Here is a 110938-nt window from a genome sequence, read left to right as displayed (position 1 = left end):
CGTCGCCGGCGCTGTTGGCGGTCATTTTGAAGCGCGGCGGCGGCGTTCTTGCGCTGGCGCTGGGCGGCCTGCTCCTCGCTCGCGGGCGCCTCGACCTCGGCATGGCGCTGCTTGGCCTTGGCGCATGGCTGATGGGTCTGGGCGGCGGACGCCTCCGCAGCGGCTTTCGAAACGCCGGCGGGGGCGCTGGCGGCGTGTCGCGCGTGCGATCCGCGATGATCGAAATGGAGCTCGACCATTCGACGGGCGCGATTCGGGGCGTCGTCCTCGCTGGCCAGCATGAAGGCGCGCCGCTCGATTCCCTGGCGCGTCCGGCGCTCCTCGAACTTTACGGCGTTTGCCGCCGCGACGACCCGGACGGCGCGAGGCTCCTAGAAGCTTATCTTGACCGCAGATTTTCCGGCTGGCGTTCGGCAAGCGATGCGCACGCAGACGCGGGGGGATTCCGCGCGGGCGAGGGCGGCGCGCGTCGCGCGGGCGCGATTTCGGAAGACGAGGCGTACGAAATTCTTGGCCTCAAGCGTGGCGCCGCCGCTGCGGACATTGCCCGCGCCCACCGTGATCTGATGAAAAAACTTCACCCAGATCTTGGTGGGACGACGGATCTTGCGGCCCGAGTGAATGAGGCGAAGGATGTCTTGATGCGGCGTCACCAGCACTGACGCCCGCCGCTCGCCGTAGTCGTGGTCCCAGGTCGTGGACATGTCGCAAATCAGTTCCTAGTCGTGAAACAGGCGAAGCCGGAGCGCTTGAGCGCTTTGCATGCCGATTGCGCGGCCTCTTCCTCAAGACCAGCGAAACGGGCGCGGTAGAGCGTCCCCGTTCCCTTCTGGATCTTTTCGGTGAACGCGGTCGCGTTGGGGGGGAAGCCCTGAAGCTGGCTGCGCGCGCGCGCAAGCAATTGATTGGCCTTTTCCTGGTCCTCGGTCGCGCCGATCTGGATCATCCAGCCCGGCTGCGCAGGACGATTGGCGTCGGCTTTGGCCGCCTGTGTTTTGACGCCGGCGCCGCGGATCGCCGAAGGCGTCGTGGACACGGGCGTAATGTCGATCTTGCGCGCGCCGCCCGTCGTCGAACCATCGCGTGACGCGACCGGCGTGAGGCCGACATTCGAGCTGGCTCCCTTGCGCCCGGTCACATAGGCGCCCGCTGCCCGCTTTTGACCGCCAGATACGAAGGCGGGACGAATGGAAGGCCGCGCGGCGCTTTCCTGAGAAGGAATGTCCGCCGCCGGAACCGGCGCGGTCTGTCGGCGGCTAAAGGGTTCCGGTTCCTCGATGAGGGTTTCCTGGGGCTCGGCGTAAGCCAGTCGCTCGGGAACGGCGGCCTGCTGGACGCGTTCCGCGGCGACCCTGGCGGGCTGCGGAAGTTCATCGGCCAGACGCTCCTGCGCTTCATTGGCGCGCGGGTCTTCGGCGACAGCCGCCGCAGTTCTGACCGAAGAGCCGCCGCCGATATGTTCCTCGATTAACCCGGCCATGATGCGGTCGCGCGTATAGGCGGTTTTGCCGCCCATCACCACCGCGACGATGTGATGTCCATGACGGCGCACCGAGGTGAGAAGGTTGAAGCCGGACGCGCGGGTATAGCCGGTCTTGATGCCGTCCATGCCCTCGACTTGGCCGAGCAGATGATTGTGGTTGCGATGTAGCGCGCCATTGTAGGCGAAGCTCGGCGTCGAGAAGTAGCGATAGTAGCGCGGAAAGCGCTCCTGGATCGCGCGTCCGAGCAGGGAGAGATCATGGGCCGTCGTCACCTGGTCCGGATCGGGAAGGCCTGACGCATTCTCATAATGGGTATTGCGCATGCCGAGCGCGTGAGCCTTGCGCGTCATCATCTGCGCGAAACTATGCTCGTCGCCGGCGACGTTTTCAGCGATCGCGCAGGCGATGTCGTTGGCGGATTTGGTGACGACCGCCTTGATCGCATTATCCACGCTGATCGTCTGGCCAGGCCGAAGGCCCAGCTTGGTTGGCGCCTGCGCCGCCGCATGCTGGGAAATCATGAGCGGCGAATCAAGGCGCATCCGGCCTTTCTCCAACTGCTCGAAGAGTAGATAGAGCGTCATCACTTTGGTGACGGACGCTGGATGGCGCAGTTCATGTTCCGAGCGGGAGTAAAGCGTGCGACCGCTGTTGGCGTCGACGACGATTGCCGAAAAACCGCGATGTTCCCCGACGATCGGATCGGCGGCGGCGTTGGCGCGCGTTCTTGCGGCTGAGACGCGCTCCTGAACTTCGGCGCGGTGGTGCTGACGCGAGCCCCGACGCGCCTCTGCAGGGGCGACAGACGCCGCCAAGAGGATCATGATCGTGGCAGTGACTGCCGCAAGGGAGCGGGCCCGCGACAGGTCGTTCAACAAACTCGATCTTACCATCAACACGCCCCTTCACTTCACTGTTGTCCGCGCAACCGCCCAGCCGCGCCAAAAGTGACGTTTTGCTAAATTAGCGGCCGGCAGTTACCCGCGGGTTAAGCGATTTCCACACGCCTCATCGATGCGCCCGATGGATATTGCGCCGCAACATTTTGATTGACTTTATTTTGTGCAATGCATATAAATAAATCGTCAGCGGACGCATGACGCCGCATAGGGTGCCTTTGCGCCAAAATCATGAGGACGAACTATGGTAGCTTCCTTCGACAGCGTTCAGAAGCTCGGCAAAGAGCAATTTGAAGCCGTTTCCGCCGCTACGGCTGCGGTGACGAAGGGCTGGCAGAGCATTGCCGCCGAAACCACCGATTATTCCAAGAAGTCCTTCGAGAAGAGCCGCGTCCTGGCCGAAAAGCTGATTACGGTCAAGAAGTTGGACGAAGCTATGCAGCTTCAGTCGGACTACGCCAAGAGCGTCTATGAAGACTTCCTCGCTGAAGCGACGAAGCTCGGCGAACTCTATACGTCGATGGCCAAGGAAGTCTTCAAGCCGATCGAGACGGCGGCGAAAGCTTACAGCCCCGCCGAGTGATAGGCGGTAAGCACGTTCGTCCACTACGCGGCTAGGACAATTGGCCGGGGGAGGCTCGCGCCTCCGCCGCGCTGTCCGTTGAACGCAGTTTCGCCGCTTTTCGCTGAGATTTTTCGTCCGGCGACGCACGAACGGTCGGCTTTAGCCAGGGAGTACAACGTGAGTCACAAGAAGCCGGCTTTTGCCGGCGCGCTATTGGGCGCCTTCCTTTTGAGCGCTTCCATGTCTCCGGCGTCGGCGCAGGATTTGCGCATCGGCTGTTCACTCGTCAGGCAATATGACAGTTCGGAAGTGCGCCTGGTCATCGAGCAGGTCCGCACGTCGGTCAGCGAGAGTGAAGCGAACACGCTTCAAGCCAAATATGTCGGGCTCAAGAACGACTGCAGCTCAAATCAAAACGCCTTTCGCGTGGTTCGCCTTTCTCCGGCGATGCATAGGCTCCTCAACGAATATGGCGTAGACGTTCGCCGCTTTACGTTCTGAGCGGCAGACCCTTTTTTAACCCGGTCCTGAATCGTCGGGCCGGGTTATTTGCGTCATCTGGGGACGGACACTTGCGCGGAGTTTCGCGCTTGGACGCGAGACTGTAACATTCGTCTCGATTCCGCCACGTCCCAGTCAGGCGCCAGACTATGCCAGCCGCCGACGCCGGCTTCGTTCATCTGCACCTCCATACCGCCTATTCGCTGCGCGAGGGCGCGCTGGCGCTTGGCAAGCTCATCGACCTTGCGGTGCGCGACGAGCAGCCGGCGCTCGCGGTAACCGACACCAATAACCTCTTCTCGGCGCTAGAATTTTCGGAAAAAGCGGCGAAGGCTGGGATTCAGCCGATCGCCGGCGCGCAGCTGCTCGTCGATTTCGGCGACGGGAAGGGCGCGTCAGGCGCGGCGCGAGACGATCGCTTCGCCAATATCGTGCTCCTCGCCAAGACCGAGGCGGGATATCGCAATCTCATGCGCCTCGCTTCGCGCGCCTTTCTCGACGTCGAGCAAGGCGACGAGCCGCATGTGACGCTTGAGGCGCTCGCCGCCGATGCCCAGGAGCTGATCGCGCTGACCGGGGGGCCCGACGGCGCATTGGACCGCGCGCTTGCGAACGGCGGTCCGGAACAGGCGCGGGCGCGCCTCGCCACGCTCGAACGCCTATATGGCGACCGTCTATATGTCGAAATCCAGCGGCACAATCTGCCGGCGGAACGGGAGGTCGAGCCGCAATTGCTCGACCTCGCCTATCGTCGCGGGTTGCCGCTGGTCGCGACCAACGAAGCCTATTTCGCCCAACCCGCCGATTTCGAGGCGCATGACGCGCTGCTCTGCATTGCAGAAGGCGCGGTGGCGAGCGTCGACGCAAGGCGACGCGTTTCGCCCGAACATTACTTCAAGACCCGCGCGCAGATGCGCGCGCTGTTTGCCGACCTTCCAGAGGCGACCGCGAACACGCTGGAGATCGCCCGTCGGGTCAGCTTCCGACCGCAGACCCGCAAGCCGATCATGCCGCGCTTCGTGCAGGAGACGCGCGACGGGCTTTCGCTCGACGAGATCGAAGCGCAGGAGCTGCGCCGACAGGCGACGGAAGGGCTTGAGCAACGCCTCGCCGCGCATGGTCCGGCGGCAGGACGAACCCGCGAGGACTACGCCGCGCGGCTCGATTTCGAACTGTCCGTCATCGAGAAAATGCGCTTTCCCGGCTACTTCCTGATCGTTTCGGATTTCATCAAATTCGCCAAATCCAAGGGCATTCCGGTCGGTCCTGGACGCGGCTCGGGCGCCGGTTCGCTCGTCGCCTATGCGCTGACCATTACCGACCTCGATCCCATCCGCTTTGGCCTGTTCTTCGAGCGTTTCCTCAATCCCGAACGAACCTCGATGCCGGATTTCGACGTCGATTTCTGCCAATCGCGGCGCGGCGAGGTGATCGACTATGTGCGCGAGCGCTATGGCGCGGATCGGGTCGCGCAGATCATCACTTTTGGCTCTTTTCTCGCGCGCGGCGTTCTACGCAGCGTCGGCCGCGTGCTGGAAATGCCGCTCGGGCAGGTGGACAAGCTCGCCAAGCTCGTCCCTCAGAACCCCGCGAAGCCCGTCACCCTCGCCGAGGCGCTGGCGAGCGAGCAGAAATTGCGCGAGGCGGTGGAAGAGGACGAGCGCGTCCGCCGCCTCTTTAAAATCGCCGGCTCGCTCGAAGGGCTCTATTCCAACGCGTCGACCCACGCCGCCGGAGTCGTGATCGGCGACCGGCCGCTGCATGAGGTGACGCCGCTCTACCGCGATCCGAAATCCGACATGCCCGCGACCCAGTTCAATATGAAATGGGTCGAGCCCGCGGGCCTCGTGAAATTCGACTTCCTCGGGCTCAAGACTCTGACCGTCATCTCGACCTGCGTTTCGCTTCTCGAGAAGCGCGGGATTTCGCTCAATCCGACCGCGATCCCGCTCGATGACGAGCCGACCTTCGAACTGCTGCGGCGCGGCGAGACGGTCGGCCTGTTCCAGGTGGAAAGCGCCGGGATGAAAAAGGCGCTCGTGGATATGCGCCCCGATCGTTTCGAGGACCTCATCGCGCTTGTCGCGCTCTATCGGCCGGGCCCGATGGCTAATATCCCGACCTATTGCGCGCGCAAGCTCGGCGACGAGCCGATCGAATATGACCATCCCGAGCTGGAGCCGATCCTCAAGGAGACTTTCGGCGTCATCACCTATCAGGAGCAGGTGCAGCAGATCGCCAAGGACCTCGCCGGCTATAGTCTCGGACAGGCCGACATTCTGCGCCGCGCCATGGGCAAGAAAATCAAAGCGGAGATGGACGCGCAGCGCGAGCGCTTCGTCTCCGGCGCGACCGAGCACGGCATCGCGAAATCCACCGCCGACGCGATTTTCGACGCCTGCGCCAAATTCGCCGAATATGGCTTCAACAAATCGCACTCGGCGCCATACGCCTTCATTACCTATCAGACCGCCTATCTGAAGGCCCATTATCCGGCCGAGTTCCTCGCCGCTTCGATGACCTTCGACAAGAGTCAGACCGATAAGCTCGCCGAGTTTCGCGACGAGGCGCGGCGGATGGGCCTTTCCGTCGAGCCGCCGTCGATCAATCGGTCCGGGGTGGATTTCGACGTCGCCGCCGGCGCTGACGGAACGCTCGCTATCCGTTACGCCCTCTCGGCGATCAAGGGCGTCGGCGAGGGGCAGGCCGAATCGCTGGTGCGCGCGCGGGGAGAGCGCCAATTCGCCAGTCTCGCCGATGTCGCGAGAAGGCTGAACCCTCGCGAAGTCAATAAGAAGACGCTGGAGAGCCTTGTCGCCTGCGGCGCCTTCGACGAGATCGAGCCCAATCGGGCGCGGGCCTTCGCCGCGATCGAGCCGATGCTCGCCGCCGCCAACCGGCATGTTGAAGACCGCAAGGCGGGGCAGAATGCGCTGTTCGGCGAAGCCGAGCCGGCGGACCTTGCTGTTCCCAAAACGCCGCCCTGGCCGGCGGCGGAAACCCTGCAGCGTGAATATGAGGCCGCCGGCTTCTTTCTTTCCGGCCATCCGCTCGACGCCTACGCCAGTCTTTTGCCCAAGCTGCGCGTGTCGCGCTGGAGTGAATTCGCCGCCTCGGTCAAGCGCGGCGCGACCGCCGGCCGGCTGGCCGCGGTGGTCTTGGACCGGGCCGAACGGCGCACCAAGTCCGGCTCGAAAATGGGGATCGTGCAGCTTTCCGACGTCAGCGGACAATTTGAAGCGATCCTCTTTCAGGAGGGGCTGACCCAATATCGCGATCTTCTGGAAAAAGGCGCGGCGGTGCTGGTCACGCTGTCCGCGGCGGTGGAGGGCGAGGACGTGCGCGCCCGCATCGTGACGGTCGAGCCGCTGGCCGCCGCGGCTGCCCGCGCGCAGAAGGGGCTGCGCGTCGTGGTCGGCGACGAGAGCCCGCTTGACCGGATCAAGACGCGTCTGAGTGGACGCGGCGAAGGCGAAGTGTCGATCCTGCTCAAGCGCGAGCAGGGGCAGGAGGAGATCGAAATTCGGCTGCCGGGAACCTATTCGGTCAACCCTGACGTCGCAGGCGCATTGCGCGCGATACCCGGCGTGCTAGAGGTGGAATATCTCTAGCCGAACCTTAACTTAAACAATAAGTTCAAGTTATAAAATACTGATTTATATTTTAAATCTGATGTCATTAACGTCGCCGAGCTCGGGGTCGGGTTCTTTTCGGTGGAAGGTTCGGAACAAACAGCCGACAAATTCGTTGTTGGTGCGTCAGCGTAAAATGCGATCGTCCTTACTCGCGGGAGACATCCATGGACGCGACGCTCTCCGCCGCAGCCGTCCTCATCGGCGCGCCCAATGCGCAATTTCTTGCCCTCATGTTCATCGGCGGCGTCGTCGGCTGGTGCGCGACCAAGCTCTCGCGGTTCGCCCATTTGGCCGAACGCGTCGACTGTCGGCTGGGCGCTCTGCTGCTCGTCGGGGTCACGGGAGCGTGGCTTGCCGCCGAATTCGCGGTTCGCGCCGGAATCGGCCCGCGCGGCGCCGACTCGGTGTTGGTCGCCGGCGCGATCGGCGCGGCGCTGTTCTGTCTCGCTTGGCGCTCGTGGCATTACCTCGATGGAACTGGCGGGGACATTGCGGTTCATCACTGACGCACCTAGCTTGGTTGGAGAGGAGACTCTCCCACTTTGACCGTTCTCGATCTGTTGAACGACGACCCCCGCAAGAAGCGGGAGGCGTCCCCGTTGCGCCATCCTGAGAAGGCCGGTCGCCCCGACGCGCCGATTCTGCGCAAGCCGCCATGGATCAGGGTCAAGGCGCCGGGCTCCAAGGCCTGGGCCGAGACCAGCGGCCTGCTCAAGGACGCAGGTCTCGCGACCGTCTGCCAGGAGGCGGCCTGTCCAAACATCGGCGAATGCTGGGAGAAGAAGCACGCCACCTTCATGATCATGGGCGAGGTCTGCACCCGCGCCTGCGCCTTCTGCAATGTCGCGACGGGATTGCCGGCGCCGCTCGATCCGACCGAGCCGGGCAGGGTGGCTGAAGCGACCAGGGCGCTCGGCCTCTCCCATGTCGTGGTGACCTCGGTCGACCGCGACGATCTCGATGACGGCGGCGCCGGCCATTTCGCCGAAACCATCGCCGCGATCCGCTCGACATGCCCCGAAACGACGATCGAAGTCCTGACGCCGGATTTTTTGAGAAAGCCTGGGGCGCTGGAGCTTGTCGTCGCGGCGGGGCCCGACGTCTTCAACCATAATCTCGAAACCACGCCGTCGCTCTATGTCACGGTGCGGCCGGGCGCGCGTTATTTCCACTCGTTGCGGCTGCTGCAGCGCGCCAAGGAGCTGAACCCGTCGCTGTTCACCAAATCCGGCATCATGGTTGGGCTTGGCGAAAGCCGCATCGAAGTGATGCAGGTGATGGACGACATGCGCTCGGCGGAAGTCGATTTCATCACCATCGGCCAATATCTGCAGCCGACCCGCAAGCACCATCCGATCGATCGCTTCGTGACGCCCGAGGAGTTCGACTCTTATAAGGCGATTGCCTATGCCAAGGGCTTTCTCTATGTCGCGTCCTCGCCGCTGACCCGCTCGTCGCACCATGCCGGCGACGATTTCGCCAAGCTGCGCGCGGCGCGGGGGCTGCGGCCCCCACCCGAGCCCTCCCACTTGCGGGAGAGGGGGTAGAGTCGGCGCTGCTTCGGGATTTCGCTAACGTTGCACGTTAGCGTCCTCTCCCCCGCGAAGCGGTGGGACAGCAGGGAGAGGGCTTGGCCGCACTTTGCAAGTGATCTCCGCAGGGCGAGGCGGATTACGCCCCCAGCGCCGTGGAAATCTCCGCAAGAGTGGCGCGCTCGGCATCGCTCACCTTCACGCCGCCAAAGCCCAGAAAGCCGCCCTCGGTGCCGGCCTCCGCGACGAGATTGGCGATATGATTGAGCCAGCTCTTGAAGGCTTTCGACTCGCTGGGCGCCTTTGAATCGAGGATCGACGCGGTGCTGCGCAATTCGCTAAGCGCACGATCCTTGAATTCGTCGACCTTGGCGCCGTCGACGACATTCTTCACGCCTTCGCGCGCGGCGGCGCGTCCGTCCGCCGTTAATAGATCATTGACGACCGCCTTGATCAGCGCGTCGGCTTTCGGATCGGATTTGGCGGCGGCCAAAGCCTTGGCGCTGGCGAAGCCTTCCTGCAACGTCCCGATAAAGCCGCTGGGGTCGCCGGCGCTGACCGCAAAGCCCGCAAGCAACGGCGATTCCAAGATTTTCTTCCACTCGTCGGCCGTGAAATCGGATTTGTCCGCCATCGTTTCCTCCATCGGAATAGTGCGCTTATTAGGAGCCAGCGAGAACGCGTCGATTAAACCTGCGCTCCGGCGGGATTGTTCCAGCCGCGCGGACCCCGGCTTTTGCCGCTGTCGCGTCGATGAATTAGAAGCTTGGGCTCATGAAGAGCTTCCGCAACCGTCGCCATGTGCCCCACAGCGCCCAGGAAATGTTCGCGCTGGTTAGCGACGTCGACTCCTATCCGCAGTTCGTGCCCCTCTGTGAGGCGATCCGCATCCGCCGCCACACGGAGACTGCGCCGGGGATCGTCGTGTCGTCCGTCGAAATGCAGGTCGGCTTCAAAGCGATCTGCGAACGCTATGTGAGCCGGGTCTGCTGCGACGCCAACAAGCTAGAGATCAGGGTCGAATGCGTCGAAGGGCCGTTTCGTAAGCTCGACAACCGCTGGACCTTTCGCGACGAGCCGGGGGCGAGCGCGCTGGCGCCCCGGTCGACCGTCGATTTCTTCATCGCTTATGAATTCAAGAGCGCGGCGCTCGGGTTGGTAATGGGCGCGATGTTCGATCGGGCCTTCCACAAATACGCCGACGCCTTTGTCAAAAGGGCGGACGAAGTTTACGGCCGTCGCCGCTAAACGGCTGTGACGGCGCTCGTCAGCATATTTAGCGCCTGCGCAACTGAGGCGACGCGGATTTCCGCGCGGGGCTGGGGACCGAAACGGCGCTCGACGTGGGCAACCTCGCCGCCGCGGCGGGCGCAGGCGAAATGAACGAGTCCCACCGGCTTTTCCGCCGAGCCGCCGCCGGGGCCGGCGACGCCCGTCACGGCGACGGCGATGTCGGCGAGCGATTGATCGATCGCGCCTAGCGCCATGGCGCGGGCGACCTCGGCGCTGACCGCGCCATGGCGTTCGATGAGCGGCCAGGGAATGCCGAGCATGCCGCGCTTCGCCTCATTGGAATAGGTGACGAAGCCGCGCTCGAACACGTCGGACGAACCTGGGATTTCGGTGAGCGCCGCGGCAACGAGCCCGCCGGTGCAGGATTCCGCCGTCGCCACGCGCAGTCCCTTGGCGCGCGCCGCGTCGAGAAGATTTTTAGCTTTTACGTATGTAGTATTTTGACGCATTACGTATCTCATAAATCCGCATGACGTATCTCATACGAAATGCGTTAAGCCATTCGGCTGTCATTCCCGACGCGTGAAGCGCGATCGGGAATCCAGTGCAAAACCAGCGTTCGTGGAAAGCGCCTGGATTCCCGGTCAGGCCTGCGGCCTGCCGGGAATGACATTGCCCAAGCGAACGGATCCGCCACTATTCGTATCATAGATCGCCCGCTGGCTTCCCGCGCAGCGCCTTCACGTCGCCGCGCTGCTTCTTGCCGGCGAGCCGTCTGAGTTTCGAAGCGAGCGTCGGGCGGGTTTTCTTGCGCGGCGGCGGGGGAGGCTCGGCGGCCGTGCGGATCAGCGTCACGAGACGTTCGAGCGCATCCGCCCGGTTGCGCTCCTGCGTGCGATAGCGCTGCGCCTCGATCAGGAGGACGCCCTCCTTGGTGAGGCGGCGTCCGGCGGTTCGCGCGAGCCGCGCTTTCACGTCATCGGTCAGAGAGGGCGAGGCGCCGACGTCGAAGCGCAGCCGCACGGCGGTTTCCACCTTCTGCACATTCTGGCCTCCGGGTCCCGAAGCGCGCGCGAATTCCTCCACGATCTCCCAATCGTGGAGCGCAATTCTTTCGGTCACGCGGATCATTAGAAGCCTCGGGCGCTGCAAAGTGGCCTTATAGCAGGTCGCGCGCCCGATTGCGGAAGCCTTGGCGATGTCTCAATCTGGGTTCGACGTCGGGCGAATAGAGCGGAAAACGCGCAGCGACCAAATGTCGGAATCGGCCTACAATGGCCCAAGTCGGCAGGTCGGTCGGGAGTGGACATTCATGGCGAAACACCGAATCTATACGACCAGTTTCGCAAGCGTTTATCCTCTTTACGTCGCAAAAGCTGAAAAGAAAGGACGCACAAAAGCAGAGGTCGACCAGATCATCTCGTGGCTGACGGGCTATGGTCAGGAGGAATTGAAAACCCAACTGGAGAAACAGACTGACTTTGAGACATTTTTTGCGGAGGCTCCCATGATCAATCCTTCGCGAACCTTGATCAAGGGCGTGGTTTGCGGCGTCCGAGTGGAGGATATCAAGGAGCCGACGATGCGAGAAATTCGCTATTTGGACAAACTCATTGATGAGTTGGCGCAAGGAAGGGCGATAGATAAAATTCTGCGAAAAAATTGACTCTGAGCGATCGAACGCCGTCCGTTCTTGGCTTAAGCCGTCGAAGACTTCGCGGGCCGGCTCTCACGGCAACCGCACCGTGGCGATCGCCAGCGCCGCCATGCCTTCTTGCCGTCCGGTGAAGCCCAGCCGCTCGGTCGTCGTCGCCTTGATCGCGATGCGGCCAATGTCGACGCCCATTGTCGCGGCGAGGCTTTCGCGAATGCGTTCGCGGTGCGGGCCGATTTTCGGCGCTTCGCAAATGATCGTCGCGTCGACATTGGCGATGGCGCCGCCGCGGGCGCGAACGAGTTCGCAGGCGCGCGCCAAAAAAATTGACGAGGCCGCGCCTTTCCACTGCGGATCGGAGGGCGGGAAATGCGCGCCGATGTCGCCCTCGGCGATCGCGCCGAGTATGGCGTCTGTGATCGCATGGGACAGCACATCGGCATCGGAATGGCCGGCGAGGCCATGGCTGTGCGGAATCTCGACGCCGCCGAGAAAGACCGCGTCGCCGGGTCCGAAGGCGTGGACGTCATAGCCCTGGCCCATGCGGATATCCGGCAGATCGGCGAATGCGGCTGGCTTTAAGAGCTCCATGGCGCGGGCGAAATCCTGTTGCGTCGTCAGTTTGAAATTGGCCGCGTCGCCGTCGAAAATATAAACCTTCGCGCCGGCGGCCTCGGCGATCATGGCGTCGTCGGTATATTCGCGCCCGCCGGCGGCCGCCGCGCGATGCGCCTTCAAGATGAGATCGAAGCGGAACGACTGCGGCGTCTGCACGGCGCGAAGCCGTGCGCGCTCGGGCGTCGCGATCACGACCCTTGTGTCGTCGATCTCCTTGATCGTATCCGCGAGCGCCACGCCGGGCGCGGCGGCGCCATGAATCGCTGCAGAATTAATCGCTCGCGCGACCAGCGCGGCGTCGGCAAAGGGACGTGCGGCGTCATGGATCAGTACGATGTCGGGCGCGCCCTCTGCCGCGAGCGCCTCGAGACCGTTCCTGACGCTGTCCTGCCTTGTCGCCCCGCCGAAGGCTGGCGGCAGAAGTCGCGCGCGTTCGGATGGCGAAAGCTCGGCCACGCTAGCTTGATACTGGTTGAAATCGTCGCGATGGATGACGACTTTCAGCGCAGCTTCCGGCGTCGCCGCGCCCAGCCCCTCGAGCGTTCGGGCGAGCAAGGTCTTTCCGGCGATCGATCGGTATTGCTTGGGCGGGCCGTCGCCGGCTCGCGCGCCGCGCCCGCCAGCGACGACGAGAATGGCGATGGAAGGATGGTCCGGAGCGGCGCCCATGGCCGCTCTCTGTCGGTTTTCGCCTTCGCCGTCAAATGTCGGCGCGCAAGGAAATGCTATGTTGCAAGTGCGAAGAGAACTGCTTATGATGTGGGCAAGATGGCTACTGCCAAAAAACTAGGCGTTGGCCTTTCGCCTCCGCCTCTGCGCGTTGGCGGGCTCGTGTTGACCGGCCGTGCGCTGCTCGCGCCAATGGCCGGCGTGACCGATCCCGCCATGCGTCGCATCGCCTTTCGCCTTGGGGCTTCGGCGACGGTGAGCGAGATGGTGACGGCGGCGGGCGTCGCTCGGGGCGATCGCGAAACGTCGATGCGCCTTGCGCGCGCCGGCGAGGGTCCGCGGGTCATTCAGATCGCCGCGCGCGCGCCGGACGAAATCGCGGCGGCGGCGCGTTGCGCCGAAGCCGCCGGGGCTGATTGGGTCGATATCAACATGGGCTGCCCTTGCAAGCGTGTCACCGGAGGCCTCGCGGGCGCCGCGCTGATGCGCGATCTCGATCAAGCGGCGCGGCTTATCTCAGCAGCTCGTGAGGCAATATGCGTGCCGCTCACCGTTAAAATGCGCCTGGGATGGGACGATACGAGCCGCAACGCGGCCGAGCTGGCGCGTCGGGCCGAGGCGGAAGGCGCCGCGATGATCACCGTTCACGGCCGCACGCGGCAGCAGTTCTATTCGGGCCGGGCCGACTGGCGGGCGATCGCCGCGGTGAAGGAAGCCGTGCGCATTCCGGTGATCGCCAATGGCGATTGCGCCAATGAAGAGGACGCCGCCGCAATGCTCGAATCATCGCACGCCGATGGGGTGATGATCGGGCGGGCGGCGATGGGACAGCCCTGGATCGTCGGCGACATCGCGCATTTTCTAAGGACTGGCAAAAGGCGACCGCCGACGACGCCGGCGCAGCGCGCGGAAATCGCGCGCGAACATCTCTCAGGCCTCGTGGCGTCGATGGGCGCGGCGGCGGGTCTGCGTCATGCGCGCAAGCATCTTGCCGCCTATGTCGATCGCTTGCGGCGGCCACTGGCGGCTGACGCGCGCCGCGCCCTTGTCACGACAGAGTCGCCCGACGAGGCGGCGCGGCTGATCGAGTTGATATTCCTAGGAGGTGCTCCTGTGGAGCAGGGGGAAGCGGCATGAGCCTTACCGATCGCCCGCGCCGGAATGGCGCGCATTGCGCGAGTTTCGAGCCGCTCAAAATCATCAATGAGGCGGGCCGCTCCTGCATGCTCGAGGCCTTGCCGAATCCGATCCTGACCGTCGCCCGCGACGGCGTCATCGAGGACGCCAACGCCGCCGCAGAGGTTTTCTTCGAACTCGGCAAGCCGTTGCTCATCGGGCAGTCGCTCGATCGGCTGCTGCCGTTCGGATCGCCGCTGACCGCGCTCATTGAACAGGTCCGTGAGCGCGGCGCGACGATCAATGAATACAAGGTCGATCTCGGCCGGCCGGGCCAGGACGCCGACCGGCGCGTCGACGTTCACTGCGCGCCGCTTCCCGAGGGCGACGGGCTCGTGCTTGTCATGCTCCAGGAGCGAACAATTGCCGACAAAATAGACAGACAGTTGACGCATCGCGGCGCTGTCCGCTCCGTTTCGGGGCTCGCCTCGATGTTGGCGCATGAAATCAAAAATCCGCTGTCCGGCATTCGCGGCGCCGCACAACTGCTCGAATCCTCGCTCGGCGACCAGGATCGCGCGCTGACTCGACTGATTTGCGACGAAACCGACCGGATCGTGCGCCTCGTCGACCGGATGGAGGTTTTTTCCGACGCGCGTCCGCTGCAACGGGAGCAGGTCAACATCCATTCGGTGCTCGACCATGTGAAGCGCGTCGCGCAAAGTGGATTTGCGCGCAACATTCGGTTCATTGAAAATTACGATCCTTCGCTGCCCGCGGTTTCCGCCAACCGCGATCAGCTGGTGCAGGCCTTTCTCAATCTGGTGAAGAACGCCGCCGAGGCTGTGGGCGAGGCCGTCGATGGCGAGATCGAACTCTCGACCGCTTTCCGTCCCGGCGTGAGCCTGCGCGCGCTGGGCGAAAAAAGCCCCATCGGACTGCCCCTGGAATTTTGCGTGCGCGACAATGGACCGGGCGTCCCGGACGACATCGCGGCGCATCTTTTCGATCCCTTCGTGACGACGAAATCGACAGGAACTGGCCTCGGACTTGCACTGGTTGCGAAGATCGTCAACGACCACGGCGGCATTGTGGAGTGCGAGTCCCTCCCCAGACGCACGACGTTTCGGGTGCTGATGCCGATGTTTAGAGCGAAACGGCCAGAACAACGCGAGGAACGGCGTGCATGATATCTCGCAGGCGCGGGAGAACCGAACAATGACGCGAGGAGAAATTCTCGTCGCTGACGACGACGCCTCCATCCGAACTGTCGTCGCCCAGGCGCTGTCGCGCGCGGGCTATGAGGTGCGCACCACCGGCGCGGCGGCGACGCTGTGGCGCTGGGTGCAGTCGGGCGAGGGCGACCTCGTCGTCACCGACGTGGTCATGCCGGACGAAAACGCCTTCGAGTTGCTGCCGCGGATCAAGAAGCTGCGTCCCGAGCTGCCGATCATCGTCATGAGCGCCCAGAACACCTTCATGACCGCCATCAGAGCGTCGGAGCGGGGCGCCTATGACTATCTGCCCAAGCCGTTCGACCTCAAGGAGCTTGTCGGCATCGTCGGGCGCGCCATGGCCGAGCCGCGCAGACAGCCCGAACACGACGGGCATGAGGAAATCGAGGGGATGCCGCTTGTCGGCCGCTCCCAGGCGATGCAGGAAATCTATCGCTCGCTAGCGCGATTGATGCAGACCGACCTGACGGTGATGATCAATGGCGAGTCCGGCACCGGCAAGGAACTTGTCGCTCGCGCCCTGCATGACTATGGAAAGCGCAAGAAGGGTCCGTTCGTCGCGGTCAATATGGCGGCGATCCCGCGCGATCTGATCGAGAGCGAACTCTTCGGCCATGAGAAGGGCGCCTTCACCGGCGCCAACCAGCGGTCGGCCGGCCGTTTCGAACAGGCCGAGGGCGGCACGCTGTTTCTCGACGAAATCGGCGACATGCCGATGGAGGCGCAGACAAGGTTGCTGCGGGTGCTGCAGCAGGGCGAATATACGACGGTGGGCGGGCGCACGCCGATCAAGACCAATGTCCGGATCATCGCCGCGACCAACAAGGACCTGCGCATCCTCATCCAGCAGGGCCTGTTTCGCGAGGACCTGTATTTTCGCCTCAACGTTGTGCCGCTTCGCCTGCCGCCGCTGCGCGAACGCGTCGAGGACATTCCCGACCTCGTCCATCACTTCTTCAAAGTGGCGGCGAATGAAGGCCTGCCGCAGAAATATATCGAACAGCCGGCGCTTGACCGGATGAAGAAATACCGCTGGCCGGGCAATATCCGCGAGCTTGAGAATCTTATTCGCCGGCTCGCCGCCCTGCATCCGCAGGAAGTCATTTCCGATCAGCTCGTCGAGGCGGAGCTTGAACATGAGATTCGCCAGGCCGAGCCCGAAAAGAGCGCCGCGTCAGCCGCGCCGTCGCAGGAATCGCCAGACGGACAGACGCTCTCGACTTCGGTCGAATTGCACCTCGCGAAGCTCTTTCGCGACTATGGCGACCAATTGCCGCCGCCGGGCCTTTACCACCGCATCATTCGCGAGATCGAAATTCCGCTTGTTTCCGCCGCGCTTGCGGCGACCCGCGGAAACCAGATCAAGGCCGCGGAACTGCTCGGGCTGAACCGCAACACGCTGCGCAAGAAGGTCAACGACCTCGACATCCGCCTGATGCGCTCGCCTAGGTAGCGGCTTGCCAGGGGTTCAATTGCAAGCGGCCGGGGCGAAGCCTATACAGGCGCCATGGCCCTGACGGGAGATTCGGCTTCTCCGCCAAAATCGAAAGGCGTAACGCCGTTTCGCAGCTGGTTCGGCCCGATCATCGTGATCGGGGCCGTGGGCTGCGCTTTGGCCACTTTTCTCGTCGTGGCGGAGTTCGGCGCGCTGTCGCCGACGGACAATCGGCTGCTGCCGCTGCTCGTCGTCAACGGCGTGTTCGTCGGCGTCTTGCTGGCGATGGTGCTCGTCAAGGCGTGGCGCCTCTACCGCGTCTGGCGGCGCGGGGAGGCGGCGGCGCGCCTTCATGTCCGCACGGTCGGCTTTTTCTCGGTCATCGCCTTGATTCCGGCGATTCTGCTGGCGGTGGCCGGCTCCTTGACGCTGGAGCGCGTGCTCAACCCCGCCTTCATGTCGAGCGTCAAGATCTTTGTCCACAACACCGCGGAAGCCGCGGCCGTTTTCCGCGAGAGCCAGTGTCGGGCGCTGCTGCAGGAGGCGCAGCTCACCGCCTCTGATCTCGATCGCGCCGCTATTCTCTACAATTCCGATCGGCCGTATTTTCACCAGATCTTCCAGTCGCGAGCGTATTTTCTCGGCTTTTCGGTCGCCGCTTTGGTGAAATCAAACGGCGAAATTCTCGATCGAATCGATGTGGCGCAGAACGCCGCCTCGATCATCATCGCCCCGCCCAAATCCGACTTCGACGATGCGCGGCGCGGCGAACCGCTGTGTCTGGTCATCGATGAAGGCAAGAGCTTCGTGGCGTTGCGCGCGCTCAGCGCCTTTCAGGACACTTTTCTTTACGTCACTCGGCCGATCGATCCGATCGCGGTGGAATTTCCCAAACAGGCGCAAAGCCTCATTAGCAGCTACGACGCTTTCGACGGCTATCGCGCCGCCGTGCAGCGGGCCTTCGTGTGGATGTACGGTTTCCTGACGACGATCATGCTGCTGTCGTCCATCTGGTTCGGCCTCGATTTCGCCGACCGTCTGGTGACGCCGATCCGCGACCTGATCGCCGCGACCGACGAAGTGTCGGCGGGCAATCTCGACGTTCGCGTCAATGTCGACAGGCAGCACGGCGAATTGGCGCGGCTCGGCGACGTTTTCAACAATATGACGACTGAACTCAATCTTCAGCAGAGCCGACTGATCGAGGCCAACCGGATCAATGACGAGCGGCGCGAATTCACCGAGGCCGTGCTCGCCGGCGTGCCGGTGGCGGTTATGGGCGTCGATTCCGACAGCGTCGTCACCATTTTGAATCGCTCGGCCGAGGAACTTTCGCTTGCGGACGCCAAGGGGCAGGCGACGGTCGGCGCTTCCGTGGCGTCGGTCCTGCCGGAAATCGCGCCGATCCTTAAAGACGCGGCCGAGGTTTTCCCGCGCGCCGTGCAAAGCCAGATCACTCTCAAGCGCGGCGTCGCCGAGCGCACATTGAACGTCAGAGTCACATCCGCGCGCGCCGACGCCGGACAACACAATTTTGTGGTGACGCTCGACGACATCACCGACCTCGTAATGGCGCAGCGCACTTCCGCCTGGGCGGACGTGGCGCGGCGCATCGCCCATGAGATCAAGAATCCGCTGACGCCGATCCAGCTTTCGGCGGAACGGCTGCGCCGCAAATACGGCAAGGTAATCCAGGAGGATCGCGACATTTTCGACCAATGCACCGATACGATCGTGCGCCAGGTCGACGATATCAAGCGGATGGTCGACGAGTTTTCATCCTTTGCGCGTATGCCGAAGGCGCGCCCGGAGCGCGACGATCTTAACGAATGCATTCGGCAGGTGGCGTTCCTCATGCGCGTTGGCAACGCCGATCTCGACATTGTCGAGGATTTGCCGGAGAAGCCGGTCATCGCGCAGTTCGATCGCCGCTTGCTGTCGCAGGCGCTCACCAATATCGTTAAGAACGCCGTCGAAGGCGTCGCCGCACGTGAAGAAAAAGACGCTGAGGAAAAGGGACGAATCGAAATTAAATTGGATGTGCGCGATCGCATGGCTGAAATCGATGTGATCGACAATGGTAAGGGCTTCCCGGCGATGAACCGGCAGCGCCTGCTCGAACCCTATATGACGACGCGATCGGACGGCACCGGTCTGGGCCTGCCGATCGTCGCAAAGATCATCGAGGATCACGGAGGCCGGCTGGAGTTGCTGGACGCGCCGTCGGGTCGGGGCGCCTGCGTAAGGCTGATCGTGCCCCTCGCCGCGGAGACGTCCTCAAAGGAGACGTCCTTGAAGGAAGAGTCGCGCTCGGCCGGCGGCCGGGCCGAAAGTACGGCGGCGCATGAAAGTAATGCGGGGCAGAGCGGGGTATAATGGCCACCGATATTTTAATTGTCGACGATGAAGAGGACATCAGAGAACTCGTCGCCGGAATTCTGAAGGACGAGGGGCATGGTGTCCGAACCGCCAAAGACTCCGACGAGGCGCTTGCCGCCATCGCCAGCCGGCGACCGCATCTGGTTTTTCTCGACATCTGGCTGCAAGGGTCTCGACTCGACGGGCTCCAGGTGCTCGAGCAGGTGCAGAAGCAGCACAAGGGCTTGCCGGTGGTCATGATTTCCGGCCACGGCAATATCGAAACCGCGGTCAGCGCGATCAAGATCGGCGCTTACGACTTCATTGAGAAGCCCTTTAAGGCCGACCGGCTGGTGCTCGTCGCCGAACGCGCGCTCGAAGCCTATCAGCTGCGGCGCGAACTTTCCGCCTTGCGCCAGCGGGCAGGGGCGTTCGACCGCATCGTCGGCGACTCGCCGGCGGCGCATCAATTGCAGCAGCTCATCGGCCGGGTGGCGCCTGTGAACTCCCGCGTCCTGATCACCGGCGCGCCGGGCACCGGCAAGGAGCTTGCCGCGCGCTGCATTCATGAGGCGTCAAACCGCGCCGGCGGACCGTTCGTGGTGATCAATTCCGCGACGATCACGCCGGAAAATATGGAGATCGAGCTTTTCGGGCGCGAAGGCGCGGACGGCGAGCGCAAGATCGGCGCGCTCGAGGAGGCGCATGGCGGAACGCTGTTCCTCGATGAAATCGCCGATATGCCCAAAGACACGCAGGCGAAAATCCTGCGCGTGCTGGTCGACCAGACATTTCAACGGGTTGGCGGATCAAACAAAGTCCAGGTCGATGTGCGCATCATCTCCTCCTCGGCGCGCGATCTCGCCTCGGCGATCGAGGAGGGAACCCTGCGCGAGGATCTCTTCCACCGCCTCGCCGTGGTGCCGATCCGGGTGCCGTCGCTCGCCGAACGGCGCGAGGACATTCCCTCGCTCATCAACTATTTCATGGAGAACATGTCGCTCGCATCCGGCATGCCGCGCCGGCGAATCTCGGAAGACGCGCTCGCCGTCCTGCAGTTGCACGACTGGCCAGGAAACATCCGGCAGTTGAAGAACAATGTCGAGCGCCTGATGATCGTCACCTCGGGCGATCCTGGCGCGACGATCACCGCTGAAATGCTTCCCGCCGACGTTGGAGAGCTTGTTCCGGCGACGCCGGCGGGCGTCCGCGGCGAAAAATTGATGAGCCTGCCGCTCAGAGAAGCGCGGGAAGTTTTCGAACGAGAATATCTCGTCGCGCAGCTCAATCGTTTCTCCGGGAATATCTCCCGCACGGCGGAGTTCATCGGCATGGAGCGCTCCGCCTTGCACCGAAAACTTAAGTCGCTCTCTGTTGAGTCTTAAAAACAATTATATATCGAAATGAATTGATGTAAGACTTCAACTGTCGTCCTGCCGCCGTCGAGGCTGCGCTCACGTTGAATTGAGGCTTTGCGGCGCCATCCGCCTGGGTTGCGCCTTGCGCTTCGCCATTTGAAGGGTTCTAATGAAAACTGCGGCGAAAGAAGAAGAACGATCCCTCGGGGGCGGCGTCAATTCCGCTCGGCTAAAAAACAGAACAGGACAGCCGATGTCGTCAGAGCGTTCGCAAAATCTGCAAGATACGTTTTTGAATTTCGTCCGGAAGAATAAAGTCCCGCTCACGATCTTCCTCGTCAACGGCGTCAAGCTCCAGGGAATCGTCACCTGGTTCGACAATTTCTGCCTGTTGTTGAGGCGCGACGGGCATTCTCAGCTCGTCTACAAACACGCCATCTCGACGATCATGCCCGGACACCCCATACAGATGTTTGAGCCGGGCGAGGACGAGGGGCAGGCCGACAAGCAACGGTAGGCGATTGAGGGCGGACAGCGAAGCAAGCTCAGGCGCGACGCCGAAGGCGGCGAGCGCCAGGGCCTTGGTCATCGGACCCTATCTGACCCAGGGCGGGACCGCGCGCGCTCGGGACCCGGCTGCTCGGCTTGCCGAGGCCGTGGGCCTTGCCCAGGCGATCGAACTCGATGTCGCCGGCGAATTGGCGATCGCGCTGGGCGAGGTTCGACCGGCGACCTATCTCGGCAAGGGCAAGGTCGAAGAAATCGCGGCGATCGTCGAGGCCAAGGAGATCGCGCTGGTCAGCATGGACTGCCAGCTCTCGCCCGTGCAGCAGCGCAATCTCGAAAAGGCTTGGAACGCCAAGGTCATCGATCGGACCGGGCTGATCCTCGAAATCTTCGGCCAGCGCGCCCGCACTAAGGAAGGCGCGCTGCAGGTGGAACTCGCCCATCTCGCCTATCAGAAATCGCGGCTCGTGCGCTCCTGGATCCATCTCGAACGCCAGCGCGGCGGCTTCGGCTTTCTCGGCGGCCCCGGCGAGACTCAGATCGAAACCGACCGGCGCCTGATCGAGGAGCGGATGCGCCGGATCGAGCATGATCTCGACAAGGTGAAGCGCACCCGAGCCCTGCACCGCAAGACAAGGCGCGAGGTTCCCTATCCCGTCGTCGCGCTCGTCGGCTACACCAACGCCGGCAAGTCTACCCTGTTCAATCGGCTGACGCGAGCCGAAGTGCTGGCGCAGGACATGCTCTTTGCGACTCTCGATCCGACGCTGCGCCAGATCAAACTGCCGCATGGCGCGCGCATCCTGCTCTCCGATACGGTGGGGTTCATCTCCGATCTGCCGACGATGCTCGTCTCGGCCTTTCGCGCGACTCTCGAAGAAGTGACGCTCGCCGACGTGGTTCTCCATATCCGCGACGTGTCGCATGAAGATTGGGAGGCGCAGGCGAAAGACGTCGAGGCGATCCTCGACGAGCTCGGCCTCAAAGGCCAGGCCGAAGGCCGAATCCTCGAAGTCTGGAACAAGATCGACGCGCTTGATCCGGAACGGCTATCGGCGCTCAGTCTGGCGGCGCGCGGGATCGACCCGCAGCGACGGCCGATCCTTGTATCGGCGTTGACCGGGCAGGGACTCGACGAATTGCTGGCGCGGATCGAAGCGAGGCTGGCGGCGGGACGCGTCAGGTTCGAACTCGATCTGGAGGCCGCCGACGGCGCCGGACTGGCTTGGCTTCACGCCCACACGGAGGTTCTCGAACGCGAAGCTCTGCCTCAGGGCGGCGTTCATCTTGTCGTTCGAGTCGACCCGGAACGTTCGGACGGTCTCGCCAGACGCTTTCCTCAGGCGGAAGTGGTCAACGAATCCGGCCGACGGCGCCGGCGGGCGGCGTCGTAAGCGTCAGCGCTTCTTCTCGGCCTGCTTAGCTTCCACCCACAAGGCTTCCATCTCATCGAGAGACGCCGCTTCGGGCGAACGCCCATTCTCCGCAAGCCGCTGCTCGATATGGCGGAACCGCCGCTCAAATTTGGTGTTGGCGCTGCGTAGCGCCTGTTCAGGGTCGACTCTGGCGTGGCGCGCAAGATTGGCGACGACGAATAAAAGATCGCCGATCTCCTCTTCGAGCGCCGGCGAGGCGCTGGCGCCGGGCAGGGCGAGCTCCACGGCGACCTCTTCCGTTTCCTCGCGAATTTTATCGAGAATGTGCTGCGCGTCGTCCCAATCGAAACCGACCGTTGACGCCTTCTGTTGCAACTTCAGGGCGCGGGTCAGCGCCGGCAAGGCGAGCGGCGCGCCGTCGAGCAGGCTCGTCGGCGGCCCGCCCGGCTTCGCCGCCTTCTCGCGCGCTTTGATCGCGCTCCACTGCGCGCTTACGCCGTCGGCGTCGAGCGACCGGACGTCGCCGAAGACATGGGGGTGTCGGCGAACGAGCTTGTCGCAGATCGCGTCGACGACGTCCTTGAAGGCGAAAAGGTCTTGTTCCTGGGCCATCCGCGCGTGGAACACGACCTGCAGCAGGAGATCGCCCAATTCGTCCTTGAGATCGGCGAGGTCGTGACGCTCGATGGCGTCGGCGACTTCATAAGCCTCTTCGATCGTGTAAGGCGCGATCGAACGGAAATCCTGCTCGAGATCCCAGGGACAGCCGCTGCCTGGCGTGCGCAGCGCCGCCATGATTTCGATCAGTCGGGCGACATCGCCGTTGGGTCGGGCCGACATCAGGTTTCCCCAAAGAAAAACGCCGCGGCCCTCAAGAGGATCGCGGCGCGTCGATGACTGGAGCGAAACTCAATCCAGCGTGATGGACAGCGCCTCGCGGCCCTTCGCCGTGTCGACCACCTGCATGGTGACAGGCTGTCCCTCGGCGAGACGGTTCACGCCGGAAGGTCCAAGGATCGAGATATGCACGAACACGTCCTTGCCGCCATCGTTTGACTGCACAAAGCCGAAGCCCTTCGTCTCGTCGAACCATTTGACCTTGCCGGAGACAGGCACGGCGGTCGACGGATCGGGCGCTTGGCGACGGGGCCGGGGACTGTCGAAGCCGCCTCCGCTGCGCGGCGGCGGCGCGCGCTCGGCGGCGCCGGCAAGATCGACTTCGAGAATGCGCGCCACTTGCTGGCCCTTGACCGAGCTGGTGACTTGCACCTGCAATTTGGCGCCCGGCGGCAGGGAATCATATCCCGCCGCCTGAACGGCGCCGATATGGAGAAAGGCGTCGCCGGTGCCATTGCCGAGCTCGACGAAGCCGAAGCCTTTATCTGGCTTGAACCATTTCACGATGGCGTCGACGGCGGGCTCGTTCATCATCGGGGGCGGCGTGTCTGAAAATCCGCCGCCTCCAAACTGCGAACGTGGCGGCCGGCTGGGCCGCGGAGCGTCATAACCAAACGGGGCGTCATCATCGAATCCGCGTTTGCGGGGGCCCCGAAAGTCTCTACCTTTGCTCATGTCTACCTGCTCGTCTCCGCCAAAAACGGCAAGACCGCTATGCCAACCTTAGTGCGCCCAGGCGTTTCCGTTCGGGCGGCAAAAAGCGTGCCCGTTCGCAAACGACGATGATGTGCTCTTGAATGCCATATAGTCCCGCGCAGCGAGCCTTTTAGCAGAGTTTCGCCCCGGAAGGCCAGAGAATTCCGTAGCGCGATCCAAAAATCGAAAGAATCGCCACGGTTTGAGCGCCGCGCGCCGCTTCCGACTGGGCAGGAATGATAGCGTTTGCAGCGCCTTAGATAAGGCGTGAGATCGAATTCTGACGACAGTCGAAGAAGGTCCCGCCACAACTACGACGCAAAGCAGAGCGGTGAAGCGCGAAACTCAGATTCGGCGACCAGCCTCGAAGTGAGTTTGAACGGTCAGCGAAAGCAGGAGACGAAGGCTCGAGCGCCCGGAAACCGCCATGCACGATTCGCATAATCGATATTATGGAACCAAATGATCGGCGTCTCGGCGCGCCAGCGGCTTCAGACCTCCAGCGCCATGCCGTCAAAGGCCGGCGTGACATTTTCCGGCAGCGTCGTCTCTAGCGCGTCGTAATCCAGATCGACGTGAAGATCGGTCAGCACCGCGCGCTTGGGTTTGAAATGCTCGATGAAATCCAGCGCCTGTCCGACCGAGAGATGCGTGCCGTGCCGCTGATGGCGCAGCGCGTCGATGATCCAGAGATCGAGCCCTTCGAGATATTGCGCGCTCTCGGGCGGAATGGCGTGAAGGTCGGGCGTGTAGGCCACGTCGTCGAAGCGAAAGCCTAGCGCGTCCATGTCGCCATGGTCGAGGCGGAACGGCGTGGCGGCGATCGCGCCGCCGGGCCCGTCGATCGTCACCGCGCTCCCGAGATGCAGCCGATGTTCGGTCATCAGCGGCGGATAGAAGCTGCCGGGCGGCGTCTTGAAGATATAGTCGAACTTCTTGGCGAAGGCGCGTGACGTCGGCTCGTCCATATAGGCCGGGATGCGCCGTCCGCTCATAATCACGAGGCCGCGCAAATCGTCGACGCCATGCGTGTGATCGGCGTGCGGATGGGTGTAGAGGACAGCGTCGAGCCGCTTGACGTCGGCGTCGATGAGCTGTTCGCGCAGGTCTGGGCCGGTGTCCACGAGCACCTGCGTCGCCGCGTCAGCCGGACCGCGCGCGACAAGTATCGAGCAGCGCCGGCGCCGGTTCTTAGGGTTGTCGGGATTGCATTTCCCCCAGCCCTGCCCGACGCGCGGCACGCCGCCTGACGAGCCGCAACCGAGAATCCGGATTTTGAGGCTCACGCGGCGGCGTCCAAAGACGGCATTTTCGAAAAGAGCCGAAGCGCGTTTTCGGTCGTCGCGATGGCGAGTTCGGCGGCGCTGATTCCCTTGAGTTCCGCGAGGACGCGCGCGGTGTCGACGACAAAGGCCGGCTCATTGCGCTTGCCGCGATGGGGCGTCGGCGCGAGAAACGGCGCGTCGGTTTCGACCAGCATCCGCTCCAGCGGCACGTCGCGGGCGATCTCGCGCAGATATTCGGCGTTCTTGAACGTCACGACCCCGGAAAAGGAAATATGGAGCCCGAGCTCCAGCGCCGTCTCGGCGAGCCCGCGACCGCTGGTGAAGCAGTGGAGCAGGGCGGGGAAAGCTCCCTTCCCCATTTCATCCTTCAAGATGGCGGCGCAGTCGTCGTCCGCGTCGCGGGTGTGAATGACGAGCGGCAGGCCGGTTTCGCGGGCGGCCTCAACGTGAATGCGGAAAATCCGCTGCGCCACGTCGCGCGGCGCATGGTCATAGTGATAATCGAGCCCTGCTTCACCCAAGCCCACGCATTTTGGATGCTGGGAAAGGGCGACAAGCGCCTCCACCGTCGGCTCGGCTTCTTCATGCGCATGATGCGGATGCGTCCCCACCGTGCAAAACACGTCCGGATAGGCCTCGGCGACCGCCGCGACCTGCTCGAAGCGCGACAGATGCGTCGAAATCGTGATCATCCGCGCGACGCCGCGCGCCTTCGCGCGAGCGATCGTCTCCGTAAGCTCGGGCGCGAAATCCGGAAAATCCAGGTGGCAATGGGTGTCGATCAGCATCAGTCTCGGACAGGAAGGAGCAGCGTCGCACCGGCCGGACGCCGACATTTCCTGCCGCTCCGGGACACGCAGACGCGCTGGGGCCATGTCGCAATATGGCTTGCCCGGCGGAAAACACAAATATCTCACGCCAACTTCTTCGCCGCTCGGCGGCGCGGCGCTATATTTTTAAGCAGCCATTTAGAGCTATCCGCGCGCTGTCGCCCTCGCGCGGAACATTTGTAGATCAGGGAGGAATCAGTGACGCAAGCTTCCGTCCAGGACGGCGATGGACGCCCGCCGGCGACGATCAAGGACGTGATCGACGTGCTCGGAGAGATCGACGACGCGACGCTGTCGGCGATCATGGATTTGCGCCCGACGATCGCCGACGTCGAGGAGGCGTCGATGTTTATGTCCGGCGATCGGGACGTGTTCGGCGCCGGCGCGCCCCTTAAGGATGTGGCCGGCGAAATCGTCTCGCTTCTCGGCGGCGACGATGAAGAAAGCCTGCCGCCGGTGATATGAGCATCGCCGCATCGTCGAGAAGCGGCGGCGCTCAGGCGGTCAGACTGTTCCTATGCGGCGACGTGATGATCGGTCGGGGCGTCGATCAGATCCTTGCCGCGCCCTCCCCGCCCAAGCTGTACGAGGAATATGTTTCATCGGCCGAGGAATATGTTCGTTTGGCCGAAGCGGCGTCCGGGCCGATTCCGCGGCAGGTCGATCCCTCTTATATCTGGGGCGACGCGCTGGCCGAGCTTCGCGCAGAGGCGCCAGACGCGAGCATCGTCAATCTCGAAACGAGCGTAACGCACAGCGAGACGGCTGAAGCCAAGGCGATCAATTATCGCGCCAGTCCGCAGAATGCTAAATGTCTACTGGACCTTGGAGTCGATTGCTGCGCGCTTGCGAATAATCATGTTCTCGATTGGGGGCGCTCCGGCCTTATCGAGACTCTCGACACGCTCGATCGGCTTGGCGTCGCTTTCGCCGGCGCCGGACGCACGATCGATGATGCGCGGCGGCCGGCGATCTTGGACATTCCTCGAAAGGCGCGGGTCGTCGTTCTGTCCTTCGCCCTGCCCGACAGCGGGACGCCCTTCGACTGGGCGGCGACGCGCGCTACGCCGGGCGTCAATCTACTGCCTGACCTTTCCCCGACAAGCGCCGACCGCGCCTGCGATTGGGCGAGAAACGCCGTAAGGCCCGGCGATATTCTGGTGGCGTCAATCCATTGGGGCGCGAACTGGGGCTATCGCGTCTCGAACGCGCAAAGACAATTCGCGCATCGGCTTATTGAACAGGGCGGCGCCGCGATCATCCACGGACATTCGTCGCATCATCCGAAGGGAATAGAAGTCTATCGCAATCGTTTGATCCTTTATGGCTGCGGCGACTTTTTGAACGACTATGAAGGAATCGGCGGCTTCGAGAGTTTTCGCGGCGATCTTTCGCCGATGTATTTCGCTCATATCGAAGCAGCGAGCGGCGATCTTCTGCGACTTCGATTGTTCCCGCTGCGAATGCGGTGCATGCGTCTGGAGCGGGCGTCAGCCGCCGACGCCGAATGGCTGGCGCAAAGGCTCGATCGCGAAAGCGCGCCGTTCGGCGTTCGCGTCCTGCGCCACGAGGACGGCGCGCTGTCCGCCTCCTGGTGAAGCGGCGAATGACGCAGCGACGTCCGTGACAAAATCGCCGGGCTTCCCATCTAAGGTTGGTCGGCCGCAGGCCGAGCGTGATTGATTGCCGTCGCGCGAAATCAGACGCAGTCGGTAGCGGAGGCGGCTTGACCAACAGCGCGTGCGATTGTGTGGTTCAAAAACAATCGATGATGCATCGGCTGGCTGTCGGCTAATGGACGCGGGAGGCGGCATGATTTCTCGGCGTATTTTGCTCGCAGCCGGCGCCGTCCTGCCTTTTCGCGCCCTGGCGAAAGCACAGGAGCTATGGCTTTCACAGGCGCTGCCGGAAGGCGTGCGCGAAGCCGCCACGCTCGAGGCTCTCGCCGGCAAAAAGCCGCTGATCAAACTCAGCCATCGTCCGCCGAATTACGAAACGCCGATAGAGTATTTCCGCAACGCCATCACGCCCAACGAAGCGTTCTTCGTTCGCTATCACTTGAGCGGCATTCCAAGCGTTGACCCCAAGACATGGGAACTCTCGATTGCCGGCGACGGCGCGGAGAGCGAAGTCGCGATCAGCCTCGAGGAATTAAAGAGGATGACGTCGGCCGAAATCGTCGCCGTCAATCAGTGCTCCGGCAATCGGCGCGGTCTGTTCCAGCCGCATGTCGCCGGCGTGCAATGGGGCTACGGCGCAATGGGCTGCGCGCGTTGGCGGGGCGTGCGGCTGAAAGACCTGCTCGACAAGGTCGGCGTGAAGAAGGAGACGACGGAAGTTTCATTTGCCGGAGCCGACCGTCCCGCCGTCGACAAGACGCCGGCCTTCGTAAAGAGCATCCCGCTGGAGAAAGCGCTCGAAGACTCTGTTTTGGTGGCTTACGAAATGAACGGAGAACCGCTGCCCGCGCTCAACGGATTTCCAGCCCGCATCATTGTGCCCGGCTGGACGGCCACCTACTGGATGAAACATCTCGTCGCGATCAAGTTGCTGACCAGTCCGGAGCAATCATTTTGGATGCGCACCGCTTATCGCCTGCCTAAGGGCAAATTCCCTACGACGAGCAGCTTCGCGTCGCAGGAGACGGAATCGAACATTCCGATCACCGACATCATGGTGAATTCGCTGATTGCGTATCCTGTCGACGGCGCCGAAATCCACGGCGGCGTTGCGATCGAAGGCGTCGCTTGGGATGGCGGGACGGGCATCAAGGCAGTCGACATTTCGCTGGATGACGGCGCGACATGGCATGCGGCGCAACTTGGCGAGGACCTCGGGCGTTTCGCATTCCGCGCGTTCAGTTTCCAGGTTCCAAGCGACGCGACAGGCAAGATCGCCGTCACCGCACGCGCGACCAATAACGCGGGCGAGACGCAAGGGCGGGATCTGATCCAAAATCCGGGCGGCTATCATCACAATGCGATGCAGACCGTCACGCTGAATGTGATCTAGGAGGGCGCTGTGAAGCCTATGCCGATCATGAGCATCGCGGCAATTCTCGTCGCCGGCGCCGCTCATGCCGCGGAAAGGCCGGTTGCGCTGAAAGCGGCGCCAGGGCTCGACAAGGTGGAGGCCAATTGTGCGGCGTGCCACAGCCTCGTCTATATTCAAATGAACTCGCCATTCCTCCCGGCCGAGAAATGGGATGCCGAAGTAACGAAAATGATCAGCGTGATGGGCGCGCGGATCAGCGAGTCCGACGCAAAAGCAATCGCCGATTATCTAAAGCAGAATTACGGCGAGCAAAGCGCGGCAAAATAGAACCGGCTTGAAGAGCTGAAAGGGATGTCACAATTCGCTCATCGCCGGCGCGGGTCGCCGCGAAGCCGATGACAAAAATGCCGGCGCTCCCCATCTAAGCGCCGTTACCCGCAGGCGGAGCGCGATCCATGGCCATCATCCTCAACCACGCCATCGTGCCGGCGCACGATAATGACGCAGCGGCGCGCTGGTTCGCGCGAATTTTCGGGCTGCGCTACGATGGCCCCAAGGGCCATTTCGCGCCGGTGAAGGTCAATGATTCGCTGACGCTGCTGTTCGACACGGACAACTCCTTTGGAGTCGGCCATTACGCCTTCCATGTCAGCGACGATGAGTTCGACGGGATTTTCGGGCGGGTGAAAGCGGAAGGCTTGGTCTTTGGCAGCGCGCCCGGTCGATTCACGGACGGCCAGCTCAATGACTGGAACGGCGGTCGCGGCGTCTATTTCAAGAGCCCGGACGGCCATATCCTGGAGTTGATGACCGCGCCGCAATAGCCAGCGGCTTAGGCGACCCTCGCCTCGTAAAAAATCGCTTGCATCGGCAGCCGCATGGGATTGTGGCCGAGCTCTTGCGCGAGTCTTTCGGCGAGCTCTTCGACAATGGACTCGGCGTCGACGCCGCCGCGTTCGCGCAGCTGTTCGACCAGCGGACTGCCGAACACGAATCCTCTCGCAAAATCCATCGGGTCGGCCACTTCAGCGACGCGCGGCCGAATGGAAACGCGGATGTCTGTGAAGCCGGCGTCGATCAGCGATTCCTTGATCGGATCGATCTCGGCGCAGCAAAAGGCGAGAAATTGCGGCGGATCGCCCGGAAAAAACCGTTCTATCGCCTCCAGTCCCAGGCGCGGAAAAGGATTGTAGCGGGGCGCATCCCAGACGCTGAACAAATATCGGCCGCTCGGCCGCAGAATCCGTCGCGCTTCACGATGCGCGCGGTCCTTGTCGGGAAAGAACATCAGACCGAACTGGCAGACGATCGCGTCGAAGGCGCTGTCGGCGAAAGGCAGATTCGATGCGTCGGCTGGCCCGAAGCTCACCTGCTCATCGGCGCCGAATTTCGACTTCGCCAGGTCGAGCATCGGCGCGTTGAGGTCGGTTGCGGTCAGTCGCGCCTGCGGGCCGAGCCCGTCGCGCAGCTTGCGCGTGACGATTCCCGTTCCGGCTGCAGTTTCGAGAACGTCGACGGGACCGTTCGCGGCCGCCAAACGAGCCATGTCCGCAGCAAAGTCATGAAAAATGACCGGGCCGAGGCTGCGGTCATAGTATTGGGGAACATCCCCGACGAAGCGCGCCGTATCGCTGATCGCCACGTGGTTCTCGCAGCGGAAGTTGGCGCTCGCCGCAGACCCCTGCCTGGCTGAGGACGGGATCTGCGGCGACGCTACAATGAGCTTACTACTGCGCGGGCGGCGTTTCGGCCGCAGGCTCCTCGGCCGCCGGCTTCGGCTTCGGTTTGGGCTTCGGCTTCGGCTTCGGCTTGGGTTTCGGCTTGGGCGCCGGCGCGGGCGCCGGCTCGGGAGTCGCAGCCGGCTCCGGAGCGGCGGCAGGCGCTGCTTCCTGCGGCGGCGGAGCGGGAGGCGCTTCTTCAGTAGCCGTTGGAGGGGGAGCGGGCGCCGGCGCCGGCGCGCGCTCCTGCTCATTTGGAGTTTCGACGGCCGACGGCTGCTCAGCCGGGGGTGTTTCGGGCTCCGCCGGCGATGCCGAGACGTCCGGCTGCGCCGGCGCCTCCGATTCGGCCGGAGCGGCAGCGGGCTCTTCGGCCGGCGCGCCCTCCTCGGTTGGAGCCGCCGGTTTAAACCGGCCTTCGATCGCCGCTTTCAGATTGGCGACGCCCTCTGTCGGCGCCGCGTAGATTCCCAATACGAATCCGATCGCGCCGAAGATGACTGCCGTCAGGATCGTTGAAATACCCCGCGCCATTCCGTGAGTTCCTCCGTGAGAAATGAGACGATTAGAGATACGACGCAACCAAGGCGGATGCTGCTGCGCGAACTCGATCGAGCGGCGCGTTGGGCGGCTCCTTCAAGTGAAGCCCCGAGTAGACATATTCGCACGTCAGGAGTTTGACCGGCAAGCCCGCAACGGCCGACGCCAATTATGTCGCCGCCGTCCCCCCTTTCAAACGCCTGATTGTGGTGAGCGCGTGGCGAAGGCAAAGGGCGTCCGGCGTCACTTGAGGCGGCAGTCAAAGCCGGCAGTGGGCTGCTCCCCGGAAGGGAGCGGCACGGTCGTCGGCTTGGCGAGCGGGCACCACGTGCCGAGATTGACCACATAGGCGCTCGCCCAATCGCGATCCGCCCGGTATTTGGACAAATCTTCCGCCGCCTTCAAACTGTCGGCATAATGAATGACGACGGCCCACGCGGATTTTCGACGATAGAGAATAATGTCCGAATCGGCTGGCGCGAGCCCTTTCGCCTTGATCGCTTGCTGATTGGCCGTGGATGGGACGCTCGACGCAATCAAAACGACGCCGAAACCCCTTTCGCTGGACGGCGCGACGGGTCCCGGGGGCGGAGCCGGCTCGGGCTCCGGGGCCGGCGGCGGCGTCGGAGAAACGGCGGAGACCGCGGCCGATGGCGGCGGCGTGATCGGAGCGGGCGCCGGCGGCTGGTCCGCTTCTCTTTTCGAGATCGAAAACCACATTAATCCGGCGCCGAGAAACATGACGAACAGCGCCGGCCCGTTGAGCTCCATCTCAATGGCTGGCAATTTAATCTTGCTCATGCCGCCGCCGGAAAATTTAAAGGGGAGCAGGACCAGTCCGGTCAGAATGAGCGCCAGTCCGAACCAAAACATGATCTGCAGGTCGCTGATGCTCATGTCGCTCTCCTCATCGAATGCGCAGTTCACGAATCAATCTTGAAACGTTTCGTTTGCGACATCAGCGCGCCTCGTCCTCCACGAAACGCGGGAACGCCGGGGTCGGCGGCGGCAGCGGCGCGCCCTCCTGGAGCGCGTTCCCTTCGCCCGCGTGGGCGAAGTCACGCTCGTCCGGACCGACGTCCAGGAGATCGAGCAGCTTGCCGGCGGACTCAGGGACAAACGGCTGCAACGGAATCGCCAGCCGGCGCAGGACCTCGGCAGTGACGTAGAGAACGGTCTCCATGCGCGCGGGATCAGACTTCTTCTTCGCCCATGGCTCTTCCGCGGCGAAATAGCGATTGGCCTCGGCGACGACGCGGAAGATTTCCGCGAGCGCATGATGCGGCGCGTAATCCGCCATCGCCGCCCGCGCCTTCGCCAACGCGTCGGCGGCTTGTGCAAGAATGTCCTTGTCGGCTTCCGTAAGCGTATGTTTACGCGGTACGGCGCCCATACAATTCTTGGCGATCATCGACAGCGACCGCTGCGCCAGATTGCCGAGGTCGTTGGCGAGATCGGCATTGATGCGGTTGACGATCGCTTCATGCGAATAATTGCCGTCCTGGCCGAAAGGAATTTCCCGCAGGAAGAAATAGCGCAGCTGATCGACGCCATAGCGCTCGGCGAGCTCGATCGGATCGACGACATTGCCGAGCGACTTCGACATTTTCTCGCCACGCGAGAACAGGAAGCCATGCACGACGATCTGCTTGGGGAGAGGCGCGCCCGCCGACATCAGGAACGCCGGCCAGTAGATCGCGTGAAAGCGGGTGATGTCCTTGCCGATGACATGCGCGTCGGCGGGCCAGAACCGCGCCTTGTTTACGTCTTCCGTAAGGAATCCCGTAGCCGTTACGTAATTCGTAAGAGCGTCAACCCAGACATACATCACATGCTTGGCGCTGGTTTGCAGGCTTGGCGGGATCTCGATGCCCCAGTCGAAGGTCGTGCGGGAGACCGAAAGGTCGGTCAGTCCCCGCTTCACGAAGGCGACGATCTCATTCCTGTAGTGTTCGGGCGTGATGAACTCCGGATACGCCATGTAATGCGCCAGCAGCCGTTCCGCATAGGCTGATAGTTTAAAGAACCAGCTCTCCTCCTCGACCCACTCGACCGGCGTGCCGGTCGGCGCAAACTTCTTGCCGTCGCGCTCGGTCAACTCGTCGGCGTCGTAATAGGCCTCGTCGCGCACCGAATACCAGCCGACGTATTTGGAGAGATAGAGATCGCCGTTCGCCTCCATGCGCCGCCAGATTTCAAGCACGGTCTCCTTGTGGCGCTGCTGCGTGGTGCGCACGATGTCGTCGGCGCGGGCGTTGAGCGCCTCGCCCATGCGGGCGAATTGCGCGGCGGTGCGGTCGGCGAGCGCCTGCGGCGTCAGCCCTTCCTTCTCGGCAGTTCGCTGCATTTTCTGGCCGTGCTCGTCCATGCCGGTGACGAAAAGCACGTCACAGCCGTCGAGCCTCTTCCACCTCGCGAAGGCGTCGGTGGCGATGCGCTCATAGGCGTGGCCGATATGCGGCGCGCCATTCGCGTAAGGAATGGCGGTGGTGATCATGTAGGGGGGGCGTTCTGGCATGGCTCGGGTCTAGCGCGGTTTGGCGACGCGGGAAAGCGTGCTGCGGCGTCGCGGCTGATCGGCGACTCCCCTTTCCGCCTCCCATGCGCTAGGCTGATCGCCCGGATCGGACGCCGGAGCGTGAAGCATGAGCGCACCCAGAAGCGCGCCGAGAGACCTTGCGCGGCGCTTCGCCACGAAGCGCGAAACCCGCGGCGGCGGCGGCTGGCGGCGCGAGAGCTTCACGCTCGAGCGCGGCGAGGCGCGGGCGAAGGCGCGCGAATGGTTCGAGCGTTTTCCTAAAGCCGCCTATATGACCGAAATCGAGTTCTGGCGCGAATTGGACGACGGCCGCATCGAATTCACCATCCGCCGTCTGCCGAGCGCCGACTAGGTCTGCGCCGCAAATTGAGCGCGCCGACTGTGCGAGCCTGGTGGCTCGCGGTCCAGGATGCGCCGCCCTTGGAACGCGAGCCTCCAGGCTCGCCAATGCTCCGCCAATTCCGTTATTTCATGGCCGTAGAGTAAGCTTGCGTCGCGCTATTCCGGCCCCACGTCCGGCGTGCGCCAGCCGAGATGCTGGCCGCTGTCGACGGCGATCATCTGCCCGGTGACGCTTTTAGCTCGGCTAAGGTAAATGACGGCGTCGACCACGCCCGAAACGTCGGCGGCGCGCTCCAGCGGCACGCCGCGCGCCTCCAGCTCGAACTCCTTCTCGCCAAGCGCGGCGTTGGGAAAGACCGGGCCCGGCCCCACCGCATTGACGCGGATGCGCGGGGCGAAGGCCTGGGCCATGGTCTGCGTCGCCGCCCAAAGCGCCGATTTCGACAGCGTATAGGTGAACTGACGCGGGGTAAGACGCCAGACGCGCTGGTCGAGAATATTGACGATCGCGCCATTGGCCGGCTCCGGCAGCGCCGCCGCGAAGTCGCGCGACAAAAGCAGCGGCGCGCGCAGATTGATCTGCATCTGCCGTTCGTAAATCTCCAGCGTGAAGTCATCGGCGGCGTCGATTTCGAAGATCGAGGCGTTGTTGATGAGGAGCCGCAACGGCCCGAAGGCTTCGCCGGCCCGCTCAATAAGGCGTTGCGTCGAATCCGCGTCGGCGAGATCGGCGATCGCCGCCGCCGCACGGCCGCCGCGCTTGCGGATCGCATGCGCCGCGAGTTCGGCTTCCTCCGCCGAACGGGGAGAGGCGTGCAGCACGACCGGCCGGCCTTCGCGCGCAAACCGCTCGGCGATGGCGAGCCCGATGCGGCGCGGCGCGCCGGTGACCAGCACAGGACCGTCTGCGTCGTCGCCTTCGCTCATGCGCCTCCCCTGCTGCCGAAGGCTTAAATCAGCTCTGGGCGTCCTCGCCCTCGCCGACATCGCCAATATGTTCGACCGAGACGACGCGCTCGTCTTCCGCCGTGTCGAAGACGATGACTCCCTGAGCGCCGCGCCCGGCGATGCGGATGCCGTCGACTGGGCAGCGGATCAGCTGGCCGCCATCGGTCACCAGCATGATTTCGTCGCCATGGCCGACTGGGAAAGAGGCGATGAGCTTGCCGTTTCTGGCGTTGACCGCCATCGCGACGATGCCTTTGCCGCCGCGACCGGTCGTACGATATTCGTAAGAGCTCGTACGCTTTCCGTAACCGTTTTCGGAGACGGTCAGAATGATCTGCTCGGCCGCTTGCATTTCGTAAAAACGCGTATCCGAAAGTTCGACGGCGCCCGTCGCCTCCTCGGCCTCGGCGCCGGCCTCGGGCGAAACGTCTTCGCCCATCCGCCGGCGCAGCGCATTGGCGCGCTTCAGATAGGCGGCGCGCTCCTCGCCGGTCGCCTCGAAATGATTGAGGATCGACAGCGAGATCACCCGATCGCCGTCTCCCAGCGCCACGCCGCGCACGCCCATCGAGGTGCGCCCTTGAAAGACGCGGACCTCGGGTACGGCGAAACGGATGCAATGCCCGTCGCGCGTCGTCAGCAGCACGTCGTCATGTTCGGTCGCGGTCGCGACGTCGACGATCGCCTCGCCCGCGTCGAGCTTCATGGCGATGAGGCCGTTGCGGCGCACGTCGACGAAATCGGAAAGCTTGTTTCGTCTCACCGTGCCGCTCGTCGTCGCGAAGATGACGTCGAGCGTCGCCCAGCTCTCTTCATCCTCGGGAAGCGGCATGATGGTGGTGATGCGCTCGTTCTGCTCGAGCGGCAGCAGATTAACGAGCGCCTTGCCGCGCGCCTGCGGCGCGGAGAGCGGCAGTCTCCAGACCTTTTCCTTGTAAGCCTTGCCGAGCGAGGAAAAGAACAGCACCGGCGTATGGGTATTGGCGACGAAGAGCCGATGTACGAAATCCTCCTCCTTCGTCTGCATGCCGGAGCGGCCTTTGCCGCCGCGCCGCTGCGCGCGATAGGTCGAGAGCGGCACGCGCTTGATATAGCCGGCGTGCGAGACAGTGACCACCATGTCTTCGCGCGCGATCAGGTCCTCGTCCTCGACCTCGCCATCGGCTTCGATGATCTGGGTTCGGCGCGGCGTCGCATGCGCTTCCCGAACCGACAGCAACTCTTCCTTGACGATGCCGAAGAGGCGTTCGCGCGAGCGCAAAATATCGAGATAGTCGGCGATTTCGGCGGCAAGCTTGTTCAAAGCTTCGGAAATCTCCTCGCGGCCGAGCGCGGTCAGCCGCTGCAGACGCAGATCGAGAATGGCGCGCGCCTGCGCTTCCGAAAGCCGGATGGCGCCGTCGTCGGTGAGCTTGTGGCGCGGATCGGCGATCAGCTCGACGAGCGGCGCCATGTCCTTCGCCGGCCAGTCGCGTCCCATCAGCGCCTCACGCGCGGCGGCGGCGTCAGGCGAGGTGCGGATCAGCCGGATGACTTCATCGATATTGGCGACGGCGATCGCGAGGCCGACCTGCAGATGGGCGTTGTCGCGCGCCTTGTTGAGGCGGAATTTGGTGCGCCTTGTGACGACCGTTTCGCGGAAATCGACGAAAGCGCGCAACACGTCATGGAGCGTCATCAGCTCCGGGCGCCCGCCGTTCAGCGCGATCATATTGACGGGGAAGCTCGTCTGCAGCGCGGTGTGGCGCCACAGCTGGTTCAACACGACGTCGGCGACAGCCTCGCGTTTCAGTTCGACGACGATGCGCATGCCGTCGCGATCGGACTCGTCGCGCAGATCGGCGACGCCTTCGATCTTCTTTTCCCGCACCAGTTCCGCGATGCGCTCGATCAGCGCCGCTTTGTTCACCTGATAGGGAATTTCGGTAAAGATGATCGCTTCGCGATCCTTGCGCAGAGTCTCAATCTCGGACCTGGCGCGCATGATGATCGAACCGCGCCCCGTCGCGAAAGCGTTGCGAATGCCGCCGCGCCCGAGGATTGTCGCCGCCGTCGGGAAGTCGGGCCCGGGCACGATCTCCATCAGTTCCGCGACGGTGATGTCGGGCCGGCCGATCATCGCGATGCAGGCGTCGATCATTTCGCCGAGATTATGCGGCGGGATGTTCGTCGCCATGCCGACCGCGATGCCGCCGGCGCCATTGACCAGCAAATTGGGAAAGCGCGCCGGCAGGACGGTCGGCTCATGCTCCTTGCCGTCGTAGTTCGCTTGAAAGTCGACGGTGCCTTCGTCGATGTCTTCGAGCAGCGCCAGCGCGGGCTTGGCGAGCCGCGACTCGGTATAGCGCATCGCCGCCGGCGGATCATTGTCGACCGACCCGAAATTGCCCTGCCCGTCGATGAGCGGCAGCCGCATCGAAAAGGGCTGCGCCATGCGCACCAGCGCGTCGTAGATCGCCGCGTCGCCATGCGGGTGATATTTGCCCATCACGTCGCCGACGATGCGCGCCGACTTCACATAGGCCTTGTCCGGCGTATGCCCGTTCTCATGCATCGAAAACAAGATGCGACGGTGCACCGGCTTCAACCCGTCGCGGACATCCGGCAGCGCGCGCGACACGATCACGCTCATCGCGTAATCGAGATAGCTGCGCTTCATCTCGTCAGTGATCGAGACCGGCTTGATGTCGGAGCCGGGCTTGTCGGAATCGTCTTTTTTGGTGTCGTCGTCGGCCAAGTGAGCGCCAGTTCAAGGGTAGCGTCTAGTTGACATGTCTATAGGCGATTCGAGCGGGCGACGCCAGCCTTAGCGGCTTGTGAACAACAATGTATTTCAAATGCTTATCGCCTTATTCGCCGTCCCTTGTCACAATGGAGGCCGGGCTTTTGACGTCCTGCCTTTCCTCGCGGCCGGCTTCGACCTTTTCGGGCCCGCCCGTAGAGCGGCCTCAACCGCCGATTTGGCCCAGAAAACGAGTTCGTCGGCATCCTCAAACGCCTGTTCAGGGAGGCTCCAATAGGAAATCGTGACCGGCCGGTCCTTGGCTTGATAGACGAAAGGCCGGGAGCCCGCCTCTTGAAACCGAGGCGCGCTTTGGCGGTCGGCCTTCAGATAGATTTCGCCGCCAGCTTCAATAGCGAAGAACAGGCCATCGGCGTAAACGCCATGGCCGCCGAACATGCGTTTCACTGAAACCGCGGCAAAGGGGGCGAACAGCTCTTCGATACGCGCGCGGTCCATCAGCGACTCCAATGGATTCAGGACCCCCGATCTATGACGCCGCGCCGAGCTTCTCTGCGTCGGCCGGCTTCAGCTCGACGCTTTCGCCGCAGCCGCAGGCAGACGTTTGATTGGGGTTTTCGAACACGAAAGTCGACGAAAACTGTGTCGTCTTCACGTCCATCGTCGTCCCGAGCAGATAGAGCACCGCCGCGGCGTCGACGATGACGCGACCGCCATCGACGTCAATGATCTCGTCGCCCTTCTTCGGTTCGGCGATCTCCATTTTGTAGGACATGCCGGCGCAGCCGCCCTTCTCCACCGAGACGCGCAGCCCGTTCCCTTCATCGGCCCCCGCAAGCAGTCCGCGCACGCGCTCGGCCGCCGCGGGGCTAACGTTCATCACGCTCATTTTCATCGTGCCAGTCATCGCAAAACCGTTCCCGCTAACGCCCGTTCACCACATATCGAGCGCGAGACGCGCATCATCCGACATGCGGCTTTGGTCCCAGGGCGGATCGAACACCATGTTGACCTTCACCTCGCTGACGCCGGGAACGGCGCTGACCGCATTCTTGACCCAGAGAGGCATTTCCCCGGCGACCGGACAGCCCGGCGCGGTCAGCGTCATGTCGATCTCGACAAGCCCTCCGTTCGAGATGTCGACCCGGTAAATCAGGCCAAGCTCATAGATATCGGCAGGAATTTCCGGATCATAGACGGTCTTCAGCGCCTTCACGATGTCGTTCGTCAGCCGCTCGTTTTCAATGGCCTCGGGGGTTCTCTCCGATGCTGCGGCTTCGGCTGCGCTTGGGTTGGGAGCATCGTTCATGAGCGCGCAGTTCTCGTCAGGCGAAAAGAGAGCGGGCCTTTTCCAGCGCCTCCGCCAGCCGGTCGATCTCCTCGCGCGTATTGTAAAGCGCGAAGGAGGCGCGACAGGTGGAGGTGACGCCGAAGCGGGAGAGAAGAGGCATAGCGCAATGCGTTCCGGCGCGCACCGCGACGCCGGATCGATCGATCACCGTGGCGATGTCGTGAGCATGCGCCGCCGCCATGTCGAAGGAAATGATCGGACCTTTGTCCGGCGCCTGCCCATAGATTTTCAGCCCCTCGATCTGTGACAGTCGCTGATGGGCATAGGCGGTCAGCGCCGCTTCATGGGCGCGGATCGCCTCCCGGCCGAGGCTCTCCATGTAATCGAGGGCAGCGCCAAGCCCCACGGCCTGAGCGATCGGCGGCGTGCCGGCTTCGAACCGTTGTGGCGGTTCGTTGTAGGTGACGGCGTCGCGCGTCACGGTTTCGATCATCTCGCCGCCGCCAGCATAGGGCGGCAGAGCCTCGAGCCACTTGCGCTTGCCGTAAAGCGCGCCGATTCCGGTCGGGCCATAGAGCTTGTGGCCGGTCAGCACATAGAAGTCGACGTCGAGCGCCTGCATGTCGACGTCAAGATGGACCGCGCCCTGCGAACCGTCGACGCAGAGCGGAACGCCATGGGCGTGCGCGATGCGGGCGACATCGGCGACCGGGGTCGGCGCGCCGAGCACATTCGACATATGAGTCAGCGTCACGATCTTGGTGCGCTTCGAAAAGAGCTTCTCGAAAGCTTCAAGATCGAAGCGGCCGTCCTCATCGACATCAAGCCACTTCAGAACGGCGCCCTTGCGCTCACGCAGGAAATGCCAGGGCACGATGTTGGAGTGGTGCTCCATCAGCGAAAGGATGATCTCGTCGCCTTCGCCGATATGCGCCTCGCCGAAGGAGGACGCGACGAGATTTAAGGCTTCGGTCGCGCCGCGGGTGAAAATGATTTCATCGGTCGATTGCGCATTGAGGAAGCGGCGAACCGTTTCGCGCGCGCCCTCATACGCTTCTGTCGAGGCGTTGGCGAGATAATGCAGGCCGCGATGCACATTGGCGTATTCATGTTCGTAGAATTGCGCCACGCGTTCGATCACGGCGTGGGGCTTTTGCGCCGAAGCGGCGTTATCGAGATAGACGAGCGGTTTGCCATATGGACGCTCGGCAAGAATCGGGAAGTCGGCGCGAACCGCCTCGATGTCGTAAGCCGTCTTTATGCGAGCGATCTCATTCATCGAGCGATCCTTCGAGACAGCCAATCGCTCACGCGATCCACGAGAAACGCCTTCAATTGCTCGTCTTCGAGCGCCTCCATCGCTTCAATCGCGAAGCCTTCGATGAGCAGCGCTTCGGCTTCGCGGCGCGGCAGACCGCGCGCGCTCAAGTAAAACAATTGGTCCTTGTCGAGCCTGCCGCATGTCGCGCCATGGCCGCACTGAACATCGTCGGCGAAGATTTCGAGTTCCGGCTTGTTGTTCATCGTCGCGCCGTCCGAGAGCAGCACGGCTTTCGACTGCATAACGCCGTCGGTTTTCTGCGCGCCGGAGCGCACGATGATCTTGCCCTGAAACACGCCGACGCTCTGATCGTCGAGAATATTACGAAAACATTCCCGGCTTGCGCCGTTGGGTTTCGAATGGTCGACAATCAGCGTCGTGTCGGCGTGCAGCCGACCGCGCCCCAGCGTCGCGCCATTGAAGCGGGCGCTTGCCAATTCTCCGTCAAGCCGCGCGAAAATCTGCCGGCGATTCAGGCCCTCACCCTCGATCAAAGCGAAAGAAGCGATCTTTGCGCCGGCGTCGAGATGCGCGAGCAGCGACGCGACGCGGATCGAATGATCGACGCCGCCCGAGAGATGCGTCACGAGATCGACCTGGGCATTTTCTGCCAATCGAAGCACGAGCGCGCTATTGTCCTGCGCCGGCGCCGCCGACAGCGCGCCAAGCGTTTCGATCAATGTCGCCTGAGCGCCCTCGCCCAGCATGATCAGCGCGCGCGTATAGGTCGACTGCGCCGCGTCGGCGGACGCGATCGTCGCTAGTTCGATCGCGCGGCCGATGCTGGCGCCCGGCGCGATCTCTACGACGACGCCGTCCTGCATCAACGCTGCATTGAGCGTGAGGACCGAATCCTGCGCGCCAATGTCGGCGCTCGCCAGCGCGGACAGGACATGGGGCTCACCCTTAGTCAGCGTCTCGCGCAGAGATTGGACGAGAACGCCTTCGGGAAGCCGCGCGATGTCGGAAAGATCGGGCCGGAAAACGCCATCGAGCGTCACGAGCCGCAGCGAGTCATGCGTACGCGGCAAGGACAGCGCGGCGTGCGAAGCGGTGGCGAGCGGCGCCGGCCTGCTCATCGCCGCCCTGAGGTCGGTGTAATGCCAAGATTCCACGCGGCGGCTCGGCAGGCCAAGCTCGGAGAACGCGGCCCACGCCGCGGCGCGCAGACGCGGCGCGCCCTTGTCGCGCATCTCTTCGTAGAACGACGAAAGCGTCGCTTCCGCTTCGCTCGCCAGTTTGATCATCGCCTCACGCCGCCTCTTGCGCGATGTAATCCTGATAGCCGCGTTCTTCCAGCTCCAGAGCAAGCTCCGGACCGCCTGACCGCACGATCCGCCCCTGCGCCATGACATGCACCGTGTCGGGCCTGATATATTCGAGCAGACGTTGATAATGGGTGATGACGACGAAGGCGCGTTCAGGCGCGCGCAACGCGTTGACGCCGTCCGCGACGATTCGCAGCGCGTCGATGTCGAGCCCCGAATCCGTTTCGTCGAGAATGGCGAGACGCGGCTGCAGAAGCGCCATCTGCAGGATTTCCATCCGCTTTTTCTCGCCCCCGGAGAATCCAGCGTTGAGCGGCCGGCGCAGCATGTCCTGCGAAACGCCGAGCGAGGCGGCGGCCTCTTTTACGCGCTTTAAGAGTTCTGGAGTCGGCAATTCCGCTTCGTCGCGGGCGCGCCGCTGTGCATTGAGCGCCGCTTTGAGAAAGGTCATGGTCGCGACGCCGGGAATTTCGACCGGATATTGGAAGGCGAGGAAAACGCCCTTGGCGGCGCGCTCATGCGGCTCAAGATCAAGAATATTCTCGCCGTTGAGGCGGACTTCGCCTTGCGTCACCTCATAGCCTTCGCGGCCGGCGACGACGTAGGAGAGCGTCGATTTGCCGGTCCCGTTCGGTCCCATGATCGCTGCGACTTCGCCAGCCTTTACGGTGAGCGTCAGGCCCTTGAGAATCTCGCGGTCGCCGACGGCGACGTGCAGGTCCTTGATGTCGAGCATGGTAATTTTACTCTTCCCGGTTTCTAGCGTCATGGCCGGCCTTGAGCCGGCCATCCACGTATTGGCGCTCGCGAACCTTCGTCGAACGCGGCGCCGTAGGTTGGCGTGGATGGCCGGGACGAGCCCGGCCATGACGCTGAAACAATCACCCCACGCTCCCTTCGAGCGAAATCGAGATCAGCTTTTGCGCCTCGACCGCGAATTCCATCGGCAGCTGCTGCAGCACGTCGCGCACGAAGCCGTTGACGATCAGCGCCGTCGCTTCCTCTTCCGAGAGCCCGCGCTGCATCGCATAGAACAGCTGGTCCTCGGAAATCTTAGATGTCGTCGCCTCATGTTCGAACTGCGCGCTTGGGTTCTTCGACTCAATATAAGGAACCGTATGCGCGCCGCAGTCATGGCCGATCAGCAGACTGTCGCATTGCGTGAAGTTGCGCGCGCCTTCCGCCTTGCGATGCGCCGACACCTGGCCGCGATAAGTGTTCTGCGACCTGCCCGCCGAAATCCCCTTCGAGATGATGCGGCTCCTGGTGTTCTTGCCGAGATGCAGCATTTTGGTGCCGCTGTCGACCTGCTGATAGCCGTTCGACACCGCGATCGAATAGAACTCGCCTTGCGAGCCGTCGCCGCGCAGAATGCATGACGGATATTTCCAGGTGATCGCCGAGCCGGTCTCGACCTGTGTCCAGGAGATGTGCGAATTGCGGCCGCGGCAATCGCCGCGCTTGGTGACGAAATTGTAAATCCCGCCCCTGCCCTCGCTGTCGCCGGGATACCAATTCTGCACGGTTGAATATTTGATCTCCGCATCGTCGAGCGCGACGAGTTCCACGACCGCAGCATGAAGCTGGTTTTCATCGCGCTTGGGCGCCGTGCAGCCTTCGAGATAGGAGACGTAAGCGCCTTCATCGGCGATGATCAGCGTGCGTTCGAACTGCCCGGTCTTCTGCTCGTTGATTCGGAAATAGGTGGAAAGCTCCATCGGGCAGCGCACCCCCTTTGGAATGTAGACGAAGGAGCCGTCTGAGAAGACCGCGCTGTTCAGCGTCGCGTAGAAATTATCGGTCACCGGCACGACCGAGCCGAGATATTTTTGCACCAGCTCCGGATGCGTCTGCACGGCTTCCGAAATCGGGCAGAAGATCACGCCGGCGCGCGCCAGTTCTTCCTTGAAGGTCGTCGCCACCGACACTGAGTCGAACACCGCGTCGACCGCCACTTTGCGGGTTTCGACGCCAGCGAGAATTTCCTGCTCGCGCAGCGGAATGCCGAGCTTCTCATATGTGCGCAACAATTCCGGATCGACCTCGTCGAGCGACTTCGGACCGGCCGTCGATTTCGGCGCGGCGTAGTAGTAAAGGTCCTGGAAGTCGATGCGCGGATAATGCACGCGCGCCCAGCGCGGCTCAGGCATCGTCACCCAGCGCCGGTAGGCGTCCAAGCGCCAGTCGGTGAGCCATTGCGGCTCGTTCTTTTTGGCCGAGATGAAACGAACGATGTCTTCATTCAGGCCCTTTGGGGCCTTTTCCGATTCGATATCGGTCGAGAAGCCGTATTTATAGGCGTCGACGTCGATTGACGCGACACGCGCAACGGTCTCCTGACGGGCCGCCATTTTTCTTTCTCCTCGTCACGACGGGTTCAAGGCCCGCCGGCCGATCGTTCCGCCGCGGCCTAGCCCCATTTTGGCGTCGACTAGGCGGCGGGATGTCGCGACCTCATGCGGTCCACGACACGTGCAAGAACCTTTCCAAATAGTTCTACATCCTCTTGCGTCGAAGACCAACCGAAACTGGCCCTCAGCGCCTCCTTTTCCGCTGCGCCCATTGCTGCAAGCACATGAGATTCCATCATCTTCCCTGATGAACAGGCCGATCCTGCGGAAAGCGCGACATTCTCCAGATCAAGCGCCATCAGCATGGTGCGCGCGGCGAGGCCGGGAATTGTAAAAGCGCTGGCGTTCGGCGCGCGCGGCGCCCCTAAACCGTAGAATCGGGAATCGGGCGCGATTTTCAAGACTTGCCGCTCCAGCTCGTCGCGCAAATCGGCGAGCCGCGACCCCTCGCCGGCCACGACGGTGGTCGCCGCTGTCAGCGCCGCCGCAAATCCGGCGATTCCCGAGACATTCTCGGTTCCCGCGCGGCGTCCAAACTCCTGGCCGCCGCCGCGCAGCATCGGCGCATCGAGATGCAGGCTCTCGTCTCGGAAGGCGAGCGCGCCGACGCCCATTGGCCCGCCGAGCTTATGTGAGGAAAAGAACAATATGTCCGCGTCTGTCGACGCGAATGTCGTCTCACGCCGGCCGAGGGATTGGACGGCGTCGCAAACGACGACGCCATTCGCGGCATGGATCAGCGCCGCCGCCTCGGCGACCGGCTGAATGACGCCGGTCTCATTATTCACGGCCTGCAGCGACAGCATCACGCGCGCGCCGGCGCGCCGCGCCAGCGCCGCCGTCAGCGCCTCGAGCGAAATCGTCCCCTCGCTGGTCAGCGGAACCGTCTCCACCATATCGCGCGGAAAGCGATGGCCCTGCATGACACAGAGATGCTCTCCGGCGCCGATTAACAGCACGTCGGTCGGCGACGCGTCGCCATCTCGGCGAAGCGCTGGCGAAAGCGCGAGGCTCGCCGCCTCGGTGGCGCCGCTCGTAAAGACGATTCCGCGCCGAGGTCCGCCGATTGCCCGGGCGACGGCGGCCCGAGCGTCTTCGAGCAACGCCTTAGCCGCCCGTCCTTCGGCATGGACCGATGAGGGATTGCCCAGAGTCTCCAGCGCATCGAACATCGCGGCCCGCGCCTCGGGGCGCAGCGGCGAGGTTGCGTTGTGATCGAGATAGGCGCGCCTGGTCATGGGCTGACCATTCTAGCAGATGGCGTCGATCCCGGCGCGTTTCTTGTATGTCGTGCGCATTCGGCTCCCCTGAAAAGGCGATTCATGCACATCGAGATCGACAAGCCCCATGTGGAGGCGCTCGTCGCGCGCTTTCCGGCCCACGCTTGCCTGTCCGCGCAGCTGCGCTTCTCCGACCGCGTCGAGGCGGATCTCTCGAATTTCAGCGCTGAGGAGCTCGATTTTCTCGGCGCGATCTATCAAGACGCGGGCCCCCACCTTCGCGCCAGGGCCGCGCAGCTCGCAACCTTGCGCGCGGCGATGGAGGCCAAGAGCACGCGCTTTGCCGCCGAGGACCTCGAAGAAGTCCTGCCGGCGCTGGTGCGCTATCTGACGACGGACGCAATCCGCGGCTGGATTTTCACCGCCAATGTCACCTCCAAACCCCTGCCCTATGTCATCACCCGTTTCGACTATGTTCCAGCCTCCAATGACGAGGCGGGAAAAATCCTGATCGAACTGAAGGCCAACGCCAAGGGTACGCTGCAGTCGAATTTGGTCCGGATCATGAGTTCGGACATCGCCGGCCGCACCATCGGCGAAATACTGGCGGCGCGCGGCTTCGTGCGGGAAACGCCGGCGCTGATCGAATCCTTCGACGCTTCGAGCGAGACCTATTTCGACTGGCGCGGGCGCTACGGCGCGCAATTTTCGGCGAAAGGCATCGGCTTTCACGCCGAAGACCCGACCGCCACCCATCGCGACACCGACTGGTCGCGCAAGGACCTGATCGTGCTGTCGAGCAATGGTTCGGACGCGCGGCTCGTCAATGACGAAAGCATTCTCACCGGGCGCAGCCTGACCCTGGAGGCGCCCGGAGACATTCTCGGCCATTTCCTGCGCAAGGCCGGCAAGAGCAATCGCTTCGCCGCCGAAGATGAAATCGCCGAACTCAAGGCGCTGATCCCGGAAGGCCTGTTCACGCAAATTCCGGTGCATCCTTACGTCTTCATGTTCCATCTCGATCTGCATCATTACGTCTGGGTGCATGTCGACGAGATGCAGCCCTATCACTATCAGCCGCAGCTAAGAGAAAAGCTGGTCCTGCCCGAGGAGCAGACGGACTTAATCGACATTCTGACCGCCGAGATGGATGTGCTGATGGACGACATCGTCCAGGGCAAATCCGGCGGAACGACGGTGCTCTGCGCCGGCCCGCCCGGCGTCGGCAAGACGCTGACCGCCGAAGTCTATTCCGAGATCATCCAGCGTCCGCTCTATCGCGTGCATTCGGGCCAGCTCGGGCTCAATGTCGCGACGATGGAGACCGCGCTGAAAGATATTCTCACCCGCGCGCAGCGCTGGGGCGCAGTGATGCTGATCGACGAGGCCGACGTTTACATCAAGCGCCGCGACGACAATATTGCGATGAACGCCGTCGTCGGCGTCTTCCTGCGCGTGCTCGAATATTTCAACGGACTGCTGTTTCTCACCACCAACCGCGTCGACGACATCGATGAGGCGATCGTTTCGCGTTGCATCGCTCTTATCCGTTACGCGCCGCCGGACGACGACGCGCGCCGGCGCATCTGGCGCGTCATGGCCGGGCAGTTCGATCTCACCTTGGATGATGCGCTGATCGATCGCCTGGTCGCGACCTTTCCGGAAGCGACCGGCCGCGACATCAAGGGCCTCGCCAAGCTCGCGGCGAAATTCTGCCACCAGAAGAACCTTCCGCCGAGCCTGCCGGTTTTCCAGCGCTGCGCCATTTTCCGGGGGCTGGAGATCGCCCGCGCGGCGTGAGGCAAAGCCTCAGCCGCGAATTTCCTTGCATTTGACTGCGGGCCGCATGGTAGAAGGCGCGCTTGCCAGTTTTGCAAGGGATCATGAATGCCCGAGGTAATCTTCACCGGTCCGGCCGGCAGGCTCGAAGGCCGATTTCATCAGTCCGCCACGCGCGGCGCGCCGATCGCGATCGTGCTGCACCCGCATCCCCAATTCGGCGGCACGATGAACAATCAGATCGTCTATCATCTTTACTATTCATTTGCGGAGCGTGGCTTTTCCGTGCTGCGCTTTAATTTCCGCGGCGTCGGAAGGTCGCAAGGCGCCTTCGATCACGGCCTTGGCGAACTGTCCGACGCGGCGGCGGCGCTCGACTGGGCGCAGTCGGTCAATCCGGAAGCGCGCGCCTGCTGGATCGCCGGCGTGTCCTTTGGCGCCTGGATCGGCATGCAACTGCTCATGCGCCGCCCCGAGATAGAGGGCTTCATCTCGGTCGCGCCGCCGGCGAATCGTTTCGACTTCTCGTTCCTCGCGCCCTGCCCGTCTTCGGGACTCTTCATTCATGGCGACCAGGACCGGGTCGCGCCGCTCAAGGAAGTGACCGGGCTGATCGAGAAGCTCAAGACCCAAAAGGGCATCGTCATCGAACATGCGGTGGTCGAAGGCGCGAACCATTTCTTCGAAGAGCGGGTCGAGCCGCTGATCGCCCATGTCGACGCCTATCTCGACCGGCGTCTCGGCAATCCGCCGCGCATCGCCATTCCCGCGCGGGGCGATTGAGGCGTCATTGTCATTCCCGACGCGCGCAGCGCGATCGGGAATCCAGCGCAATATCAACCCTCCTACATTGGTTCTGGATTCCCGGTCAGGCCTGCGGCCTGCCGGGAATGACAGATAACCCCGCCGCCCGCGCCAGCACGCCGCCGGGCATGGCTTGCGGCGCGCCGGTCGTCGTCGGGAAGGTGATCGGCAGACCTTCCAGCACCCGCGCCGCGAGATAGGCGAAGGCCTGCGCCTCCATCGAATCCGCCGACCAGCCGACCGCGTTCGCGGTCGTCACCTTGCACGGCAGGCGCATGACGAGTTCGCGCACCAGGATCGGATTGCGCGCGCCGCCGCCGCAGACGATGAGCAATTGCGGCTGGGTCGGCAGATGCGGGAAAAGCCGCAGCACCGAAGCCGCGGTGAAGGCGGTGAGCGTCGCGGCGGCGTCCTCGGTCGAGAGCTTGGCGACCGCGTCGAGCGCGAAGGCGTTGCGGTCGAGCGATTTCGGCGGCGGCTCATCAAAAAAGGGATGCGCCAGCATTTTGAGCAGTGTCGCCTCATTGACCCGGCCGCGCGCCGCCATGTGTCCGTGCCGGTCGATCGGCGCGCCGGTGCGCTGGAGCATCAGATCGTCGATGAGCGCATTGCCCGGCCCGGTGTCGCAGGCGATCGGCGCCTCGCCGTCGGCGACGTAAGTGACATTGGCGACGCCGCCGATATTGAGCAGCGCCACTTCGCCCTTCATGCCGCCGGCGATCACCAGCGCGCGGTGGAACACCGGCACGATCGGCGCGCCCTCCCCGCCGGCGGCGATGTCGGCGGCGCGGAAATCATAGGCGACGTCGAGGCCAAGACGAGTGGCGAGCGCTGGCCCGTCGCCGATCTGAATGGTGAGCCCGCGCTTCGGACGGTGCAGCACAGTCTGGCCGTGAAAGCCGACGATATTGACGCTCGCCGGATCAATCGCGTTGTCGCCGATCAGCGTCTCGACCGCCTCGGCGTGGCGGTCGGTGACCATCCGCTCAGCGAAGGCGAGAACGCCAGGCCGGGCGTTTCGGTCTTCAAGCGTCGCGGCTTCGGCGAGCGCATTGCGCAGCAGCGCCCGGTCGGCGTCGTTATAGGGATAATGTCCAGTCGGCCCGAAGGCGACGGCCGCGTCGCCGTCGGTTTCGATGAGCGCGACGTCGACGCCGTCCATCGACGTGCCGGACATGAGGCCAATGGCGCGATAGTTGGGCAACGCGAATCTCCCGTGAAGATAGGAGAATATCAAAGCGCTGACTGAATTTCTTTCCCTGTCATTATTGTTTTACGGACACGCAGGAAAGCGCTTATTGGGGATATATCATCCGATTTAAGCGCTCGATCTCCGCATTCAAACATTTTATGGAAGAGCATACACGCTGAGCATCCCGTGCAATTTCTTGCCATATCTCGTTTGCGGATTCCGTGTCGATCAATTCTTCTGAATGACCGCTAATAAGATTTTGCAACCTTCCCAAGACGCCGACTTGGTCAGGACGTATCGAGCGATATCTCCGAATGAGATAATGAATCTCACGTCGCACCGTGGATTTCCCCATTTCGTCTTCGAACAGGATCTTATCAATCTGAACTGAGATTCGGTTCCGACCTATCTCGTTACGAACGTCTCTAAGATCTTGCATTGAACGTTCGACAGACTTTTGTGACTCATTGAATTTTTTTCTAGTGCTTCAAAAGTGATAGCGGTTTTGTCACCAGCGGCAATTTTCTCGAGCTGCGCAAGCATTCCATCGCGCCAAAAGCTAAGGGCCGCCGAATCTTTTGCTGCCCTATATTCGTTCCTGTGCAGCCAAGCGTATAAAACCCTTTCAAGAACTGCATAGGACTCTTTAGAAATCTCGTTCATGCTCAACTCCTCAGAAACAACGTAAACGACAGTATGGTCACTACCTCCGCCCCTCCCATCCCCACACCGCCACCACCGCGCCGACCAGCGCTAGCATCGCCCACAACCCCAAACCAAGCGGCGCAATTTCGACGCCCACCAGGGTCGAGGCGCCGGTCTGCCTGATCCCGATCCAGTCCGAGCCGCCGTAGCGGTTGGCGTCGCGCAATTCGACCACGCGCGGCATCGCGACCGTGTCCGAGTCGCCGGTCGAAAGTCGCCGCGCCGCGCCGCCGGTCGCTTCCGCCAGCGGCTGCAGCTTCTCCGTCGTCGATCCCACTTCGCGGAATTCGCGCGGATTGGGCGGTCCGACATTGACGAGCGCCGTCAGCCCTTCGCTTTCGAAGCGCCACAGACCCATTTCCTTGGCGTCGAAACGCGCCCGCCACAGTCCTGGTTCGCTCTGCGCGACGGCGATTTCCTCGCGCGCGCCCGACGGCGCCGTCGCCATCACCGGCGCTGGCGTCTCCTTCATCGTCTGGCGCTCGACGGAGACCTCGCGGCCGTGCGCCGAAGCGCGCAGCGCCTCCTCTTCGAGATCGGGCTCCTTCATCAGCCAATGGGCGAGACGGCGCATCAGATCGACATGCGGGCCGCCGCCCTCGAAGCCCCGCGCCCAGAGCCAGATCTGGTCGGAGAGCAGCAGCGCCACCCTGCCTTTGCCTTCGTGGGACAGCACCAGCAGCGGCTTGTCGCGCACGCCGGACATAATTGAATCGCCCTTCACCACATTGGCGTCGACCTGCCTGAACCATTCGCCCCAATTCGGCGGCTCGGCATTGGCGCCCGCGAGGCCGCGCGTAACGGGGTGTTTCGCGCCGTCCTTGCTGACGCGGGCGCGAAACGCTTGTTCGACAATCGCGCCGTCTGGCCGGGCCGGCAGGATATCTTCAAGCGGCGAATAATAGAGGCCGCGCAGCGTCGCATAATCGGGGCCGACCGCCGCGAGAAAGGCGCCGCCGTTCTCGACGTAATTGGTGATATTCTCGAAATAGATCGAGGGCAGAGTCGTCTGGCTCGAATAGCGATCGAAGATGATGAGATCGAATTCATTGATCTTGCGGCCGAAGAGATCGGCGGTGGGAAAGGCGATCAGCGACAATTCGCTCGCCGGGGTGATGTCGAGCTTTTCCGGTGGCCGCAAAATGGTGAAATGCACCAGTTCGACATTGGCGTCGGCGCGCAGGAGATTGCGCCAGCTTCGCTCGCCGGGATGCGGCTCGCCCGAGACGAGCAGCACTTTGAGCCGATCGCGCACGCCTTCAATCGACAGCACCGCCTTATTGTCGAGCGGCGTCAGCTCGCCGGGCGCCGGCGGAATTTCAAGCTCGACGACATTTTGTCCGCCATGTTCGATGCGCACCGGAATGCTGACGATGTCGCCGGGAACAGGACTGAAGGTCGGCAGCGCTTCCCCGTCGCGGCGCACCGAGATTGGAACGCGTCGGCCGTCGCCGCCGAGATCGACGATTCGCGCGCGGATGATCTGATCCTTGCCGACAATGCCGAAGCGCGGCGCCTCGACAAGCTCGATGCGGCGATCGCGTTCGCCTTGGTGGCCGCTCACCAGCGCATGCACGGGCGCTTTGAAGCCGAGCGCTTCGGCTTTGGCGGGGATATCGTGGACGACGCCGTCGGTGAGAAGTATCGCGCCGCCGACGCGCTCTGGCGGAACGTCCTTCAAGACTTCGGCAAGCGCGCCGAAAAGCTTGGTGCCGTCGTTGCCGGAAGCGTCATTGGAGACGCTGATCGTGCGCGTTTCAATGTCACTGAATTTTTCGAGCGCGGCGTCGAGCGCCTTGCGCGCTTCTTCGGTCTGCGCCTCTCGCGCGCCGAATTTCTGACTGTCGCTCTTGTCGATCACGACGGCGACGACGCTCTTTTGCGGATCGCGCTTCTCGCGCACCAGCGACGGATCGGCGAGCGCCGCGATCAGCAGGGCAAGTGCAAGCGCGCGAACCGCCGCGCCGCGCTGGCCTCTCGCGGCCATCAGCGCCAGCGCGCCGGCGCCAAGCGCGGCGAAGATGACCAGCGCCGGCCAGGGAATGAGCGGCGAAAAGGCGAGCATAAGGTCGCTCATGTCGCCTTGTTCCGTCCCGCGCCGTCATGCCCGCGCTTGTCGCGGGCATCCACGCCGCGCCGCTGCGCAAGTTTCGTCGCATTCGCGAATCGTCTCGACGTGGATGGCCGGGCCAAGCCCGGCCATGACGCGGCTGAATGCGGCCGCGAAATCTCGGAGCCGCTCACTGGCCGAGCCTTTCCAGCAGGTCGCGCACATGCACCTGATCGGATTTGTAGTTGCCGGTCAGCGTATACATCACGAGATTGATGCCGCCGCGGATCGCGAATTCGCGCTGGCGCGCGCCGCCCGGCGTCAGCGGAAACAGCGGCTGGCCGCGCTTGTCATGCGCCCAGGCGGCGGCAAGGTCGTTCGAGGTGATGACGATCGCCGAGACGCTGTCGGTTGCGCGCACCGGACGCGCCGCCTGATCCTTGGGCTCCGGCGGCAGCGCCTCCACCCAGGTCTCGCCATTGGCGTAACGGCCGACGAAACCGTCGAGGAGATAAAAGGTCTTGGTGATGACGTGATCGCGCGGCGTCACTTCCAACGGCGGAATGTCGAGGCCTCTCGTCAGGTCACGCAGCCATTGCGTCTCCGGCGTCGGCGCGCCGCCGACGCGCTGCGAGAGCGCGTCGCGCGTATCGAAGACGACGGTGCCGCCCTGTTTCATATAGGCGGCGACTCTCGCCGTCGTTTTGGCGGAAGGCTGCGGCGCGCTCGCGACGATCGGCCAATAGAGCATGGGATAAAAGGCAAGGTCGTCCTTCGCCGGATCGACGCCGACCGGATCGCCGGGCGAGAAGGAGGTGCGCGAATTGAGCGCCTGAGTGAGCGCCTCGAGGCCCATTCGCGATGTTTCGTCGACGCGGGCGTCGCCCGAAATTACATAGGCGAGGCGCGTCGTCAGCGCGGCGTCCTTCTCGCGCTGCGAGGCGGCGGGTTTCGGCGCAGGCTCGGCGCGCGTTTTGTCCATCGTCGCCGTCACGAAGAGCAGCGCCAACACTGCGGCGGTCGCGGCTCCGACAGGCCGTAGCCGGAGCTTTCCGCCGAGCGCCATGGCGATCAGCGCGTCGGCGATGAAGGCGATGAGAGCGAAGAGCAGGAGCGGCCCGCGCAGATCGAACTGCGCGCCCGATCGCAAGGCGCTCGCGCTCAGGCCGGCGCCGGCGAAATCGAAAGCGCTGATCTCGTCAGCGGGCCTCAATGTCTGCACGGCGACGAAGGCCTCCCCCGCGCCGTAAAGTCCTGGCGGATGTTCGGCGCTCGCCGGCCCTTCGAAACCCGGCGGAATGCTTTGCGCGGTCGGGCCGGGCGCGCCAAGCGCGCCAAATCCGTCGAGAAGCCGCATCGGCGCCAGGGCCGACTGATCGGCGGCGATGTCGGATCCTTCGCCGCCCGAAGGCGCCGATTCCCCCGCCATGGCGCTGATCCGTTTGAGCATGTCGACGAACAGTCCCGAGATCGGCAGATTCGACCAATTCGCGTCGGCGTTAACGTGGAAGAGCACGATCAGCCCCTTGCCGCGCCGTTCCGCCGTGACAAGCGGCGTGCCGTCGGAAAGGCGCGCCCAGGTCTTGTCGGCGAGGCCTGGGTCGGGCTCGGCGAGAACCTGCCGCTGCACCGTAACGTCTTTCGATGCGGGCAGACCGAAGAAAGGACTCGTAGCGTCGAATTCCGCCAGAGACTTGGGCTGCTCCCAGGACATGGCGCCGCCGAGCACGCGGCCGTTGCGACGCAGGCGCACCGGCAAGAGATCATCGTCGGCGTTGGCGAGTCGCGGCCCGGCGAAGCGTAGCAGCGTCCCGCCTTCTTCGACGAAGCGCGACAAAGCGTCGAAGGTTTCGCCGGGCGCAAGGCCGACATCGGCGAGCGCGATGATGTTGGGATTCTCGGCGAGCAGCGCCTGCGCCGGATCGACGGCGCCGGGACGCGCGGTTCGGACCTGGGCGAAGGGCGCGAGGGCTTTCTCGAGATAATAGAGCGGCGATAGGAGCGGCTGCGCCAAGTCGGCGCCCTCGCCGCCGATCAGCGCCACGCGCTTCACCTTCGAGCGCGCGTCGAATAGCGCGACGGCGCCGGCGGAATTCTCGCCTTCGATACGCAAATGGCTCACTTCGTTGCGCAGTTCGACCGGCAGTTCGATTTTCGCCTGCACACGCCGCGCGCCGCCGAAATCCACCGCGGCCCGGCCGATCGTCCGCCCTTTCGCGTCGAGGGCTTGCACAACTGTCGATTCTTCGCCGCCGGCGCGCAGCACGTCGACGCTCAGCGCCGCGGCGTCATTGGTCGGCGCGGCAAGCGCCCGCGGCGCATGATTTTCGACATAGACCTCAACGCCGCCCACGCCGGACGCCTTCAACGCGCGGGCGAAGCCCGTCGCATCGCCTTGCGCGACGCCGTCGCTGATCCAGACAATCCGGCCGTTAGGATGCGCGCGGACGAAGGCCACGACCTGTTCGCCGATCGCCTTGCGTTCGGGGAGATATGGCTTGGGCCGCACCGAGCGTAACTTCTCCAGCGCGCGCGGTCCGTCTCCAGGAACGGGCGCGGCGGTCTCGGAGGCGACCGCCACGGCCACGGGGCCGCCGGCGCGCGCAGCCGACTCGATGATCGACGCGGCGCCTTCAATGCGGCGCTCCCATGTCGGCGCCGCCGGCCAGCCGTCATCGATCACGATCAGCGTCGGCGCGGCGGACGCGACGACGCCGCTCGGCGCCCAGACGGGCCCCGCCATTGCGACAATCAGGGCCCCGGCAAGCGCCAGCCGCAGCGCCATCAGCCACCAGGGAGTCTGCGACGGCGTCTCTTCGTCCGGCTTCAGCTCGCGCAGGATTTTCGTTGGCGGAAAGACGATTTCGCGCGGACGCGGCGGCGTCACCCGCAGCAGCCAATAAATCAGCGGCAGGCCAAGGAGGCCGAAGAGCGCGAGCGGCGCGGCGAAGGAAAACATCAGCGCCGCTCCTCTATGCTCACGCCATCCGCCGCAAGCAATCCCATCGCGAGCGCCAGCGCCGCTTCGGCCGCCGGCCGGTCGGTGCGATGCTGCAGGAAGATAAAGCCGACGCGTTGCGCGGCGCGGCGCACGGCGTCGCGATGCGCCTCGAACCGCCGCTCATAGGCCGTGCGCAGGCTGCGCGCATCACCGGCGTGAAAAGCGGGCCCGCCGTCAGTGTCGAGAAAAATGGTTTCGCCGGAGAAGGGCAGCGTCTCTTCGCTGGGATCGGTCACCATCAGGATCGCGCCGGAAGCGCCGGCGTCGGCGAAGCGCCGCAGTCGGGCGGCAAGAGCGTCCGGTTCGATAAGAAAGTCGGAGATCAGCACGACCCTAGCGCGCGGGCGCATCGGCGCCTGAGGCGGAAGATCGTCGCGCGCCGTCTCGACGGCGTTTTCGGCCAGAGCGTGCGCGAGCCGATCGATCACGTCGCGGGCCGAAACCGGCGCGGTCAAGCCAAGCGCCGCCGCCCGCTCGCCGCCGCGAACAAGCACGTCGGCGAGCGCCAACCCAAGGGTTACGGCGCGCGAAAGCTTGTCGTCAGTCGCGAGAGACGAGCCGTAAGCCATCGAGGGCGAACAATCCATCCAGAGGAAATAGTCGTGCGCCGCCTCCCATTCACGCTCGCGCACATAGAGCTGATCGCCGCGCGCCGACCGACGCCAGTCGATGCGATGCGCCGATTCGCCCGAAGAGAACGGCCGATACTGCCAGAAGGTTTCGCCGACGCCCGCGCGTTTGCGGCCGTGAACGCCATAGGCGAGGCTCGCCGCGATTTCGCGGGCGCGCGCCACGAGCCGCGGCATTCGGCTCGCGAGATCGGCCGCCGCTGCGCCGTCCGCAGGCTTGCGCCGCGCGGGATCATAGGCGCGCGTCGTGACGTCAGCAAACATCGCCAGCTTTTCGGTCTGACGGCGAAAAAGGTCCAAGACGCGTCACCCGATCCGCGTCACGAGCGTTTCGATCACGTCGGAAACCGTCATTTCGCGGCGCGCGGCGAAATTGAGCGCCATGCGATGGCGCAGCAGCGGCGCGGCGAGCTTCGCTACGTCGTCGATCGAGGGCGCGAGGCGGCCGGTGACGAGCGCCCTGGCCCGCGTCGCCAGCATCAGCGCCTGCGCGGCGCGCGGTCCCGGACCCCAGGCCACATGCGGCGCAATCGCCGGATCGCCGTCTTCGGGACGGGCGGCGCGAACCAGATCGAGGATCGCGTCGACGACCTTCTCGCCGATCGGCAGCCGGCGCACGAGTCGCTGGGTCGCCATCAACTCGTCGGCGTCGAGGGCCTGGCGCGCTTCGGCGACAGTCTCGCCGGTCGTCTCAAGCAGCACGCGGCGCTCGCTGGCGCGGTCGGGATAATGCACGTCGATCTGCATCAGAAAACGGTCGAGCTGCGCCTCGGGCAGCGGATAGGTGCCCTCCTGCTCCAGTGGATTCTGCGTCGCCAGGACATGGAAGGGCCGCGGCAGGTCGTGGCGCTTGCCGGCGACGCTGACATGATGTTCCTGCATCGCCTGCAGCAGCGCCGATTGCGTGCGCGGCGAGGCGCGGTTGATCTCGTCGGCCATCAAGAGCTGGCTGAAGATCGGTCCCCGGATGAAGCGGAACGAACGCGAACGGTCCGCGCCTTCTTCCAGCACTTCGGAGCCGAGAATGTCGGCGGGCAGCAGGTCGGGCGTGAACTGCACCCGCTGTTCGGCGAGGCCGAGGACGCGGCCGAGCGTCTCGACAAGCTTGGTCTTGGCGAGGCCGGGCACGCCGACCAGCAATCCGTGACCGCCGGCGAGTATCGTCACCAGCGCCTGTTCGACGACTTCGTCCTGACCGAAGATCACGGCGCCGATGGCGGCGCGGGCGCGTCCAATATGGTCCAAAGCGCGTTCGGCGGATTGGACGACGGCCGATTCGAGCGAGGTCGTCTTAGTGTCGAGTGAGGTCATGTCAGCTTTGCTCTGGCGGCCTGTCGATGAGGAGATTCGGGCGCGTCGGCGGCGTCGCCGCAGAGTTCCGCCGGGCGTCGATCGAAAGCCCCGCGCCATTGGCTTCGCGTGAATCTTAAAGGCGAAGCGGGCGGATTGACGGCCAGCGCCAATTTTTATCTCTCCGGCGCCGCAATTCAAGCGCGACCGGCGCGTTGGAGGGCATTTTGTCGCTTTGGCGGCGAATTGCACGTGACAGTTTGTTCATGCGTTCCGCATTAACCCGCCATCCGACCAACGCCATGTATATTCGGCGTATATTCTGTCGCCGGCTCTCATTCTGAAAGGCGCTCTCGCTGATGTGGCGCGCAATCGTCGAAACCGCCCTGCTCTTTCTTACGCCTTTCGTCGCCTACGCGCTTTTCCATCTGTTGCAGCGGCGCTGGCCCTTCGTGCGCGAACTCTGGCATGGCAGGATCGTCTCGCTGCTTACCATCGCGGGTCTTCTCGTCGCCATCGTCGGCGTGGTCACGATCGGCCTTACCCGGCTGAACCAGGGCGCTTATGTGCCGGCCCATGTCGAGAACGGAAAATTGAAGCCGGGCCGTTTCGAATGATTGCGGCGCGGAGACTTCTCGACGATCCTCGGTTGGCGACCCTCTTCACGGCGCTCGCCAAGACCGGCGCAGAGAGCCGCGTCGTCGGCGGCGCCGTGCGCGACGCCCTGCTCAGCCTTCCGCCTCATGAGATCGACCTCGCTACGACGGCGCTGCCGGACGCGGTCCTTGCAGCCGCGCGCGACGCGGGCCTCAAAGGCGTGCCGACGGGGATCGAGCATGGCACCGTGACCATCGTCGTCGCCGGAACGCCCTATGAAGTCACGACGCTGCGCGAGGACGTGGAGACCGACGGGCGCTTCGCCAAGGTGCGCTTTGGCGGCGATTTCGAACAGGACGCGAAGCGCCGCGACTTCACCATCAATGCGCTGTCGCTTTCTCCCGACGGCGAGATTCACGATTACACTAGCGGCTTGGCGGATATTGAAGCGCGGCGCGTCCGCTTCATCGGCGACGCCGCGACGCGGATTCGCGAGGATTATCTGCGCATCCTGCGCTTCTTTCGCTTCAACGCCTCGCATGGCGAAGGCCCGTTCGACCGCGAAGGCCTGCATGAGTCGATCGTTGCGCGGGAAAATCTATCGCGCCTGTCTCGCGAACGAATCCGCGCCGAATTGATGAAGCTGCTGCTGGCGCGCCGGGCGCCCGAGACTCTGCGCGCCATGTCGCACGCCGGCGTCATCGAGGTGATCCTCGGCATCGGTTATCCCTCGCGCCTGCAGCGTCTCGCCGACCGCGAGGCGGCCATGGGCAAGCCGGCGGACGCGGTCTTGCGGCTCGCGTCCTTTTCGACGCTGACGGTTGAAGACGCCGAACGGCTGCGCGATCGCCTCAGGCTCTCCAACGACGAATTCGCGCGGCTCGTGGGGGCGGCGCGAACGCTCGCGCCGCTGCACGGACGCGACGCCCCCCCGCCTCCCTCTCATCTGCGCGAGATGCTGTTTTTGTGCGGCGCCCGAGCAGCGGCCGACGCCCTCGCGCTTGCCCATGCGGAAAGCGCCTCGGCGGCGGATGACGCCGATTGGCTCGAGGCCGCGCGTTTTCTCGAAGAGACGCCAGCGCCCGCCTTTCCAATAAAAGGCGCCGATCTCATCGCCCGCGGCGTCGCGCCCGGCAAGGCTTTGGGCGAAGCGCTGAGATTATTGCAGGCCGAATGGATGCGCGCCGGCTTCCCGCGCGACCCAGTGGTGGTGATGCGGCTACTCGAGGAGGCGGTCGGGAAGGATGGGCGTTAGAATGGCGCCACCGTCTCGCTTGTCGCGAGAGGCCAGGCCATCAGCTCGCCGCCTGATTGCGCCGAATGTCTTCCTTGAGCAATTCGTTGACGATTTCATCAAGCGAATGTCCTTTGGCCTCGGCGCGCGACAGCAAAAAACTCCCTTACTTCCCGCTCGAAATGGACGGGAGGACATAATTCGAGCTCGCCGCGAAAGAACTTTCCACGTTCGCCTTTCGAGAAGTCATATTCGTCTTTCATCGCGTTTGGCGCTCCGCCGTCGCCAGCCGCTCGAAAACCCCCAGCACCAAAGCGCGCTTGTCGAAGTTGAACACTTCGGTCTCACGCGCGGCGTCGCGAATCTCCTCCCAGGCGCGGGCGTATCCGGCCAGCGTGATCGGCGGTGCGCCAGTTCCCGCAAGCTGCCGCACTCGCGCGTCGAGATGCCTCTGCGTTGCGCGCATAAAGGTCTCATAGGCGGCTTCATTGTCGCGGCCGGTGAGCTTGTCGGCGAGCAGATGCGCGCCGAGCCAATCGACCTGCGGCAGCCTTTCGAACAGCTTTCGCACGACGGCGTCGAAGGCGACGCCGTCATCTCCCAGCAACCGCAACGCCTCGCGCACCGAGCCTTCGGCGCGCGCCGTGGCGGCGATGAGGTCCGCCTCCGGCGCCTGCGACCATGGCGGGCCGAGACTGTTCACCGCGGCGATCACATCTTCCGGCGACAGGGCCCCCAGCATCAGCCTGCGGCAGCGCGAACGGATCGTCGGCAGGATGCGCCCCGGCTGATGCGCGACGAGCAGAAACAGCGACCGTTCGGGCGGCTCCTCGATGAGCTTTAAAAGCGCGTTGGCGCTGGCGCGATTGAGATCGTCGGCGCAGTCGACGATGCCGATGCGCCAGCCGCCAGTTCCCGAAGCCTGATGGAAGGCCTGTAAGACTTTGCGCACCTCTTCGATGCGAATTTCGGTGAAATGCTTTTTGGTCTTCTCGTTCCAGGCGCGGCGCAGCAGAAAAATATCGGCGAGCGCCAGCGAGGCGATGCGGCGCGAAGCCGGATGGTTTTCCGCCACCGCGAGACTTTCGGCGGCCTGAACCGCCGGCGCGCCGGGTTCAGGATGGGCGAGGAGAAATCGCGCCAGCCGCCAGGCGAGCGTCGCCTTGCCGACGCCTTCCGGCCCGCCGATGATCCAGGCCTGCGCCATTTTGTTGCGGCGGTAGGCGTCGAGCAGTTCGCGTTCCGCGTCGACATGGCCGAACAGGGCGAGAGTCTCCCGCGGATGCGGGGCGTCGTCGTAGCGGTCGCTTTCGGGATTCGCTTCGTCGCGGCTCATTGCGCGGCTTGCGCAGCATGCGCAAGGAAGCGGTCGTGAACGACGGCGCGCACCGCGCTCGCAACGTCGTTGACCGATCTGGCGGCGTCGATCACGCAGCAGCGTTCCGGTTCGTTTTCGGCGATGTCGAGAAAGGCCTGCCGCAACTCCTCATGGAAGGAGGGGTCCTCGCTTTCGAAACGGTCGACCTCCTCGCGTCCGTCTCGCCGCTCGGCCGCTCGCGCCAAGCCTTCCCGCGCCGGCAGGTCGAGCACGATGGTGAGATCTGGCCGCGTCTCGCTCACCGCCGCCCTTTCAAGCAAGGCCAGAGTCCTGGCGTCCACGCCGCCGCGCGCGCCCTGATAGGCGCTGGTCGAATCGGCGAAGCGATCGCACAGCACCCAAGCGCCGCGTTTCAGGGCGGGCGCGATCAGCGTCGCGACATGGTCAGCGCGCGCCGCGGAAAACAGCGCCGCCTCGGCAAGCGGACCGAGCGGCGCCGCGCGTCCCGCAAGCAAAAAATCACGGAGCTTCTCGGCTTTTGGCGTGCCGCCCGGCTCGCGCGTCGTCACTACTTCAAGGCCGCACTCGCGCAAATGTTCGGCGAGGCGCGCAAGCTGCGTCGACTTGCCGACGCCCTCGCCGCCTTCGAAGGTGATGAAGCGGCCTCTTTCGGGCGTCATCAGGAAGGTCATTTCTTGCCGAACAGTTTCTGGTGAATGGCGGCGGCGGCGGATTCGTAAATGGCGTCGAAAGCGCGCCGCGGAAGCGATCCCTCTTCGACCGACTCGGCGGTCTGCAGCGGCTGTTCAAGCACGACCGCGTTGCCGCGTTTGATTTCAAGCCGGCCGACGACCGTCCCCGCTTCGACCGGCGCCAGCACAGGACCTTCGTAGACGATCTTGCCCATCAGCCTCTCATTCGCGCCGCGCGGCAAAAGCACCTTGATATCTTCCTTGGCCGTCAGCTCCACCGAGCCTTGCGTGCCGCCATAGATTTGGGCCGGCCCGATCGGCTCGCCGGCCTTGAACAGCTCCTTCTCTTCGAAGTTGCGGAATCCCCATTGCAGCAATTTCCGCGCTTCTTCGCCTCGCTCCTTCGCAGTCTTCGCGCCATAAATGGCGACGATGAGGCGCCTGCCGTCCTGCGTCGCGGAACCGACCAGACCAAAGCCGCTTTCTTTGTCGATATGGCCGGTCTTCAGCCCGTCCGCCCCGATGCTCATCGTGAGCAGCGGATTACGATTCTGCTGGCGTATCTTGTTCCAGGTGAACTCTTTTTCGCCGAAATAGCCGTAAAACTGAGGATAAGTCTTGATGACATACGCCGCGAGCTTCGCCATTTCGCGTGCCGTCACCTTCTGGTCGGGACCGTCCATCCCCCAGGGATTGCCGAAGCGCGATTTGACAAGGCCAAGCTCGGACGCGCGCTTGTTCATCCGCGTCACGAATCCTTCTTCGGAACCCGCCAGACCTTCCGCGAGCGTAATCGCGGCGTCATTGCCGGATTGGATCACCAGACCGCGCAGCAGGTCTTCGACGCGTGCGCTGCTGTTGAGCGGGAGGAACATCGCCGAACCGCCGGCCGGCGCGCCGCCGGTGCGCCAGGCGTGCTCGGAGACGGTGAATTGGTCGTCGAGCTTCAGCTTGCCTTCGGCCAGAGCCTGAAAGATCAGTTCGGCAGTTAGAATTTTGACAGTCGAGGCGGGCTTGGCGAAATCGTCGGCGTTTTTCTCAAACAGAACGGTGTTGGTGCCGGCGTCGATCAGAATCGCGCTTGGGACGCTCGTTTGAAAGCCTTGGGCGACGGCGGAATTTATCCCTGCCCCCGCCAATGCAAGGAGGGCCAGGATCAGGCATCGCACTGGAAATTTTGGCAAGGGCGCGCTCCCCTTGTTGACGCCGCAGCGCGGCGGAGCGCGGAGAAGATGGCGCGCGGCGTCGAAAATTGCAATCTCGACATATTCCGGTCAGTTGGTCTTGGTCGAGGCGTTCAGCGCCTGCCGGATGGCGTCTCGCGCCGAAGGCTGACGCGCGCCAAAATGCGCGGGCCGCGCAGGCGGCAGCGGCGCGACGGCGGTCTGCGCCTTCCGGGTTGACGCGACAGGCTGTTCGTCGATCCCGGCTTCCTCGCGCGACGGCGGCAGCGGCGCGTCTATTTCCTGCTCGGCATAGGCCAGAGTTTGTTCTTGGGACGCCTGAGCGTTCTCATAGGCGATTCGCGCGGCGAGTTCCGCCGCCTCCGCTCTTACGTAAGTGCGCGCCGTTTGCGCCGGCGCGTCAATCGCCGAGGCCAGCATGGTCCAGGGCGTGGCGTCGAGCTGCGCTGGCGCGCCATCGTCGCGTAGCGTCGCCAAAAGTTTGGCGTCGTCGTCCCCGTCGAGATCGGCGCGCCCGATCCAGTCCACCTTGACGCGCGTCGTCCCCACGCCATGGAAATCGAGCGCTTCCGCCACCCGCTGCGAGACGTCCATCACGCGTCCGCCGTGGTAAGGCCCGCGGTCATTGACCCGCACCACCATCGAACGGTCATTGCGCAGATTGGTGACTCGCGCATAGCTCGGGAGCGGCATGGTCGGGTGCGCGGCGGAAATCGACGCCCGGTCGAATATTTCGCCATTGGCGGTGCGGCGTCCGTGAAAATCCGACCCGTACCAGGACGCGGTTCCGACCGCGGAATAGGGCTTTTCGCTCGGATAATAGGTTCGGCCGGCGATCTTGTAAGGCTTGCCGACCATATAGGCGCCGCCGCCTTTCGGCACTTCCTCGCCCTCTGCAATCACCCGCGGACTTGGACGCACGCCGTAGCGCGGGTCGATCTGGCCGAGACCGCCGAGGCTCGCGTTCCTGTGCGAGCCGGTGGAAGAGCAGCCGGCGAGCGCGCCGACACAGATAAGAGGCAGCAGTTTGGCGAGTATTTTCGGGCTGGGGATGGGGCGCCGTTCACAAACTTTGGTCTTGAAGACGACAGATCGCATCCTGACGGTCCTTGCCCTCATCCTTCGAGCCGCCGGTCAGCAATGAAAGACGCGTTGCATGGCGACGCCTCTCCATTTTTCGGCGCGACGAAAAACTGTCGCGCGAATGCGACCTGCGGATTTTCTCGCTGATGTATGAAGTTGACGTTAAACGCAGTTACGCTCGCGACAGGAGGCTGCCCAAATGGGACCAAAATGCGACAGTCGCGGCATAACTGCGTGCGCATAAAGAGATTGGAAAGAAGTGTGGCGGGGGCGCCACAGTCTCCCCTGCTTCATTCAATTTTCAATCCGCGCGAGATCGACGATTCGCGTTTCCACGCGCTCGACGCCGCGAAAAACATTGGATGACAGTTTTGCGGCGACGTGGAACGGCGCGCCGTCTGCTCTGAGAAGCGCCTCGCCGAGCGGCGAATTTGCGGCGCGGAAGGCGATGGCGTCGACCGTCGCGCCGTCGCGTGAACGCAGTCGGGCACGGACATGGTCGGCCCCGACGATCTGCGCGAATGCGACCTGCTGCTCGGGCAGAACAAACAGCGGCTCCGGATTGCCCTGTCCAAAAGGCCCCGCCCGTTCGACCCGTCGGAGCAGATCGAGACTGACCCCTCTCCCCGCGAGGGCGGCGTCGAGGACCAGCGCGTTTTCGCGCCGGGCGGCCTCGACGGAAGCTTCGAGCGCCTCGTTCATAAAGACCCGAAAATCGTCGAATCGATCGCGTGCGAGCGTCGCGCCGGCGGCCATCGCGTGCCCGCCGCCTTTGACGGCAAAGCCCAGATCGACGGCGCGCCGGACCGCCGAACCAAGGTCGACGCCACTTAAACTCCTACCTGATCCTGTTCCAATTTCTCCATTAAAAGCAAATATAAATGTTGGAGTATTAAAGCGTTCCTTTAAGCGAGACGCAATCAGGCCGACAACGCCTGGATGCCAATCGTCGCCCTCAAGGACGAGGCATGACAGCAAATTCGATCTCGCCAACTGCGCTTCGGCCAGAGCGGTCGCCTGCTCCAAGGCGGCCCTTTCGACGATCTGACGCTCGCCGTTCAGACGATCGAGCTCGAGGGCGATGCGACGCGCTTCGGCCTCGTCGGCGAGCGTCAGAAGTCGCGCGCCGAGTCCGGCGTCGCCGATCCGACCGCCGGCATTGATGCGCGGCCCGAGCGCGAAGCCGAGGTCGCGAGCGCGCGGCGGTCCGTCCAACCGGGCGGCGTCCATAAGCGCGGCGAGGCCCGGACGCGACCGTGCGGCCATCACCATCAGGCCCTTGGCGACCAGCGCCCGGTTTAGCCGCGCGAGCGGCGCCACGTCGGCGACGGTGGCTAGCCCAACGAGATCGAGCGCTGCGAGGAGGTCCGGCGCGGCGCGGTCAACATTCCACCAGCCGCGCGCCCGTAGCGTCCGCGACAGGCCGACGAGCGCTAGAAACACGACTCCCGCCGCGCAGAGCGCGCCCTGCCCCGAAATCTCGTCCAGACGGTTCGGATTGACGATGAGCGCCTCGGGCAAGACCTCGGGAGCCTGATGATGATCGAAAACGATCACGTCGAGACCGATGGAGCGCGCAATGGCGAAAGCCTCGTGACTCGCGGTTCCACAATCGACGGTGACCAGGAGAGTCGCGCCGCGCGCCGCAAGATCGCGGATCGCTTCGACATTGGGCCCATAGCCTTCGACGATCCGGTCGGGAATATGCACAAAAGGCTTCGACGCGCCGGCCGCGCGCCAAAAGTCGACGAGAAGCGCGGCGGAGCAGGCGCCGTCAACGTCATAGTCCCCGAAAATGGCGATCTGCTCGCCAGTTTCGATTGCTCGCGCCATCCGTTCGGTCGCGGCGTCCATGTCGCGTAGCGATGACGGATCCGGCATCAGGTCGCGTAGCTTGGGGTCGAGATAGCTCTCGGCGTCAGCCACTGTGACGCCGCGTCCGGCGATGACCCGCGCAAGAAAATCATCGATCCCATGCGCCTGGGTCAGCGCGAGGGCTTGCGCCTCGCCTCTGGCGTCGAGCCGACCACGCCAGCGTTGGCCGAGCACGGAGCGCTCGACCCCGAGAAATGCCGGAAACATCGAATCGGACATTGCTGCCTCGAAGACATTCGCTAAGCGTTGCCCGCAACCGACGCAAGCGCCATCGCTCGCAGTCGGTCACTAAATCGTCGCAGCAAAATAAAGTCGAATTTCTAAGCCCTTGAAATTCACCTAACATCTTCGTTAATTGGCTGGCTCAGAATGAAAGTTCTTCTCACCCCATGCATTTTGATGAAGCGTTTGGCCGGGCAAAGTGCGTGAAGTTTGCGCTCTGCGCGACGCCAGAGCGACGTTCGAATTATTTTGAATTTCTATCGATGCCGGACCGGAGTATGGCGCTCAAATCCACGCATATCATTTTCGTGCATGATTTCTTCGGCTGGGGGCCTCGAGAGTTCGGACTTCCCTATTGGGGCGACGCGCTCGGCCAGATCGGCGAACCCTTTGCGGTCCATGAAGCGAAGGTCGGTCCGGTCAGCTCCTTTCACGATCGCGCCTGCGAGCTTTTCGCCCAGATCGGCGGCGGACGGGTCGACTATGGCGAGCGGCACAGCAATGAGGCGCGCCACGCCCGCTATTCGCGTGAATATGCGAGTCCTTTCGCCCCCGACTGGTCGGAAAGGAACCCCGTGATCCTCGTCGGCCATGGAGCCGGCGCCCAGACCGCCATGCAGTTGCAGGCGCTTCTCGCGGACGATTTCTGGGAGCGGGAAACGAACGCGGCCTGGATCGAAGGCGTCATCAGCATCGCCGGCGCCATTAACGGATCCTTGCTGCCCTACGGCTTCGGATGCGACCATGGAGACGGCCGTTTCAGACGCAGAGCGAGCCAGCTGATCGCCGAGTCCTTCAATTTCCTAGGAATGGCCGCCGGCGTGCCGACCGCGATGCGCAAGCCTTTCGATCTCCATCTCGATCAGTGGACGGAGGGCCAAGCGGACTCGCTGGAGGCGATGGCGCGTCTGGATGCAGGCGCTTTCGTCGACGGCGAGGACAATCTCATCTTCGACATGACTCTGCAGGGCTGCCGCAACGCCAACGCCCGGTTCAGATCGCATCACGGCACCTACTATCTCTCGCTCGTGACCAACGCCACCCATGCCCGCCCTTCCGGCTTCTTCGGCAAGACCTGGCGGCCTGATCCGACCATTCATCCGGTTCTCTGGCAGCCGGCGCTTTATCAGGCGCGAGAGGCGAGATTCGCCAAGGCGCCGATCGATGGCTGGGGCGGCGGCGACCTTTCGCTGCCGCAGTGGCGCCCCAATGACGGCGCGGTGAGCGTCATTTCGCAGCGCTATCCGTTTACGGCGCGGCAGGAGCCGGTGGGAGGCGAAGGCGTCTTCAGACGCCAAAGGCTCAAACCGGGGCGCTGGTATTATGAATATCTCGACAAGGCGATAGGCCAGCGCTTCGATCATTTCGACGCAGTCGTCGGGGCGCAGCTCAAACCCTGGGTGCCCGGACTGCGCGACGCGCATCGCGAGGTTTATTCCCGGCTCGGCGAGACCTTGCGCGGGCTTTAGCCGACGCCGTTCGACTTTAGGGCGTCGATCACGCCGCTGAAGACCAGCGACACCCCCATCGCCGAGACGAAAAAGCCGACGATTCTGGTCGCCGCGTCGATCCCGTGCGGTCCCAGCGTCCTGGTTAGTCGCGTCGCGAAAACGAGACAGCCGTACGTAACGGCGACCGCGAAAAAAATTGCGGCGAGGATGGCGCCGAAGGCCAGCGCTTCATGGGTAGAATGCTCGATTGTCGCCATCATGCCTAGGACCGTCGCGATCGGGCCGGGACCGATCATCAGCGGCATTGCAAGCGGCATGAAGGCGATATTAGCGTCGGGGCCGGCGGGCGCCAGGCTGCTTTCTCCATTCGACGACGGCAGGAACAGCTCAAATCCGATTCGCGTCAGCACGATGCCGCCGGCGATGCGCACCATGGCGAGCGAGACGCCGAATATTTTCAGGATCACGGCGCCAAAGAACAAGAAGAACAGGATGAGCAGCAGCGCATAAAGGCAGGCCATGAAGGCGACGCGACGCCGCTCCTCATTGCCCTTGCCGCTCTCGAGCATCAGGAAGACCGGCAGCACCTCGAAAGGATTGATCACGGCCAGCAAGGTGGTGAATGTCGAGAAAAAGAGCGTCAACTCCACCCTGAAATGCCCAGCGCCGAAATCCGCGAGCAGACCGCTAATCGTCATAATCACTTCTCACTGGCGTTCGACATGCGCGAGGCATCGCGGCGCGACATTATTTCGGCGATTGCGGCCGCTCAAGCGGCGTAGCGGCAGATTGCTGATATTGTATCCATTCGCTCGAACCGGCCCTTCACGATAGGATTGGATTATGACCGACGTGATCGCGCTCACCCATCTCTCCGGCGACCATGCGGAGATTAACCCCTTCGGCGCGGAGCTTGCCGCCTGGCGCGCGCAAGGCGTCGACATGATTTGGGCGAAGGACCCCAAAATCTGGGACCAGACAGCGCCTGTGTTGTTTCCTATCGTCGGCTGGACGCGCAACGACTGCGTCCGCGTCGACGGCAAAACCTATCCGCTGGGGCTTCACGGTTTCGCGTGGAAGAAGAAGTTCGACGTCGCCGAGCGCCGCGACGACTATCTGCGCCTCGCGCTTGTCGACGATGACGAGACCCGAGCGCTCTATCCCTTCGCCTTCCGGTTCGAGGCGGAATTCCGGCTCCATGCCGGCGCGTTGGAAATCAGTCTGATCGTCGCGAACATTGATTCGCGGCCCCTGCCCTATGCTTGCGGCCTGCATCCCGCCTTTCGCTGGCCGCTTGCCGGCTCCAACGCGCCGCATGCGATCATCTTCGAGGCCGAGGAATGCGCCGACGTTCCCGTCATCGCTCCCGGCGGCCTCCTCTCGAAATCGCTGCGCAAAACCCCGTTGGTCGGTCGACGGCTGCCGCTCGAACCGCAGATGTTCATGCACGACGCGCTGTGCTTCCTCAATATTGCAAGCCGCAGCCTCGTCTTCGACAATGGCGAGGGCGGACGCCTTTCAGTGACGTTGGAAGATTTTCCTCATGTTGGATTTTGGACGCTGCCGCCCGCGCCCTATCTGTGCATAGAGGAGTGGACAGGCTACGGCGACCCCGAGGATTTTCGCGGCGATCTCTACGAAAAGCCTTCCATGAGGCTGCTGGCGCCCGGCGAGCGCGCGCGGCATGGCGCGATTTTCGCCTTTGAGAGAAAGGCGTCGGTCGGCTAGGAACGATCGGCCTCTCACCGGGAATCGCGAATGACCGTCGCCTCCAGCGTCATTGAAGCCATCGGACGCACGCCGCTCATCGAATTGCGCGCAGCTTCGAAGGCGACCGCGTGCCGCATCCTCGGCAAGGCCGAATTCATGAATCCCGGCGGCTCCGTGAAGGACCGCGCCGCGCTGTCGATCGTCGAAGACGCCTGCGCAAAGGGATTGTTGAAGCCGGGCGGAACGATCGTCGAAGGCACCGCCGGCAATACCGGCATTGGCCTCGCGCTCGTCGCCAATGCGCTCGGCTTTCGCACGGTGATCGTCATTCCCGACACGCAGAGCCAGGAAAAGAAGGACATGCTCAGGCTCCAGGGCGCGCAGCTCGTCGAAGTGCCGGCGGTTCCATACGCCAATCCCAATAATTACGTGAAGCTGTCTGGACGCCTAGCCGAGCGCCTCGCCAGGGAAGAGCCGAACGGCGCCGTCTGGGCCAACCAGTTCGACAATGTCGCCAATCGCGTCGCCCATCTCACCACCACCGGTCCCGAAATCTACGAAGAGCTCGACGGCGCGGTCGACGCCTTCATCTGCGCCTGCGGGACCGGCGGAACGCTCGCCGGCGTTGGCATGGCGCTCAAGGAAAGAAATCCGGAAGTGAAGATCGGGCTCGCCGATCCATATGGGGCGGCGCTCTATTCTTATTACACGACCGGAGAGTTGAAGGCCGAAGGCTCGTCGATCACAGAGGGCATCGGCCAGGGCCGGATCACCGCCAATCTCGAAGGCGCGCCGGTCGACGTCGCCTATCGCATTCCGGACGACGAGGCGCTGCGGGTCGTCTTCGACCTCGCCGAGAAGGAAGGACTGCTGCTCGGCGGCTCTTCCGGAATCAATGTCGCCGGGGCGATCCGCCTCGCCCGCGATATGGGTCCCGGCAATACCATCGTCACCGTGCTGTGCGACGGCGGCGCGCGCTACGCTTCGAAACTCTTCAACCCCGCCTTTCTGCGCAGTCAGAAGCTGCCGACCCCGCCTTGGCTCGAAGGGGCGGCAACGATTGATCCAGGTTTCGTTTAGCTTTTGACGGTTTCCACAGCCGCCTCGGCCGCCGGTCGCTCGGCCTCGCGCCGCGGAACGAATGACTCGCGACGCAGGAAGAGGACCTTCTGCAACTCCTTCTCTCCGACGAGTTTCGCGAATTCGCGATAGCCGAAGAAGGGGATCAGCGCAGAGAAGGTCACGAGCGCAACTGAGATCAATGTGCGCAAATTGTCGAGATCCACGCCGTCATGGTCCACATGGGACGGCCAAAAATGCTCGAGCAGCGCCTGCTCAAACATGTCCATGTCGATGAGCAGCACCCCGTAGAGGAACGACTTGGCCAGAATGGGCACGATCAGCGGCATTTTGTCGAAGACGCGCCACACGCCGAACTTGTTGGCGACGAACAGCACTTTGGCGAAAGCAAGCGCCTTGACGACGGCGAAGCCCTGATGCTCCACGATATGCGCCTGAGACAGGACAATCGACTTATGCACGCCGAGCACGGCGAGCAGGAACCACACATATAAGAAGACCGGAAGGAAGGCCTTGGCTTCCTCCTCGACTTTCTCCTTAACGCTCTTTTTTGCTTGCACGCTCATCGCCGGCGTCAGTCCCCCAGCCTTCGTCGCGCGTCAATCTAGCCGTGCGATCCCTCCTTGGCTATCGCCTCGGCGCGAGCCAAATCCTCCGGCTTGTTGACGTTGAAGAAGGGATCATAAAGCTCGGCCGGCCAGCCGACGACGGCATTCGCATAGCGCCCGATGAAGGCGGACACTTTGCGCTCGCCTTCCTCGATGAGCGCGCGCCGCAAATCCTCGCGCAGCGCGACCGGCCACAGTGCGACAGCGTGATGGATTCGCCCGTTCGACGCGGCGACGGCGATACCCGCGCCCGCTTGCTTTCGGGCGGCTTCGAGCCGCGAGACGAGATCGGCAGGCAGGAATGGCGTGTCGCCCGGCGCGCTGAGCACATCGGCGGCGCCGCTCGCGGCGGCGAAGTCCATGCCTGCGAGAACGCCGGCGAGCGGTCCAGCGAAGCCCTCGACGCTGTCGGCGACGACCGGCAGGCCGAACGCCGAAAAGCGGGCCGGATCGCCATTGGCGTTAATCGCGAGAAGCCCGCATTGGGGCCTCAGCCTATCGATCACATGCTGAAGGATCGGCTGGCCGGCGATCTCGGCGAGCGGCTTGTCGCCGCCGCCCATCCGCTGCGCCAGTCCGCCGGCGAGTATGACGCCAATGCAGTCTCTCATGTGCCTTCCGGATTGGCGTCAAGCAAGGGCGTTACTATGTTTCGTTCATAACCCTGAGCGCCGCTCGCGCAAAGGGAAGCTGTCCGAGGGAACCCAATGATCTCACGCCGCCGTCTTGCCGCTGTCGTCCTTGTTTTTGCTTCCGCTCTTCTCGCTTCGCTCTCGCCGGCAGTCGCTGCTGAGCAGAATTTTGCGCCGCAGGCCTTCGACGCTGCGCAAAAAGCGGGCAAGTCGATCATCGTGCATGTCTTTGCGCCATGGTGTCCGACCTGCCGCGCCCAGGAGCCGACGGTGCGGCGCGTTGAAGCCGATCCGAAATTTGCCGACGTCGTCATGTTCCGCGTCGACTTTGACAGTCAGAAGAGCGCGCTCCGCACGCTGAGAGCCAACCGGCAAAGCACGCTCATCATCTTCAAAGGCGATAAGGAAGTCGGGCGCTCAGTCGGCGTGACCGACCCGGGCGCAATCTCGGCGCTTCTCGCCAAGGCGCTCTAAGTCGATGGATGCGGGCGCGCTCGGCGCTTTCGGCTTCGCCTTTGTGGCCGGTCTATTATCGACCTTGTCGCCCTGCGTGCTGCCGCTCCTGCCTCTGGTGCTCGGCGCCGCGGCTGCGGAGCATCGATTCGCGCCGGCGCTCCTCGCGCTGGGCGTTGCAATTTCCTTCGTCGCGATTGGGCTTTTCGTGGCGACAGTGGGTTTTGCCGTCGGCCTAGACGCAGATTCGCTGCGATTCGCTGCGGCGGCTCTACTGATCGGATTGGGTGTGATCATGCTCGCGCCTGGGCTGCAGGCGCGCGTTTCCGCCGCCGGCGGCCCGATCAGCGACAGGCTGAACGCAGCTTTTGGCGGGTTGGCTCATGGAGGAATGTTCGGCCAGTTCGGCGTCGGCTTGCTGCTCGGCGCCGTCTGGAGCCCATGCGTCGGGCCGACGCTCGGCGCAGCATCGGTGCTCGCCGCGCGCGGCGAAGACCTCGGCGCCGTCATGGCGACGATGGCTGCGTTCGGGCTCGGCGCAGCGGCCCCGCTGATGGCGCTTGGAGCCTTGTCGCGGCAGGCGATGGCGCGTTGGCGCGACCAGCTTCTCGCTTTCGGGCAAAGAGCGCAGCAAGCGCTTGGGGCCTCGCTGGTTGTGATCGGCGCCTTGATCGTCTCGGGCTACGACAAGACAATAGAAGCGGCGCTCGTCGCCGCTTCGCCCGAATGGTTGACGCAGTTAACGACCCGTTTTTAGCGCTTTGCCAAATCAATACGATCGCGCCTGTTTGACGCGCAACGGCCTGGCGCAAGCAAATCCAGGCAAAATCTGGAAAAAACTATGGCGCTGGGGCTACAGCGGACGCGGCGCAAAGTCTTCCGCTTGCCGCATCTTCCTAAAATTTGGTTTATTTTCCATTGTTTATAGAAGCTGTTGGTTTAGGCAATTCTTAAAACGACGGCTCTATAAGGATCGCTACTACATGGCTGTTTGAGTAGCGAGTGAGTGAAATGACCGAGACGCACCGTCCCCGTGTCAAATATGTCATCGGCCCCGATGGCAGTCCGCTGACCATTGCGGATTTGCCTCCCGCTTCGACCAAGCGCTGGGTCATTCGGCGCAAGGCGGAAGTGGTGGCGGCGGTGCGCGGCGGCCTTCTTTCGCTCGACGAGGCCTGCAGTCGCTACACGCTGACGGTCGACGAATTCCTGAGCTGGCAGATGTCGATCGACCAGCACGGGCTTGCAGGGCTGCGAACCACGCGTCTTCAGCAATATCGCATCTAAAGCATTTTCCGCCGAAGTGGGCGCCGGTTCGGCGTAGAAAATGCGTCAATCCAAGAAACTAGAGCGCGTTCATGAATCGATGATTCATGAACGCGCTCTAGCCTCGACGCCAGACGTCAAATCATTCAACGCCGGTCAAAAAGAATGTCCGGCGTTTTTACTTTTGCAGCTGCTCTTCTATCCCGCGCCAGCGCTCGACGAGCTTCTTGCGCTCGAACAGCGCCACGACGACGAGCGCGATCAGCAAGGGGATGATGAGATAGAAGAGTCGCCAAACCAATAGCGCCGCCAAAACCTTCAGCCGCGGCACGTCGGGCATCACCTTGATGAACAGCAATTCGAAAATGCCGAGCCCGCCCGGCGCGTGTGACACCAGAGCCGCCGAAAAGGACAGAAGAAAAGCGCCGAGCACGACGAGATAGCCCGGATTGCCCTGCTCCGGCAGCGCGAAATAGATGATGCCGGCGGCGCCGACGAGCTCCAGCGGCGCGGCAAAGAGCTGGCGCACCATGATTTCGGGCCGTGGGTAGAGAATTTCGAAGCGCCCGAAGAGGTGGATCGGGCGGAAATGCATGAGCGATCCGATAATGTAGAGAATGACGAAGGCCAGGCAGCCAAGGCCGACGACGAGCGCGGTGTTCGGGTTTGTCACGACGTCCGGCAGGAAGCCTGACAGCCGCTGCATGAGCGCCGGGTCGTAGGTGAGCAACAGCCCAGCGAGAAGCACATTGCCGAAGCCGAACGTATAAGAGCACAACACCACCAACGTCGCGACTTGCGTCGCGGTCAGCCCCTTCGTCGAATAGGCGCGATAGCGCACCATGGCGCCGGAGAAAACGCTCGCGCCAATATTGTGCGACAGGGCGTAGGTCGTAAACGAGCAGATCGAAATAAACAGCCAGTTGATATGTTTGACGCCCAAATGCAGCAGCGCGATGCGATCGTACCAAGCGAGCGCCGCATAGGCGACAAGCGTCGACAGGCCGGCATAAAAATAGTGAGTCGTCGGTATCGCCTTCAGATTGGCCCAAACCTCGACGCCGACCGATTCTCCTCTAAATTCGTGGTACAGAAGGAAAAATGACGCGACGACGGCGATGAGCCCGACTGTCGGCCAAAAATATTCCAGCAGTTTTCTCATGCGGCCCGTCGCGTTAGGTTGCACCGTCGATCACCAAACCGGCCGCAGTGGCCGCATTCTCCCTCGCATGGAGCGCCCAGCGCCCGCAAGCCCGCATCAAATATTATGACGCTTGCGGCGAATCAATGGAGACGGGAATGAGATTGCTCTCGCGGATCAAGGGCTTAATTCTGAACCCGCAGACTGAATGGACGCAGATTTCGCAAGAAGATACATCGGTCTTCGATCTCTATCGCAATTATGTCGCCATACTGGCCCTGCTCCCGCCCTTCGCGAGTTTCTTCGGCTCGTGGCTGTTCGGCTTTTCCTACGGCTCGCAGGGAATCATGCACCCGACGTTCGCGGGCGGGCTCTATCGCGCTTTCGTTCAATATCTCCTCAGCCTGCCGGCCTTCTTTCTCGTCGCCTTCGTCATATCGGCGATCGCGCCGCATTTCGAAGGAAAGACCGACGACCGCCGCGCGCTGATGCTGACCGCCTATTCCTTCACGCCGGTCTGGCTCGCTTCGCTCTTTGGGTTGATCCCAGGGCTTCGCTGGCTCGACGTGCTCGGCTTCTATGGAATCTATGTTTACTCCGTCGGCCTGCCGGCCATGATGCGCGTGCCCAAGGAAAATCTCGACGTGTTCACCCTCGCGACGCTTTTTCTCGCCGTAGCGACCGTCGCGCTCCACGGATGGCTGGTGCATTTCATCGCGCCGCAGCAGCTGATCTAAGTCGGCGCCGCGACTTAAACGCGCCAAAGCCGTCTTCGCCGCAACCATGCGAGCCTGGAGGCTCGCGGTCCAGAATGCGCCGCCCTTGGACCGCGAGCCTCCAGGCTCGCCAAGGCTTCTGTGACCGATTCGTTTATTTCGGGGCGTCGCCTAACCCCAGCGCTCCGCGGCGCTGTCGTCCTCTGATTTCGCCTCGACCCAGTCGCCGGCGCCGCCGTCGGCGCGGCGTTCCTTCTTCCAGAAGGGCGCTCGGGTCTTGAGATAGTCCATCAGAAATTCCGCCGCGGCGAAGGCGTCGCCGCGATGGCGCGCCGCCGCGAGCACCAGAACGATCCGTTCGCCGGCCCGGATGCGGCCGAAGCGATGGATGATGGTGAGACCCTGCAAAGGCCATCGCTCGAGCGCCTGATCGGCGACCCGCGCAATCTCGGCTTCCGCCATGCCGGGATAATGTTCGAGCTCTAAAGACTCGAGCGAACCGTCCTCGTCCCTGCATAGGCCGATGAAGCTGACTAGCGCGCCGATGTCTCCCCGTCCGGCGGTCAGCAGCGCCTGTTCGCGCCCCGAATCGAAATCCTCAGCCTGAACGCGCACATTGGGCGCCGGCCGCGGCGCCATTTCAACCTCCCGTCATCGGCGGGAAGAAGGCGATTTCCCGGGCGGCGCCGATCGGCGCGTCCGGCGTCGCATGGGTTTTGTCGACCGCGGCGCGGATCGTCGCCGGATTGGCGAAAGCGGCCGCATAGCCTTCGCCGCGCGCCGACAGCCAATCGATCAGCTGACGGACCGTGACCACTTCGCCCGGCGGCGCGATCTCCTCTTCCGCCAGACCGATGCGCTCGCGCACCCAAGCGAAATACAAAGCCCTCATCCCGGCCCGTCTTCCCCGAAATGGTCCCATGCCGACTGCAGATAGTCGAAGCCGGTGTAAAGCGTCAGGATCGCCGCCGCCCACAGCAGCGTCGCGCCGATCTTGACCGTGCCGGGAAGGACGACTTCGCCCGCCGAGCCGGCGATCAGGAACCCCAGCGCCACGAGTTGCGCCGTCGTTTTCCACTTGGCGATGGCCGAGACCGGCAGCCTAACCTTGAGCTCGGCCAGATGTTCCCGCAGTCCCGACACCAGTATTTCGCGGCACAGGATGATGATCGCCGCCCAGATCGTCCAGCCGGCCACCGTTTGGTCGGCGACGAGCGCCATCAGCGTCGTCGCGACGAGCAGCTTGTCGGCGATCGGATCAAGCATCCGACCAAGGCGCGAATGCTGCTGCCAGATTCTGGCGAAATAGCCGTCTAGAAAATCGGTCACGGCGGCGGCGATGAAAATCCCGAGCGCCGTCCATCGCGCCCAATGTTCGGTAAAGCCGAGGAGCAGACCCGCGACCACCGGCACGGCGACGACGCGGCCATAGGTAAGCAGATTAGGCAGCGCCAGCGCTTGGGAACGACGCTTTGCGGTGACAGCCGTCTCGGACATAGCGCAAGGGAATATGTTCCCGGCGCACAAAGTCAATAGACAGAGCGCCGGTACTTTCGCATCCGCGCTCTGGTTGCGGCGGTCGCGCCTCACTCTCGGTCGAGCGCGAAAGCGCCCGGTCCCGCCGCCGCGAAGAACAGAAAAACGAAGCAATAGAGCGCGGCGAGCTCTCCGCCGTTGAGGGTGGGCCAGAACGCCTTCCCGGCGTGAAACAGGAAATAGGCCACCGCCATTTGGCCAGAAAGAATAAAGGCGACAGGCCGGGTAAAGAGGCCGAGCAGTATCAATATGCCGCCGATAAGTTCGATCACGCCCGCCGCGCCCAGCAGCGAGATCAATTTCAGCCCGTCAAACATCGCGACATGCGGAACGCCGAAGAGTTTGGCCGTTCCGTGCTGCAGAAACAGCAGGGCGGCGGCGATGCGCAACAGGCCCTGCGCGTGCGGGGCGAAGCGTTGCGGAATAATGCGCAGGGTCATCGGGTGGCCTCCTAGAGAATGCTGGCGATTTCCTCGAAGTCGAGCCGCGGGCCGCGAGGATAAAGCTTTGCCGGATCACCATAGCCGATGTTGATCAAGAAATTCGATTTTATCCGCGTTCCTTGGAAGAATTCCGCGTCGACCTTCGCCCTGTCGAAACCGCTCATCGGTCCGCAATCGAGACCCACCGCGCGAAGCGCGAGCAAGAGATAGGCGCCCTGCAGCGAGCCGTTTCGAAAGGCCGTCTCTTCGATCAAAATCTCGTTGCCAACGAACCAGGCGCGCGCGTCCGTCGCCGGATAAAGGCGCGGCAGACTATCGGGAAAATCAAGATCATAGGCGATGATCGCGGTAGCCGGCGCGGCCATGGTTTTCGGACGGTTGGCGTCCGACAGCGCCGGCGCGAGCCGAGCTTTCGCCTCGGCCGAGCGCACGAAGACGACGCGCATCGGCGAGCAATTGGCGCTCGTCGGACCCCATTTGGCATAGGCTAGGGCCCGTTCGAGCAGGCTGTCGGGCACCTCCTTGTCCAGCCAGCCATTGTGGGTCCGCGCGCGCGTAAAGAGCTGTTCCAACGCTTCGGGCGCAATCGAACCTGCGGCCTGAATTCCGGTCGTCATCCCACCCCCTGCGCAGCGTCAGATGTCGCGCCCTTCGACTTCAATGTGCAGGCGCTCCTCGATTTTTCGGATCGATTCCTGCAGGGGCGAGATTGCGAGAGATTTTCGATAGGCGGCGAGCGCGCCCTTCTTGTCGCCGGACTTTTCCTTCAGCGCGCCGAGAGCGGCGAGCGCGTCGAAACGTTTCGGCTCGAGCGTCGCGGCAGTCTCGAGGTCAGCGATGGCGCCGTTGTCGTCGCCATGCGCCGCCCGCATTTTCGCCCGCAGCGCATAGCCTTCGGACCATTGGGGCGAGAGCGCGACGACATAATCGATGAGGCGCAGCGCGAGCGATGGCGCGCCGGCGGCGTCCGCCGCAACGGCGCGCGTCGCGAGCAAATTGGTTGTGTCCGACTCCGAGCGCGACCAGCGGCTGACGATCGCCGCGGCGACGCCTGTCGCCTCGCGCTCATCCTCAGCCTGCTCCAGGCGCAGATAAAGCCGCTCCATCTCTTCCGCGCGCCGCTCGACAGGATTTTTCGGCTGCGGCGGCGGTCCTGCGGCGGGCGTCTGCCGCTGGGGCGCCCATTCGCCGCCTCCCTGACCCGGACCAAGCGCGCGGCTCCCGGGCGGCAGCGGAATTCTTCCTATGCCGGGAATGAACAGGAAATTTTCGCCATCCTGTCCGAACGATTCGATCGACGGCGGTCCTAAGACCTCAGCGGGCGCCTGCGGCGCCGGCAAGGCTGCTAAAAGGCCCGCCATCAAGGGAAGAAAGCGCAGAATTCGCATCGGGGCTAACATAGCGCAATTAAAGAGAAACGGCCACAGTGAGACGCGCCGCAGCGTATTGCATTAACCATTTTTAAGCCAAGACTCGCCGCGATTGCAGCCAATTCATCCCCCGTTCAGGCGAGGCGCGCGAATCCTTTCCTCACGAATGTTAGGAACCACCCGCGCTTATCGCGCCAACATCGCTGCAGCCCCGCGTTAGGCCGTGGAGCTCCTGGAGTTGGAACCGATGATGAATACCATACGCCGTCTGTTGCAAGAGCATGGCCGTCTACATATGCCGGTGGCGCAATTGTCGGACTTCGACGATCTTTATGGCGCAGGACTGACGCCATTCGCCGCCATCCGCACGATGCTCGCGCTTGAGGAAGCCTTCGACGTAGAATTTCCGGTCGCTATGCTGCGTCGGCAAAGCTTCGCTTCGATCAACGCCGTTGGCGATTGCGTCAACCAGCTGTTGGCTTCGACCGAGCGCCGCGCCGCCTAGGCATCTTAAGAGCGCGGAGCGACAGTCGACTCTCTCGTTGCGCGTTTGCGATGACCGCGAGGCGTCAAGTCGGGCGCCTTGAAGGTCGCGGCGGTTTGGCACCACTCAGAGTTGCGGCATTTCCCTCGCTGCGCTAGTCGTCGTCTTTGGAAAGGTTCGAACGACGAACTTTCGCGACGACGAGAATGCGATGCCTCCTTATCGTTCACGCACGACGACCCACGGCCGCAACATGGCCGGCGCGCGCGGCCTATGGCGCGCGACGGGCATGAAGGAGGAAGACTTCGGCAAGCCGATCATCGCGGTCGCCAATTCCTTTACGCAGTTCGTGCCGGGCCATGTCCATCTGAAGGATCTCGGCCAGCTTGTCGCCGCCGAGATCGAAAAGGCGGGCGGCGTCGCGAAAGAGTTCAACACCATCGCGATCGATGATGGAATCGCCATGGGCCATGACGGGATGCTCTACTCCCTGCCCTCGCGCGACCTCATCGCCGACAGCGTTGAATATATGGTCAATGCGCATTGCGCCGACGCGCTGGTCTGCATCTCCAATTGCGACAAGATCACGCCGGGCATGCTGATGGCGGCGCTGCGTCTCAACATTCCGACAGTGTTCGTTTCCGGCGGTCCGATGGAGGCCGGGAAGGTCGTGCTCGCCGGCAAGGAACATGCGCTGGATCTCGTCGACGCGATCATCGCCGGCGCCGACGATACAGTCAGCGAGGCGGACGTCGCGACAATCGAGCGCTCAGCCTGTCCGACTTGCGGATCATGCTCGGGCATGTTCACGGCAAACAGCATGAATTGTCTCACCGAGGCTCTGGGCCTGTCGCTGCCCGGCAACGGATCGACTCTTGCGACGCATGCCGATCGCCGACGCCTGTTTGTCGAAGCGGGCCATCTCATCGTCGATCTGGCGCGGCGCTATTATGAGCAAGACGACGAAAGCGTGCTGCCGCGTTCGATCGCGACATTCGAAGCCTTCGAGAACGCCATCACGCTCGATATCGCCATGGGTGGTTCGACAAACACCGTGCTGCATCTGCTCGCGGCGGCGCATGAGGCCGAGGTCGATTTCACCATGGCCGACATCGACCGTCTGTCGCGACGCGTGCCGGTGCTCTGCAAGGTCGCGCCCTCGGCGCCCGACGTTCATCTCGAAGACGTGCATCGCGCCGGCGGCGTCATCGCCATCCTCGGAGAACTGTTGCGCGCTGGGCTTTTGCACGGCGATCTGCCGACGGTGCACAGCCCTTCGATCAGCGACGCCGTGGCGCACTGGGACATCGCGGTGACGCAAAGCGAGACCGCGCGCACATTCTTCCGCGCCGCGCCCGGCGGCGTTCCGACGCAAGTCGCTTTCAGCCAGGAACGGCGATACAAGGCGCTTGACGACGATCGTGAAAAGGGCGCGATCCGCGATGTGGCGCACGCCTTCTCCAAGGACGGCGGCCTCGCCGTGCTCACCGGCAATCTCGCGCTCGACGGGAGTATCGTGAAAACGGCCGGCGTCGACGATTCGATTCTGAAGTTCTCCGGGCCCGCCAAGGTCTATGAAAGCCAGGACGCCGCCGTATCCGGCATTCTTACGGGCGACGTAAAGGCTGGCGATGTCGTCGTCATTCGTTACGAAGGCCCACGCGGCGGACCGGGCATGCAGGAGATGCTCTATCCGACGAGCTATCTGAAGTCGAAGGGGCTTGGCAAGGCTTGCGCGTTGGTGACCGACGGGCGATTTTCCGGCGGCACGGCAGGGCTTTCCATTGGCCATGTGTCGCCCGAAGCCGCGGAAGGCGGCGTGATTGCTTTGGTGCGAGACGGCGACCGAATCGAAATCGACATCCCGTCGCGCAAGATCACGCTCGCCGTCAATGAAGATGAACTGGCGGCGCGACGCGCCGAGCAGGCGGCCAAGGGCTTCGCGCCGGCCAAAAGCCGCCCGCGAAAAATTACGACAGCGCTGCGCGCCTATGCTTCAATGACGACGAGCGCTGCGAAGGGCGCGGTGCGACAAGTGCCCTGACCTTTCGCAAATCATATGCGCGTCGTAAACTGACGCGCCTTCATCCCGCCGCCAGAACAACATGTCGCCGTCACGTAAATTCGTCGCTTCAGGACTTCTTGGCGTCGTTTTGGGATTCGCCGTGCTGGCGCTTGCCGGCTATATGGCTGTGCACGCCGAATTCCAGCGCCGCGCGGCATCCGCATGGTTGCGCCACACGATCTGGGTGCAAAGCGATCTCTATCAGCTTTATGGATTGCTGCAGGCCGCCGAAAGCGGTCAACGCGGTTTTATCATCACCCAGGACGAACACTTTCTCGACGCATGCGGCGACGCGGCGCGCAATATAAATGCTGTTCTTGACCGACTTTCAGAGCGCGTCAGAGACAATCCAAAGCAGCTCAAGGCGATCGCGGAACTGCGGCCGCTGCTTGGCGAAAGACTTGCGATCATCGATGAGGCGATCGCCGACGTGCGCGCGAGGCATGTCGACAAGGCCATTCAGCTCGTCAAGTCCGAACGCGGAAAGGCGCTGATGGGCCGGCTCCACGTCATTATCGAAACAATGGGTGAAGCTGAGGAAGACTTGCTTGATGTGCGCGAGCGCGAGGTCCAGGCCGCCGGCGGGCAGTTCGACGCGGCCATTTGGGCCTTGGGAGGCATCATTCTCGCGCTTGGCGCATTTGCTCTTCTTAATGCGCAAAGGCAGATGCACGCGCTGCAGACGTCGCGCGACTCGCTAAAGTCCGCTTACGACCAATTGATCTCAGAAACGACGCGTCGCGAAGCGCTCGAGTCGCAGTTGCGGCAGGCGTACAAGCTCGAAGCGATCGGTCACCTGACCGGCGGCATCGCGCACGACTTCAACAATATGTTGGGCATCATCGTTGCAAGTCTCCATCTGTTGAAGCGGAAGCTTTCTGGCGTTGACAGAGATTGTGCGCAATTGATCGATTCGGCGATGAACGGCGCCGATCGCGCCACCGCCATGGTTCGAAGGCTGCTGGCGTTTTCGCGACGTCAGCCCTTGTCGCCGCAACCGCTAGACCCCAATCGGTTCGTCTCCAACATCTCCGACATGGTGCGCCGCGCGCTTGGCGATAACATCAAACTCGAAACCGTCCTTGCTGGCGGGCTTTGGACGACGAAAATCGATCAGCACGAATTGGAAAGCGCTCTCATCAATCTCGCCGTCAATGCGCGCGACGCGATGCCCAACGGCGGCAAACTGACGATCGAGACGGCGAATTGTTATCTCGACGACGGCTACGCCGTCGAAAACACCGACGCAAAGCCCGGCCAATATGTCATGATCGCCGTCACCGACACGGGACAGGGCATGCAGCCGGAGGTCGTGGAACAAGCGTTCGATCCGTTCTTCACGACGAAGCCTGTGGGCCAAGGCACGGGACTGGGACTCTCACAGGTCCATGGTTTCGTCAAACAGTCCGGCGGTCACATCAAAATCTATTCCGAACCTGGACGTGGAACTTGCATCAAGCTTTATCTGCCGCGCTTCAATAACGTCGAAACGCCCGCCCCGAACACGGCGCGGCCGCCACAGCCTATCAATCTGCCGCTCGGCAAGCCGGAAGAGCTGGTGCTTATCGTCGAGGACGATGATGCGGCGCGCCACGTTACCGCGCAGGGCGTGCGAGAATTGGGATATTCTGTCTTGGAGGCCGAGAATGGACGCGCGGCGATCGACATCATCCGCAAACGCGCCGACATCGCCCTGATGCTTACCGACGTTGTCATGCCGGACATGAATGGCGCCCGTCTTGCGCGGGAAGCGGTGTTTCGACGGCACAGTCTCCGCATTCTTTTCGTTACTGGCTACACGCGCAACGCGATCGTGCACAACGGCGTTCTCGACGCAGGAGTCAATATGCTCACGAAGCCGTTCACGTTGGAACAGCTCGCCGTGAAGATGCGTGAAATCCTGGATTCGAAATAGGAAAGCTTGGCCGCCCGCGAGGTTTTCGATCAGTCTTCCGCTTTGAGCGGACGCATCAGGAGCGCTTCAATAGCGCCGTCGACGCTCAGACGGCCAGAAAGAATGGCGTCGACCGCTTCGGAGATCGGCAGTTCGACGTCATGGGCGCGCGCCATTTCAACTAATACGCGCGCCGTAAAAGCGCCCTCCGCGAGCTTGCCATGTGCGGCGTCTTTTACCGACTCTCCCTTCCCCAGCGCCTCGCCCAGCGCAAAATTGCGCGACTGCGCCGATCCGCAGGTGAGCACGAGGTCGCCCAGTCCAGAAAGACCCATCAGCGTCTCCTGTCGCGCGCCGATCGCGCGCCCGAGTCGCATCAGCTCGGCGAATCCGCGCGCGATAAGCGCCGCCTGCGCGCTCGCGCCGAGCCCGCGGCCATGGCTCAGGCCAGCGGCGATGGCGAGAACATTTTTCGCTGAGCCGCCAATTTCGACGCCGCGCACGTCGGTCGAGCGATAAAGCCGAAACGTCTTCGTTGAAAGCTCTTCGCAAAGGCGTCGCGCCAGTTGCTCGTCATGCGCCGCGAGAGTGACCGCCGTCGGCAGCCCTCGACAGACGTCCGCCGCGAAACTCGGTCCCGAGAGCACGGCGATGTCGGCCTGGGGCAGTTCTTCCCGCGCAACTTCGCTCAAGAATTTGCGGCCTTCGCGTTCAATGCCCTTGGCGCAAATCACGAAGGCGGCGCCCTCGCGCAGATATGGCCGCGCGGCGCGCGCGGTCATGCGTATCGTTTGGGCGGGCGTGACGGCGAGAACGATTTCCGCTTCGCGCAAAATCGATATATCGGCCGTCGGCGCGACGGCGGCGGCGAGCTTCAGGCCCGGCAGTCGGCGCTTGTTCTCGCGGTCGCGCGCAAGCGCTTGCGCCGTCTGCGGATCATGCGCCCACAAAAAAACCTCCGCGCGGTCGTGGGCGGCGACATTGGCCAGCGCGACGCCCCATGCGCCCGCCCCGAGGACTACGACCGGCGCACGCATCATCTGAAGCCAATCCGCTGGTTGTCCGAACGCGACCACAGCCTCTCGAAGGTTTCGCGAAACCGCGCCGCCATTTGCGGGCTGTCGATCACGACGAGGTCATTGTCCTGATAGATTTCGCCAGAGACGGAGAAATTCGCCGAGCCGCTGCGCAAGACGCGGCCGTCCACTTGATAGGACTTAAGATGCATCAGATCGCGCGATCGGCCCTTACGGCGGACCTCGATGTTGGGCGCGTCGGCAATTTCCTCGATCGCTGAAGCGCCGCGGCCCATTTCCTCGCCGTCCAGATAGATGCGCACCTTGACGCCGCGCATAGCGGCGCGGCCGAGCGCCGTCAGCAGAGAGCGGTCGGTCAAGACATAGGCCGCCATATCGATCGAGCGGCGCGCCTCGCCGATGAGACGCGCATCGACCGAACCGAAGCCCTCGCCGGGTCCATAAAGCACGCGCACGCCTGCGAAGGTCGGCTCTTCGGCGAGGAGTCCGGCTGGTTGCGGCGCCGGCGCGAGCGTCATGGCCACAAGCGCCGCCAGGAAAAGAAATCGCATCGCGCGGCGCGCCTCAGGCCTTGCCGTGATGCGATCGGCTTGGCTCGGCGTCAAGCGGCCAGCGTGGACGCGGCGCAAAGTCCAACTCGTCGGTCAGTCCGCGCTTCAAGCGCTCGAGCCCCGCCCAGGCGATGATCGCGCCATTGTCGGCGCAGAGCGTCGCCGGCGGCGAGATGAACCGCAGGCCGCTTTCAGCGCAAAGTCGCACCAGCGCGCGGCGGATGGCGCCGTTGGCGGCGACTCCGCCCCCGATGACAAGACCCTGCGGCGCCCGCCCCTCAGTTTGAGTGAAGAGCCGAACGCCCGAGCGCACCCTGTCCACGATCACGTCGACGATCGCGGCCTGAAAGGAGGCCGCGAGATCCCTCACATCCTTGTCGCTCGGCGTTTGCAGCTTGAGGATTTCCTGCCGCACCGCGGTTTTCAGGCCCGAGAGCGAAAAATCCGCCCCTGCCCGGCCAAGCATGGGGCGTGGGAAGTCGAAACGCTGCGCGTCGCCCTCAAGCGCCAGCTTTTCAATTTGCGGACCTCCCGGATAGGGGAGCTCGAGCATTTTGGCGACCTTGTCGAAGGCCTCGCCGGCGGCGTCGTCGACCGTGGACCCCAGCCGCCGATAGTCGCCGACGCCCTTGACGGCGACGAGCTGCGTATGTCCCCCGGAGATCAGAAGCGCCATAAAGGGAAAATCGAGCCTGTCGGTCAGCCGCGCCGTCAGCGCATGCGCCTCCAAATGATTGATGGCGATGAAAGGTTTGCCGAGCGCGAGCGCCAGGGCCTTGCCAGCCGTGAGCCCGACGAGAACGCCGCCGATCAATCCCGGACCGGCCGCCGCGGCGATCGCGTCGAGGTCCTTCGCCTCGGTCGCGGCGCGCTCCAGCGCTCGCCTGATCAATCGGTCGAGCACGTCGATATGGGCGCGCGCCGCGATCTCCGGCACAACGCCGCCATAGGCCGCGTGACGGGCGATTTGGCTCAGCACTTCATTGGAAAGGATAGCTCCGCCCTCTTCGCCGAGGCGCTCCGACACGACCGCGACCGCGGTCTCGTCGCAAGTGGTTTCAATGCCCAAAACACGCATGCGCACTCCCCGGCGCAGGAATCGTCGCGCCGATTCTTGATCGACGGCTCTTGAAGCTTATACCGTTGTGTGACCAGAAGTTTAGAAAATTGCGATTGGCGAATGGTTTAGAGCAATTATGGCAGGTTGCTTGTGAATTTTGTATCTTATGTTGTAACGCTAAAGCTTGCCAAAATATTTTTTGGGCTTGGCGCTCTGGCCACTTGACACGTTCCAGACGAATACAAGTTGGCACGAAAGATCGTTGCTTCCACAACGGCGACTATATCTTAAGCTGAGTATATTGCGGTGACGGCGAATAGATAATCAAGGTCCCGCTTGAGGTTGTCTCCGGTCTACACCTATGGAGGTGAAAATGGCGTCGAACAAGATTAAAGCATTAGCGTTAACGTCTGGTATTGCGATGGCCGCCGTGATCGGCTCAACGACTATGGCGGACGCGCGTTACTGTCGCGCCCATTATGGCTGGCACAAGCACTGCTACAGGAGCGCCTGCAGGTCTGGCTATTGGGGTTATGCCCGGCCGACCTATTGGGGCTATTCTCGTCCCGCGCGCTATGTCGGTTGCTACCGGCCGAGGTGCGGCTGGTACGGCTCAAACTGGTATGGCGTGAATTATCCCGGCTACTATGGCTACTCCAACCCAGGTTATTGGGGATATGGCGGCGGGTTGCTCGGCGCGGGCACGGGCCTGCTCGGAGCCGGCTTGTTCGGATGGTGGTGATAGCTTTAGCCGTCCGCGAGCCGCGTAACAGTGGGCTCGCGGAGCTAAAAGGAGCGTCCGCTTAAACGAGCGGGCGCTCGCTTTTTTGACGAGCGCGGTCACCGCATTTCCTCCGCTTGCCCTTCACGCGCGCCCGCCTATAGTCGCGCGCGACAAGAGCCGGCGGATCATGACATCTCCCTTTTCCCTTCGCATCGGAACGCGCGGCAGTCCGCTCGCTCTCGCGCAGACCAAAATGGTGCGCGCGGCGCTGATGGGCGCGCATCACGCAGGCGAAACGGATTTTCCGATCGAGATCATCCGCACGACCGGCGACCAGATCCAGGACCGGCCGCTGTCTGAATCCGGGGGCAAGGGACTTTTCACCAAGGAACTCGATTCGGCGCTTATCGCGGGCGCGATCGATCTAGCGGTGCATTCCTCGAAGGACCTGCCCACTCATCTGCCAAGCGAAATCGTCATCGCCGGCTATCTGCCGAGAGAAGACGCGCGCGACGCCTGGATTTCGCGCGGCGGCTTGGCGCTCGACGAACTTCCCGCCGGCGCGCTGGTCGGAACCGCTTCGTTGCGTCGCGCCGCCCAGGTGAAGCGTCGACGACCCGACATCCAAACGACGCTGCTTCGCGGCAATGTCGAGACGCGTCTCAGCAAAGTCGAGAATGGCGAGATCGACGCGACGCTCCTCGCCGTCGCCGGATTGAAACGCCTCGGTCTCGCTGAGCGCGCGACGGCGTTGCTTCCGCTGGACGAGTTTCCGCCGGCATGCGGACAGGGCGCGATCGGAGTCACGCGGCGCGCGGGAGACAAGTCGACGCGCGATCTGCTGGCGCCTTTGTTCGACGAGGCGACCGGCTTTGCGCTCGCCGCCGAGCGCGCTTTCCTTACCGCGCTTGACGGCTCCTGCCGCACGCCGATCGCCGGCCATGCGCAGGTTCAAGGCGCCGAACTGTCCTTTGTCGGCGAGGTGCTCAAAGCCGACGGCGCGCAGGCCTATGTCGTGCGCCGCCGCGGGCGCGCCATTGACGCGGCGCTCATCGGCGCCGACGCCGGCAAGGAAATATTGCTGCGCCTGCCGCATGGCGTCGCGGGGCTTATGTGAGGCGCGTTCTGGCGCTGCGCGCGCGCGATGACGCCGCGCGCACGGCGCAAAAGCTGCGCGCTCTCGAATTTGATCCCGTGCAGTCGCCTGTGCTGGAAATCGCCGCTACCGGCGCGCAAATGCCGCAAGGCGCCTATGACGCAGTTTTGGCGTCGGGCGCCAAGGGCGTCGAACTCGCGCGAGGCGCAGACATGTTCAAGGCCCTGCCCCTCCATGCCGTCGGCGAAAGAACCGCGCAGGTGGCGCGTGCGCGTGGCTGGGGCGCCGACATCGTCGCTGGAAACGCCGAAGCGATCCTGCCGCTTCTGCTCGCGCGCTATCTGCGCCCGGCGCATTTCCTCTATCTCGCCGGGCGCGACCGCCAGCCTGTTCTGGAGGCGGGTCTAAGCGCGGCGGGCCATCGGGTCGCCGCCGTGGAAGTTTACGAAGCGCGCGCGGCGAAAGCGCTCTCGCAGGAAGCGGTCGATGCGATCGCCACGGGCGAAATCGCCGCGGTTCTCCATTATTCTCGCCGCAGCGCCGAGATTTTTGTCGCGCTCGCTAAAGCCGCCGGGATTATGGAGAAGACGCGCGCCGCCTTACATTTCGCTCTGTCGCAGGACGTCGCGCAGCCGCTTATTTGCGAGAAGATTCCAAATATCGAAGTCGCCGAACGACCGGACGAAGAACATTTGCTGGAGCTGCTCGCAAGGCGAGTCGGTTAAGGCGCGTCGCCCAAAGAAGATGAGGGAGAAAACAATGTTTCAATCTGCGCCGTGTTCTTTCCTCGTCTTGATCGCTCTTGCCTCATTCGCTCAAGCGCAGGACGTCGGGGCGCGCTGCGCCAAGATCGGAAGCGACGACAAGGCGAAGCCCATTCCCGCCGCGCTGGTTCTGCAAGCCCGCCAACTGTTCGGCTTTTCGAAAGAGACGCCGAACGCCTTCATTCGCAACGGGACGAGCTATCGCTGCATGGACGGCAAGGCCTGGCTCTGCAATGTCGGCGCGAATCTCGTCTGCGGCAAGGCGAACGCCTCGAAAAGCCTGCCGGGCGCCACAGCCTTCTGCAAGGATAATCCCGGCTCGGACATAATCCCGATGGCGGCGACGGGTCACGACACGATCTACGAATGGAAATGCGTCGGACCAAAAGCGCAGATCGTGCGCCAGATTGTCGCCGTCGACCCGCGCGGCTTCATCGCCGACAATTGGAAGCCTCTCGATTAAGCTTCAACCGCTCGCGAAAGCGCGGGCAAAAATGCCTCGACGGCGCCTTGAACGCGTCGCGCCTCCCTTGCTTCGCATGATTCGCGCTATTCGATCGCGTCAGCCGCGTACGAACACGCCCTGACCGTTGGCGTTGAAATAGTCGATGATGACGCTCGTCGCCTTCTCGTCCCCGCTTCGGGAAAATCGCACCGGACTGAGGCCGGCGGCGTTTTCTCCCGGCGGCTGGAAGGTGAAAATGTCGCCCGAATAATGATGCAGTGGATAAGAGGTCGGCGCCGGGCCGAGATTGAGCGAAAGCCCCTTCGCCGTTTCGACGACTCCGATCGGTCCGTAAAGCGCGTTGCGATAGTCGCCGACATAGGTCGAGCGCGATCCAAGCGCCGGCGCGATGGCCAGCGGCTTTGCGTAATCGGCGTCCAAACCGTAGGTCGGCGCCGCCATTTTCGCGAAGGCCTCTCCAAAAAGCGCGAGCCAGTCCCGTTCGATCTTTCCCGTCAGGACCAGATCGAGGAAGCTGCGGCAAATCGTTTCCGGCGCGCCGACCGGCGCGGAATTGCTCAACACGACGATGCCAAATCGCTCGGCCGGCATGACGTAGACGCATGTCGATGCGCCAAGAGAAAATGCGCCGGAGTGGCTCCAGCGCATGCGCGCGGGACCGCCATAGTCGATGTCCCAGCCAAGGCCGTAAAAGGTCGGCGCGCGCATCGGTTCATGGGCGGGACCGGTGGCGATATGGGGGAAATGCGTTTCTGCGAGCGCCTCCGGCTTGAAGATTTCGCGGCTGTCGAGGGCGCCGCGTCCGAGCTGCAATCGCACCCATGTCGCCATGTCGCGCGCCGACGCCGACGCGCCGCCAGCCGGCGCCTGCGGGTCGGGATTTCGCTGTTCGCCGACCACCCATTTGCCGTTGCGGCGCACATGTCCGAAGACGCGATTTTTCTGCGCAACGAAATCGGCATGCCGCGAGCTGGCGCTCGCCATTCCGAGCGGCCTATAGAGACGTTCCTCGGAAATATCCTCCCACGACTTTCCTGCAGCATTCGCCGCCGCGAACGCCGCAGCGGAAAATCCGACGTTGTTATAGGCGTAATGGGTGCGAAAGCTCGTGTCCGGCTTGATGAAGCGCAAGCGGCGAATGATTTCGTCGCGGCCGTAGCCAATGTCCTCGACGAGATCGCCGGCATGGTCCGGAAGTCCGCTGCGATGGCAGAACATGTCGCGCAGCGTGATGTCGCGCGTCACCCAGGGGTCGCTCATCGCGAAGTCCGCCAAGCTCCGCACGATCGGCTGATCCCACGAGACGACGCCATCGCCGACAAGTCCCGCGACGACAGTGGTGGAAAGCGGCTTCGACAGCGAAGCGAGCTGAAAGACCGTGTCGGGGTCGACGCGATCGGCCGCGTCCGTTCGGCGAACACCAAATCCCTTCAAGTAGAGCACGAGGTCCGGCGCGACGACGGCGACAGACATTCCCGGGACGCCGGTCTTTTTCATGACGTCGACGATGAGCGCGTTGAGTGCGCTGAGATGTTTCTCAGTCGGTTGGCGGACGGGGGATGATGCAGGTTTCGCCTTGGCGAAGGCCCCAGGGCTTAACAACCCAAGTCCCGATGCGAGCAGCGCGGATCGTCTGGTGAAGGACATACTGGGTCTCCGCTCACGCCTACGTTTTAACAATAGCGCCGAATTAGTTCTCCGCCAGCGCCCAGCCGATCAGCACCATGACCGGCCCGACGATCGCCTGCCCGGCGACTCGCGACGGCAAATCTGCGATCGTGCCTTTGACAATGCGCTCCTGTGGCGTCGAGGCGCGCTCAATCAGGAAGGCGGGCGTATCATGCGACATGCCCTCCTGGAGCAGACGACGCGACAATTCCGGCAGCGTGCGGTTGCCCATGTAGACGGCCGTGGTGGCGCGTTCGTCGGCGAGCGCGCCCCAGTCGAAATCTTCGGGAAATTCGCCGTCCTTGGTGTGCGCGGTAATGAATTGCAGACGTCGCGCCGTCTCGCGATTGGTCAGCGATGCGCCGATGGCGGCGGCCCCGGCGCAGGCGGCGGTCACGCCGGGAACGATCTCGATTGAGAAGCCTGCTTCGCGCAGCGCGGCGATTTCCTCGTTGGCGCGGCCGAAGATGAGCGGGTCTCCGCCTTTCAGCCGCACGACATTCTTGCCCTCGCGCGCGAGTTCGACGAGCAGAGCGCTGATTTCTTCCTGGCGCACGGACGGCGCGTAGCCTCGCTTGCCGACATTGATCCGCGTTGCTTCGCGGCGGGCCAGATCGAGAATGCTCGCCGGAACCAGATCGTCGAACAGCACGACATCCGCGCCGGCGAGCGCGCGCATGCCTTTCAAGGTGAGGAGTTCGGGATCGCCCGGCCCCGCGCCAACGAGCGTGACGCGTCCGCGCGCCGTCGTCTCGGCGCCGGCGCGCGCCTCTTCGATCAACGCCACGCGGTCTTCGTCCAGCGGCTTTCGCTCGATTTCGCGGAAGGCAAGCCGCGTAAACCGGCGCCAGAAGTCACGCCGCGCCAGAAAGTCCAATCCGGACGCGCGCACCCGCGGCCGCCAGACCTGCGCCGCCCGCGCCCAGGCCTGGAATGTCGCCGGCACCAGCGTCTCGAGCCGGCCGCGCACCGCCTGGGCGAAAACCGGCGATGCGCCGCCGGTCGAGACGCCGATCACCAGCGGCGAGCGATTGACGATGGCGCCCATGATGAAATCGCTGAGCGCCGGCCGATCGGCAAGATTAAGCGGCGCGCCGGCGGCGCGCGCCCATTCATGCGCCTGTTGCGCGAGAACGTCGTCCTCGATCGCGCCCAGCGCCATCGCCGCGCCGACGAAATCTTCCGACTCGACGTCGCGCGCATGTAAGGAAACATTGTCGCGCGCGCTAATTATCTCGCGAAGCTTTTCGCAGGCCTCCTTCGCGAAAACATCAACCTGGGCGCCGGTCGCGGCCGCCAAATCGACCTTCCAGGCCGCCGCTTCGCCGCCGCCGATGACGATGACGCGCCGTCCCGCCAGCGCATAGAACACCGGCAGAGTCGCCAGCGGCTGCATGAGATCGGCCGGGATTTCGTCGGGCTTGCGGGTCACGGCGTCCTAGGTGCAATCCCGGCGGGCGCGATGCGAGGGCCGGGCCCCTCCGGCGCGTCCTGCGAACGCGCTTCGATCGAAATGGGGATTCGCATGGCAGGAATAATTCATTCCGCGCCGGTCGGCGAGCCTTGAAAAGGCGCCATCATTCAGCCGTTGCGGCGCTTCCTTATTCAAACAAAAAGGCGGCCCTGGACGAGGGCCGCCGAAAGCGTGTCGCGAGAAGAGGCGCTTACTTCTTTTTGCCGTCGGCGCCGAACTGAGCGAGATAGGCCCACACATTCTCCTCGTCGCCTTCGCTGGGCAGGCCCTGGAAGATCATCTTGGTGCCGGGAACCTTCGCCTTCGGGCTCTTGATGAATTCCTTGAAGGTCGCCTCGTCCCAGGTGATGCCGGAACTCTTCATCGGCTCCGAATAGTTGTAGTTCGGCGCCGTGCCGGCCTTGCGGCCGTCAATGCCGTTCAATTCAGGACCGATGGCGTTTTTCGCGGTTTCTCCGACTTGATGGCAGGCTTTGCACTTGGCGAAGATTTTTTCGCCCGCAGCGGCGTCGCCCGCGGCGTAAGCCTGGCCAGCTGAAGCGGCGAAAGCGACGCTCGCGGCGAACGTCAGCAGGGAAATCGTCTTCATCCTTGTTCCTTTCCTCTTCCCGGCGTTCGCCTCGCGCCCGCCCTTTATGAAATGCGCCCGGCCAATTTTGGCGCCTCCCGGCGCTCTTTAGACGGTTTTGAAACTACAACGAAGCCGCCGCCAAAGACAATACGCCAGCGGTTATGTTCAGCCTCCTTGAACACTATGTCGAATGTCGTGAATGCGGCCTGAACCGCAGGCTCAGTTCACGCTGCATTTGGGCAAATTCCATCAAAAGGCGGGCGACGTAATCGGTGTGAAAAATAGATAGCCCGCTCTGCGTGAAAAACCGGCGTCCTGCTTTTGACGAGCGGCGCTCTAAGCGACCCGTCGAAGCGTAAGATTGACGCGGACGCCACGGGCTGCGAGCGTCGGCGGCAGCGGCGCATTGACCGTCGGCAGAATTCTGTCGACGCCGTGATAGCGCATCCTGGCGGGTCCGGAGAGCACGAGCGCATCGCCGGACGACAGCGGGAAGGCGACCGCGGGATCGCCGCGACGCGTTCCGCCGAGCCTGAACCGGCAATCGGCGCCAAGCGACAGCGACAGGATCGGGGCAGCCAAATCCACCTCGTCCTTGTCCTGATGCAGGCCCATGCGGGCCTCTCCATCATAGAGGTTCACCAGACAGGCTTCGGGCGGTTTGGGGTATCGCGTAAGCTCGTTCCAGAGCTCAAGTAGTCGCGGCGGCATGGCCGGCCAGGGCTCGCCCGTCATCGGATGGCGCGCCTCATAGCGATAGCCCCGCTCTTTGTCGCTGACCCATCCCAGCGCGCCGCAATTGGTCATGCGCACCGACATTGGCGCGCCGGTCTTGGGCATGGTCGAGACATAGAGCGGCGCGGCGGCGACGACCTCGGCGATCTCTTCGGCCAGCGCCGCCTGTGTCGCGGGGTCGAGATAGACTGGGTAGTGAAAGGCGCCGGGCGCGATTTCAGACATCATGCGACATGTGGCGCCGAAAGGGCGTTTCGTCCATCGCCTCGGGAACGTCGCGCGCGCTACCCCAACACCGTTTTCGACGCCACCGTCGAATCGGCGTTAAGCTGATAGATGATCGGAACGCCGGTCGCGAGTTCGAGCGTCGTAACGCTCTCCGGAGTCATCTGTTCCAGCACCATGCAGAGCGCACGCAACGAATTGCCGTGCGCCGCGACCAGCACGCGCTCGCCGCGCATCACCGGCGGCAGGATACGCTGGACGTAAAATGGCACGACGCGCGCGACCGTGTCCTTGAGGCTCTCGCCGCCGGGAGGCGGCACGTCATAGGAGCGCCGCCATAGCCGCACCTGTTCCTCGCCCCACTTGTCGCGCGCCTCGTCCTTGTTAAGGCCGGAAAGATCGCCGTAGTGGCGCTCGTTCAGCGCACGGTCCTTGATCGTCGGGACATTGGTCTGGCCCAGTTCTTCAAAAATAAGAGCGATCGTGTGCTGCGCGCGGATCAAAGCGGAGGTGAAGCCCACGCTGAACAATATGTCGAGCTTCTTCAGCTCGCGGCCGGCGCGGCGCGCCTCGTCGATTCCGAGCGGCGTGAGATCGGGATTTTTCCACCCGGTGAAGAGATTTTTGGCGTTCCATTCGCTTTGGCCGTGGCGAACCAGAACGAGAGTGCGATTCATGCTCGTCAACGCTCGTCGCTATCAGGCGCCGGAAAGGCCGAGCACGTCGGCCATGGAGTAGAGCCCGGGCGTCTTGCCGCGAGTCCATAGCGCGGCGGCCAGGGCGCCGCGCGCGAACACGCCGCGATCCTCGGCGCGATGCGAAAGTTCGATCCTCTCGCCGGACCCCGCGAAAATCACCGAGTGATCGCCAACCACCGTGCCGCCGCGAAGGCTGGCGAAGCCGATTTCGCCGGTGCGCCGAGGGCCGGTCAACCCGGCGCGCCCGCGCGCGCTGTTCTCGGCCAGCTCGACGCGCCGCCCGCGCGCCACCGCCTCGCCGAGCAGCAGCGCGGTTCCCGAGGGCGCGTCGACCTTCAGGCGATGATGCATCTCGACGATCTCGACGTCCCAGGCCGGCCCCAACGCCCGCGCGGCGCGCTCGACCAGCACGGCGAGAAGATTGACGCCAAGGCTCATATTGCCGGAGCGAACGATCGCCGTTTTCTCGGCGCAGACCGCGATCGCGGCGAGGTCTTCGGCGGAAAGCCCCGTCGTGCCGATGATGGCGGCGACCTTGGCGTCCGCTGCCGCCTTCGCCATTGCGACGCTCGAACTCGGCGAGGAAAAATCGACGATCGCGTCGGCGTCGGCGAGCGCGGCGGCTATGTCGCTGCTGATCGGCACGCCATTCGGCGTCGCGCCGCCGCTGTCGGCGCCGAGCGCCGGCGCGCCGGGACGTTCAAGGGCGGCGGTCAGGCGCACGCCCAAAGTATCGGGGATGATCTGGGTCAACATCCGGCCCATGCGGCCCGCCGCGCCGACGACCACCAAACGCAACTCGTTCATTCGCTCGCCCTCGCCCCCCGCAGCTCAGCGGCTTCGATACAGTTTTCGTGACGCGCCATCCCTATACAGGCGAGGCGGCGCGATGAGAAGCGCAGAGCTTCGGCCGACCCGCGACACGCTGCCCGAACGGGCGGTTATTTCGGCTTGGGGCGGAAGCTTTTCACGCGGTTCTGATCTGTTTCGATATAGGCGGCGCCGATGAGGTCGAGGCAGTAAGGCACTGCAGGCATAACCGCGTCGAGGCAGAGTTCGATCGCCCTCGGCTTGCCCGGCAGATTGATCACCAGGCATTTGCCGCGATGGGCCGCCAATTGCCGAGACAGGATCGCAGTCGGGGTCTGCGTCAGCGACACTTGTCGCATCAATTCACCAAAACCGGGGAGTTCCCGCGGACAGGCGGCGAGCGTCGCCTCCGGCGTGAGATCGCGGGGACTCGGTCCGGTGCCGCCGGTGGTGACGATGAGGTCACAGCCGATATTGTCGGCGAGGTCGATCAGCGTATCGCGCACGCTTTCAAAACCGTCCGGGATGATGCGCCGCTCGATTCGGAAAGGCGTCGTCAGCGTCGCCTGCAGATAGGCCTCGATCGCCGGACCGCTCTCGTCCTCGTAGACGCCGGCGCTGGCGCGGTCCGAGGCGGTGACGACGCCGATGATTGCGGCGCGCTTTTGGTCGGTCACTGGCGATTCTCCCCCGCGCATGTTTGCGCGCCGCCTCGGCCTTGTCACTATCGGGCGCTGCAGCGCTTATGTTAGATTAGCGTGCATATTTTAAGCGTAAATGCACGCATAAAAACGGATATATCTCGATAAGTTATCAATGTTATAAATATAGATAATAGCATATCGCGCAACAATTATGAATATGTATTCATATTTGATCGATACATATTTCGCCGCATTTCATTATTAACCATTTTGTCTTCACCACCATTCATCCGGATGGAAACTATGCGCTCGACGATGCGAATCGCTCGTCGGCGTCCCTCACGCTTTTTGCGTCAATGGAGCAATCGTGAATGAAGCATGTCTTTGGCGTATTGACGATTCTTGGACTGACGACCGCGCCTGCGCTGGCGCATCACGCCGCGCGGCACAAGGCGCATCACCACGCGCGCCATTCCCTGCATAGCGCCGAGCCGTCGCAGGCCCAGGGGTTCACCGCCAATGCGTCATTTTACGGCGGCGGCCCGCGCCGCTACGAGCCGAACGCCCGCACCGCCAATGGCGAAATCTTCAACATGTGGGACATGACCGCCGCCCACCGCACCCTGCCGATGGGCACGCGGCTGCGCCTGACCTACGCCGGGCGATCGGTGGTGGTGCGCATCAACGACCGGGGCCCGGCGGCCTGGACCGGGCGCAGCCTCGATATGTCGCGGGGCGCCGCGACAGAGCTCGGCCTCCTCCAGCGCGGCACGGGACAAGTGCGCGTCGAGGTGCTGGGGAAAAGCTGAGACAATTGCGAGCGCTCGGCTTTGGCCGGGCGCTCGCCATTTCATTGACATATAGACATATCGCTCTTATGTCACTCGGCATGCCTGAACGCACCACCGTCCGCCTTCCTGACGATCTTCTTCGTCGGGCGCGCAAGAAGGCGGCGGCTGACGATCGCACCTTGACCTCCATGATCGAGGAAGGGCTTCGCCTTGTCCTCGCGGGAGAACGGCCCCCGGCGCCGGGGGCGCCGCGCTACGCGCGCATCAGCCCGGAGATCGGCGGTCCGGCGCGCGGCGTCGATTTTCCGAGATTGCGCGACATCGATGAGCAGGACGACGTCGAGCGCCTCGCGCGCCTTAAATCGCAATATCGCGAATCCGAAAATTGAACCTCGCCGACGTTAATGTGCTCGTCGAGGCCTATCGCGCCGATGCGCCTCGACATCGAGCCTGTCGCAAGTGGCTGGATGACGCCTTCGACAGTCGCGCGCCCTTCGCCGTATCGCGTCTCGTCCTCAGCGCGGTGGTGAGAATCACCACCAACGCGAGGTTCTATCAATCGCCGAGCGCGCTCGACGATGCATTTGGTTTTTGCGCCGACATATTGGCGCAGCCCAACTGTCGCATCGTCGAGCCGGGCGATAGCCATTGGCGGATTTTCGAGCGCCTGTGCCTCGACACGCAAACGCGCGAGCCGATGGTGACGGACGCCTGGTTCGCGGCGCTCGCCATCGAATGGGATTGCGAATGGATAACGCTCGACCGCGATTTCGCGCGCTTTCCCGGCCTGAAATGGCGGGCGCCGTAACGCCTATTCCCTCACGTAAATCTGCGCGCCTTTCTCCAGAAACTCCTCGGCCTTCTCAGCCAGGCCCTTCTCGCGCGCGGCGATTTCTTTGGCTTCCTCGCGCAAATCGCGGGTGATCTGCATCGAGCAGAATTTCGGGCCGCACATCGAGCAGAAATGCGCGAGCTTATGCGCCTCCTTGGGCAGCGTTTCGTCGTGGAATTCACGCGCCGTGTCGGGATCTAAACCGATCTCGAATTGATCCTCCCAGCGGAAGTCGAAACGCGCGCGGCTCATGGCGTCGTCGCGTTCGCGCGCCGCCGGATGGCCCTTGGCGAGATCGGCCGCATGCGCCGCGATGCGATAGGTGATGACGCCGGTCTTCACGTCGTCGCGATCAGGCAGGCCGAGATGCTCTTTAGGCGTTACGTAACACAGCATGGAGGTGCCGAACCAGCCGATCATCGCCGCGCCGATGCCTGACGTAATGTGATCGTAGCCCGGCGCAATGTCGGTGACGAGCGGACCGAGCGTATAGAACGGCGCCTCGCCGCAAACGCTGAGCTGCTTTTCCATATTGGCTTTGATCTTATGCATCGGCACATGGCCGGGCCCTTCGATCATCGTCTGACAGCCCTTGTCCCAGGCGATTTTGGTGAGTTCGCCGAGCGTCTCCAATTCGGCGAATTGCGCGGCGTCATTGGCGTCGGCGTTGCAGCCCGGACGCAGACCGTCGCCCAATGAGAAGGACACGTCATAGCGGCGCATGATGTCGCAGATTTCGTCGAAGCGCTCGTAAAGGAAACTTTCCTTGTGCTTCGACAGGCACCAGCGCGCCATGATCGAGCCGCCGCGCGAGACGATGCCGGTGACGCGAGTCGCGGTGAGCGGCACATAGGCGAGACGCACGCCGGCGTGGATGGTGAAATAATCGACCCCCTGCTCCGCCTGCTCGATCAGCGTGTCCTTAAACACTTCCCAATCGAGCTTCAGCGCATCGCCGCCCACCTTCTCGAGCGCCTGATAGATCGGCACGGTGCCGATCGGAACCGGCGCGTTGCGGATGATCCAGTCGCGGATGTTGTGAATGTTGCGGCCGGTCGAGAGGTCCATGACGGTGTCGGCGCCCCAGCGGATCGCCCACACCATTTTCTCGACTTCTTCCGCAACAGAAGAGCTGACGGCGGAATTGCCGATATTGGCGTTGACCTTCACCAGAAAATTTCGGCCGATGACGACCGGCTCCAGCTCCGGGTGATTGATGTTGGCCGGAATGATGGCGCGGCCGCGCGCGACTTCCTCGCGCACGAATTCCGGCGTCACGAATTCGGGGATCGCGGCGCCGAAGCTCTCGCCGTCGGCGATGCGTTCTTTCGCGACATCGAGCGCGCGTTCGCGGCAGAGATTCTCTCGATGCGCGACATAGATCATCTCTTCCGTGATGATGCCTGCGCGGGCAAATTCAAGCTGCGTGACCGGCTGCGCGCCCGATGCGCGATAAAGCCTGCGCTCGGCCGGGCATGGCGGAACGAGCCGCTCGCCCTCGGCGAAACCATTGTCCTCAGGCTTGATCGCGCGGCCTTGATAGGCCTCCAGACCGGCGCGCGAAGCGAGCCAGGGCCGCGCTGAAGGTAGGCCTGCCGAAAGGTCGGGCGTGAAGGACGCGCATGTATAGGGGCCGGAGGAATCATAGACCCGAAGCGGCGGCTCGCCGGAAGAAGGGTGCAGCGGAATTTCGCGACACGGAACGCGAATGTCGTCGCGCCCTTTCGGCGACGAATCGAGTTTGCGCGATTTGCCGATGGCGCCGGCGGTGACGCTCGCCGGCAGGCGCTTGTCGTGAACATTCATGCTCGCGCTCCTTCATCGCGCTTCGTCAAGAGAAGCGGACGCTCGGTCAGGAAGACGAAGGGGGCGAAGCGTCACTGCGTCGACGCGGGCGCGCCGTCGCTCTTTCGCTGGCCTTCCCTACGCCGGCATGACCCGGATCAGGTTCGACGGGTGCTTCTCAGCCGCGCTTGCGGCGCCCCTCGCCATTATGGAAAAATTAGCGCGTTCGTATTCGTGTCGCAAGTTCGCGTGGCGATGCAGCCAAAATGCGTATTGCCCTGACGAGCTTGGACACATGCGGAATATGAATTTTCACGGTCTGTCATCCGGGGAAGCCGCCCGGCGCCTTGCCGAATACAGGCCGAATGAGCAGCCGAAGGCGCCTCCTCCGGGGGTATTGGCGATCGCGCTGCGCACGCTCAGAGAACCGATGTTCTTTTTGCTTGCGTCGGCCGCGCTGCTTTATCTTTTCGTCGGCGAACTTGGCGAAGGCCTGTTCATGGTCGTCGGCGCCGGCGCGTCGATTGCGCTTGTCGTGCTGCAGGAGCTGCGGACCGAGCGCGCGCTTCAAGCGCTCAACCGACTGGCGGAGCCGACCGCGATCTGTCGGCGTGACGGCGTCGAGCGTCGCGTGCCGGCGCGCGATCTTGTGCCCGGCGACCTTATTCTTGTCGGCGAAGGCGAGCGCGCGCCTGCCGACGCGCTGTTGATCGGCGGCGACGCGTTGGTTGTCGACGAGTCGCTCCTTACCGGCGAGTCGGCCGCGGTGACGAAGACGCTTGCCGACGAGCGGCTTACGACCGAAATTCCCGATCCCGGCGGGGAGCACACGCCTTTTCTTTTTGCCGGAACGATGATCGCGCGCGGCTCTGGAATGGCCGAAGTCCTTCGCACCGGCGCGCGCACGGCGATGGGCGCGCTTGGCGCGTCGCTCGCGACGATCGAGAGCGAACCCAGTCCTCTGCAGCAAAGAACCGGTAGGCTGGTCGCGACGCTGGGCGCCTTCGCCCTGCTGTTCTGCCTGTTGGTGTTTCTTGCCTATTGGCTCGTGCATGGCGATTGGTTCGAAGGCGCCATCGCCGGCCTCACGCTCGCTATCGGCCTTTTGCCGGAAGAATTTCCGATGGTGCTCGCGATCTTTCTCGCGCTGGGCGCCTATCGGCTGGCGCGCCGCAACGTGCTGGTGCGCCGCACGTCGGCGACCGAAACGCTGGGCTCGACTTCGATTCTTTGCGTCGACAACACCGGCACGCTCACGCAGAACCGCATGCGCGTGGCGTTTGCGGTCGTCGATGGCGATGAAACGACTGAAGCGCCGGACCCGGAAAGGCGCCGGAAGCTGGTACGCGCCGCCTTGCGCGCGTCGTCATTGAACCCCGTCGATCCGATGGACCGCGCCGTTCACGCTTTTGCGGCGGACGCTGGCGTGGCGCTGGAAGGCGAGCCGGTTCGAAGCTTTCCGATCCGCCCCGACCTCCTCGCCTTCATTCAATGCTGGCGCGATGAGTCAGGTGAGAGCTACGCCGCGAAAGGCGCGCCGGAAGCGATCTCCAAACTCGCGCGACTTTCCGACGAAGAACGCGCGCGCCTTGATCGTCAGATCGGCGATTTCGCGCGTCGCGGGCTGCGCGTGCTCGCCGTGGCGACGACGGCGCCGCTGCCGCAGGCGCCGCCGCCGGAGCTGGCTTTATTCAACCTTGCCGGACTGCTCGTCTTTGAAGATCCGCTGCGCGCAGACGTCCCCGCCGCCGTGACGGCGGCGCGACGCGCGGGGATCGCCGTGGCGATGGTCACCGGCGACTATCCTGCGACCGCCCTCGCGATCGCGCGCCAGGCGGGGCTTGACGCTGACGCTGGCGCGTTCACTGGCGCGGAGATCGCGGCGACGCCAAGCGAGTTGCTTCCAGAAAAAATCCGCAACCTGTGCGTCTTCGCCAGAGTCACGCCGACGAGCAAGCTGGCGCTCGTCGAGGCCTTCAAAGCCGACGGCCAAATCGTCGCCATGACCGGCGACGGAGTCAATGACGGGCCGGCGCTCGCCGCCGCGCATATCGGCATCGCCATGGGCCAGCGCGGATCGGATGTGGCGCGCGAAGCCGCCCATATCGTTCTGCTCGACGACAGCTTTGCGTCGATCGTCGCTGGCGTGGTGCTGGGTCGGCGCATTTTCGCCAACCTCCGCCGCGCGCTCACCTATGTGACGGCGATTCATATTCCGATCGCCGGCGTCGCTCTCACGCCAATTCTCATGGGCCTGCCGCCTCTGCTGCTGCCCGCGCATGTGGTGCTGATGGAATTGATCATCGACCCGACCTGCGCGCTCGTTTTCGAATCGCAGCCCAATGAGCCGGACGCGATGCTCAAACCGCCTCGCCGGCGCGACGAGCCGCTCTTTGGCCCTCGCGAACTCTGGCTCGGTTTCGTGCAGGGCTTTGTCGTCTTTCTTGCCGTGATGTCGGTCTACGTAATCGACAACGGCTTTGGCACGCCCGAGGCGCAGGCGCGCGGTCTCGCCTTCGCGACCCTTGTCGTCAGCAATCTCGTGCTCGCGCTCTCGGATGCGCTGCCGCGCGGCGCTTCGCTATTTTCGCACGACAATCTCGCGTTCTGGCTCGTCGCCGGGGCAGCCGGCTGCATGCTGGCGGCGGCCCTTTTCGTCCCTCCGATATCTGAGCTTTTGCGCTTCGAGCCGCCGCCATGGCCGAAGCTCGCGCTGGCGCTGACGCTCGCCGCGATCGCCGGAAGTTGGTTGGAAACCTGGCGTCGGCTGCTCTTTCCGACGCCCGTGGCAGTACCAAAAGATGGAGCGGCTTGAGCTTGACTGGAGCGAGACCGCAATATAGCTTCAAACGCAAAAACGCTTGTGTTGCAAAGACGTAACAGGCGGTCAGAATCTGTGAATGGAAAGAGATAATTAGACCAGCAGGGCTGGACGCGTCTCGCAATCTGTAAAACAGTCCCGAAAGGCACTTAAATTTGACGCAACAGGCGAACGCTCGCGATTGGCGGGTCGGAGAGAGGTTCGCCTTGGGACTGGCCGCCGATGAAGAGTTGGATTTCCTGCAGCTTCCTCTTCACGCTGACGGCGTTTGCAGCGCCTTCGATCGCCTATGGCGCCGACGGATATTTCCTTACAGGCTACGGTCCGCGCCAGAGAGCCTTGGGCGGCGCCGGCGTCGCTGACTCCCGCGACCCGATGGCCATGTCGATCAACCCGGCAGGCATTGTGGGACTTGAACGCGAATTTCAGGTCGGCGTCGGCGCGAGTCTGCCCGAGCGCGGGTATTCGACCGTAGGTCGACCGGTAGTCCTGGCGCCTGGCGATGTGCGGAGCGGTCGCCCGCTCTTTCCTGTGCCCAATGGGGCCTATGTCCAGCCGATCGACGCCGAGTCCGCATGGGGCGTCGCCACTTATGGCAATGGCGGTCTCAACACGTCCTATGACTTCGGCCATTTCAAGCCGCCTGTCCGAGCGCTTGGCGGCGCGATCACCGTTTCTCCTTCCTTCGGCGGAATCCTCGGCGGAGGCTGGGCGGGCCTCGACCTTCAGCAGTCCTTTTTGAGCGCCACCTACGCCAGAAAATTTGGTCCGATCACTGTGGGCTTCTCGCCAACGCTGGCGATCCAAATGTTCAACGCGCAGGGACTGAAAATTCTCTCTCCCTACTCGTCCAACATGTACAATTTTTCCGACATGGCCTATGATTGGTCGGTCGGCGGCGGGTTCCGCGTCGGCGTCGAATGGCGCGCGACAAATGAATTGCGATTTGGCCTCGCTGGCGCGACGCCCATGTTCATGTCGAAGCTGGACAAATATAGGGGACTTATTGCGGACCAAGGCAGTTTCGACATTCCGGCGACCCTGATCGCCGGCGCCGCCTATGATCTGCTGCCCGACCTCACCGTAATGGCCGACTGGAGGCACATCTTCTACTCGGCGACCACCGCTGGTAACGCGAGTTTTCCGATCTGGTACGGATCATTCGGCTCGAATGGCGGCAGCGGCTTCGATTGGCGTGACACCGACTCCGCCTCCTTCGGCGCCGAATGGCGGGCCACGGCCCAGCTACGCTTGCGCGCGGGCTACCACTACTCGACCTTGCTGATGAGACAGCGCTCCGCCACGCTTGCCGCGCTGGCGCCGCTTGTCGGCGGCCACTCCGTCACCGGCGGCTTCGGCTATCAGTTGACGAAGAATTCGTCGATCGATTTCGCAGCGATTTACGACTTCAAAAATTCGGTCAGCTACTACGAAAACGCTCCCTTTGTCGGTCGGGCGTTCTTTCCTCCGATTCCGTTAAACGTTCTTCCAAGTTATAATACCAACGCGATCATCACCGCCTGGGGACGCGCCACCCAGTTCACGGTCGGCTACAACTACAAATGGGATGCAGGCGATACTTCCTGGATCCCGAGTCATTTCTGAGACATTGCGCTCCCTGACGGCCGGCGCCGATCGGCCTGCCTGGCGCGCCTCCTGACCCGGAGGCGCGTCTTTTTTTGCGCGTTCGCGTCAGCTGACGAAAATATTAGGCGCTGCGCGCCGCTTCTGCGTTTCAAGCAGCGTCTTCACTTTCGCGGCGAGATTGAGATAGACCGCCGCCTGCGGACTGTCGGGCTCCGCCGCGACCACCGGACGGCCGGCGTCGGAAGTTTCACGAATTTTCATATCGAGCGGCGCTTCGCCAAGAAAGGACACGCCCATCTGTTCGGCGTCATGGCGCGCGCCGCCATGGGCGAAAATTTCCGAGCGCCCGCCGCAATGGGGGCAAAGGAAATAGCTCATATTTTCGATGACGCCGAGGATCGGCGCCTCGACCTTCTGGAACATCGCCACCGCGCGGCGCGCGTCGATCAGCGCCAGATCCTGCGGCGTCGAGACGATCACCGCGCCGGCGAGAGGAACCTGCTGCGCGATGGTGAGCTGAACGTCGCCCGTCCCCGGCGGCATGTCGATGACGAGCGCGTCAAGCTCTCCCCAGACGACTTCGCCGAGCATCTGCGAAATCGCCTGCGACACCATCGGTCCACGCCAGACCATGGGAATGTTTTCGTCGACGAGGAAGCCCATCGACATGATTTTCAGGCCATAGGCTTCGAGTGGCGCGAGCTTGCCGCCTTCGACCGTCGGCTTCTCGGTAAGTCCGAAAAGCCGCGGCATTGAGGGGCCATAGACATCGGCGTCGAGCACGCCGACGCGCCAGCCCTGCGCGGCGAGGCCGAGCGCCAGATTGGCCGAAGTCGTCGATTTGCCGACGCCGCCCTTGCCCGAAGCGACGGCGACAATGAAGCGGATTTTTTCGAGCGCCGGAATGCCCTTGCGCTGAGGCGGCGGCGGCGCTTCGACGCGCGGCGCGCGCTCGGCGGTCAAGGTGACGACCGCCTGCTCGATCCCCGGCGCCGCCTTGATCGCCCGCTCGGCGGCCAAGCGCGCCGCCTCCCAGGCCTGCGCCTGGCTCGGATCGCCCGAGAGCGACACGAAGGCCTTGGCGCCCGACAAATTGATCCCGCTCACGGCGCCGGCTAGGGGCGCGCCGCCCGGACCGTAAAGGCCTTCCAGCGTCTTCAGAATGTCAGCTTCGGTCGCCACGCGTCCGCTCCTCGCCTAGTTTAGAGCTGTTCCAGGCAAGGCATATGCCGCGATTAGTCGCGCTCGTCCATCCGCCCGCCGCAACAATTTCCCGCGCTCTGCACCGGCGGGCAGGGAACATCGCCATAGGAGCAGAAGACGCAGCAGTCGCCGACTTTTGGCGTCAGCCGCGCGCCGCAACCGGCGCAGATGTGCACGACGACGCAGGCGTCCTGCGGCATATCGAGCGTTTCGGCGCGCACGCAATGCGGGCAGGTCAGGGTCGATCGGAGCTGCAAGCCGGCCATCATTGCGCGAACATCATCGCCGGATGTTCGATGACATGTTTGAATTCGGCCAAAAGCTCGGCGCCGAGCGCGCCGTCGACGGCGCGATGATCGCAGGAGAGCGTCACGCTCATCATCGTCGCGACGATCGGCGCGCCATTCTTGACGATCATCCGCTGCTCGCCCTGCCCGACCGCCAGGATCGTCGACTGCGGCGGATTGATCACCGCGGTAAAACTCTGCACGCCAAACATGCCTAGGTTGGACACCGCCGAAACGCCGCCTTCATATTCATGCGGCTTCAGCTTGCGCGCGCGGGCGCGTCCGGCAAGCTCCTTGATCTCGTCGGAAATTTCGCGCACCGACTTCGCTTGCGCATTGCGGATGATCGGCGTGACGAGCCCGCCCGGAATCGACACCGCGACGCCGATATCCGAGGATCTGTGGCGCAGCAGCGCATCCGGCGTGAAGGTGACATTCGCCTCGGACTTGCGCTGCAAGGCGATCGCCAGCGCCTTGACGATATAATCATTGACCGACGTCTTCCACGTCGGCTTGCCGTCTGGGCCGAGCGGCGCCGGGGAATTATAGTCCTCGCGCAGCCGCAGCAGCGTGTCGATCTCGCAATCGATATTGAGATAGAAATGCGGAATGGTCTGGATCGCTTCGGTCAGCCGCCGCGCGATCGCCTTGCGCACATTGTCGTGCGGGATTTCCTCGTAAGAGCCAGGTTCGAAGAATTTGCGGGTGACGTCGCCCGAAGGCGCGACGGCGAGCGGCGCCGGCTTCGCAGCGCCCCCGCGCGCCAGCGCCGTCTGCACGTCGCGTTCGATGATGCGGCCGTGCGGCCCTGAACCGGAAAGCGCGGAAAGATCGAGCCCGCTTTCCTTCGCCAGTCGGCGCGCGAGCGGCGAGGCGAAAATGCGCGGCGCGGCGGTGTCAGAAGTCACGAGCGCCATCATCATGTCCTGTAGAGGACGGACTTCGCCGCGGCGACGACCTCCGCCGCGCTCGGCAGCGCGAGCTTTTCGAGATTGGCGGCGTAAGGCATTGGCGTGTCTTTGCCGGTGACGCGCAGCACCGGCGCGTCGAGATAGTCGAAGGCGTCCTGCTGCACGCGCATCGCGATTTCGGCCGAGACGCCGCATTGCGGCCAGCCTTCTTCCACGGCGACGCAGCGGCCGGTTTTTTTTACCGACTCGATGACCGTCGCAATATCCATCGGCCGTAGCGTGCGCAGATCGATCACCTCGGCTTCGATTCCCTCTTTGGCGAGTTCGTCGGCCGCCTGCAGCGCATAGACCATGCCGATGGAGAACGAGACGAGCGTCACGTCCTTTCCGGGCCGCGCGATGCGGGCCTTGCCGATCGGCAGAATGAAATCTTCGAGCGCCGGCACGTCGGACGTCTTGCCGTAGAGAATTTCGTTTTCGAGAAACACCACCGGATTGTCGTTGCGGATCGCAGCTTTGAGCAGGCCCTTCGCGTCGCTGGCGGTCGACGGCGCGATCACGATCAATCCCGGCACCTGCGAATACCAAGCGGTATAATCCTGGCTGTGCTGGGCGGCGACGCGCGCCGCCGCGCCATTCGGTCCGCGAAACACGATCGGGCAATTGATCTGTCCGCCGGACATATAAAGCGTCTTCGCCGCTGAATTGACGATGTGGTCGATCGCCTGCATCGAAAAATTGAAGGTCATGAATTCGACGATCGGCCGCAGCCCGGCGAAGGCCGCGCCGACGCCGACGCCAGTGAAGCCATATTCGGTGATCGGCGTGTCGACGACGCGCTTCGCGCCAAATTCCTGCAACAGGCCCTGCGTGACCTTATAGGCGCCCTGATATTCGGCGACCTCTTCGCCGATCACGAAGACGCTCGGATCGCGCCGCATTTCCTCGGCCATGGCGTCGCGCAGCGCTTCACGCATGGTCATCGACACCATCGCCGTCCCTTCGGGAATCTCCGGCGCGGTTGTTTGCGCGGCGCTTGGCGGCGGCGCGACGCTGACCGGCGCGGGAGACGGCGGCGCGCTGGTTTCGGCTTTCGCCTTCTCGGGCGCGGCGGCGCCGTCGCCTTTCGCGGGAGCCGGAGCGGGCGCAGGCGCGTCGGAAACCTCCTCGCCCTCTTCGGCGATCACCGCGATCGGCGTGTTGACCGCGACATTCTCGGTTCCGCCCGGAACAAGGATGCGCGCCAGCACGCCCTCGTCGACCGCCTCGACCTCCATCGTCGCCTTGTCGGTTTCGATTTCGGCGATGACGTCGCCGGCCTTCACCTCATCGCCTTCGCTTTTCAGCCATTTGGCGAGCTTGCCCTGCTCCATGGTCGGCGAGAGGGCGGGCATGAGGACATTGACGGTCATTCAATCAATCCTTCACGCCAGCACGTCGGTCCACAATTCGCTCGGATCCGGCTCCTTGTCCGCCATGGCGAAATCGGCGGCCTCGGCGACGATCTTGCGCGCATTGGCGTCGATCTTCTTGAGTTCGTCCTCGCTCATCCCGTCGGCGATCAGCCGCGCGCGGACCTGCTCGATGGGATCATGCTCCTCGCGCATCTTCTGCACTTCTTCCTTCGAGCGATATTTCGCCGGATCGGACATTGAATGGCCGCGGTAGCGATAGGTCTGCGCCTCTATGAGATAGGGGCCATTGCCTTTGCGGCACCAGTCTATCGCCTCATCCGCCGCAGCCTTGACAATGCGCACGTCCATGCCGTCGATCTGCCTGTCGGGAATCGCAAAAGCCGCGCCGCGTTTCGAGAAATCGATCTGCGCCGAGGCGCGGTGGATTTCCGTCCCCATCGCATAGCGGTTGTTCTCGACGACGAAGACGACCGGCAGTTTCCACAGCGCCGCCATATTGAAGGCCTCATAGACCTGGCCCTGATTGGAGGCGCCCTCGCCAAAAAACGTGATCGAGACGCGGTCATCGCCGCGATAGGCGTTGGCGAAGGCGACGCCCGTCCCGATCGGCGCCGGCGCGCCGACGATGCCATGCCCGCCGTAGAAATTGGCGTCTCGCGAAAACATGTGCATCGAGCCGCCCTTGCCCTTGGAATAGCCGCCGCGTTTGCCGGCGAGCTCCGCCATGACTCGCTTGGGCTCCATGCCCGAGGCGAGCATATGGCCGTGGTCGCGGTAACTCGTCGTGAACTGGTCGCCGTCGCGCGCCGCCATCTTGACCCCGACGACGACCGCCTCCTGGCCGATATAGAGGTGGCAGAATCCGCCGATGACGCCCATGCCGTAGAGCTGTCCGGCCTTCTCCTCGAAGCGCCGGATCAGCAGCATTTCGCGAAAAGCGGTGAGTTCTTGCTCGCGGGTAAAGGCCGGGACTATTGGCGCGCCCGTCGTGACGCCGACGCTTTCCTCGACCATTTCACCGCTCCCGTCGCCAAGCTTTACCGTGCAGATTAATCGAAGACGCCGCCAAAAACGAGCGCCTTGCCCTGCAATTCAATTTGGGGAGCGCGTCAGCGCGCGTCGAGCTGAGACTGCAGCTCCTCGGCGAAAGCGGTGATTCTTTTGGCGTTCGCGCCGAAGTCGTGACGTCCGTAACGCGACGCCGACCGCAGATCGATGCGGGTCTGGCCGGGCAGCGGCTTGAAGCGAACGGTGATGTCGTCGTCAAAACCCATCACCAAAGTTTTGTCGATGAAATCAATATGCCCATCGCCGCTGCGCCCGCCGGGCGGCCGTTTGTCGACGAGCGTCCAGCCGCGGGCATTGGCGGTTTTCAGCACCAGCGCGAAAGCCTCGTCGGTGTCGAGGTCGACGACGATCGGCTCGACGTCCGGATAGGCCAAACGCTGCGTCTCTCGCGTGCGCGCCGGCAGTCCCAGCGGCTGGAAGCCGCTGCGCGCCTCGACGGCGGCTTTGGACAAGGAGAAGTGGGGCGGATCGGCGATGTCCGTCGAAATATCTGAAAGCACCGGGAGGCGCACCGCTTCGAAGGCGAGATAGGCCGGATAGCCCAAGGTCAGCGCGGCGATGAAAAGCGCCGCTGTCGCCGCGCCGGCGCCGCGCCGTCCCTCTCGCCAAATCACCCGGCAGGCGGCGCAAAACAGCAGCAGCGCGATCAGCGCCAGGGCCATGGCCCCGCCGAGCGACGCGAGCGCTGAGGGCGGGTCAATGGCGCCAAGTCGTCCCAAAAGGATCGCCAAAATTGCCACAGTCGCAGCGAAAATCGCAAAGCGTCGGCTCCACAGCGCGACTTTGGACCAAGGCTCGGGAGGAAGATGACGTCGCATCGGATCAGGGGCTCAGTTGACCGCCTTCCCGGCGGCCCCGCATTTTTCGCACATTTATAGCAAATGCAATGCTTCTCGAAAATTTCAAAAAAAATCGCGCGAATCTCGTCCGCAGCTCAACTCCTTAGCGAATCGTTAACTTGATGAGGACAATTCTCGAGAAATCGCACACTGAATCCCCTCCCAGCGTCGAGCGCGCCCATGTTTGACAAGTATTCCCTCGAGTTTAACGAACCCCAGCCCAGCGGCCATCCTCACGACCTGCTCGCGCGTCTCTACCGCGAGATCGGCATCTCCGCCGTCGCGGCGGCGCTGGAGGTCGAGCATTTCGCTCAGCAGTCGACGGCCGTGATCGAGCGTCTGGAAGACCGTCGCCTGCCCGCCGTGCTGCTGGGCGAAGAACTCGCCGCCTGACCTGCGGCGACAGGCTTGGCGATCGCTCCCCGGCGGCTATATGCTCACGCCAGGAGGACAAAGCCATGCGCAAGGCTGTCGCCCTATTCCTGCTCGCCGCCACCGCCAGCGCCGGTTTAACGGCGCCCGCCCCCGCCGACCCGCGCGTCCGCGGCTTCCGCCCACAGGTTCATCGCGCGCCGCCGCCGCGATATTCGGACGACGGCTATTTCTCCAATTATGTGACCGGACCGACGGGGGCGCCGACGCCGATCACGCAGGTGCCGGGCTCGGCAAGCGTCGTCACACGCAAGATGATGGACGACTTCCAGTCGCGCAGTCTCTGCGACGCTCTGCGACTCGCCCCTGGCGTCAGCGCGTCGGGCTGCTGAGGGCCTCGTAATCTGCATTTGGTCGATAACGCCCAAATGCAGCGTGATCTAGTCGAAAAGCTCGGGCCGGCGAAGACGCAGCGCCTGGACCAGAACCAGCGTCTTCATGTCGACGATGGCTTCCGCCGCCATCATCGCGGCGAGTTCGGTCAGGCGCATTTCGACGACGCGAACGTCTTCGCTTTCATCTGCGACTCCGCCGCCGTCGCCGATGCGATCCTCGGGCCGATATTCGGCGAGATAAAGCGCCATGCGCTCGGTCGATATGCCGGGCATTGACCAGGCGGTGGCGACATGGTCGAGCGCACCGAGTCGCAACCCCGCTTCTTCGAGCGCCTCGCGCTCGGCTGTCGCCGCAAAATCATCCTCGCCCTCGACGAGACCGGCGATCGCTTCGAGCGAATGCGTCTCGCCGACCGCTACAAGTTGCGGCGCGCGCAGCTGCTCGACAAGCAGCGCCATCTTGCGCAGGGGATCATAAGGCAACACGGCGGCGGCGCAACCGTGATCCTCAACGTCGCGCAAGACGATTTGTCCATCCGGCATGCGGATGGCGGCGATCGACATGGTCGCCCAACGCTTGTGCGTTTGTTCGAGTTTGACGACGGCGGGTTTCATGGTGCGCGGGTCCGAAACTAAACGGGGCAAGAGCACGGCTCTCGTCCCTTTTAGTTTCGCCGCGCCTCAACGTCGATCATTCGATGATCGACGCCACGACGCCGGCGCCGACCGTTCTTCCGCCTTCGCGGATGGCGAAGCGCAGCTTCTCCTCCATCGCGATCGGCACGATCAGCACGACGTCCATCGTCACATTGTCGCCCGGCATCACCATCTCGACGCCGTCGGGAAGCGTGACGATTCCGGTCACGTCCGTCGTGCGGAAGTAGAATTGCGGGCGGTAGTTGGTGAAGAACGGCGTATGCCGGCCACCCTCCTCCTTGGTCAGGATGTAAGCCTCGGCCTTGAACTTCGTATGCGGCTTCACCGAGCCCGGCTTGCACAGAACCTGGCCGCGCTCCACATCCTCGCGCTTGGTGCCGCGCAGCAGGCAGCCGACATTGTCGCCCGCCTCGCCCTGATCGAGCAACTTGCGGAACATTTCGACGCCCGTGACCGTCGTCTTGGTGGTCGGGCGGATGCCGACGATCTCGACTTCCTCGCCGACCTTGATCACCCCGCGCTCGATGCGCCCGGTCACCACCGTGCCGCGGCCGGAAATCGAGAACACGTCCTCGACCGGCATCAGGAAGGGCTGATCCTTCGGACGCTCAGGCTGCGGAATATAGCGATCCACTTCCGCCATCAGCTTCAAAATCGCGTCATGGCCGAGCTCGGGATTCTTGCCCTCAAGCGCGCAGAGCGCCGAACCCTTGACGATCGGAATGTCGTCGCCGGGAAACTCATATTTGCTGAGCAGCTCGCGCACTTCGAGTTCGACGAGTTCGAGAAGCTCGGGATCGTCGACCATGTCGACCTTGTTCAAGAACACCACCAGCGCCGGCACGCCGACCTGACGGGCAAGCAGAATATGCTCGCGGGTCTGCGGCATCGGGCCGTCGGCGGCGGAGACCACTAGGATCGCGCCATCCATCTGCGCCGCGCCGGTGATCATGTTCTTCACGTAATCCGCGTGGCCGGGACAGTCGACATGGGCGTAGTGGCGGTCCTTCGTCTCATATTCGACATGCGCCGTCGAAATGGTGATGCCGCGCGCCTTCTCTTCCGGCGCCTTGTCGATCTGGTCATAGGCCGTAAAGGTCGCCCCGCCCGTCTCCGCCAGCACCTTGGTGATCGCCGCCGTCAAGGACGTCTTGCCGTGATCGACGTGTCCGATCGTCCCGATGTTGCAGTGCGGCTTCGTGCGTGAAAACTTTTCCTTGGCCATCGTTCTTGTTCCGCATGATCGCGAGCCCTCGCCCGGCGCGGGGCGAGGCTTTAAGGCTATTGGCCGGAATCTTCAAGGGGCGATACCCCTAGCTAGACATCAAGTTCTGAATTTGGCTCAACGCCGTCTAAGCAAGTGACACCGAGAAATTTACGGCCTTCAGGAGTGAGACTACGCAAGGACTCCTGCCCAAAAACATCAATAAATAACTGGCAAACAATCTTGCGGACATGTCCGCGAATTTCGGACGCGAATTGTTCATAATTATGGGCGTCTTGATAAATGCCCAAATATGCAGAAACTGATTTCCCAAGGTCGACCATGGTCTTTTGAAAATCGTGCCCCTCCTTTGATCTTTTATTGAAGGAGAAATCTGAAGACAGCCGATCTTTGATTTTCTTTATTTGGGCAGAGCTAATTCTCGACACATATGACTTCTTAGAGGGTGTTATGCACCTTGCATGATGTTTGCGGCGCGTTTGAGCATGAGGCAGACGAAGGCGACTACGTGGAATCCTGCCAAGGTCTCGGCATAACGCTCATAGTCTTTTACTAGCCTTCGGC

The 110938-nt window shown here is 63.4% G+C and carries 110 protein-coding genes, 1 pseudogene and 1 riboswitch (1 of these 112 cut by a window edge); of the genes and pseudogenes, 46 read left to right on the top strand and 65 right to left on the bottom strand.

The features are described from left to right. Positions 1 to 662: the 3' portion of a DnaJ domain-containing protein gene (locus AB7I51_RS02930; RefSeq protein ID WP_428402633.1), read on the top strand. It extends 67 nt beyond the left edge of the window; only the last 662 of its 729 coding nucleotides appear in the window; its start codon lies beyond the left edge, outside the window; its stop codon occupies positions 660 to 662. 50 nt (positions 663 to 712) lie between these two features. On the opposite strand, the gene AB7I51_RS02925 is transcribed toward AB7I51_RS02930, so the two are convergent. Further along, the gene (locus tag AB7I51_RS02925; protein ID WP_428402634.1) at positions 713 to 2377 is read right to left on the bottom strand and encodes a serine hydrolase; all 1665 of its coding nucleotides are present in this window, start codon (positions 2375 to 2377) and stop codon (positions 713 to 715) included. A gap of 250 nt (positions 2378 to 2627) precedes the next feature. On the opposite strand from AB7I51_RS02925, the gene AB7I51_RS02920 reads away from it, so the two are divergent. The 5 genes from AB7I51_RS02920 (at position 2628) to lipA (ending at position 8631) form a co-directional block, all read left to right on the top strand. Next, positions 2628 to 2966 carry a phasin family protein gene (locus AB7I51_RS02920; protein ID WP_428402635.1) on the top strand — a complete coding sequence of 113 codons (339 nt, stop codon included), beginning with the start codon at positions 2628 to 2630 and terminating at the stop codon, positions 2964 to 2966. 159 nt (positions 2967 to 3125) lie between these two features. After that, entirely contained in the window at positions 3126 to 3449 is a 324-nt protein-coding gene (locus tag AB7I51_RS02915) for a hypothetical protein (RefSeq protein ID WP_428402636.1), read from the top strand. A gap of 149 nt (positions 3450 to 3598) precedes the next feature. Beyond that, entirely contained in the window at positions 3599 to 7060 is a 3462-nt protein-coding gene (gene dnaE / locus AB7I51_RS02910) for a DNA polymerase III subunit alpha (protein ID WP_428402637.1), read from the top strand. Between the two features lie 188 nt (positions 7061 to 7248). Further along, on the top strand, positions 7249 to 7590 hold the full coding sequence (locus AB7I51_RS02905; protein WP_428402638.1) for a hypothetical protein: 342 nt from the start codon (positions 7249 to 7251) through the stop codon (positions 7588 to 7590). 36 nt (positions 7591 to 7626) lie between these two features. Beyond that, complete coding sequence (lipA, locus tag AB7I51_RS02900) at positions 7627 to 8631, top strand: lipoyl synthase (protein ID WP_428402639.1); 1005 nt, start codon at positions 7627 to 7629, stop codon at positions 8629 to 8631. A gap of 124 nt (positions 8632 to 8755) precedes the next feature. Here the strand turns inward: lipA and AB7I51_RS02895 are convergent, their stop codons facing one another. Beyond that, positions 8756 to 9250, bottom strand: coding sequence for a hypothetical protein (locus tag AB7I51_RS02895; RefSeq protein WP_428402640.1), 495 nt, complete (start codon positions 9248 to 9250; stop codon positions 8756 to 8758). A 140-nt stretch (positions 9251 to 9390) separates the two neighbouring features. On the opposite strand from AB7I51_RS02895, the gene AB7I51_RS02890 reads away from it, so the two are divergent. Next, positions 9391 to 9864, top strand: coding sequence for a type II toxin-antitoxin system RatA family toxin (locus AB7I51_RS02890; protein ID WP_428402641.1), 474 nt, complete (start codon positions 9391 to 9393; stop codon positions 9862 to 9864). Here the strand turns inward: AB7I51_RS02890 and AB7I51_RS02885 are convergent. Next, the gene (locus tag AB7I51_RS02885) at positions 9861 to 10358 is read right to left on the bottom strand and encodes a CinA family protein (RefSeq protein ID WP_428402642.1); all 498 of its coding nucleotides are present in this window, start codon (positions 10356 to 10358) and stop codon (positions 9861 to 9863) included. The genes AB7I51_RS02890 and AB7I51_RS02885 overlap by 4 nt on opposite strands. Before the next feature lie 196 nt (positions 10359 to 10554). Beyond that, positions 10555 to 10980 carry an alternative ribosome rescue aminoacyl-tRNA hydrolase ArfB gene (gene arfB / locus AB7I51_RS02880; protein WP_428402643.1) on the bottom strand — a complete coding sequence of 142 codons (426 nt, stop codon included), beginning with the start codon at positions 10978 to 10980 and terminating at the stop codon, positions 10555 to 10557. A gap of 181 nt (positions 10981 to 11161) precedes the next feature. Between arfB and AB7I51_RS02875 the strand changes: the two genes are divergently transcribed. Further along, the gene (locus tag AB7I51_RS02875) at positions 11162 to 11515 is read left to right on the top strand and encodes a DUF2200 domain-containing protein (RefSeq protein ID WP_428402644.1); all 354 of its coding nucleotides are present in this window, start codon (positions 11162 to 11164) and stop codon (positions 11513 to 11515) included. 63 nt (positions 11516 to 11578) lie between these two features. Here the strand turns inward: AB7I51_RS02875 and AB7I51_RS02870 are convergent, their stop codons facing one another. Next, complete coding sequence (locus AB7I51_RS02870; protein WP_428402645.1) at positions 11579 to 12790, bottom strand: bifunctional 2-C-methyl-D-erythritol 4-phosphate cytidylyltransferase/2-C-methyl-D-erythritol 2,4-cyclodiphosphate synthase; 1212 nt, start codon at positions 12788 to 12790, stop codon at positions 11579 to 11581. Between the two features lie 99 nt (positions 12791 to 12889). Between AB7I51_RS02870 and dusB the strand changes: the two genes are divergently transcribed. The 7 genes from dusB to hflX all read left to right on the top strand — a co-directional run bounded on the left by dusB (position 12890) and on the right by hflX (position 22193). Then, positions 12890 to 13927: a tRNA dihydrouridine synthase DusB gene (gene dusB, locus AB7I51_RS02865; protein WP_428402646.1), complete on the top strand. Its 1038-nt coding sequence runs from the start codon at positions 12890 to 12892 to the stop codon at positions 13925 to 13927. Next, on the top strand, positions 13924 to 15096 hold the full coding sequence (locus AB7I51_RS02860) for a two-component system sensor histidine kinase NtrB (RefSeq protein ID WP_428402647.1): 1173 nt from the start codon (positions 13924 to 13926) through the stop codon (positions 15094 to 15096). The genes dusB and AB7I51_RS02860 overlap by 4 nt, the downstream gene beginning before the upstream one ends. A gap of 28 nt (positions 15097 to 15124) precedes the next feature. Then, entirely contained in the window at positions 15125 to 16594 is a 1470-nt protein-coding gene (gene ntrC / locus AB7I51_RS02855; protein WP_428402648.1) for a nitrogen regulation protein NR(I), read from the top strand. A gap of 54 nt (positions 16595 to 16648) precedes the next feature. Further along, positions 16649 to 18952 (top strand): ATP-binding protein, encoded by a 2304-nt coding sequence (locus AB7I51_RS02850; protein ID WP_428402649.1) that lies wholly within the window; start codon positions 16649 to 16651, stop codon positions 18950 to 18952. Continuing rightward, positions 18952 to 20319: a sigma-54-dependent transcriptional regulator gene (locus tag AB7I51_RS02845; RefSeq protein WP_428402650.1), complete on the top strand. Its 1368-nt coding sequence runs from the start codon at positions 18952 to 18954 to the stop codon at positions 20317 to 20319. The genes AB7I51_RS02850 and AB7I51_RS02845 overlap by 1 nt, the downstream gene beginning before the upstream one ends. 226 nt (positions 20320 to 20545) lie before the next feature. Further along, entirely contained in the window at positions 20546 to 20809 is a 264-nt protein-coding gene (gene hfq, locus AB7I51_RS02840) for an RNA chaperone Hfq (protein WP_014889711.1), read from the top strand. Between the two features lie 4 nt (positions 20810 to 20813). Next, positions 20814 to 22193 (top strand): GTPase HflX, encoded by a 1380-nt coding sequence (gene hflX, locus AB7I51_RS02835; RefSeq protein WP_428402651.1) that lies wholly within the window; start codon positions 20814 to 20816, stop codon positions 22191 to 22193. Positions 22194 to 22196: 3 nt separating this feature from the next. On the opposite strand, the gene mazG is transcribed toward hflX, so the two are convergent. From mazG to AB7I51_RS02815, 4 genes are all read right to left on the bottom strand, one after another. Continuing rightward, positions 22197 to 23015, bottom strand: coding sequence for a nucleoside triphosphate pyrophosphohydrolase (gene mazG, locus AB7I51_RS02830; protein WP_428402652.1), 819 nt, complete (start codon positions 23013 to 23015; stop codon positions 22197 to 22199). A gap of 69 nt (positions 23016 to 23084) precedes the next feature. Next, positions 23085 to 23747, bottom strand: a complete 663-nt coding sequence (locus tag AB7I51_RS02825) for a cold-shock protein (protein ID WP_428402653.1) — start codon at positions 23745 to 23747, stop codon at positions 23085 to 23087. Between the two features lie 512 nt (positions 23748 to 24259). Continuing rightward, entirely contained in the window at positions 24260 to 25054 is a 795-nt protein-coding gene (locus AB7I51_RS02820) for an MBL fold metallo-hydrolase (RefSeq protein ID WP_428402654.1), read from the bottom strand. Next, entirely contained in the window at positions 25051 to 25842 is a 792-nt protein-coding gene (locus AB7I51_RS02815; RefSeq protein WP_428402734.1) for a TatD family hydrolase, read from the bottom strand. Before AB7I51_RS02815 ends, AB7I51_RS02820 begins: the two co-directional genes overlap by 4 nt. 240 nt (positions 25843 to 26082) lie before the next feature. Here AB7I51_RS02815 and AB7I51_RS02810 point away from each other — a divergent pair, with 240 nt between their 5' ends. From AB7I51_RS02810 to AB7I51_RS02790, 5 genes are all read left to right on the top strand, one after another. Beyond that, entirely contained in the window at positions 26083 to 26349 is a 267-nt protein-coding gene (locus tag AB7I51_RS02810) for a hypothetical protein (RefSeq protein WP_428402655.1), read from the top strand. Continuing rightward, entirely contained in the window at positions 26346 to 27482 is a 1137-nt protein-coding gene (locus AB7I51_RS02805; RefSeq protein ID WP_428402656.1) for a CapA family protein, read from the top strand. The genes AB7I51_RS02810 and AB7I51_RS02805 overlap by 4 nt, the downstream gene beginning before the upstream one ends. A 214-nt stretch (positions 27483 to 27696) precedes the next feature. Continuing rightward, entirely contained in the window at positions 27697 to 28896 is a 1200-nt protein-coding gene (locus AB7I51_RS02800; RefSeq protein WP_428402657.1) for a molybdopterin-dependent oxidoreductase, read from the top strand. A gap of 18 nt (positions 28897 to 28914) precedes the next feature. Then, positions 28915 to 29205, top strand: coding sequence for a c-type cytochrome (locus tag AB7I51_RS02795; protein ID WP_428402735.1), 291 nt, complete (start codon positions 28915 to 28917; stop codon positions 29203 to 29205). Positions 29206 to 29333: 128 nt separating this feature from the next. Continuing rightward, positions 29334 to 29702: a VOC family protein gene (locus AB7I51_RS02790; RefSeq protein WP_428402658.1), complete on the top strand. Its 369-nt coding sequence runs from the start codon at positions 29334 to 29336 to the stop codon at positions 29700 to 29702. Positions 29703 to 29710: 8 nt separating this feature from the next. Here AB7I51_RS02790 and AB7I51_RS02785 read toward each other — a convergent pair whose 3' ends face one another. The 4 genes from AB7I51_RS02785 to metG all read right to left on the bottom strand — a co-directional run bounded on the left by AB7I51_RS02785 (position 29711) and on the right by metG (position 33654). Continuing rightward, positions 29711 to 30520, bottom strand: coding sequence for a class I SAM-dependent methyltransferase (locus tag AB7I51_RS02785; protein ID WP_428406107.1), 810 nt, complete (start codon positions 30518 to 30520; stop codon positions 29711 to 29713). 85 nt (positions 30521 to 30605) lie between these two features. Further along, on the bottom strand, positions 30606 to 31130 hold the full coding sequence (locus AB7I51_RS02780; RefSeq protein ID WP_428402660.1) for a hypothetical protein: 525 nt from the start codon (positions 31128 to 31130) through the stop codon (positions 30606 to 30608). 249 nt (positions 31131 to 31379) lie between these two features. Continuing rightward, complete coding sequence (locus AB7I51_RS02775; RefSeq protein ID WP_428402661.1) at positions 31380 to 32033, bottom strand: hypothetical protein; 654 nt, start codon at positions 32031 to 32033, stop codon at positions 31380 to 31382. Positions 32034 to 32094: 61 nt separating this feature from the next. Next, on the bottom strand, positions 32095 to 33654 hold the full coding sequence (metG, locus tag AB7I51_RS02770) for a methionine--tRNA ligase (RefSeq protein WP_428402662.1): 1560 nt from the start codon (positions 33652 to 33654) through the stop codon (positions 32095 to 32097). 127 nt (positions 33655 to 33781) lie between these two features. Between metG and AB7I51_RS02765 the strand changes: the two genes are divergently transcribed. Beyond that, positions 33782 to 34027: a hypothetical protein gene (locus tag AB7I51_RS02765; protein WP_428402663.1), complete on the top strand. Its 246-nt coding sequence runs from the start codon at positions 33782 to 33784 to the stop codon at positions 34025 to 34027. Positions 34028 to 34173: 146 nt separating this feature from the next. Here the strand turns inward: AB7I51_RS02765 and AB7I51_RS02760 are convergent, their stop codons facing one another. The 10 genes from AB7I51_RS02760 to AB7I51_RS02715 form a co-directional block, all read right to left on the bottom strand. After that, positions 34174 to 34944, bottom strand: a complete 771-nt coding sequence (locus tag AB7I51_RS02760) for an SDR family oxidoreductase (RefSeq protein ID WP_428402664.1) — start codon at positions 34942 to 34944, stop codon at positions 34174 to 34176. 28 nt (positions 34945 to 34972) lie between these two features. Further along, positions 34973 to 37702, bottom strand: a complete 2730-nt coding sequence (gene gyrA, locus AB7I51_RS02755; RefSeq protein WP_428402665.1) for a DNA gyrase subunit A — start codon at positions 37700 to 37702, stop codon at positions 34973 to 34975. Between the two features lie 129 nt (positions 37703 to 37831). Then, the gene (locus AB7I51_RS02750) at positions 37832 to 38206 is read right to left on the bottom strand and encodes a TfoX/Sxy family protein (RefSeq protein ID WP_428402666.1); all 375 of its coding nucleotides are present in this window, start codon (positions 38204 to 38206) and stop codon (positions 37832 to 37834) included. 31 nt (positions 38207 to 38237) lie between these two features. Next, the gene (locus AB7I51_RS02745; protein WP_428402736.1) at positions 38238 to 38597 is read right to left on the bottom strand and encodes a HesB/IscA family protein; all 360 of its coding nucleotides are present in this window, start codon (positions 38595 to 38597) and stop codon (positions 38238 to 38240) included. Between the two features lie 45 nt (positions 38598 to 38642). Continuing rightward, positions 38643 to 39017, bottom strand: coding sequence for an SUF system Fe-S cluster assembly protein (locus AB7I51_RS02740; RefSeq protein ID WP_428402667.1), 375 nt, complete (start codon positions 39015 to 39017; stop codon positions 38643 to 38645). A gap of 16 nt (positions 39018 to 39033) precedes the next feature. Continuing rightward, positions 39034 to 40278 (bottom strand): cysteine desulfurase, encoded by a 1245-nt coding sequence (locus AB7I51_RS02735; RefSeq protein WP_428402668.1) that lies wholly within the window; start codon positions 40276 to 40278, stop codon positions 39034 to 39036. Beyond that, positions 40275 to 41567 carry a Fe-S cluster assembly protein SufD gene (gene sufD / locus AB7I51_RS02730; RefSeq protein ID WP_428402669.1) on the bottom strand — a complete coding sequence of 431 codons (1293 nt, stop codon included), beginning with the start codon at positions 41565 to 41567 and terminating at the stop codon, positions 40275 to 40277. Before sufD ends, AB7I51_RS02735 begins: the two co-directional genes overlap by 4 nt. Positions 41568 to 41571: 4 nt before the next feature. Then, positions 41572 to 42324 (bottom strand): Fe-S cluster assembly ATPase SufC, encoded by a 753-nt coding sequence (gene sufC / locus AB7I51_RS02725; RefSeq protein ID WP_428402737.1) that lies wholly within the window; start codon positions 42322 to 42324, stop codon positions 41572 to 41574. Positions 42325 to 42469: 145 nt separating this feature from the next. Further along, the gene (gene sufB / locus AB7I51_RS02720; RefSeq protein ID WP_428402670.1) at positions 42470 to 43939 is read right to left on the bottom strand and encodes a Fe-S cluster assembly protein SufB; all 1470 of its coding nucleotides are present in this window, start codon (positions 43937 to 43939) and stop codon (positions 42470 to 42472) included. 80 nt (positions 43940 to 44019) lie between these two features. Beyond that, positions 44020 to 45177 (bottom strand): cysteine desulfurase family protein, encoded by a 1158-nt coding sequence (locus AB7I51_RS02715; protein WP_428402671.1) that lies wholly within the window; start codon positions 45175 to 45177, stop codon positions 44020 to 44022. An 84-nt stretch (positions 45178 to 45261) separates the two neighbouring features. On the opposite strand from AB7I51_RS02715, the gene AB7I51_RS02710 reads away from it, so the two are divergent. Together AB7I51_RS02710 and AB7I51_RS02705 are read left to right on the top strand one after the other, a co-directional pair. Beyond that, positions 45262 to 46959: an ATP-binding protein gene (locus AB7I51_RS02710; RefSeq protein ID WP_428402672.1), complete on the top strand. Its 1698-nt coding sequence runs from the start codon at positions 45262 to 45264 to the stop codon at positions 46957 to 46959. 87 nt (positions 46960 to 47046) lie between these two features. Beyond that, a complete protein-coding gene (locus AB7I51_RS02705; protein WP_409980831.1) occupies positions 47047 to 47721 on the top strand; it encodes an alpha/beta hydrolase in 675 nt (224 codons plus the stop codon). A gap of 85 nt (positions 47722 to 47806) precedes the next feature. On the opposite strand, the gene AB7I51_RS02700 is transcribed toward AB7I51_RS02705, so the two are convergent. From AB7I51_RS02700 to AB7I51_RS02675, 6 genes are all read right to left on the bottom strand, one after another. Beyond that, a complete protein-coding gene (locus AB7I51_RS02700; protein ID WP_428402673.1) occupies positions 47807 to 48946 on the bottom strand; it encodes an anhydro-N-acetylmuramic acid kinase in 1140 nt (379 codons plus the stop codon). A gap of 393 nt (positions 48947 to 49339) precedes the next feature. Then, on the bottom strand, positions 49340 to 49597 hold the full coding sequence (locus AB7I51_RS02695) for a hypothetical protein (protein WP_428402674.1): 258 nt from the start codon (positions 49595 to 49597) through the stop codon (positions 49340 to 49342). A gap of 40 nt (positions 49598 to 49637) precedes the next feature. Then, positions 49638 to 51716, bottom strand: coding sequence for a hypothetical protein (locus AB7I51_RS02690; protein ID WP_428402675.1), 2079 nt, complete (start codon positions 51714 to 51716; stop codon positions 49638 to 49640). A gap of 163 nt (positions 51717 to 51879) precedes the next feature. Continuing rightward, entirely contained in the window at positions 51880 to 54648 is a 2769-nt protein-coding gene (locus AB7I51_RS02685; protein ID WP_428402676.1) for a DUF4159 domain-containing protein, read from the bottom strand. Next, entirely contained in the window at positions 54648 to 55583 is a 936-nt protein-coding gene (locus AB7I51_RS02680; protein ID WP_428402738.1) for a DUF58 domain-containing protein, read from the bottom strand. Before AB7I51_RS02680 ends, AB7I51_RS02685 begins: the two co-directional genes overlap by 1 nt. 42 nt (positions 55584 to 55625) lie before the next feature. Beyond that, positions 55626 to 56630: an AAA family ATPase gene (locus tag AB7I51_RS02675; RefSeq protein ID WP_428402677.1), complete on the bottom strand. Its 1005-nt coding sequence runs from the start codon at positions 56628 to 56630 to the stop codon at positions 55626 to 55628. Positions 56631 to 56968: 338 nt separating this feature from the next. Here AB7I51_RS02675 and AB7I51_RS02670 point away from each other — a divergent pair, with 338 nt between their 5' ends. Then, positions 56969 to 57226, top strand: a complete 258-nt coding sequence (locus tag AB7I51_RS02670; protein WP_428402678.1) for a DUF6111 family protein — start codon at positions 56969 to 56971, stop codon at positions 57224 to 57226. Beyond that, a complete protein-coding gene (locus AB7I51_RS02665) occupies positions 57223 to 58461 on the top strand; it encodes a CCA tRNA nucleotidyltransferase (protein ID WP_428402679.1) in 1239 nt (412 codons plus the stop codon). The genes AB7I51_RS02670 and AB7I51_RS02665 overlap by 4 nt, the downstream gene beginning before the upstream one ends. Before the next feature lie 238 nt (positions 58462 to 58699). Here AB7I51_RS02665 and AB7I51_RS02660 read toward each other — a convergent pair whose 3' ends face one another. The 5 genes from AB7I51_RS02660 to recJ form a co-directional block, all read right to left on the bottom strand. After that, complete coding sequence (locus AB7I51_RS02660) at positions 58700 to 59776, bottom strand: DNA polymerase III subunit delta' (RefSeq protein ID WP_428402680.1); 1077 nt, start codon at positions 59774 to 59776, stop codon at positions 58700 to 58702. Beyond that, the gene (tmk, locus tag AB7I51_RS02655) at positions 59773 to 60450 is read right to left on the bottom strand and encodes a dTMP kinase (RefSeq protein WP_428402681.1); all 678 of its coding nucleotides are present in this window, start codon (positions 60448 to 60450) and stop codon (positions 59773 to 59775) included. The genes AB7I51_RS02660 and tmk overlap by 4 nt, the downstream gene beginning before the upstream one ends. After that, positions 60447 to 61634: a D-alanyl-D-alanine carboxypeptidase family protein gene (locus AB7I51_RS02650; protein ID WP_428402682.1), complete on the bottom strand. Its 1188-nt coding sequence runs from the start codon at positions 61632 to 61634 to the stop codon at positions 60447 to 60449. Before AB7I51_RS02650 ends, tmk begins: the two co-directional genes overlap by 4 nt. A 90-nt stretch (positions 61635 to 61724) precedes the next feature. After that, positions 61725 to 62732: a septal ring lytic transglycosylase RlpA family protein gene (locus AB7I51_RS02645; RefSeq protein ID WP_428402683.1), complete on the bottom strand. Its 1008-nt coding sequence runs from the start codon at positions 62730 to 62732 to the stop codon at positions 61725 to 61727. A 279-nt stretch (positions 62733 to 63011) separates the two neighbouring features. Continuing rightward, the gene (gene recJ, locus AB7I51_RS02640; RefSeq protein ID WP_428402684.1) at positions 63012 to 64811 is read right to left on the bottom strand and encodes a single-stranded-DNA-specific exonuclease RecJ; all 1800 of its coding nucleotides are present in this window, start codon (positions 64809 to 64811) and stop codon (positions 63012 to 63014) included. A gap of 281 nt (positions 64812 to 65092) precedes the next feature. Here recJ and AB7I51_RS02635 point away from each other — a divergent pair, with 281 nt between their 5' ends. Continuing rightward, positions 65093 to 66283, top strand: a complete 1191-nt coding sequence (locus tag AB7I51_RS02635) for a lipase (RefSeq protein WP_428402685.1) — start codon at positions 65093 to 65095, stop codon at positions 66281 to 66283. Here AB7I51_RS02635 and AB7I51_RS02630 read toward each other — a convergent pair. Next, on the bottom strand, positions 66280 to 66963 hold the full coding sequence (locus tag AB7I51_RS02630) for a MarC family protein (RefSeq protein WP_428402686.1): 684 nt from the start codon (positions 66961 to 66963) through the stop codon (positions 66280 to 66282). The two genes, AB7I51_RS02635 and AB7I51_RS02630, sit on opposite strands and share 4 nt — an antisense overlap. Before the next feature lie 145 nt (positions 66964 to 67108). On the opposite strand from AB7I51_RS02630, the gene AB7I51_RS02625 reads away from it, so the two are divergent. Then, positions 67109 to 67993, top strand: coding sequence for an aldose 1-epimerase family protein (locus tag AB7I51_RS02625; protein ID WP_428402687.1), 885 nt, complete (start codon positions 67109 to 67111; stop codon positions 67991 to 67993). A gap of 30 nt (positions 67994 to 68023) precedes the next feature. Continuing rightward, positions 68024 to 69055 carry a cysteine synthase A gene (locus AB7I51_RS02620; protein WP_428402688.1) on the top strand — a complete coding sequence of 344 codons (1032 nt, stop codon included), beginning with the start codon at positions 68024 to 68026 and terminating at the stop codon, positions 69053 to 69055. Here AB7I51_RS02620 and AB7I51_RS02615 read toward each other — a convergent pair. Together AB7I51_RS02615 and mobA are read right to left on the bottom strand one after the other, a co-directional pair. After that, positions 69052 to 69621: a hypothetical protein gene (locus AB7I51_RS02615; protein ID WP_428402689.1), complete on the bottom strand. Its 570-nt coding sequence runs from the start codon at positions 69619 to 69621 to the stop codon at positions 69052 to 69054. The two genes, AB7I51_RS02620 and AB7I51_RS02615, sit on opposite strands and share 4 nt — an antisense overlap. A gap of 38 nt (positions 69622 to 69659) precedes the next feature. Then, positions 69660 to 70274 carry a molybdenum cofactor guanylyltransferase MobA gene (gene mobA / locus AB7I51_RS02610; RefSeq protein ID WP_428402690.1) on the bottom strand — a complete coding sequence of 205 codons (615 nt, stop codon included), beginning with the start codon at positions 70272 to 70274 and terminating at the stop codon, positions 69660 to 69662. Between the two features lie 96 nt (positions 70275 to 70370). On the opposite strand from mobA, the gene AB7I51_RS02605 reads away from it, so the two are divergent. The 3 genes from AB7I51_RS02605 (at position 70371) to AB7I51_RS02595 (ending at position 72035) form a co-directional block, all read left to right on the top strand. Beyond that, positions 70371 to 70769 (top strand): thioredoxin family protein, encoded by a 399-nt coding sequence (locus tag AB7I51_RS02605; protein WP_428402691.1) that lies wholly within the window; start codon positions 70371 to 70373, stop codon positions 70767 to 70769. A gap of 4 nt (positions 70770 to 70773) precedes the next feature. Continuing rightward, entirely contained in the window at positions 70774 to 71505 is a 732-nt protein-coding gene (locus tag AB7I51_RS02600; protein WP_428402692.1) for a cytochrome c biogenesis CcdA family protein, read from the top strand. 254 nt (positions 71506 to 71759) lie between these two features. Continuing rightward, positions 71760 to 72035 (top strand): DUF1153 domain-containing protein, encoded by a 276-nt coding sequence (locus AB7I51_RS02595; RefSeq protein ID WP_292527992.1) that lies wholly within the window; start codon positions 71760 to 71762, stop codon positions 72033 to 72035. 157 nt (positions 72036 to 72192) lie between these two features. Here AB7I51_RS02595 and AB7I51_RS02590 read toward each other — a convergent pair whose 3' ends face one another. After that, on the bottom strand, positions 72193 to 73176 hold the full coding sequence (locus AB7I51_RS02590; protein WP_428402693.1) for a lysylphosphatidylglycerol synthase transmembrane domain-containing protein: 984 nt from the start codon (positions 73174 to 73176) through the stop codon (positions 72193 to 72195). A gap of 137 nt (positions 73177 to 73313) precedes the next feature. Between AB7I51_RS02590 and AB7I51_RS02585 the strand changes: the two genes are divergently transcribed. After that, positions 73314 to 73892, top strand: a complete 579-nt coding sequence (locus AB7I51_RS02585; RefSeq protein WP_428402694.1) for a Yip1 family protein — start codon at positions 73314 to 73316, stop codon at positions 73890 to 73892. A 150-nt stretch (positions 73893 to 74042) separates the two neighbouring features. Here the strand turns inward: AB7I51_RS02585 and AB7I51_RS02580 are convergent, their stop codons facing one another. From AB7I51_RS02580 to AB7I51_RS02555, 6 genes are all read right to left on the bottom strand, one after another. Continuing rightward, complete coding sequence (locus AB7I51_RS02580) at positions 74043 to 74510, bottom strand: molybdenum cofactor biosynthesis protein MoaE (protein ID WP_428402695.1); 468 nt, start codon at positions 74508 to 74510, stop codon at positions 74043 to 74045. Position 74511: 1 nt separating this feature from the next. Beyond that, positions 74512 to 74763: a molybdopterin converting factor subunit 1 gene (gene moaD / locus AB7I51_RS02575; protein ID WP_428402696.1), complete on the bottom strand. Its 252-nt coding sequence runs from the start codon at positions 74761 to 74763 to the stop codon at positions 74512 to 74514. Next, the gene (pgsA, locus tag AB7I51_RS02570; protein WP_428402697.1) at positions 74760 to 75368 is read right to left on the bottom strand and encodes a CDP-diacylglycerol--glycerol-3-phosphate 3-phosphatidyltransferase; all 609 of its coding nucleotides are present in this window, start codon (positions 75366 to 75368) and stop codon (positions 74760 to 74762) included. Before pgsA ends, moaD begins: the two co-directional genes overlap by 4 nt. Positions 75369 to 75457: 89 nt before the next feature. Further along, positions 75458 to 75847, bottom strand: a complete 390-nt coding sequence (locus AB7I51_RS02565) for a DoxX family protein (protein WP_428402698.1) — start codon at positions 75845 to 75847, stop codon at positions 75458 to 75460. Between the two features lie 11 nt (positions 75848 to 75858). After that, positions 75859 to 76467 carry a malonic semialdehyde reductase gene (locus AB7I51_RS02560; protein WP_428402699.1) on the bottom strand — a complete coding sequence of 203 codons (609 nt, stop codon included), beginning with the start codon at positions 76465 to 76467 and terminating at the stop codon, positions 75859 to 75861. An 18-nt stretch (positions 76468 to 76485) separates the two neighbouring features. Continuing rightward, positions 76486 to 77238: a tetratricopeptide repeat protein gene (locus AB7I51_RS02555; RefSeq protein ID WP_428402700.1), complete on the bottom strand. Its 753-nt coding sequence runs from the start codon at positions 77236 to 77238 to the stop codon at positions 76486 to 76488. A 229-nt stretch (positions 77239 to 77467) separates the two neighbouring features. On the opposite strand from AB7I51_RS02555, the gene AB7I51_RS02550 reads away from it, so the two are divergent. The 3 genes from AB7I51_RS02550 (at position 77468) to AB7I51_RS02540 (ending at position 81684) form a co-directional block, all read left to right on the top strand. Next, positions 77468 to 77725 (top strand): acyl carrier protein, encoded by a 258-nt coding sequence (locus AB7I51_RS02550; RefSeq protein ID WP_428402701.1) that lies wholly within the window; start codon positions 77468 to 77470, stop codon positions 77723 to 77725. Between the two features lie 190 nt (positions 77726 to 77915). Next, positions 77916 to 79748, top strand: a complete 1833-nt coding sequence (gene ilvD, locus AB7I51_RS02545; RefSeq protein WP_428402702.1) for a dihydroxy-acid dehydratase — start codon at positions 77916 to 77918, stop codon at positions 79746 to 79748. 61 nt (positions 79749 to 79809) lie between these two features. Beyond that, positions 79810 to 81684, top strand: a complete 1875-nt coding sequence (locus tag AB7I51_RS02540; protein ID WP_428402703.1) for a CHASE3 domain-containing protein — start codon at positions 79810 to 79812, stop codon at positions 81682 to 81684. A gap of 29 nt (positions 81685 to 81713) precedes the next feature. On the opposite strand, the gene AB7I51_RS02535 is transcribed toward AB7I51_RS02540, so the two are convergent. Genes AB7I51_RS02535 through tsaD form a run of 3 tightly spaced genes read right to left on the bottom strand, consistent with a single transcriptional unit; the run spans position 81714 to position 84329 of the window. Next, positions 81714 to 82703: an NAD(P)H-dependent glycerol-3-phosphate dehydrogenase gene (locus tag AB7I51_RS02535; protein ID WP_428402704.1), complete on the bottom strand. Its 990-nt coding sequence runs from the start codon at positions 82701 to 82703 to the stop codon at positions 81714 to 81716. Then, positions 82700 to 83251, bottom strand: coding sequence for a phospholipase D-like domain-containing protein (locus AB7I51_RS02530; RefSeq protein ID WP_428402705.1), 552 nt, complete (start codon positions 83249 to 83251; stop codon positions 82700 to 82702). Before AB7I51_RS02530 ends, AB7I51_RS02535 begins: the two co-directional genes overlap by 4 nt. Before the next feature lie 13 nt (positions 83252 to 83264). Then, complete coding sequence (gene tsaD / locus AB7I51_RS02525) at positions 83265 to 84329, bottom strand: tRNA (adenosine(37)-N6)-threonylcarbamoyltransferase complex transferase subunit TsaD (RefSeq protein ID WP_428402706.1); 1065 nt, start codon at positions 84327 to 84329, stop codon at positions 83265 to 83267. Positions 84330 to 84759: 430 nt separating this feature from the next. Between tsaD and AB7I51_RS02520 the strand changes: the two genes are divergently transcribed. The 4 genes from AB7I51_RS02520 (at position 84760) to AB7I51_RS02505 (ending at position 87358) form a co-directional block, all read left to right on the top strand. Next, on the top strand, positions 84760 to 85053 hold the full coding sequence (locus AB7I51_RS02520) for a hypothetical protein (protein WP_428402707.1): 294 nt from the start codon (positions 84760 to 84762) through the stop codon (positions 85051 to 85053). Positions 85054 to 85222: 169 nt separating this feature from the next. Next, on the top strand, positions 85223 to 86152 hold the full coding sequence (hemC, locus tag AB7I51_RS02515; RefSeq protein ID WP_428402708.1) for a hydroxymethylbilane synthase: 930 nt from the start codon (positions 85223 to 85225) through the stop codon (positions 86150 to 86152). Next, positions 86149 to 86856, top strand: coding sequence for a uroporphyrinogen-III synthase (locus tag AB7I51_RS02510; protein WP_428402709.1), 708 nt, complete (start codon positions 86149 to 86151; stop codon positions 86854 to 86856). The genes hemC and AB7I51_RS02510 overlap by 4 nt, the downstream gene beginning before the upstream one ends. Before the next feature lie 34 nt (positions 86857 to 86890). Further along, positions 86891 to 87358, top strand: a complete 468-nt coding sequence (locus AB7I51_RS02505) for a hypothetical protein (protein WP_428402710.1) — start codon at positions 86891 to 86893, stop codon at positions 87356 to 87358. Positions 87359 to 87457: 99 nt separating this feature from the next. Here the strand turns inward: AB7I51_RS02505 and AB7I51_RS02500 are convergent, their stop codons facing one another. From AB7I51_RS02500 to mog, 7 genes are all read right to left on the bottom strand, one after another. After that, positions 87458 to 89008 (bottom strand): serine hydrolase, encoded by a 1551-nt coding sequence (locus AB7I51_RS02500; RefSeq protein ID WP_428402711.1) that lies wholly within the window; start codon positions 89006 to 89008, stop codon positions 87458 to 87460. A gap of 43 nt (positions 89009 to 89051) precedes the next feature. Beyond that, on the bottom strand, positions 89052 to 90461 hold the full coding sequence (gene cysG, locus AB7I51_RS02495; RefSeq protein ID WP_428402712.1) for a siroheme synthase CysG: 1410 nt from the start codon (positions 90459 to 90461) through the stop codon (positions 89052 to 89054). 232 nt (positions 90462 to 90693) lie between these two features. Further along, on the bottom strand, positions 90694 to 91092 hold the full coding sequence (locus AB7I51_RS02490; protein WP_428402713.1) for a cytochrome c-554: 399 nt from the start codon (positions 91090 to 91092) through the stop codon (positions 90694 to 90696). Between the two features lie 318 nt (positions 91093 to 91410). After that, the gene (locus AB7I51_RS02485; protein WP_428402739.1) at positions 91411 to 92034 is read right to left on the bottom strand and encodes an alpha-ketoglutarate-dependent dioxygenase AlkB family protein; all 624 of its coding nucleotides are present in this window, start codon (positions 92032 to 92034) and stop codon (positions 91411 to 91413) included. 59 nt (positions 92035 to 92093) lie between these two features. Further along, entirely contained in the window at positions 92094 to 92711 is a 618-nt protein-coding gene (locus AB7I51_RS02480) for a 2,3-bisphosphoglycerate-dependent phosphoglycerate mutase (protein WP_428402714.1), read from the bottom strand. A 21-nt stretch (positions 92712 to 92732) separates the two neighbouring features. Beyond that, on the bottom strand, positions 92733 to 93539 hold the full coding sequence (gene dapB, locus AB7I51_RS02475) for a 4-hydroxy-tetrahydrodipicolinate reductase (protein ID WP_428402715.1): 807 nt from the start codon (positions 93537 to 93539) through the stop codon (positions 92733 to 92735). Positions 93540 to 93673: 134 nt separating this feature from the next. Then, on the bottom strand, positions 93674 to 94240 hold the full coding sequence (gene mog / locus AB7I51_RS02470) for a molybdopterin adenylyltransferase (RefSeq protein WP_428406106.1): 567 nt from the start codon (positions 94238 to 94240) through the stop codon (positions 93674 to 93676). Positions 94241 to 94557: 317 nt separating this feature from the next. On the opposite strand from mog, the gene AB7I51_RS02465 reads away from it, so the two are divergent. The 3 genes from AB7I51_RS02465 (at position 94558) to AB7I51_RS02455 (ending at position 95785) form a co-directional block, all read left to right on the top strand. Beyond that, a complete protein-coding gene (locus AB7I51_RS02465; protein ID WP_428402717.1) occupies positions 94558 to 94995 on the top strand; it encodes a septal ring lytic transglycosylase RlpA family protein in 438 nt (145 codons plus the stop codon). 68 nt (positions 94996 to 95063) lie between these two features. Next, positions 95064 to 95366 carry a hypothetical protein gene (locus AB7I51_RS02460; RefSeq protein WP_428402718.1) on the top strand — a complete coding sequence of 101 codons (303 nt, stop codon included), beginning with the start codon at positions 95064 to 95066 and terminating at the stop codon, positions 95364 to 95366. Continuing rightward, positions 95363 to 95785 carry a type II toxin-antitoxin system VapC family toxin gene (locus AB7I51_RS02455; RefSeq protein ID WP_428402719.1) on the top strand — a complete coding sequence of 141 codons (423 nt, stop codon included), beginning with the start codon at positions 95363 to 95365 and terminating at the stop codon, positions 95783 to 95785. The genes AB7I51_RS02460 and AB7I51_RS02455 overlap by 4 nt, the downstream gene beginning before the upstream one ends. Before the next feature lie 3 nt (positions 95786 to 95788). Here AB7I51_RS02455 and thiC read toward each other — a convergent pair whose 3' ends face one another. Beyond that, complete coding sequence (thiC, locus tag AB7I51_RS02450) at positions 95789 to 97615, bottom strand: phosphomethylpyrimidine synthase ThiC (RefSeq protein WP_428402720.1); 1827 nt, start codon at positions 97613 to 97615, stop codon at positions 95789 to 95791. A 96-nt stretch (positions 97616 to 97711) separates the two neighbouring features. Continuing rightward, a riboswitch (TPP riboswitch) is annotated at positions 97712 to 97805 on the bottom strand. Positions 97806 to 97889: 84 nt separating this feature from the next. On the opposite strand from thiC, the gene AB7I51_RS02445 reads away from it, so the two are divergent. Next, positions 97890 to 100409 (top strand): cation-translocating P-type ATPase, encoded by a 2520-nt coding sequence (locus tag AB7I51_RS02445; RefSeq protein WP_428402721.1) that lies wholly within the window; start codon positions 97890 to 97892, stop codon positions 100407 to 100409. A 228-nt stretch (positions 100410 to 100637) separates the two neighbouring features. Beyond that, the gene (locus AB7I51_RS02440; RefSeq protein ID WP_428402722.1) at positions 100638 to 102020 is read left to right on the top strand and encodes an OmpP1/FadL family transporter; all 1383 of its coding nucleotides are present in this window, start codon (positions 100638 to 100640) and stop codon (positions 102018 to 102020) included. An 87-nt stretch (positions 102021 to 102107) separates the two neighbouring features. On the opposite strand, the gene AB7I51_RS02435 is transcribed toward AB7I51_RS02440, so the two are convergent. From AB7I51_RS02435 to AB7I51_RS02410, 6 genes are all read right to left on the bottom strand, one after another. After that, positions 102108 to 103184, bottom strand: coding sequence for an Mrp/NBP35 family ATP-binding protein (locus AB7I51_RS02435; protein WP_428406105.1), 1077 nt, complete (start codon positions 103182 to 103184; stop codon positions 102108 to 102110). 53 nt (positions 103185 to 103237) lie between these two features. Next, the gene (locus AB7I51_RS02430; protein ID WP_428402724.1) at positions 103238 to 103462 is read right to left on the bottom strand and encodes a GDCCVxC domain-containing (seleno)protein; all 225 of its coding nucleotides are present in this window, start codon (positions 103460 to 103462) and stop codon (positions 103238 to 103240) included. Between the two features lie 8 nt (positions 103463 to 103470). Further along, positions 103471 to 104409 (bottom strand): 2-oxo acid dehydrogenase subunit E2, encoded by a 939-nt coding sequence (locus AB7I51_RS02425; RefSeq protein WP_428402725.1) that lies wholly within the window; start codon positions 104407 to 104409, stop codon positions 103471 to 103473. Positions 104410 to 104411: 2 nt separating this feature from the next. Beyond that, complete coding sequence (locus tag AB7I51_RS02420) at positions 104412 to 105815, bottom strand: pyruvate dehydrogenase complex E1 component subunit beta (RefSeq protein WP_428402726.1); 1404 nt, start codon at positions 105813 to 105815, stop codon at positions 104412 to 104414. Between the two features lie 12 nt (positions 105816 to 105827). Then, positions 105828 to 106832: a pyruvate dehydrogenase (acetyl-transferring) E1 component subunit alpha gene (gene pdhA / locus AB7I51_RS02415; protein ID WP_428402727.1), complete on the bottom strand. Its 1005-nt coding sequence runs from the start codon at positions 106830 to 106832 to the stop codon at positions 105828 to 105830. 95 nt (positions 106833 to 106927) lie between these two features. Further along, entirely contained in the window at positions 106928 to 107548 is a 621-nt protein-coding gene (locus AB7I51_RS02410) for a DUF1499 domain-containing protein (protein WP_428402728.1), read from the bottom strand. A 357-nt stretch (positions 107549 to 107905) separates the two neighbouring features. On the opposite strand from AB7I51_RS02410, the gene AB7I51_RS02405 reads away from it, so the two are divergent. Then, positions 107906 to 108118, top strand: coding sequence for a hypothetical protein (locus AB7I51_RS02405; protein WP_428402729.1), 213 nt, complete (start codon positions 107906 to 107908; stop codon positions 108116 to 108118). A 65-nt stretch (positions 108119 to 108183) separates the two neighbouring features. Next, positions 108184 to 108489, top strand: a complete 306-nt coding sequence (locus AB7I51_RS02400; protein ID WP_428402730.1) for a TonB-dependent receptor plug domain-containing protein — start codon at positions 108184 to 108186, stop codon at positions 108487 to 108489. A gap of 48 nt (positions 108490 to 108537) precedes the next feature. Here AB7I51_RS02400 and AB7I51_RS02395 read toward each other — a convergent pair whose 3' ends face one another. From AB7I51_RS02395 to AB7I51_RS02380, 4 genes and pseudogenes are all read right to left on the bottom strand, one after another. Further along, on the bottom strand, positions 108538 to 109107 hold the full coding sequence (locus AB7I51_RS02395; RefSeq protein WP_428402731.1) for an NUDIX domain-containing protein: 570 nt from the start codon (positions 109105 to 109107) through the stop codon (positions 108538 to 108540). Positions 109108 to 109183: 76 nt separating this feature from the next. Then, positions 109184 to 110374, bottom strand: coding sequence for an elongation factor Tu (tuf, locus tag AB7I51_RS02390; RefSeq protein WP_409979613.1), 1191 nt, complete (start codon positions 110372 to 110374; stop codon positions 109184 to 109186). A gap of 92 nt (positions 110375 to 110466) precedes the next feature. Next, positions 110467 to 110802, bottom strand: coding sequence for a hypothetical protein (locus AB7I51_RS02385; RefSeq protein ID WP_428406104.1), 336 nt, complete (start codon positions 110800 to 110802; stop codon positions 110467 to 110469). Positions 110803 to 110822: 20 nt separating this feature from the next. Next, positions 110823 to 110938 (bottom strand): annotated as a pseudogene (locus AB7I51_RS02380) (IS5/IS1182 family transposase); the annotation flags it as partial.

This window comes from Methylocystis sp., from assembly GCF_050246715.1.
Taxonomy (GTDB): Bacteria; Pseudomonadota; Alphaproteobacteria; order Rhizobiales; family Beijerinckiaceae; genus Methylocystis.
This window is presented reverse-complemented; position numbering and strand designations above follow the sequence as displayed.

Excerpts from the sequence above, each read along its gene's own strand:
- AB7I51_RS02925 (WP_428402634.1), bottom strand. The coding sequence starts at position 2,377 with ATGGTAAGATCGAGTTTGTTGAACGACCTGTCGCGGGCCCGCTCCCTT.
- AB7I51_RS02920 (WP_428402635.1), top strand. The coding sequence starts at position 2,628 with ATGGTAGCTTCCTTCGACAGCGTTCAGAAGCTCGGCAAAGAGCAATTT.
- dnaE (WP_428402637.1), top strand. The coding sequence starts at position 3,599 with ATGCCAGCCGCCGACGCCGGCTTCGTTCATCTGCACCTCCATACCGCC.
- AB7I51_RS02905 (WP_428402638.1), top strand. The coding sequence starts at position 7,249 with ATGGACGCGACGCTCTCCGCCGCAGCCGTCCTCATCGGCGCGCCCAAT.
- AB7I51_RS02895 (WP_428402640.1), bottom strand. The coding sequence starts at position 9,250 with ATGGCGGACAAATCCGATTTCACGGCCGACGAGTGGAAGAAAATCTTG.
- AB7I51_RS02890 (WP_428402641.1), top strand. The coding sequence starts at position 9,391 with ATGAAGAGCTTCCGCAACCGTCGCCATGTGCCCCACAGCGCCCAGGAA.
- AB7I51_RS02885 (WP_428402642.1), bottom strand. The coding sequence starts at position 10,358 with ATGCGTCAAAATACTACATACGTAAAAGCTAAAAATCTTCTCGACGCG.
- arfB (WP_428402643.1), bottom strand. The coding sequence starts at position 10,980 with ATGATCCGCGTGACCGAAAGAATTGCGCTCCACGATTGGGAGATCGTG.
- AB7I51_RS02875 (WP_428402644.1), top strand. The coding sequence starts at position 11,162 with ATGGCGAAACACCGAATCTATACGACCAGTTTCGCAAGCGTTTATCCT.
- AB7I51_RS02870 (WP_428402645.1), bottom strand. The coding sequence starts at position 12,790 with ATGGGCGCCGCTCCGGACCATCCTTCCATCGCCATTCTCGTCGTCGCT.
- dusB (WP_428402646.1), top strand. The coding sequence starts at position 12,890 with ATGGCTACTGCCAAAAAACTAGGCGTTGGCCTTTCGCCTCCGCCTCTG.
- AB7I51_RS02860 (WP_428402647.1), top strand. The coding sequence starts at position 13,924 with ATGAGCCTTACCGATCGCCCGCGCCGGAATGGCGCGCATTGCGCGAGT.
- ntrC (WP_428402648.1), top strand. The coding sequence starts at position 15,125 with ATGACGCGAGGAGAAATTCTCGTCGCTGACGACGACGCCTCCATCCGA.
- AB7I51_RS02850 (WP_428402649.1), top strand. The coding sequence starts at position 16,649 with ATGGCCCTGACGGGAGATTCGGCTTCTCCGCCAAAATCGAAAGGCGTA.
- AB7I51_RS02845 (WP_428402650.1), top strand. The coding sequence starts at position 18,952 with ATGGCCACCGATATTTTAATTGTCGACGATGAAGAGGACATCAGAGAA.
- hfq (WP_014889711.1), top strand. The coding sequence starts at position 20,546 with ATGTCGTCAGAGCGTTCGCAAAATCTGCAAGATACGTTTTTGAATTTC.
- mazG (WP_428402652.1), bottom strand. The coding sequence starts at position 23,015 with ATGTCGGCCCGACCCAACGGCGATGTCGCCCGACTGATCGAAATCATG.
- AB7I51_RS02825 (WP_428402653.1), bottom strand. The coding sequence starts at position 23,747 with ATGAGCAAAGGTAGAGACTTTCGGGGCCCCCGCAAACGCGGATTCGAT.
- AB7I51_RS02815 (WP_428402734.1), bottom strand. The coding sequence starts at position 25,842 with ATGCTGATCGACACCCATTGCCACCTGGATTTTCCGGATTTCGCGCCC.
- AB7I51_RS02805 (WP_428402656.1), top strand. The coding sequence starts at position 26,346 with ATGAGCATCGCCGCATCGTCGAGAAGCGGCGGCGCTCAGGCGGTCAGA.
- AB7I51_RS02800 (WP_428402657.1), top strand. The coding sequence starts at position 27,697 with ATGATTTCTCGGCGTATTTTGCTCGCAGCCGGCGCCGTCCTGCCTTTT.
- AB7I51_RS02795 (WP_428402735.1), top strand. The coding sequence starts at position 28,915 with ATGCCGATCATGAGCATCGCGGCAATTCTCGTCGCCGGCGCCGCTCAT.
- AB7I51_RS02790 (WP_428402658.1), top strand. The coding sequence starts at position 29,334 with ATGGCCATCATCCTCAACCACGCCATCGTGCCGGCGCACGATAATGAC.
- AB7I51_RS02780 (WP_428402660.1), bottom strand. The coding sequence starts at position 31,130 with ATGGCGCGGGGTATTTCAACGATCCTGACGGCAGTCATCTTCGGCGCG.
- AB7I51_RS02775 (WP_428402661.1), bottom strand. The coding sequence starts at position 32,033 with ATGAGCATCAGCGACCTGCAGATCATGTTTTGGTTCGGACTGGCGCTC.
- metG (WP_428402662.1), bottom strand. The coding sequence starts at position 33,654 with ATGCCAGAACGCCCCCCCTACATGATCACCACCGCCATTCCTTACGCG.
- AB7I51_RS02765 (WP_428402663.1), top strand. The coding sequence starts at position 33,782 with ATGAGCGCACCCAGAAGCGCGCCGAGAGACCTTGCGCGGCGCTTCGCC.
- AB7I51_RS02760 (WP_428402664.1), bottom strand. The coding sequence starts at position 34,944 with ATGAGCGAAGGCGACGACGCAGACGGTCCTGTGCTGGTCACCGGCGCG.
- AB7I51_RS02750 (WP_428402666.1), bottom strand. The coding sequence starts at position 38,206 with ATGGACCGCGCGCGTATCGAAGAGCTGTTCGCCCCCTTTGCCGCGGTT.
- AB7I51_RS02745 (WP_428402736.1), bottom strand. The coding sequence starts at position 38,597 with ATGAGCGTGATGAACGTTAGCCCCGCGGCGGCCGAGCGCGTGCGCGGA.
- AB7I51_RS02740 (WP_428402667.1), bottom strand. The coding sequence starts at position 39,017 with ATGAACGATGCTCCCAACCCAAGCGCAGCCGAAGCCGCAGCATCGGAG.
- AB7I51_RS02735 (WP_428402668.1), bottom strand. The coding sequence starts at position 40,278 with ATGAATGAGATCGCTCGCATAAAGACGGCTTACGACATCGAGGCGGTT.
- sufD (WP_428402669.1), bottom strand. The coding sequence starts at position 41,567 with ATGATCAAACTGGCGAGCGAAGCGGAAGCGACGCTTTCGTCGTTCTAC.
- sufC (WP_428402737.1), bottom strand. The coding sequence starts at position 42,324 with ATGCTCGACATCAAGGACCTGCACGTCGCCGTCGGCGACCGCGAGATT.
- sufB (WP_428402670.1), bottom strand. The coding sequence starts at position 43,939 with ATGGCGGCCCGTCAGGAGACCGTTGCGCGTGTCGCGTCAATCGACGTC.
- AB7I51_RS02715 (WP_428402671.1), bottom strand. The coding sequence starts at position 45,177 with ATGACCAGGCGCGCCTATCTCGATCACAACGCAACCTCGCCGCTGCGC.
- AB7I51_RS02710 (WP_428402672.1), top strand. The coding sequence starts at position 45,262 with ATGCACATCGAGATCGACAAGCCCCATGTGGAGGCGCTCGTCGCGCGC.
- AB7I51_RS02705 (WP_409980831.1), top strand. The coding sequence starts at position 47,047 with ATGCCCGAGGTAATCTTCACCGGTCCGGCCGGCAGGCTCGAAGGCCGA.
- AB7I51_RS02695 (WP_428402674.1), bottom strand. The coding sequence starts at position 49,597 with ATGAACGAGATTTCTAAAGAGTCCTATGCAGTTCTTGAAAGGGTTTTA.
- AB7I51_RS02690 (WP_428402675.1), bottom strand. The coding sequence starts at position 51,716 with ATGAGCGACCTTATGCTCGCCTTTTCGCCGCTCATTCCCTGGCCGGCG.
- AB7I51_RS02685 (WP_428402676.1), bottom strand. The coding sequence starts at position 54,648 with ATGTTTTCCTTCGCCGCGCCGCTCGCGCTCTTCGGCCTCCTTGGCCTG.
- AB7I51_RS02680 (WP_428402738.1), bottom strand. The coding sequence starts at position 55,583 with ATGTTTGCTGACGTCACGACGCGCGCCTATGATCCCGCGCGGCGCAAG.
- AB7I51_RS02675 (WP_428402677.1), bottom strand. The coding sequence starts at position 56,630 with ATGACCTCACTCGACACTAAGACGACCTCGCTCGAATCGGCCGTCGTC.
- AB7I51_RS02670 (WP_428402678.1), top strand. The coding sequence starts at position 56,969 with ATGTGGCGCGCAATCGTCGAAACCGCCCTGCTCTTTCTTACGCCTTTC.
- AB7I51_RS02665 (WP_428402679.1), top strand. The coding sequence starts at position 57,223 with ATGATTGCGGCGCGGAGACTTCTCGACGATCCTCGGTTGGCGACCCTC.
- AB7I51_RS02660 (WP_428402680.1), bottom strand. The coding sequence starts at position 59,776 with ATGAGCCGCGACGAAGCGAATCCCGAAAGCGACCGCTACGACGACGCC.
- tmk (WP_428402681.1), bottom strand. The coding sequence starts at position 60,450 with ATGACCTTCCTGATGACGCCCGAAAGAGGCCGCTTCATCACCTTCGAA.
- AB7I51_RS02645 (WP_428402683.1), bottom strand. The coding sequence starts at position 62,732 with ATGCGATCTGTCGTCTTCAAGACCAAAGTTTGTGAACGGCGCCCCATC.
- recJ (WP_428402684.1), bottom strand. The coding sequence starts at position 64,811 with ATGTCCGATTCGATGTTTCCGGCATTTCTCGGGGTCGAGCGCTCCGTG.
- AB7I51_RS02635 (WP_428402685.1), top strand. The coding sequence starts at position 65,093 with ATGGCGCTCAAATCCACGCATATCATTTTCGTGCATGATTTCTTCGGC.
- AB7I51_RS02630 (WP_428402686.1), bottom strand. The coding sequence starts at position 66,963 with ATGACGATTAGCGGTCTGCTCGCGGATTTCGGCGCTGGGCATTTCAGG.
- AB7I51_RS02625 (WP_428402687.1), top strand. The coding sequence starts at position 67,109 with ATGACCGACGTGATCGCGCTCACCCATCTCTCCGGCGACCATGCGGAG.
- AB7I51_RS02620 (WP_428402688.1), top strand. The coding sequence starts at position 68,024 with ATGACCGTCGCCTCCAGCGTCATTGAAGCCATCGGACGCACGCCGCTC.
- AB7I51_RS02615 (WP_428402689.1), bottom strand. The coding sequence starts at position 69,621 with ATGAGCGTGCAAGCAAAAAAGAGCGTTAAGGAGAAAGTCGAGGAGGAA.
- mobA (WP_428402690.1), bottom strand. The coding sequence starts at position 70,274 with ATGAGAGACTGCATTGGCGTCATACTCGCCGGCGGACTGGCGCAGCGG.
- AB7I51_RS02605 (WP_428402691.1), top strand. The coding sequence starts at position 70,371 with ATGATCTCACGCCGCCGTCTTGCCGCTGTCGTCCTTGTTTTTGCTTCC.
- AB7I51_RS02600 (WP_428402692.1), top strand. The coding sequence starts at position 70,774 with ATGGATGCGGGCGCGCTCGGCGCTTTCGGCTTCGCCTTTGTGGCCGGT.
- AB7I51_RS02595 (WP_292527992.1), top strand. The coding sequence starts at position 71,760 with ATGACCGAGACGCACCGTCCCCGTGTCAAATATGTCATCGGCCCCGAT.
- AB7I51_RS02590 (WP_428402693.1), bottom strand. The coding sequence starts at position 73,176 with ATGAGAAAACTGCTGGAATATTTTTGGCCGACAGTCGGGCTCATCGCC.
- AB7I51_RS02585 (WP_428402694.1), top strand. The coding sequence starts at position 73,314 with ATGAGATTGCTCTCGCGGATCAAGGGCTTAATTCTGAACCCGCAGACT.
- AB7I51_RS02580 (WP_428402695.1), bottom strand. The coding sequence starts at position 74,510 with ATGGCGCCGCGGCCGGCGCCCAATGTGCGCGTTCAGGCTGAGGATTTC.
- moaD (WP_428402696.1), bottom strand. The coding sequence starts at position 74,763 with ATGAGGGCTTTGTATTTCGCTTGGGTGCGCGAGCGCATCGGTCTGGCG.
- pgsA (WP_428402697.1), bottom strand. The coding sequence starts at position 75,368 with ATGTCCGAGACGGCTGTCACCGCAAAGCGTCGTTCCCAAGCGCTGGCG.
- AB7I51_RS02565 (WP_428402698.1), bottom strand. The coding sequence starts at position 75,847 with ATGACCCTGCGCATTATTCCGCAACGCTTCGCCCCGCACGCGCAGGGC.
- AB7I51_RS02560 (WP_428402699.1), bottom strand. The coding sequence starts at position 76,467 with ATGACGACCGGAATTCAGGCCGCAGGTTCGATTGCGCCCGAAGCGTTG.
- AB7I51_RS02555 (WP_428402700.1), bottom strand. The coding sequence starts at position 77,238 with ATGCGAATTCTGCGCTTTCTTCCCTTGATGGCGGGCCTTTTAGCAGCC.
- AB7I51_RS02550 (WP_428402701.1), top strand. The coding sequence starts at position 77,468 with ATGATGAATACCATACGCCGTCTGTTGCAAGAGCATGGCCGTCTACAT.
- ilvD (WP_428402702.1), top strand. The coding sequence starts at position 77,916 with ATGCCTCCTTATCGTTCACGCACGACGACCCACGGCCGCAACATGGCC.
- AB7I51_RS02540 (WP_428402703.1), top strand. The coding sequence starts at position 79,810 with ATGTCGCCGTCACGTAAATTCGTCGCTTCAGGACTTCTTGGCGTCGTT.
- AB7I51_RS02535 (WP_428402704.1), bottom strand. The coding sequence starts at position 82,703 with ATGATGCGTGCGCCGGTCGTAGTCCTCGGGGCGGGCGCATGGGGCGTC.
- AB7I51_RS02530 (WP_428402705.1), bottom strand. The coding sequence starts at position 83,251 with ATGCGATTTCTTTTCCTGGCGGCGCTTGTGGCCATGACGCTCGCGCCG.
- tsaD (WP_428402706.1), bottom strand. The coding sequence starts at position 84,329 with ATGCGTGTTTTGGGCATTGAAACCACTTGCGACGAGACCGCGGTCGCG.
- AB7I51_RS02520 (WP_428402707.1), top strand. The coding sequence starts at position 84,760 with ATGGCGGACGCGCGTTACTGTCGCGCCCATTATGGCTGGCACAAGCAC.
- hemC (WP_428402708.1), top strand. The coding sequence starts at position 85,223 with ATGACATCTCCCTTTTCCCTTCGCATCGGAACGCGCGGCAGTCCGCTC.
- AB7I51_RS02505 (WP_428402710.1), top strand. The coding sequence starts at position 86,891 with ATGTTTCAATCTGCGCCGTGTTCTTTCCTCGTCTTGATCGCTCTTGCC.
- AB7I51_RS02500 (WP_428402711.1), bottom strand. The coding sequence starts at position 89,008 with ATGTCCTTCACCAGACGATCCGCGCTGCTCGCATCGGGACTTGGGTTG.
- AB7I51_RS02490 (WP_428402713.1), bottom strand. The coding sequence starts at position 91,092 with ATGAAGACGATTTCCCTGCTGACGTTCGCCGCGAGCGTCGCTTTCGCC.
- AB7I51_RS02485 (WP_428402739.1), bottom strand. The coding sequence starts at position 92,034 with ATGTCTGAAATCGCGCCCGGCGCCTTTCACTACCCAGTCTATCTCGAC.
- AB7I51_RS02480 (WP_428402714.1), bottom strand. The coding sequence starts at position 92,711 with ATGAATCGCACTCTCGTTCTGGTTCGCCACGGCCAAAGCGAATGGAAC.
- dapB (WP_428402715.1), bottom strand. The coding sequence starts at position 93,539 with ATGAACGAGTTGCGTTTGGTGGTCGTCGGCGCGGCGGGCCGCATGGGC.
- mog (WP_428406106.1), bottom strand. The coding sequence starts at position 94,240 with ATGCGCGGGGGAGAATCGCCAGTGACCGACCAAAAGCGCGCCGCAATC.
- AB7I51_RS02465 (WP_428402717.1), top strand. The coding sequence starts at position 94,558 with ATGAAGCATGTCTTTGGCGTATTGACGATTCTTGGACTGACGACCGCG.
- AB7I51_RS02460 (WP_428402718.1), top strand. The coding sequence starts at position 95,064 with ATGTCACTCGGCATGCCTGAACGCACCACCGTCCGCCTTCCTGACGAT.
- thiC (WP_428402720.1), bottom strand. The coding sequence starts at position 97,615 with ATGAATGTTCACGACAAGCGCCTGCCGGCGAGCGTCACCGCCGGCGCC.
- AB7I51_RS02445 (WP_428402721.1), top strand. The coding sequence starts at position 97,890 with ATGCGGAATATGAATTTTCACGGTCTGTCATCCGGGGAAGCCGCCCGG.
- AB7I51_RS02440 (WP_428402722.1), top strand. The coding sequence starts at position 100,638 with ATGAAGAGTTGGATTTCCTGCAGCTTCCTCTTCACGCTGACGGCGTTT.
- AB7I51_RS02425 (WP_428402725.1), bottom strand. The coding sequence starts at position 104,409 with ATGGCGCTCGTGACTTCTGACACCGCCGCGCCGCGCATTTTCGCCTCG.
- AB7I51_RS02420 (WP_428402726.1), bottom strand. The coding sequence starts at position 105,815 with ATGACCGTCAATGTCCTCATGCCCGCCCTCTCGCCGACCATGGAGCAG.
- pdhA (WP_428402727.1), bottom strand. The coding sequence starts at position 106,832 with ATGGTCGAGGAAAGCGTCGGCGTCACGACGGGCGCGCCAATAGTCCCG.
- AB7I51_RS02410 (WP_428402728.1), bottom strand. The coding sequence starts at position 107,548 with ATGGCCCTGGCGCTGATCGCGCTGCTGCTGTTTTGCGCCGCCTGCCGG.
- AB7I51_RS02405 (WP_428402729.1), top strand. The coding sequence starts at position 107,906 with ATGTTTGACAAGTATTCCCTCGAGTTTAACGAACCCCAGCCCAGCGGC.
- AB7I51_RS02400 (WP_428402730.1), top strand. The coding sequence starts at position 108,184 with ATGCGCAAGGCTGTCGCCCTATTCCTGCTCGCCGCCACCGCCAGCGCC.
- AB7I51_RS02395 (WP_428402731.1), bottom strand. The coding sequence starts at position 109,107 with ATGAAACCCGCCGTCGTCAAACTCGAACAAACGCACAAGCGTTGGGCG.
- tuf (WP_409979613.1), bottom strand. The coding sequence starts at position 110,374 with ATGGCCAAGGAAAAGTTTTCACGCACGAAGCCGCACTGCAACATCGGG.